This window comes from Mycobacterium paraterrae (genome assembly GCF_022430545.2).
In the GTDB taxonomy this organism is placed as follows: Bacteria; Actinomycetota; Actinomycetes; order Mycobacteriales; family Mycobacteriaceae; genus Mycobacterium; species Mycobacterium paraterrae.
Genome location: NZ_CP092488.2, coordinates 1877277 through 1990427, shown reverse-complemented (window position 1 = coordinate 1990427; position 113151 = coordinate 1877277). Strand labels below are relative to the sequence as shown.

The 113151-nt window shown below is 62.8% G+C and carries 113 protein-coding genes and 2 pseudogenes (2 of these 115 running past the window's edge); 52 read left to right on the top strand and 63 right to left on the bottom strand.

Annotated features, from left to right (window positions below; genetic code table 11):
• The 3 genes from MKK62_RS09515 to MKK62_RS09505 form a co-directional block, all read left to right on the top strand.
• Positions 1 to 775, top strand: partial view of an MBL fold metallo-hydrolase gene (locus tag MKK62_RS09515; RefSeq protein ID WP_240261310.1) — the 3' portion only. It extends 68 nt beyond the left edge of the window; the window shows 775 of its 843 coding nt (coding positions 69–843); its start codon lies off the left edge, out of view; the stop codon is at positions 773 to 775.
• A gap of 93 nt (positions 776 to 868) precedes the next feature.
• Entirely contained in the window at positions 869 to 2635 is a 1767-nt protein-coding gene (locus tag MKK62_RS09510) for an MOSC and FAD-binding oxidoreductase domain-containing protein (protein ID WP_240261311.1), read from the top strand.
• Between the two features lie 157 nt (positions 2636 to 2792).
• On the top strand, positions 2793 to 2981 hold the full coding sequence (locus MKK62_RS09505; protein WP_240261312.1) for a hypothetical protein: 189 nt from the start codon (positions 2793 to 2795) through the stop codon (positions 2979 to 2981).
• On the opposite strand, the gene MKK62_RS09500 is transcribed toward MKK62_RS09505, so the two are convergent.
• Positions 2978 to 3517 (bottom strand): TetR/AcrR family transcriptional regulator, encoded by a 540-nt coding sequence (locus MKK62_RS09500; RefSeq protein WP_240261313.1) that lies wholly within the window; start codon positions 3515 to 3517, stop codon positions 2978 to 2980. The genes MKK62_RS09505 and MKK62_RS09500 overlap by 4 nt on opposite strands.
• Before the next feature lie 338 nt (positions 3518 to 3855).
• Between MKK62_RS09500 and MKK62_RS09495 the strand changes: the two genes are divergently transcribed.
• The 4 genes from MKK62_RS09495 (at position 3856) to MKK62_RS09480 (ending at position 7588) form a co-directional block, all read left to right on the top strand.
• On the top strand, positions 3856 to 4836 hold the full coding sequence (locus MKK62_RS09495; RefSeq protein ID WP_240261314.1) for a PE-PPE domain-containing protein: 981 nt from the start codon (positions 3856 to 3858) through the stop codon (positions 4834 to 4836).
• 147 nt (positions 4837 to 4983) lie between these two features.
• On the top strand, positions 4984 to 5739 hold the full coding sequence (locus MKK62_RS09490; protein ID WP_240261315.1) for a maleylpyruvate isomerase family mycothiol-dependent enzyme: 756 nt from the start codon (positions 4984 to 4986) through the stop codon (positions 5737 to 5739).
• Between the two features lie 134 nt (positions 5740 to 5873).
• Entirely contained in the window at positions 5874 to 6242 is a 369-nt protein-coding gene (locus tag MKK62_RS09485) for a VOC family protein (protein ID WP_240261316.1), read from the top strand.
• A 299-nt stretch (positions 6243 to 6541) separates the two neighbouring features.
• On the top strand, positions 6542 to 7588 hold the full coding sequence (locus MKK62_RS09480; RefSeq protein ID WP_240261317.1) for a GGDEF domain-containing protein: 1047 nt from the start codon (positions 6542 to 6544) through the stop codon (positions 7586 to 7588).
• A gap of 177 nt (positions 7589 to 7765) precedes the next feature.
• Here the strand turns inward: MKK62_RS09480 and MKK62_RS09475 are convergent, their stop codons facing one another.
• From MKK62_RS09475 to MKK62_RS09465, 3 genes are all read right to left on the bottom strand, one after another.
• On the bottom strand, positions 7766 to 7912 hold the full coding sequence (locus tag MKK62_RS09475) for a hypothetical protein (RefSeq protein ID WP_240261318.1): 147 nt from the start codon (positions 7910 to 7912) through the stop codon (positions 7766 to 7768).
• Positions 7909 to 8592: an NHL repeat-containing protein gene (locus tag MKK62_RS09470; protein WP_260060494.1), complete on the bottom strand. Its 684-nt coding sequence runs from the start codon at positions 8590 to 8592 to the stop codon at positions 7909 to 7911. Before MKK62_RS09470 ends, MKK62_RS09475 begins: the two co-directional genes overlap by 4 nt.
• Before the next feature lie 599 nt (positions 8593 to 9191).
• On the bottom strand, positions 9192 to 9923 hold the full coding sequence (locus tag MKK62_RS09465) for a hypothetical protein (protein WP_260060477.1): 732 nt from the start codon (positions 9921 to 9923) through the stop codon (positions 9192 to 9194).
• 736 nt (positions 9924 to 10659) lie between these two features.
• Here MKK62_RS09465 and arr point away from each other — a divergent pair.
• Both arr and MKK62_RS09455 read left to right on the top strand, forming a co-directional pair.
• Complete coding sequence (gene arr / locus MKK62_RS09460; RefSeq protein WP_240264227.1) at positions 10660 to 11088, top strand: NAD(+)--rifampin ADP-ribosyltransferase; 429 nt, start codon at positions 10660 to 10662, stop codon at positions 11086 to 11088.
• Positions 11089 to 11432: 344 nt separating this feature from the next.
• Positions 11433 to 12413, top strand: coding sequence for a GGDEF domain-containing protein (locus tag MKK62_RS09455; RefSeq protein ID WP_350355759.1), 981 nt, complete (start codon positions 11433 to 11435; stop codon positions 12411 to 12413).
• 145 nt (positions 12414 to 12558) lie between these two features.
• Here MKK62_RS09455 and MKK62_RS09450 read toward each other — a convergent pair whose 3' ends face one another.
• Both MKK62_RS09450 and MKK62_RS09445 read right to left on the bottom strand, forming a co-directional pair.
• Positions 12559 to 13281 carry a PAS and ANTAR domain-containing protein gene (locus MKK62_RS09450; RefSeq protein ID WP_240261321.1) on the bottom strand — a complete coding sequence of 241 codons (723 nt, stop codon included), beginning with the start codon at positions 13279 to 13281 and terminating at the stop codon, positions 12559 to 12561.
• 80 nt (positions 13282 to 13361) lie between these two features.
• Positions 13362 to 13493: a hypothetical protein gene (locus MKK62_RS09445; RefSeq protein ID WP_240261322.1), complete on the bottom strand. Its 132-nt coding sequence runs from the start codon at positions 13491 to 13493 to the stop codon at positions 13362 to 13364.
• A gap of 175 nt (positions 13494 to 13668) precedes the next feature.
• On the opposite strand from MKK62_RS09445, the gene MKK62_RS09440 reads away from it, so the two are divergent.
• Positions 13669 to 14601 carry an alpha/beta hydrolase family protein gene (locus MKK62_RS09440; RefSeq protein WP_240261323.1) on the top strand — a complete coding sequence of 311 codons (933 nt, stop codon included), beginning with the start codon at positions 13669 to 13671 and terminating at the stop codon, positions 14599 to 14601.
• Between the two features lie 63 nt (positions 14602 to 14664).
• Here the strand turns inward: MKK62_RS09440 and MKK62_RS09435 are convergent, their stop codons facing one another.
• Together MKK62_RS09435 and MKK62_RS09430 are read right to left on the bottom strand one after the other, a co-directional pair.
• Positions 14665 to 15288 (bottom strand): TetR/AcrR family transcriptional regulator, encoded by a 624-nt coding sequence (locus tag MKK62_RS09435; protein WP_240261324.1) that lies wholly within the window; start codon positions 15286 to 15288, stop codon positions 14665 to 14667.
• A gap of 47 nt (positions 15289 to 15335) precedes the next feature.
• Positions 15336 to 16430, bottom strand: coding sequence for a glutamate--cysteine ligase (locus tag MKK62_RS09430; protein ID WP_240261325.1), 1095 nt, complete (start codon positions 16428 to 16430; stop codon positions 15336 to 15338).
• A gap of 124 nt (positions 16431 to 16554) precedes the next feature.
• Here MKK62_RS09430 and MKK62_RS09425 point away from each other — a divergent pair, with 124 nt between their 5' ends.
• The gene (locus MKK62_RS09425) at positions 16555 to 17046 is read left to right on the top strand and encodes a hypothetical protein (RefSeq protein ID WP_240261326.1); all 492 of its coding nucleotides are present in this window, start codon (positions 16555 to 16557) and stop codon (positions 17044 to 17046) included.
• 52 nt (positions 17047 to 17098) lie between these two features.
• A complete protein-coding gene (locus tag MKK62_RS26515) occupies positions 17099 to 17797 on the top strand; it encodes a helix-turn-helix domain-containing protein (protein WP_350355750.1) in 699 nt (232 codons plus the stop codon).
• Between the two features lie 109 nt (positions 17798 to 17906).
• Here MKK62_RS26515 and MKK62_RS09420 read toward each other — a convergent pair whose 3' ends face one another.
• On the bottom strand, positions 17907 to 18359 hold the full coding sequence (locus MKK62_RS09420; RefSeq protein ID WP_240261327.1) for a DUF1931 family protein: 453 nt from the start codon (positions 18357 to 18359) through the stop codon (positions 17907 to 17909).
• Positions 18360 to 18454: 95 nt separating this feature from the next.
• The gene (locus MKK62_RS09415; protein ID WP_240261328.1) at positions 18455 to 18751 is read right to left on the bottom strand and encodes a putative quinol monooxygenase; all 297 of its coding nucleotides are present in this window, start codon (positions 18749 to 18751) and stop codon (positions 18455 to 18457) included.
• A 422-nt stretch (positions 18752 to 19173) separates the two neighbouring features.
• On the opposite strand from MKK62_RS09415, the gene MKK62_RS26435 reads away from it, so the two are divergent.
• Positions 19174 to 21777 carry a helix-turn-helix transcriptional regulator gene (locus MKK62_RS26435; protein WP_286670894.1) on the top strand — a complete coding sequence of 868 codons (2604 nt, stop codon included), beginning with the start codon at positions 19174 to 19176 and terminating at the stop codon, positions 21775 to 21777.
• A gap of 3 nt (positions 21778 to 21780) precedes the next feature.
• Here MKK62_RS26435 and MKK62_RS09400 read toward each other — a convergent pair whose 3' ends face one another.
• Positions 21781 to 21960 (bottom strand): hypothetical protein, encoded by a 180-nt coding sequence (locus tag MKK62_RS09400; RefSeq protein WP_240261329.1) that lies wholly within the window; start codon positions 21958 to 21960, stop codon positions 21781 to 21783.
• 85 nt (positions 21961 to 22045) lie between these two features.
• On the opposite strand from MKK62_RS09400, the gene MKK62_RS09395 reads away from it, so the two are divergent.
• Together MKK62_RS09395 and MKK62_RS09390 are read left to right on the top strand one after the other, a co-directional pair.
• Complete coding sequence (locus MKK62_RS09395) at positions 22046 to 22183, top strand: hypothetical protein (protein ID WP_240261330.1); 138 nt, start codon at positions 22046 to 22048, stop codon at positions 22181 to 22183.
• A gap of 122 nt (positions 22184 to 22305) precedes the next feature.
• A complete protein-coding gene (locus MKK62_RS09390) occupies positions 22306 to 23115 on the top strand; it encodes an LLM class F420-dependent oxidoreductase (protein WP_240261331.1) in 810 nt (269 codons plus the stop codon).
• Between the two features lie 156 nt (positions 23116 to 23271).
• On the opposite strand, the pseudogene MKK62_RS09385 reads toward MKK62_RS09390, so the two are convergent.
• The 4 genes and pseudogenes from MKK62_RS09385 to MKK62_RS09370 form a co-directional block, all read right to left on the bottom strand.
• Positions 23272 to 23595, bottom strand: a pseudogene (locus MKK62_RS09385) (nuclear transport factor 2 family protein); the annotation flags it as partial.
• A gap of 65 nt (positions 23596 to 23660) precedes the next feature.
• Positions 23661 to 24302: a TetR/AcrR family transcriptional regulator gene (locus tag MKK62_RS09380; RefSeq protein WP_240261332.1), complete on the bottom strand. Its 642-nt coding sequence runs from the start codon at positions 24300 to 24302 to the stop codon at positions 23661 to 23663.
• 23 nt (positions 24303 to 24325) lie between these two features.
• Positions 24326 to 25297: a fumarylacetoacetate hydrolase family protein gene (locus MKK62_RS09375; RefSeq protein ID WP_240261333.1), complete on the bottom strand. Its 972-nt coding sequence runs from the start codon at positions 25295 to 25297 to the stop codon at positions 24326 to 24328.
• Positions 25298 to 25300: 3 nt separating this feature from the next.
• Positions 25301 to 25744: a hypothetical protein gene (locus MKK62_RS09370; protein WP_240261334.1), complete on the bottom strand. Its 444-nt coding sequence runs from the start codon at positions 25742 to 25744 to the stop codon at positions 25301 to 25303.
• Positions 25745 to 25815: 71 nt separating this feature from the next.
• Between MKK62_RS09370 and MKK62_RS09365 the strand changes: the two genes are divergently transcribed.
• A complete protein-coding gene (locus tag MKK62_RS09365; protein ID WP_240261335.1) occupies positions 25816 to 26805 on the top strand; it encodes an SDR family NAD(P)-dependent oxidoreductase in 990 nt (329 codons plus the stop codon).
• An 88-nt stretch (positions 26806 to 26893) separates the two neighbouring features.
• Entirely contained in the window at positions 26894 to 27871 is a 978-nt protein-coding gene (locus MKK62_RS09360; protein ID WP_240261336.1) for an SDR family oxidoreductase, read from the top strand.
• Positions 27872 to 27962: 91 nt separating this feature from the next.
• On the opposite strand, the gene MKK62_RS09355 is transcribed toward MKK62_RS09360, so the two are convergent.
• Together MKK62_RS09355 and MKK62_RS09350 are read right to left on the bottom strand one after the other, a co-directional pair.
• The gene (locus tag MKK62_RS09355; RefSeq protein ID WP_350355749.1) at positions 27963 to 28688 is read right to left on the bottom strand and encodes a TetR family transcriptional regulator; all 726 of its coding nucleotides are present in this window, start codon (positions 28686 to 28688) and stop codon (positions 27963 to 27965) included.
• A 126-nt stretch (positions 28689 to 28814) separates the two neighbouring features.
• Positions 28815 to 29987 carry an aromatic ring-hydroxylating oxygenase subunit alpha gene (locus tag MKK62_RS09350; RefSeq protein WP_240261338.1) on the bottom strand — a complete coding sequence of 391 codons (1173 nt, stop codon included), beginning with the start codon at positions 29985 to 29987 and terminating at the stop codon, positions 28815 to 28817.
• A gap of 132 nt (positions 29988 to 30119) precedes the next feature.
• Here MKK62_RS09350 and MKK62_RS09345 point away from each other — a divergent pair, with 132 nt between their 5' ends.
• Positions 30120 to 30809, top strand: a complete 690-nt coding sequence (locus MKK62_RS09345) for a TetR/AcrR family transcriptional regulator (protein ID WP_240261339.1) — start codon at positions 30120 to 30122, stop codon at positions 30807 to 30809.
• Positions 30810 to 30910: 101 nt separating this feature from the next.
• Here MKK62_RS09345 and MKK62_RS09340 read toward each other — a convergent pair whose 3' ends face one another.
• The 3 genes from MKK62_RS09340 to MKK62_RS09330 are packed head-to-tail and all read right to left on the bottom strand — an operon-like array spanning position 30911 to position 33606.
• Positions 30911 to 31690 (bottom strand): mycofactocin-coupled SDR family oxidoreductase, encoded by a 780-nt coding sequence (locus MKK62_RS09340; protein WP_240261340.1) that lies wholly within the window; start codon positions 31688 to 31690, stop codon positions 30911 to 30913.
• 35 nt (positions 31691 to 31725) lie between these two features.
• Positions 31726 to 32799, bottom strand: coding sequence for an NAD(P)H-dependent amine dehydrogenase family protein (locus MKK62_RS09335; RefSeq protein WP_240261341.1), 1074 nt, complete (start codon positions 32797 to 32799; stop codon positions 31726 to 31728).
• An 18-nt stretch (positions 32800 to 32817) separates the two neighbouring features.
• Positions 32818 to 33606, bottom strand: coding sequence for an SDR family NAD(P)-dependent oxidoreductase (locus MKK62_RS09330; protein ID WP_240261342.1), 789 nt, complete (start codon positions 33604 to 33606; stop codon positions 32818 to 32820).
• 337 nt (positions 33607 to 33943) lie between these two features.
• Between MKK62_RS09330 and MKK62_RS09325 the strand changes: the two genes are divergently transcribed.
• The 3 genes from MKK62_RS09325 to MKK62_RS09315 all read left to right on the top strand — a co-directional run bounded on the left by MKK62_RS09325 (position 33944) and on the right by MKK62_RS09315 (position 36962).
• Positions 33944 to 34675, top strand: coding sequence for a hypothetical protein (locus MKK62_RS09325; RefSeq protein ID WP_434085045.1), 732 nt, complete (start codon positions 33944 to 33946; stop codon positions 34673 to 34675).
• A 117-nt stretch (positions 34676 to 34792) separates the two neighbouring features.
• Positions 34793 to 36046: a cytochrome P450 gene (locus tag MKK62_RS09320; protein ID WP_240261343.1), complete on the top strand. Its 1254-nt coding sequence runs from the start codon at positions 34793 to 34795 to the stop codon at positions 36044 to 36046.
• 94 nt (positions 36047 to 36140) lie between these two features.
• Complete coding sequence (locus tag MKK62_RS09315) at positions 36141 to 36962, top strand: SDR family NAD(P)-dependent oxidoreductase (protein ID WP_240261344.1); 822 nt, start codon at positions 36141 to 36143, stop codon at positions 36960 to 36962.
• A 79-nt stretch (positions 36963 to 37041) separates the two neighbouring features.
• Here MKK62_RS09315 and MKK62_RS09310 read toward each other — a convergent pair whose 3' ends face one another.
• From MKK62_RS09310 to MKK62_RS09275, 8 genes are all read right to left on the bottom strand, one after another.
• Positions 37042 to 37464 (bottom strand): VOC family protein, encoded by a 423-nt coding sequence (locus MKK62_RS09310; protein ID WP_240261345.1) that lies wholly within the window; start codon positions 37462 to 37464, stop codon positions 37042 to 37044.
• A gap of 79 nt (positions 37465 to 37543) precedes the next feature.
• Positions 37544 to 38611 (bottom strand): NAD(P)H-dependent amine dehydrogenase family protein, encoded by a 1068-nt coding sequence (locus tag MKK62_RS09305; protein WP_240261346.1) that lies wholly within the window; start codon positions 38609 to 38611, stop codon positions 37544 to 37546.
• A gap of 94 nt (positions 38612 to 38705) precedes the next feature.
• Positions 38706 to 39137, bottom strand: a complete 432-nt coding sequence (locus MKK62_RS09300; RefSeq protein ID WP_240261347.1) for a hypothetical protein — start codon at positions 39135 to 39137, stop codon at positions 38706 to 38708.
• A 23-nt stretch (positions 39138 to 39160) separates the two neighbouring features.
• Complete coding sequence (locus tag MKK62_RS09295) at positions 39161 to 39901, bottom strand: hypothetical protein (protein WP_434085044.1); 741 nt, start codon at positions 39899 to 39901, stop codon at positions 39161 to 39163.
• Entirely contained in the window at positions 39898 to 40029 is a 132-nt protein-coding gene (locus tag MKK62_RS09290) for a hypothetical protein (RefSeq protein WP_260060476.1), read from the bottom strand. The genes MKK62_RS09295 and MKK62_RS09290 overlap by 4 nt, the downstream gene beginning before the upstream one ends.
• A 5-nt stretch (positions 40030 to 40034) precedes the next feature.
• Complete coding sequence (locus tag MKK62_RS09285) at positions 40035 to 40847, bottom strand: CbbQ/NirQ/NorQ/GpvN family protein (protein WP_240264230.1); 813 nt, start codon at positions 40845 to 40847, stop codon at positions 40035 to 40037.
• A gap of 19 nt (positions 40848 to 40866) precedes the next feature.
• Positions 40867 to 42399: a nitric oxide reductase activation protein NorD gene (locus tag MKK62_RS09280; protein WP_240261348.1), complete on the bottom strand. Its 1533-nt coding sequence runs from the start codon at positions 42397 to 42399 to the stop codon at positions 40867 to 40869.
• A gap of 808 nt (positions 42400 to 43207) precedes the next feature.
• Complete coding sequence (locus MKK62_RS09275; protein ID WP_240261349.1) at positions 43208 to 43837, bottom strand: TetR family transcriptional regulator; 630 nt, start codon at positions 43835 to 43837, stop codon at positions 43208 to 43210.
• Positions 43838 to 44215: 378 nt separating this feature from the next.
• Between MKK62_RS09275 and MKK62_RS09270 the strand changes: the two genes are divergently transcribed.
• Positions 44216 to 45496: a cytochrome P450 gene (locus MKK62_RS09270; RefSeq protein ID WP_240261350.1), complete on the top strand. Its 1281-nt coding sequence runs from the start codon at positions 44216 to 44218 to the stop codon at positions 45494 to 45496.
• A 102-nt stretch (positions 45497 to 45598) separates the two neighbouring features.
• On the opposite strand, the gene MKK62_RS09265 is transcribed toward MKK62_RS09270, so the two are convergent.
• A complete protein-coding gene (locus tag MKK62_RS09265) occupies positions 45599 to 46723 on the bottom strand; it encodes a spirocyclase AveC family protein (protein WP_240261351.1) in 1125 nt (374 codons plus the stop codon).
• Positions 46724 to 46979: 256 nt separating this feature from the next.
• On the opposite strand from MKK62_RS09265, the gene MKK62_RS09260 reads away from it, so the two are divergent.
• A complete protein-coding gene (locus MKK62_RS09260; RefSeq protein WP_240261352.1) occupies positions 46980 to 47642 on the top strand; it encodes a TetR/AcrR family transcriptional regulator in 663 nt (220 codons plus the stop codon).
• 50 nt (positions 47643 to 47692) lie between these two features.
• Here the strand turns inward: MKK62_RS09260 and MKK62_RS09255 are convergent, their stop codons facing one another.
• The 4 genes from MKK62_RS09255 to MKK62_RS09240 are packed head-to-tail and all read right to left on the bottom strand — an operon-like array spanning position 47693 to position 52007.
• Positions 47693 to 49492 (bottom strand): flavin-containing monooxygenase, encoded by a 1800-nt coding sequence (locus MKK62_RS09255; RefSeq protein WP_240261353.1) that lies wholly within the window; start codon positions 49490 to 49492, stop codon positions 47693 to 47695.
• 11 nt (positions 49493 to 49503) lie between these two features.
• Positions 49504 to 50517: an oxidoreductase gene (locus MKK62_RS09250; protein ID WP_240261354.1), complete on the bottom strand. Its 1014-nt coding sequence runs from the start codon at positions 50515 to 50517 to the stop codon at positions 49504 to 49506.
• Positions 50518 to 50529: 12 nt separating this feature from the next.
• Complete coding sequence (locus MKK62_RS09245) at positions 50530 to 50724, bottom strand: ferredoxin (RefSeq protein WP_240261355.1); 195 nt, start codon at positions 50722 to 50724, stop codon at positions 50530 to 50532.
• Positions 50721 to 52007, bottom strand: coding sequence for a cytochrome P450 (locus tag MKK62_RS09240; RefSeq protein ID WP_240264231.1), 1287 nt, complete (start codon positions 52005 to 52007; stop codon positions 50721 to 50723). The genes MKK62_RS09245 and MKK62_RS09240 overlap by 4 nt, the downstream gene beginning before the upstream one ends.
• Before the next feature lie 343 nt (positions 52008 to 52350).
• Here MKK62_RS09240 and MKK62_RS09235 point away from each other — a divergent pair, with 343 nt between their 5' ends.
• Complete coding sequence (locus MKK62_RS09235; RefSeq protein WP_240261356.1) at positions 52351 to 53040, top strand: TetR/AcrR family transcriptional regulator; 690 nt, start codon at positions 52351 to 52353, stop codon at positions 53038 to 53040.
• Positions 53041 to 53082: 42 nt separating this feature from the next.
• Here MKK62_RS09235 and MKK62_RS09230 read toward each other — a convergent pair whose 3' ends face one another.
• Positions 53083 to 54801: a class I adenylate-forming enzyme family protein gene (locus MKK62_RS09230; protein ID WP_240261357.1), complete on the bottom strand. Its 1719-nt coding sequence runs from the start codon at positions 54799 to 54801 to the stop codon at positions 53083 to 53085.
• 16 nt (positions 54802 to 54817) lie between these two features.
• Positions 54818 to 56026: a MaoC family dehydratase gene (locus MKK62_RS09225; protein ID WP_240261358.1), complete on the bottom strand. Its 1209-nt coding sequence runs from the start codon at positions 56024 to 56026 to the stop codon at positions 54818 to 54820.
• A gap of 265 nt (positions 56027 to 56291) precedes the next feature.
• Between MKK62_RS09225 and MKK62_RS09220 the strand changes: the two genes are divergently transcribed.
• From MKK62_RS09220 to MKK62_RS09190, 7 genes are read left to right on the top strand one after another with little or no spacing between them, the layout of a single operon-like run.
• Entirely contained in the window at positions 56292 to 57290 is a 999-nt protein-coding gene (locus MKK62_RS09220; RefSeq protein WP_240261359.1) for an acyl-CoA dehydrogenase family protein, read from the top strand.
• Positions 57274 to 58446 (top strand): acyl-CoA dehydrogenase family protein, encoded by a 1173-nt coding sequence (locus MKK62_RS09215; RefSeq protein WP_240261360.1) that lies wholly within the window; start codon positions 57274 to 57276, stop codon positions 58444 to 58446. The genes MKK62_RS09220 and MKK62_RS09215 overlap by 17 nt, the downstream gene beginning before the upstream one ends.
• 26 nt (positions 58447 to 58472) lie before the next feature.
• Positions 58473 to 59327 carry an enoyl-CoA hydratase/isomerase family protein gene (locus tag MKK62_RS09210; RefSeq protein ID WP_240261361.1) on the top strand — a complete coding sequence of 285 codons (855 nt, stop codon included), beginning with the start codon at positions 58473 to 58475 and terminating at the stop codon, positions 59325 to 59327.
• A gap of 49 nt (positions 59328 to 59376) precedes the next feature.
• The gene (locus MKK62_RS09205; protein WP_240261362.1) at positions 59377 to 59745 is read left to right on the top strand and encodes a nuclear transport factor 2 family protein; all 369 of its coding nucleotides are present in this window, start codon (positions 59377 to 59379) and stop codon (positions 59743 to 59745) included.
• Complete coding sequence (locus MKK62_RS09200) at positions 59742 to 61367, top strand: AMP-binding protein (RefSeq protein ID WP_240261363.1); 1626 nt, start codon at positions 59742 to 59744, stop codon at positions 61365 to 61367. Before MKK62_RS09205 ends, MKK62_RS09200 begins: the two co-directional genes overlap by 4 nt.
• Before the next feature lie 18 nt (positions 61368 to 61385).
• On the top strand, positions 61386 to 62720 hold the full coding sequence (locus MKK62_RS09195; RefSeq protein WP_240261364.1) for a cytochrome P450: 1335 nt from the start codon (positions 61386 to 61388) through the stop codon (positions 62718 to 62720).
• Positions 62710 to 64563 carry a flavin-containing monooxygenase gene (locus MKK62_RS09190; RefSeq protein WP_240261365.1) on the top strand — a complete coding sequence of 618 codons (1854 nt, stop codon included), beginning with the start codon at positions 62710 to 62712 and terminating at the stop codon, positions 64561 to 64563. Before MKK62_RS09195 ends, MKK62_RS09190 begins: the two co-directional genes overlap by 11 nt.
• A 106-nt stretch (positions 64564 to 64669) precedes the next feature.
• Here MKK62_RS09190 and MKK62_RS09185 read toward each other — a convergent pair whose 3' ends face one another.
• From MKK62_RS09185 to MKK62_RS09130, 12 genes and pseudogenes are all read right to left on the bottom strand, one after another.
• The gene (locus MKK62_RS09185; RefSeq protein ID WP_240261366.1) at positions 64670 to 65896 is read right to left on the bottom strand and encodes a cytochrome P450; all 1227 of its coding nucleotides are present in this window, start codon (positions 65894 to 65896) and stop codon (positions 64670 to 64672) included.
• A 168-nt stretch (positions 65897 to 66064) separates the two neighbouring features.
• Positions 66065 to 66945 (bottom strand): annotated as a pseudogene (locus MKK62_RS09180) (mycofactocin-coupled SDR family oxidoreductase).
• 202 nt (positions 66946 to 67147) lie between these two features.
• Positions 67148 to 67543, bottom strand: a complete 396-nt coding sequence (locus MKK62_RS09175) for a nitroreductase family deazaflavin-dependent oxidoreductase (protein WP_240261367.1) — start codon at positions 67541 to 67543, stop codon at positions 67148 to 67150.
• A gap of 86 nt (positions 67544 to 67629) precedes the next feature.
• Entirely contained in the window at positions 67630 to 68700 is a 1071-nt protein-coding gene (locus MKK62_RS09170; RefSeq protein WP_240261368.1) for an NAD-dependent epimerase/dehydratase family protein, read from the bottom strand.
• 12 nt (positions 68701 to 68712) lie between these two features.
• Complete coding sequence (locus MKK62_RS09165; RefSeq protein WP_240261369.1) at positions 68713 to 69978, bottom strand: cytochrome P450; 1266 nt, start codon at positions 69976 to 69978, stop codon at positions 68713 to 68715.
• A gap of 91 nt (positions 69979 to 70069) precedes the next feature.
• A complete protein-coding gene (locus tag MKK62_RS09160) occupies positions 70070 to 71284 on the bottom strand; it encodes a cytochrome P450 (protein WP_240261370.1) in 1215 nt (404 codons plus the stop codon).
• A gap of 10 nt (positions 71285 to 71294) precedes the next feature.
• Positions 71295 to 72779, bottom strand: a complete 1485-nt coding sequence (locus tag MKK62_RS09155; RefSeq protein WP_240261371.1) for an aldehyde dehydrogenase family protein — start codon at positions 72777 to 72779, stop codon at positions 71295 to 71297.
• Entirely contained in the window at positions 72772 to 73785 is a 1014-nt protein-coding gene (locus MKK62_RS09150; protein ID WP_240261372.1) for an SDR family oxidoreductase, read from the bottom strand. Before MKK62_RS09150 ends, MKK62_RS09155 begins: the two co-directional genes overlap by 8 nt.
• Positions 73778 to 74923: a spirocyclase AveC family protein gene (locus MKK62_RS09145; RefSeq protein WP_240261373.1), complete on the bottom strand. Its 1146-nt coding sequence runs from the start codon at positions 74921 to 74923 to the stop codon at positions 73778 to 73780. The genes MKK62_RS09150 and MKK62_RS09145 overlap by 8 nt, the downstream gene beginning before the upstream one ends.
• A gap of 4 nt (positions 74924 to 74927) precedes the next feature.
• Positions 74928 to 76040: an ABC transporter substrate-binding protein gene (locus MKK62_RS09140; RefSeq protein ID WP_240261374.1), complete on the bottom strand. Its 1113-nt coding sequence runs from the start codon at positions 76038 to 76040 to the stop codon at positions 74928 to 74930.
• Positions 76041 to 76099: 59 nt separating this feature from the next.
• Complete coding sequence (locus MKK62_RS09135; RefSeq protein WP_240261375.1) at positions 76100 to 76951, bottom strand: CbbQ/NirQ/NorQ/GpvN family protein; 852 nt, start codon at positions 76949 to 76951, stop codon at positions 76100 to 76102.
• 172 nt (positions 76952 to 77123) lie between these two features.
• The gene (locus MKK62_RS09130) at positions 77124 to 78755 is read right to left on the bottom strand and encodes a nitric oxide reductase activation protein NorD (protein ID WP_240264232.1); all 1632 of its coding nucleotides are present in this window, start codon (positions 78753 to 78755) and stop codon (positions 77124 to 77126) included.
• Positions 78756 to 79216: 461 nt separating this feature from the next.
• Between MKK62_RS09130 and MKK62_RS09125 the strand changes: the two genes are divergently transcribed.
• The 3 genes from MKK62_RS09125 to MKK62_RS26635 all read left to right on the top strand — a co-directional run bounded on the left by MKK62_RS09125 (position 79217) and on the right by MKK62_RS26635 (position 82462).
• Positions 79217 to 80497, top strand: a complete 1281-nt coding sequence (locus tag MKK62_RS09125; RefSeq protein ID WP_240261376.1) for an amidohydrolase family protein — start codon at positions 79217 to 79219, stop codon at positions 80495 to 80497.
• Positions 80498 to 80635: 138 nt separating this feature from the next.
• Positions 80636 to 81976, top strand: a complete 1341-nt coding sequence (locus tag MKK62_RS09120; RefSeq protein WP_434085043.1) for a TetR/AcrR family transcriptional regulator — start codon at positions 80636 to 80638, stop codon at positions 81974 to 81976.
• 129 nt (positions 81977 to 82105) lie between these two features.
• Complete coding sequence (locus tag MKK62_RS26635) at positions 82106 to 82462, top strand: DoxX-related protein (protein WP_491562397.1); 357 nt, start codon at positions 82106 to 82108, stop codon at positions 82460 to 82462.
• A gap of 154 nt (positions 82463 to 82616) precedes the next feature.
• On the opposite strand, the gene MKK62_RS09115 is transcribed toward MKK62_RS26635, so the two are convergent.
• From MKK62_RS09115 to MKK62_RS09095, 5 genes are all read right to left on the bottom strand, one after another.
• A complete protein-coding gene (locus tag MKK62_RS09115; RefSeq protein ID WP_240261378.1) occupies positions 82617 to 83798 on the bottom strand; it encodes a thiolase family protein in 1182 nt (393 codons plus the stop codon).
• Positions 83798 to 84226: a Zn-ribbon domain-containing OB-fold protein gene (locus MKK62_RS09110; protein ID WP_240261379.1), complete on the bottom strand. Its 429-nt coding sequence runs from the start codon at positions 84224 to 84226 to the stop codon at positions 83798 to 83800. The genes MKK62_RS09115 and MKK62_RS09110 overlap by 1 nt, the downstream gene beginning before the upstream one ends.
• Positions 84219 to 85625 (bottom strand): aromatic ring-hydroxylating oxygenase subunit alpha, encoded by a 1407-nt coding sequence (locus tag MKK62_RS09105; protein WP_240261380.1) that lies wholly within the window; start codon positions 85623 to 85625, stop codon positions 84219 to 84221. The genes MKK62_RS09110 and MKK62_RS09105 overlap by 8 nt, the downstream gene beginning before the upstream one ends.
• A gap of 20 nt (positions 85626 to 85645) precedes the next feature.
• On the bottom strand, positions 85646 to 86551 hold the full coding sequence (locus tag MKK62_RS09100) for an SDR family NAD(P)-dependent oxidoreductase (RefSeq protein WP_240261381.1): 906 nt from the start codon (positions 86549 to 86551) through the stop codon (positions 85646 to 85648).
• 67 nt (positions 86552 to 86618) lie between these two features.
• Positions 86619 to 87515, bottom strand: a complete 897-nt coding sequence (locus MKK62_RS09095) for an enoyl-CoA hydratase/isomerase family protein (protein ID WP_240261382.1) — start codon at positions 87513 to 87515, stop codon at positions 86619 to 86621.
• 84 nt (positions 87516 to 87599) lie between these two features.
• Here MKK62_RS09095 and MKK62_RS09090 point away from each other — a divergent pair, with 84 nt between their 5' ends.
• The 3 genes from MKK62_RS09090 to MKK62_RS09080 are packed head-to-tail and all read left to right on the top strand — an operon-like array spanning position 87600 to position 90254.
• Positions 87600 to 88031 carry an SRPBCC family protein gene (locus MKK62_RS09090; RefSeq protein WP_240261383.1) on the top strand — a complete coding sequence of 144 codons (432 nt, stop codon included), beginning with the start codon at positions 87600 to 87602 and terminating at the stop codon, positions 88029 to 88031.
• Positions 88028 to 89209 (top strand): acyl-CoA dehydrogenase family protein, encoded by a 1182-nt coding sequence (locus MKK62_RS09085; protein ID WP_240261384.1) that lies wholly within the window; start codon positions 88028 to 88030, stop codon positions 89207 to 89209. The genes MKK62_RS09090 and MKK62_RS09085 overlap by 4 nt, the downstream gene beginning before the upstream one ends.
• Positions 89199 to 90254, top strand: a complete 1056-nt coding sequence (locus tag MKK62_RS09080; RefSeq protein ID WP_240261385.1) for an acyl-CoA dehydrogenase family protein — start codon at positions 89199 to 89201, stop codon at positions 90252 to 90254. The genes MKK62_RS09085 and MKK62_RS09080 overlap by 11 nt, the downstream gene beginning before the upstream one ends.
• Before the next feature lie 13 nt (positions 90255 to 90267).
• Here the strand turns inward: MKK62_RS09080 and MKK62_RS09075 are convergent, their stop codons facing one another.
• Entirely contained in the window at positions 90268 to 91476 is a 1209-nt protein-coding gene (locus tag MKK62_RS09075; protein WP_240261386.1) for a cytochrome P450, read from the bottom strand.
• Positions 91477 to 91618: 142 nt separating this feature from the next.
• Here MKK62_RS09075 and MKK62_RS09070 point away from each other — a divergent pair, with 142 nt between their 5' ends.
• Genes MKK62_RS09070 through MKK62_RS09060 form a run of 3 tightly spaced genes read left to right on the top strand, consistent with a single transcriptional unit; the run spans position 91619 to position 95038 of the window.
• Positions 91619 to 93703: a CoA transferase gene (locus tag MKK62_RS09070; protein WP_240261387.1), complete on the top strand. Its 2085-nt coding sequence runs from the start codon at positions 91619 to 91621 to the stop codon at positions 93701 to 93703.
• Positions 93690 to 93923 carry a hypothetical protein gene (locus tag MKK62_RS09065; protein ID WP_240261388.1) on the top strand — a complete coding sequence of 78 codons (234 nt, stop codon included), beginning with the start codon at positions 93690 to 93692 and terminating at the stop codon, positions 93921 to 93923. Before MKK62_RS09070 ends, MKK62_RS09065 begins: the two co-directional genes overlap by 14 nt.
• Complete coding sequence (locus MKK62_RS09060; protein WP_240261389.1) at positions 93920 to 95038, top strand: thiolase family protein; 1119 nt, start codon at positions 93920 to 93922, stop codon at positions 95036 to 95038. Before MKK62_RS09065 ends, MKK62_RS09060 begins: the two co-directional genes overlap by 4 nt.
• Here MKK62_RS09060 and MKK62_RS09055 read toward each other — a convergent pair whose 3' ends face one another.
• Positions 95039 to 96259 carry a CaiB/BaiF CoA transferase family protein gene (locus tag MKK62_RS09055; RefSeq protein WP_240261390.1) on the bottom strand — a complete coding sequence of 407 codons (1221 nt, stop codon included), beginning with the start codon at positions 96257 to 96259 and terminating at the stop codon, positions 95039 to 95041.
• An 89-nt stretch (positions 96260 to 96348) separates the two neighbouring features.
• On the opposite strand from MKK62_RS09055, the gene MKK62_RS09050 reads away from it, so the two are divergent.
• Genes MKK62_RS09050 through MKK62_RS09040 form a run of 3 tightly spaced genes read left to right on the top strand, consistent with a single transcriptional unit; the run spans position 96349 to position 99232 of the window.
• Positions 96349 to 97572, top strand: a complete 1224-nt coding sequence (locus tag MKK62_RS09050) for a CaiB/BaiF CoA transferase family protein (protein ID WP_240261391.1) — start codon at positions 96349 to 96351, stop codon at positions 97570 to 97572.
• A complete protein-coding gene (locus MKK62_RS09045; RefSeq protein WP_240261392.1) occupies positions 97548 to 98789 on the top strand; it encodes a CoA transferase in 1242 nt (413 codons plus the stop codon). Before MKK62_RS09050 ends, MKK62_RS09045 begins: the two co-directional genes overlap by 25 nt.
• Positions 98786 to 99232, top strand: coding sequence for a VOC family protein (locus tag MKK62_RS09040; RefSeq protein ID WP_240261393.1), 447 nt, complete (start codon positions 98786 to 98788; stop codon positions 99230 to 99232). The genes MKK62_RS09045 and MKK62_RS09040 overlap by 4 nt, the downstream gene beginning before the upstream one ends.
• 8 nt (positions 99233 to 99240) lie before the next feature.
• Here MKK62_RS09040 and MKK62_RS09035 read toward each other — a convergent pair whose 3' ends face one another.
• Both MKK62_RS09035 and MKK62_RS09030 read right to left on the bottom strand, forming a co-directional pair.
• Positions 99241 to 99660 (bottom strand): DUF3237 domain-containing protein, encoded by a 420-nt coding sequence (locus MKK62_RS09035; RefSeq protein ID WP_240261394.1) that lies wholly within the window; start codon positions 99658 to 99660, stop codon positions 99241 to 99243.
• A complete protein-coding gene (locus MKK62_RS09030; RefSeq protein ID WP_240261395.1) occupies positions 99653 to 100546 on the bottom strand; it encodes a VOC family protein in 894 nt (297 codons plus the stop codon). The genes MKK62_RS09035 and MKK62_RS09030 overlap by 8 nt, the downstream gene beginning before the upstream one ends.
• Positions 100547 to 100646: 100 nt before the next feature.
• On the opposite strand from MKK62_RS09030, the gene MKK62_RS09025 reads away from it, so the two are divergent.
• The 5 genes from MKK62_RS09025 (at position 100647) to MKK62_RS09005 (ending at position 104643) form a co-directional block, all read left to right on the top strand.
• Positions 100647 to 101138: an FAS1-like dehydratase domain-containing protein gene (locus MKK62_RS09025; RefSeq protein WP_240261396.1), complete on the top strand. Its 492-nt coding sequence runs from the start codon at positions 100647 to 100649 to the stop codon at positions 101136 to 101138.
• Positions 101139 to 101159: 21 nt separating this feature from the next.
• Complete coding sequence (locus MKK62_RS09020; protein ID WP_240261397.1) at positions 101160 to 102587, top strand: NAD-dependent succinate-semialdehyde dehydrogenase; 1428 nt, start codon at positions 101160 to 101162, stop codon at positions 102585 to 102587.
• A complete protein-coding gene (locus MKK62_RS09015; RefSeq protein WP_240261398.1) occupies positions 102584 to 103033 on the top strand; it encodes a MaoC/PaaZ C-terminal domain-containing protein in 450 nt (149 codons plus the stop codon). Before MKK62_RS09020 ends, MKK62_RS09015 begins: the two co-directional genes overlap by 4 nt.
• 4 nt (positions 103034 to 103037) lie before the next feature.
• A complete protein-coding gene (locus MKK62_RS09010; RefSeq protein WP_240261399.1) occupies positions 103038 to 103355 on the top strand; it encodes an acyl-CoA synthetase in 318 nt (105 codons plus the stop codon).
• A gap of 91 nt (positions 103356 to 103446) precedes the next feature.
• Entirely contained in the window at positions 103447 to 104643 is a 1197-nt protein-coding gene (locus MKK62_RS09005; protein ID WP_240261400.1) for an amidohydrolase family protein, read from the top strand.
• On the opposite strand, the gene MKK62_RS09000 is transcribed toward MKK62_RS09005, so the two are convergent.
• Complete coding sequence (locus tag MKK62_RS09000) at positions 104644 to 105438, bottom strand: SDR family NAD(P)-dependent oxidoreductase (RefSeq protein ID WP_240261401.1); 795 nt, start codon at positions 105436 to 105438, stop codon at positions 104644 to 104646.
• A 96-nt stretch (positions 105439 to 105534) separates the two neighbouring features.
• Here MKK62_RS09000 and MKK62_RS08995 point away from each other — a divergent pair, with 96 nt between their 5' ends.
• From MKK62_RS08995 to MKK62_RS08985, 3 genes are all read left to right on the top strand, one after another.
• Positions 105535 to 105732, top strand: a complete 198-nt coding sequence (locus MKK62_RS08995) for a ferredoxin (protein ID WP_240261402.1) — start codon at positions 105535 to 105537, stop codon at positions 105730 to 105732.
• A 70-nt stretch (positions 105733 to 105802) separates the two neighbouring features.
• Positions 105803 to 106420: a TetR/AcrR family transcriptional regulator gene (locus MKK62_RS08990; RefSeq protein WP_240261403.1), complete on the top strand. Its 618-nt coding sequence runs from the start codon at positions 105803 to 105805 to the stop codon at positions 106418 to 106420.
• On the top strand, positions 106417 to 107241 hold the full coding sequence (locus MKK62_RS08985) for a hypothetical protein (protein ID WP_240261404.1): 825 nt from the start codon (positions 106417 to 106419) through the stop codon (positions 107239 to 107241). Before MKK62_RS08990 ends, MKK62_RS08985 begins: the two co-directional genes overlap by 4 nt.
• 4 nt (positions 107242 to 107245) lie before the next feature.
• On the opposite strand, the gene MKK62_RS08980 is transcribed toward MKK62_RS08985, so the two are convergent.
• Complete coding sequence (locus MKK62_RS08980) at positions 107246 to 107440, bottom strand: hypothetical protein (protein ID WP_240261405.1); 195 nt, start codon at positions 107438 to 107440, stop codon at positions 107246 to 107248.
• 104 nt (positions 107441 to 107544) lie between these two features.
• Between MKK62_RS08980 and MKK62_RS08975 the strand changes: the two genes are divergently transcribed.
• Positions 107545 to 108849, top strand: coding sequence for an amidohydrolase family protein (locus tag MKK62_RS08975; protein ID WP_240261406.1), 1305 nt, complete (start codon positions 107545 to 107547; stop codon positions 108847 to 108849).
• On the opposite strand, the gene MKK62_RS08970 is transcribed toward MKK62_RS08975, so the two are convergent.
• The 5 genes in view from MKK62_RS08970 to MKK62_RS08950 are tightly spaced (at most 51 nt apart) and all read right to left on the bottom strand, a layout consistent with a single transcriptional unit that may run on beyond the window.
• Positions 108846 to 110327 carry an adenylate/guanylate cyclase domain-containing protein gene (locus MKK62_RS08970; RefSeq protein ID WP_240261407.1) on the bottom strand — a complete coding sequence of 494 codons (1482 nt, stop codon included), beginning with the start codon at positions 110325 to 110327 and terminating at the stop codon, positions 108846 to 108848. The two genes, MKK62_RS08975 and MKK62_RS08970, sit on opposite strands and share 4 nt — an antisense overlap.
• Positions 110324 to 110878 (bottom strand): nuclear transport factor 2 family protein, encoded by a 555-nt coding sequence (locus MKK62_RS08965; RefSeq protein ID WP_240261408.1) that lies wholly within the window; start codon positions 110876 to 110878, stop codon positions 110324 to 110326. The genes MKK62_RS08970 and MKK62_RS08965 overlap by 4 nt, the downstream gene beginning before the upstream one ends.
• 2 nt (positions 110879 to 110880) lie before the next feature.
• Positions 110881 to 111660, bottom strand: a complete 780-nt coding sequence (locus MKK62_RS08960) for an SDR family NAD(P)-dependent oxidoreductase (protein ID WP_240261409.1) — start codon at positions 111658 to 111660, stop codon at positions 110881 to 110883.
• Positions 111657 to 112853 carry a cytochrome P450 gene (locus tag MKK62_RS08955; protein WP_240261410.1) on the bottom strand — a complete coding sequence of 399 codons (1197 nt, stop codon included), beginning with the start codon at positions 112851 to 112853 and terminating at the stop codon, positions 111657 to 111659. Before MKK62_RS08955 ends, MKK62_RS08960 begins: the two co-directional genes overlap by 4 nt.
• A 51-nt stretch (positions 112854 to 112904) precedes the next feature.
• Positions 112905 to 113151 carry the final stretch of an enoyl-CoA hydratase/isomerase family protein gene (locus MKK62_RS08950; protein WP_240261411.1) on the bottom strand. The gene runs 521 nt beyond the window's last position, so 247 of the gene's 768 nt are visible here — the last part of the coding sequence; the start codon falls outside the window, past its right edge; it ends in the stop codon at positions 112905 to 112907.

The window sequence follows — 113151 nt, the reverse complement described above, 5'->3', positions numbered from 1 at the left end:
CAACGCCACAACATTGATCCGCTATGGCGGTCTGACGGTGCTGACCGACCCAGCCTTCCTCCACAAAGGCGAGCATGTGCATCTAGGTCACGGCATTTGGGCACGACGCGAGGTCGAGCCGGCCTGCCAAATAGCCGATCTGCCGCCGATCGATCTCATCGTGTTATCGCACTACCACGGCGACCATTTCGACGACGTCGCCGCCCGAGAACTCGACAAGACGCTACCCATCGTCACGACCGCCGACGCGGTGGGCAAATTGAACAAGCTCGGGTTCGACCGAGGATATCCCCTCGACACCTGGGAATCCCTCAAAGTCAGCAAAGGTGACGCGGCGCTGACCATCACCGCGATGCCGGCCAAGCACGCCGCCGACGACGCCGTCGAGGAGCTGCTCATGCCGGTCAACGGTCACGTACTCGACTTCGGCCGCAATGACGAGCTGTTGTACCGGCTTTACATCACCGGGGACACGATGCTCGTCGACGCCCTCGAGGACATCCCTACCCGCTTCCCCGACATCGACCTGGGCTTAATCCACACTGGTGGCACCACCTTCCTCGTCACCGTGGTCACGATGACCGGCGAGCAGGCAGTACGCGCCGTGGAGATCACCAAACCTCACACCGCCATCCCGATTCACTACAACGATTTCTCGGTCTTCCTGTCGGGGCTCGACGACTTCAAGCGTGCGGCCGAAAGATCGTATGCGGCAACAGAATTTGTCTATCTTGCGCACGGCGAGACTTACACATTCACGCCGAATACGGGATGATCACCCGTTAGCGTTTCTGGCGAACAGCGACATATTGCGCAAGAATTCCGATGACTGCCCGAAGCGGCTCCAACCCCCGACGAGGTGTGTGACATGGCCAAGCTAGTCTCGGTGAACGTCGGTATGCCGAAAGACGTTGCGTGGCAGGGCCGTAATGTCTACACCGGGATTTGGAAGTCTCCGGTGACGGGTCCGCGCATGGTCCGCCGCCTCAACATCGACGGAGACGGCCAAGGTGATCTGGCCGGCCACGGTGGAGAAATCCGGGCGGTGCTGGTCTACCAACTCGCGTCGTATGACCACTGGGCGGCCGAACTAGGTCGGAGCGACTTAGAGCCGGGGGCATTCGGTGAAAACTTCACCGTCGACGGGCTTCCCGACGACGAGGTCTGCATCGGAGACCGCTACCGCATCGGTGAAGCGGTGCTGGAGGTCACCCAGCCGCGCGTCACTTGCTACCGAGTAGGTATCCGACTCGGCGAACCGCGTATGCCTGCGCTGTTGGTGTCACATCGGCGGCCGGGCTTCTACTGCCGCGTATTGGCCGAAGGTGAAGTCGAAGCCGGCCAGGCCATTGAGAAGATCGCTGACGGGCCGGAAAAGATCACCGTCGCCGAGATCGATGCGCTGCTCTACCTACCAGGCCATCGCCGTGACGCATTACAACGCGCCCTTGGTATCCCAGCGCTCAGCCCCGGTTGGAAGTGGTCACTGCAGAAGCTACTGGATCAGGACACCGGCACGGCGGCCGGCAACAGCGGTCTGACCGGCAGCAGCACCCCGCCACCCGCTTGGCCGGGCTTCCGACAATTGCGTGTGATCGGAATCCACGACGAAAGCCATAGCGTGCGCTCGATTTCCCTGGCCGACCCCGACAACACGGCATTGCCCAAATGGCTGCCCGGCCAGTCGATCACGGTGCGGGTGCCAGCCGGTCCTGACGGCGCGCCGCTGATCCGGAATTACTCGCTGTCCAACGACCCTGGGTCGGGCACCTACCGGATCAGCGTCAAACGGGAGCCCTCAGGCACCGTCAGTTCCTACATCCATGCCCATGTCCGGCCCGACGATGTCCTCGATGTCGCGGCCCCGCGCGGCGCGTTCTTTCTCGACGACGGCAACGAGCCGGTCATCCTGCTGTCGGCCGGGGTCGGCGCAACGCCCGTATTGTCCATGCTGCATTCGTTGGCGACGTCGGCGTCGACGCGTCCAGTCTGGTGGCTCTACGGTGCGCGCGACGGCACCGAACACCCGTTCGCCGCGGAGGCTCGCGGGTTGCTGAACACGCTGCCCCGTTGGCAGTCCGCTGTTTTCTACAGTCGGCCGGGCGGCACGGACCGCCTGGGCGAGGAGTACGACAAGCAGGGCCGGCTCTCCGTCGGTGAACTCAGCCGCCTGGGGTTGCCCACCAACGCGCAAGCTTTCATCTGCGGACCGGAATCATTTATGGACGCAATGGCTGAGGCGCTCGCCACGTGTGGCGTCGATCCTGCCAACGTGCACCTGGAGAAATTCGGCGCACGGGCAGCCCTCACCCCCGGTATTGCCGCCACCGAAGCCAAATCTCCGCATCCGCCGGAAGGTCCGACCGGCCCAGGGCCCGCAATTCAGTTCGCCCGCAGCGCAATAGCCGTCCAGTGGTCGCCCAGCTACGGCAGTCTCCTCGAATTCGCGGAGGCCTGTGACGTGCCGACCCGATGGTCATGTCGTACCGGCGTCTGTCACAACTGCGAGACGGCGCTCCTGTCCGGGCAGGTGCACTACAACCTGGAACCCCTCGAACCGCCCGCCCCAGGCAGCATCCTGCTCTGCGTGTCCACCCCGTCGCCGGCATCAGAGACCCTCGTCCTCGATCTCTGAGTGAAACACGTTCGGCTACAGGCCGACCGAGATCTTCTCGCGCTGCGAACAGGCACCGGCACCGTTAAAATCGGCACATAATCATGCGGCGCAGCCAGCAGCCGGAGTTCTTTATTTCACGTGGGACGCTGGTCCTCACATGATCCGAGGAAACATCATGAGCGACCCTCTGTTTGCCGGTTTTTCTGACGCCGGCTGGGATCAGGCACCATGGGATGTCGAACCGTCATTCTCGGCTGAGGAAATGCAGACCCTGCTCAATCCGGAGCTATCGATCGCCGAGGCCGCCGACCGCGTGGGCTGCGCCGAACACGATGTGCGACGTCTACGCCGAGCAGCCTCCTAGCCTGGGTCGTTGTCGACCCGCAAGGGGAACACCACGCGTGGCTGTGGTGGATCGTTGATGAAGGCGGGAAGAATAAAGGTCTCGATGTAATCTCTTGCGACGTCGGCGTTTTCGCTGTCGGGAACGATGCCGAGCAGCAAGCTCAGGGCAGTCGTGGTGAGAAACTGGGTGAGGTCTTGCGGACGGATGCCGCTTCGGAACCGCTCCCCGTCGTCTTGGCGGAGGATAGCTTCGATCGTCGGTTCTGCGAGCCGGCTGACTGTGGCGCTGTTAGCCAGCATCTGGGCCACCGTGCCCTCGTCGGCCGCCTCGGAGATGGTTCGAAGGAGCGGGTCGTGGGCAAGTTCAGTGGCGACGATCACCAGAATTTCCACGACGGTCTCGATGGGGTCCATGCTGTCGCGGCCCTCGAGCAGGCGCATCATGTGCCGTTGCGTCGTCCGCTGAATAAGCGCGGCGTCAAGGCTTTCACGGTTGGGGAACTGGCGGTAAAGCGCGGCCCGTGAGTAGCCGGCGTCCTGTGCGATGACTTCCATGGTGGAACGGCGGTGGCCGCGGACCGTGAACGAGCGTTCGGCAGCGTCGAGGAGGATTTCGCGCGTCTGCTCCGCGGTGTTGCCACCGCCTGGCGGGCGGCCTCGGCGCCGGGGCGACGTAGGCAATCCTGGTGTCCTGACTTCTCGCTGGGCTGCGGGTTTGCAGTTCTCTACCTGGGCTGAAGACTAGTGCTGCTGTCAGCATTTTTGGCCTACCAGCGTCCCCCGCGGCATATTCGTTCGCCAAACTCCCGGCGCGCACCGCACCGAAATGATACGTTTTGCTTACTTTGTCTATTTTTGTTGGCGTTCGGTCGAGCGGGTTTGAAGGGGTCAAGATGATTGGTCGGGTGTCGGATTGGCCGCGGTTCGGCTTACTGGCGGGCGCTGGCGGCGTGGTGATGGCGCTGACGTCCGTGCTGACGGCGGCGACCGCATTCGGCGACGCGGACGACCCGCTCTGGGGCAGCGAGACGGCGATCATCCTCGGCGGAACGGGCGAGCCCACCCCGTCGACGTCCTTTGCCCAAGCCGCCGAGAACCTGTATTTGCATCCGCTGGGTTTCGACGGTGGCGCGACCTCGTCGACGGTCTGCGATATGGTCGCCACCGACCCCTGTGCCGCACCGCTGCAGGTGTTGACCACCCCCGAACTATTCCAGCAGGGCCCCAGCAGTGTGACCGACGCCGACGACGTCGTTCTCGCCGTGCGTAACGAATTCGACGTCAACCCAGGCGCTTTCAACGCCGAGCACCCGCTCACGATCTTCGGCTACTCACAGAGCGCGACTGCGGAATCGATCGCCATGTCACAGCTCGCCCAAGACGGCATTCCCAGCGACGATCTGCACTTCGTGTTCATCGGCGACCCCTCCCTCCCGAGCGGAATCGGGCCCAACCTAGTGCCGGCCCTCGACTCGGTGTACGGCCACGGCTCGAGTCAGGAGACCGCCATCCTCAACGCGCTTGGAATGGACAGCGCCGTGGAACACCTGACGCCAAACGATCTGTATCCGACGACGATCTACACACTCGACGGCGACGGCATTGCCGACTTCCAACAAGACTTCACGGCTGGCGGCCTGATGAACGCATTGATCAACGTGTTCACCACGCACACGGCATATCTGGGCCTGACACCGACGCAAATCGCCGATGCCACCACCTCGATCGACGGTGACCTCACACAAATCGATATCTCGGACAACATCAACACCCTCGACGCACTTATCGGCGCAGTCGAGCATGGGCTCGCCAGCAGCGGAGCATTCGCGAGCCTCTTCGAGTCCCTGGAGTTGTACTTGTTCAACACGTTCTGACCGATGCGTGGGCGCACAGACGGTGCGCCAAAGTCGCCCGTACGAACCCGACAGGTCTTATCGTTACCACATAGTTTCCTTAATTTCCTTAATTTCGATGTAGGGTCGGCCCTGACCGCGGCGGTGTCGCGAGAGAGGGGAGACCCGATGGGTCTGAATTACGGCGAAGCGCCGCGACTGGTCTCGATGAACGATGCGGCCGTCGCCTACCGCCGCATCTGCGCACGGGTCGATGCGCTGGTGCGCGGTCGCGACGACATCGCCGAACTCCCAGTCCCGGCATGTCCTGGCTGGACGATCAGACAGGTTGTTGCGCATTTGGTCGGCGTCGCCCAAGACATCGTCGCGCTGAACCTGGACGAGAAAGGCACCGCGCCCTGGGCGAACGCGCAAGTCGCACGGCTAGGCGAGCACAGCATCGACGAGTTGCTCGCTCGATGGGCGCAGTCGCTTGATGCGGTGTCGACGAATCTCGCCCTCGCCTCTGATGCTGGGGTGTGCCAACTCGTCTTCGACACCTTGACGCATGAGCACGACATACGCGGGGCGTTGGGTGAACCTGGCTCTCGCACTGGCGATCTCACGTTCACGACAGCATTGAGCTTCATGACGACGACGGGTGACCAATTCATCCGGCATGCGCGGCTGCCGTCATTCCGGTTGTCCACGCCCTCGCTCGGAGCTGTCCAGATGGGCGACCCGCACACCGCGCCCGGTCAGCTTGCGCTCAGCATCTCCGACTTCGACGCCTTGCGGTCCTTTGGCGGCAGACGCAGCGTCAAGCAACTGCTCGCCCTCCCATGGGACAAAGACCCCACACTTTTGATGCCCGCCTTCACCCAGCTACTTCCCGCCTTAACCAATGGCGGCTTACGGCCACCGTCGCATGACCTCATCGAATGACAGATAACCGGTACGCGCCTGCGGCGGAGGGAGAGGCATGTGAGCGTCTTTAGGGTCGAGCAATGTGACCGCAGCACCACAGTCAGCGTGCTTTGATCACACGTATGGCGTCGAATGTGTTCGAAGCTGCGTCGATGCTGACCACGGTTGTGCGCGTTCGTAGCGTCAGCGCGGCCGTCGACTGGTATCGCGAAAAATTCGGTCTGGAGCCGATCCATGTCGGTTTCGACGGGCCGGATCAACCCATTGCCGCCTACCTGATCGCCGGCACCGTGGTGGCGCTATGGCAACTGCCTAGACGCGCCGAAAGGGCCGCGGGTGAAGACCGGACGTATGTCGTTGCGGTGATCGATACCGACGATCTCGCACCGGCTCGAAACCTATTGCTTGATCGGGGAATTGAGGTCGGTGAGCTGTGCCGAAGCGAGAACCACGAATATGTCTGGTTCTACGACCTCGACGGCAATCGCTTCGAGCTAAGCCGCCCGCTTGCTACTCAGTGACAACCGGCAACTCTCAGTGAAAGATGCTGTACGCGGCCGGGTTGAGCTGGCGTCATAGGCAATGACAGAACGTTGTTTTCCGCACTCAGCGTGCATCCTCGAGACGGTACGCAATGAGTCACGTGTGGAATAGGCCCGCTATCCTTTGAGTACTGGGCTACTGCAGCCAGGCCTCGCTTAGCACCCAATAGTCGCGGGAATTTCTGGGAGTGGCTTTGTCGGACTATTCACGGAGGCTCGAAACATTCGCCCGCCTCGTCCGCGACTGGTGGTGCGAGCCTGTTGATTACGCCGTGCAAGTGCAGTACTTCAAGCGGGCGATGTCGGGGGCAGTGCAAATTCTGATCGGCTTGGGTACGGGAATGGACGCGGTTATTTCCGCGACCATCCTGCTGCCGGCGGCAGCCACCCGCGCATCGCGGATTGCCGTAATGGCTTTCGTCGTACTACAGGCATTCTGGGCATGGGTGTGGTGTTGTCGGTCCTGGCCCTCGCGTTCGACGGCCCTCGCTTTCGTCTTTTCCGCGGACATCGCGATTGCCGCGATGGTCCTGCTCGACTCAGGGTGGGTATTGGCCGCCTTCGGGTTCAGTTTCTTCACCATGCTGTCGGTGTTCTTGGTGTTCTTCGATGGTCCGAAAATGCTTGTGGCTCACATCATCTGCATTGTCGCGACGATTGCGGGCTTCGCGGCCAAAGTCGGTTTGCAGTCGAAATTCGACATCGTCGATCTCACCGTAAAGGCGCTCCTGTCAGGGACGCTGGTCGCTGGGACACCGCTGGGTATCCAGGCCGCCATCTGGGCTCTGCGGGGCGACGCCAACGAGTCGGCCACCGACCCCCTCACCGGTCTGCTGAACCGGCGTGGCCTGCATATGCAGATCGGGGACCTAGTGCGCGAGGGGTATGTCAGCAGCGGTCAGTTGGCGGTGATGGTCGTAGACCTTGATAGTTTCAAACTCATCAACGACACGTTCGGTCATGCCGTTGGTGACGAAGTCTTGGTCCGCACCGCACGGCGGATCGAGTCCGCCGTGCGCGGTGGTGCGTTGGTAGCACGGCTCGGCGGTGAAGAATTCGTGATCGTCGATATTGCCGGCCCGGGCGACCAGGAACGCACCGCCAAGCGGGTCCTTTCGGCGGTCGCCGCCCCCGCTGATCGAGCTCCGCTCACCGCGAGTGTGGGCGGGACGAGCGTGCCGCTGGACAGGTTCGCGTCCCAGGTCGATCCGGGTCCACTCCTAGACGCCCTCATCGAGCACGCCGATCGGGCTATGTTCGACGCGAAACGCGGCGGAGGCAACTCCGCAATCCACACTCCGCCCGTCGATCTCGACCGCGGATAACGAGCATCCCGGTCCTCTGGTCAGGCGCCATGACCGCACATGGGGAAAATCCCCCAAGTTTGGGCAACAGTCAGTTCGCCCGCCGGCTCAGACACTCGCCGCGTACCACCGGCCGGGACTACTGGTGCGTGGGTTCATCGCGCCGGTTCTACGTGATAAGCCTTGCGGCGCGGGCTTTTACCCTGTCGGTATTTTGAGTACGAAACCCTGAGCGTCGTCCTTGTCCCACGGGAAGATCGAGTCCGTCGCGCGGGAGCCGACATGGTCGGTGACATAGACGTAGTCACCGCGGGGATCCACCGCCAGCCCGAGGGGGTCGATCAAGCTGAGGACCGCCCGCAGGCGACCCAGGTGTTTGTTCCCGGCGCCAACTTCATCACGGCCTTGGAACAGATCATGTAGACGGTGCCTGCGGCGTCCACCGCCACGTCCTGTTCGCCAGAGCTGAAGCTGTCGCCGGCGTGCTCGGAGATCGCGGGCAGTCCGGTCCAGCTGCTCGACCCGGCAGGCATCTTCATCAGACAGCTTTGGCGGGTGCGTCTGCGGCTGCAGCTGATGTAAATATCACCGGCGGCGTCGACTGCCACTGCACCGCTAGGTTCGACATTCCGCATTGGCGGCAGGGCGACCGCCTCGCCTGCCCCGGGTGCCAGCTTGAGGATCTTCCCATGGGAATAGTCGACGACGTAGGCGGTGCCGGCAGTATCTATCGCCACGCCTTGCGGACTCTCCATTCCGATAAAGGGGACGACGGTCTGGGTGTTCGAACCGGGCGCCAGCTTCACCACCCGGTCGTGGCAGCTGTCACTGACATAGACAGCTCCCGTGGTGTCGGTCGCCACGCTGGCGGTGGTCGCGGCGATGTCGTCGGGACACAAGTCGAGGCCGCCGAATGGCAGCACGGTTTGGGTGCTCGTTCCGGCGGCCAGTTTCAGCACCCGATTGGTATGGGTGTCGCTGACGTATACATTGCCGGAGGCGTCGACCGTCACCCCGTGGGGCATTCGCAGATCGGCGAACGGAAGCGCGAACTGCCGTAGCGAATTTGCCTTCAGCAGTTCGTCTTTCAGCTGCCTGTCGTTGGTGATGCTGCTGCCGAGCAGCGTCATTGCCGAGGCAGCGATAAGCAGTATCGGGGCCACGATGGCGGCGTAGATCCAACGCTTTCGTTTGGGCTGGGCCGGCGCCGCCTCCGTTGCGACCTCTTTGGCCCCGTCGGCCAGACGTGGGGCTAAACCAAACTTGTCTACGAGCGTCAGCCAATGTGGGTCGGAGACCACAAACGCCGGTTCCTCTTTGACAGCGACCTCGCCGACCCACGAGAACCGGTAGTGAAGCTTGGTTTTACCCGTCAGCGTATATAGCGGCGCGCCGTCCAGATTGGGGCAACCGATGGTGAACTGCCGCGTGCCGGGAACGGTGACGATCAGTACGGGGGTTGTCATCGGCCCGATGCGCGGCATCGAGCGCGTGCTTGCTGCAGCTGTCGCTTTTACGTGTCTCAAAGGGGCTGAGGTGATTCGGGCATTGGTCGCCAAGTCGATGACTGAAATCGCGTCTTCGCCGAAATCGAAGGCCCATTGGGCTTGCGACGGGTTGCTGTTCAGTCGCAGCGCCGTTGCCGTGTTCTTGAACATCCCGAAGACCGAAGACGAAATGATCTCGCCGCGTTGGGAATCAACAGGCATCGAATCAGCTGCGCAGGTAGAGGATTCCCCGTTTGTGTTCCACACCGTCTCCCGATGATCGTGAGAATTTCGTCGAACTCTGCGGCCCAGATCCAGGCGTCTACGTTGTCGACGGGCGTTGCTTCCGAAAAGATCCCCGCACCGAGGCGATGGTCTCGTCCGCCCAGAACAAACCGATGACCGTCTGTTCCCAGGTGCAACGCCGTCCCCTTGATCGATCTGCGGTCACCCTCGAGCGTCCAGTGGCCAACCCGCGCGTCACCGAACGGGAAAACCTCGTCCGGGCGCGTATTAACCGTCAGGCCTTCGCTGCCTACGCTGACGAGGACCTTCCTCCTCCGGGTGAGTCGCCGATGCAATAGCCCGTACCCCGGCATGCCCAACAGAAGTACCGCGAGAAAGATGACGGCACCGCCAACTCGTGCGACGGTCAGAGACCCGAGGAGAGCGCCGATCAGAAAGAGCGCCGTGTAGCTTGCGGTGAGCAACGCGGCCGTCACAGCGATGGCGATGCGGGTGTATCGCATCATCTGCTTGGCTGTGGGTGGCGTGGCTGTGGCGATGAAACGGCCGGTCGATGCTGCGGCCAATGTGTCAGCCGATTCCTCGTCGGCGATGCGCGGTCCGGGATCGTCCGTATTCACCATCTACCCGCTCCCACCTGCGGGATGGCTCGGATTTCGGTAACTGCATGTCCGCAAGCGGCGGCCACGCACTGGAGGCGGAGGTTATTAGCCCCGCGATGGCGCCCACGAGCACGACAGTGACACCGAGTGTTGATCACGACAATTCCTTAAGCATTCATCTGAGTCGCGGAATCCCAGTCTGCGTGGGATACCACCGCCGATCATGGGGAGAACTCCCTATCTTCGAAACTTTCTCTCCGCCCGGAATCCGTCGGCGCGCCGGCAGGCTTACTACGCCCTATGAAGGGACCGAACGGTGAGCGCATCCTCGATAGCGTTGCAGCGCAGCGTAAATGCTGCAGGTGCGCTACTGCTGACGGCACGTATGCCACACGCGGTACCGGGTGTCCCGTAATTGGGGCAACGTCATCTAAGGGCTACACCGACCTACCGGGGCCCACGCCCTTGTCCGGCTACACGGTCTGGAACAGCAACGACGCGCCCTTTACGAGTACTGGATAAAACACAATGTGCACAACCTGTGCAACAGCGCCAATAACGTTGCATCGCAGAGCTTTTGCAAACCTGCTCGGTGGTCGTGCCGTCGAGCCGAGTGAGAAGCGGACACCGCACCACACGGTCTCGCGGCGTTCGCCCACTCTCATCATATGGCGGAGAGGGGGTCTTGCGGCAAGGCCCCCGTCAGGGTGCAGAATCGCCCCGCAGCTCACTCGACGGGAGGTTGTTTATGACAGAGATGACGAACACGCCGGAACGGTTTGTGGTGCACGCGTCCGGCGCCTACTTTCACGGGACCAAGGCCGATCTGCGGGTCGGGGATTTTTTGGTGCCGGGGTACCCGTCCAATTATCGTCCAGGGCACATTGCGAACCACGTCTATATGACCAAAGTTCTCGACGGTGCGGTCCTGGCGGCCGAAATGGCTGTCGGAACCGGCCGTTGTCGCGTCTACATCGTCGAGCCCCAGGACCACGTCGAGGACGATCCGAACGTGACTGACAAGAAGTTTCCGGGCAACCCCACACACTCTTACCGCAGCCGAAATCCCGTGAAGATTGTCGGGGAGATGACCGACTGGGTGCCGCATTCTCCTGAATACCTTCGGAATTTCCGCGCCGGCCTAGAAGAACTTCGGCGTAAAGGAAACGACGTCCTATACGACTAGCACTACGGTGCCGGCTAGCCTGCGAACTGACAGTGCGTTTTCCGGCAAGCTGGGCAGCGCCAACCAATGGCCTGTTCGATCTCTTCGTCACAGCCCGCAGAAGCTCTGGGGCTGTCCACACGTGGCCGACGAGGCAGCGGAAACATCACACACGTATGCCGGCAGTGGTATTTGACGAATTCTTTCCGCGTGTCGCGGGATGCTTTAGTACCGTTCACATAATCCGCAAACGCCCACTCGGCAAAATGGCGATGTCAGAATTGGCCGAGTTTCGACACACGACCGGGAAAGTTGACCGGATGGGTCTTAGCACCCGAGGACCCCTCGGCCGTCGGGCAGGCCGGTTGCGGTTGCGCGCCGACGCGGGTAGCGGCTTTTACGGCAAGCATCAGGCTCGGCTGATGCGAATCTATTTGGGCGCCACTACGTTCCTTTACGTCTGGGGCGTGGTTTTCGGCAGCTTCATCCGAATCCATCCCGGCCTGAAGCCAGGCAACCCGGCGGGTGGCATTGCGGCGATCGTCCTCGGTGCTGCGGCGTTGGCGTGGCTGGCCGTCCGGCCTGAAAAGCCCGGACCGGCGACAGCGGCGGCGATCGTCGCCACACCCGTAGTCATGGCCTTCCACGTCGCGATCGTTGCCGAATTCGCCTGCCTGATCGCGCCGATGTTCCTGGCGATGTATCTCCGCGGTTTCTACTCGCCGCGCTTGGGCGTGGCGCTGGTTGGGGCGCTCACCAGCGCCTGTGTCATCGCGCTTGCACTGGCGCCCGTACCCAAGTTGGGCATCGACTACCTCATCTTCGTGATTGCGATCGTCGGCGCCGCCGAGTCGTTCGGCCTGATCACGCGGACTCTGGTCGCGGCCGCGTGCACCGATCCGCTGACGGGGCTACTCAACCGTGCCGGCTGGGAGATTGCCACCGCCAACCTCCTGGCGCGAGCCCGTTCGACCGGGTCCAGCGTCACCGTTGTGGCGCTGGACATCGACAATTTCAAACAGATCAATGACGCCGACGGGCATGTGGCTGGTGATCGGCACCTGATCAGTCGTGCGGACTTATGGCGGGAAGTGGCCCCCGCCAACGCCGTTCTGGCCAGGCTAGGCGGCGACGAATTCGCGGTGTGCATCGCCGACCGCGGGGGCCGCAGGCCGGCAGCGGAGCAGTTCGTGGCAGCCGCGCGACGACACACGCCAGGCACCAGCATCGGGACCGCATCGGCCCGCGCTAAGAACGCCGACATCGCCACGCTGCACGCCGCAGCGGACGCTGAGCTCTATATCGCCAAGCAGAAGCGAAACTCCGAGAGCGACATGCACCGGTGATGTGCGCACCCGCTACGACGGGCCTGGGGCTTGCGAGGCGGTCAACACCGTCTAGTTCCGCGCCAGACAATGCGATTCTCCTGCTATGCAACATCTTTCGCCACGCACCCGGTAAGGGCCTGGCTGCGGGCCCAAGTCAGGAAGGTTACTCGGGAAAGCGCAAAGTCATCAGGTAGTGGTCGACGGGTGTTGTTGTGGATGGACTGACATCGAGGATTTCTGGCAGTTCGTTGACAAGGCGCTCGGCGATGCTGAACAGTTTGACGTTGAGTTCCTGGGACCGCCACCGCAACACTCCGAAGGCGGCGTCGGCGGAGATGCGGTAGATGGCCATCAGCATGCCTTTGGCGATGTCGATGATCTCGCGGTGCGCCAACACTGTTTCCATTTCCTCGTCGACTGATTCTCGGAGGTCAGCGGCGAAGCTGTCGGTGACGTCGATGTAGAACCCACGGGTCGCCACTATTCGGTCGTTGTCGTCGGTGACGGCGTCCCCGACAACAACGACTTTCCGAGTCTCACCGCTGGTTGTGATAATTCGGTGGCGGCTGCTAAACGGTGCGGCGGTTTGAGCCAGCAGCGTCCGAACATGGGTCAGGTCGTCGGGGTGTTTATGACCAAGGACCAGATCTGTCGTCGGCGTGATCTCGCCTGGCTGGTAGCCATGAATGCGGGCCACGGTGTCTGACCACGTCCATTGGTCGGTGTCGTAGCGGTATTCGAAGCGTCCCACCCGCTGCGGCGGCCCACCGAGGATCGCCTTGTCCAGCTTGCTGATCGGCTCGCCGTCAATGCCGATGTCAGCCGCGGAGTCCTCCGCGCGGTCGACCAACCCATGCGCCTCTTGCGAGGCTGGGTCAGTTGTCATGGCGCACCATATTAGTCCGGCATACCGGCCGTGGCGTGGCAAAGCGGCTGCTGTTAGTCCGCCAGGCCCTACGGCGCCGTTCAGTTGACGCGGATCATCAGCTTGCCGAAGTGCTTGCTTTCCGCCAGTTCGTTGAATGCCGTTGCAGCATTGCCGAATTCGAAGACGTTATCGATCACCAGTCGGATTCCGGCGGCGCTGACGGCGCGCACAAGCTCCTGAGTGTCGGTTCGGTCCCCGACTGTGATCGAGCGGGTGGTCGCGCCCGCGCCTTTGAGGAGGAAGCAACTTATCGCCGCTTGCGAAGCGGAGCGCTGCTCCGCTAACCTAAAACGGAACAATGTTCCGGTAGTTGCCGGCCCTCACAATCTCCGAGAGGTTTGTCCTATGAGCCACGCTTACGCGACGGTTGACCACCGCGCTACCGGGTCGAAAGCGACCATCTCCGTGTGCCCCTTGACCTTGCCTGCACCCGGCCGAGGCGACGACCTGGAAGTCCGCATCACGGCGCCCCTGCACGGTCGCGAACTGCCGCTGATCCTTTTCTCCCACGGCATGACGCTGACGATGCGCGACTACGTTCCCCTGATCGAGTACTGGGCAGCGCAAGGGTTCGTCGTCATCCAGCCGACCCACCTCGACTCACTAGCCTTATCCCCTGACGACTCGCGCAATCCCGAGATCTGGAACATCCGAGTTCGGGACCTGACCACTATCCTCGACCAGCTCGACGAATTGGAGGCCGCGCTGCCAGTGTTGAGCGGGCGCATCGATCACCGCCGCGTGGTAGCAGCCGGGCATTCCTGGGGAGCGCAGACCGCGAGCATGCTTGCCGGCGCGCGCGTCCTCGACGCCACCGGAAAACCCGGTGGCACGATGGCAGATTCACGGGTGACAGCGGCTTTGCTTTTCTGCCTGCCCGGGACTGGCGGTGCTGATCTCACGCCCTTGGCCGCGCAGTACTTCCCCTTCATGAATCCCTACTTTGCTGACCTGACAACACCGAGCCTGGTGGTGGCAGGCAATCGCGATCAGTCACCGCTCAGCGTGCGCGGACCGGACTGGTTTGTCGACGGCTACCGACTCAGTCCCGGCGCACGTGACCTTCTCGTCCTGGCCGACGCAGAGCACGGCCTCGGCGGCATACAGGGATCCAACGACACCCGCACCACCGACGAGAGCCCTCAACGCGTCGCGCTCATCCAGCGCGCCACCACCGCATGGCTGCGCACGGTACTCGACATGGACAAGGACGCGTGGCCCGTTGAGCGACAACGGCTTGCCGTTGACGAGCACGTGGCCGACATTGAATGCAAGTAGGCGCGCTTGGTTATTCACCGCCACCGCCGACGGGTATCGCTGCTTGCCGAGTTCTGTAGCCCGTCAGCCGCGAGGTTGTTTCAAGCCCGCGATGAACAGATCGATCATGCCGTGCGCGTCGTACTCGGGATCCGCTTCCACGCCGATGCACAGGTTGCCAACGCCGTGCAGGAAATCTAGCGGCCGGATATCCTCGCACGGAAGACCGCTCGCGGCAACGCCTTTCAGCAGTCGATCGCAGACCGGTAGCAGACGGTCGAGGAATTCGGCGTGTAACGCCTCGAAGCCCGGCTGGTCTGAGCGCAACGCACGGGCCAAACCATGCTTGGTGACCAAGAATTCGGCGAACCGATGGGTCCACGTCCGCAAAGCCTCGTAGGCATCGTCCGCGGGCGACGGGACAATCGTCTCGAGCGATGACAGCGCATCGAGTTGATGCCGAAAGACCGCCACGACGAGCTGGGCGCGGGTGGGAAAGTGCCGATAGATGGTGCCCATCCCCACGCCGGCCTCGGTGGCGATCTCGCGTACGGGAGCGTCGACTCCGGCGCGAACGAAAACGGCGGCAGCGGCGTCCAACAGAGCCTGCTCGTTGCGGCGCGCGTCGGCGCGCTTGATCACGCGAGCTTGGATCGGCGTGCGTGCCAACTCAATTCCCTCGCTTCCGGTGTAAGGCAGTTCGTCCATGATGCTATCGGAGCTATGCTCCGTTTCGCTGGCTCGAGCGGTGCCGGTCAGCTCAGCGTGGCGGCTGCGGCTTCTGCGATGACATCGATCGCATTGTGGCGTTTGTGCCATGCTTCCAGCTGGCGCATGGCTCCGTTGCCGCGTGCGCTGATGCGGTGCAGTTCGTCGATGACATGGTCGTACTCGTCGAGTCTGACCAAGGCCGGGCGTACCCGCTCGATCAACTGCCCCACCCGGCGAGGTGTCGGCACCACGCCTTGACCGCCAGTCAGATCGATTGCCTGACCGGCTAATCCGTCGTGCGCGGCTTTCCAGTAGGCCGCCCGCAACGCGCCCGGCGGAAGGCCTTCAAGGTCGTCGCGGTGCACAGGCTCTCGCAGCGCTGTCATCACCGCGGCTCTGATGAGAGTGGCAAGCAGCACCGTCTCGGCGACCGTCGCAGGTACGTCGGCCACTCTCACTTCCACGGTCGGCATGCTCGCCGACGGACGTACATCCCAATAGATCATCTTGTGGTCGAGTACGACGTCGGTGTCGATCAGCATGGCGACCGCACGGTCGTAGTCGTCGATCGAGGAGAAGAACGGAGGCGGTCCGGCGGCCGGCCAACGCCGCCACAAGATGTGTCGCCAACTCGCATAGCCGGTGTCGGCATCGTGGTACAGCGCCGAATTGGCTGACAAAGCAAGCAGTGCCGGCAGCCAGGGCCGCAGCCAATTGCTGACATGAATGGCGGCAGCGCGGTCCGGGACTTGCACGTGCACATGGCATCCGCAGATGCCTTGCTCGTGGGCGATCATGCCGAATTGCGCACCGATCCGCTGATACCGCTCGGTGTCACTGACCGGGAATTCGCGCGGCGTCACCGGAGGCAGCCCCAGCGCCAGCAGCGTCACCCCCGCGGCCTGCGCCGCCTCGGCCGCAGTGTGCCGCAACCCGGCGAGTTCGTCGCCGAGTTCTGCACTGTTCGTGGCGACGCTCGAGGTGGTCTCTACCTGACATCCGCTCAATTCCAGCTGCAGTGTGACGCCGCGGCCCTCGGCCTCTTCGGCCACCGCCGCGTTGCGTGGGGCCGGCGCACCGGTGCGAGGGTCCACGAGCAGGAACTCCTCTTCGACACCAAAGGTGGGAAGTTCGCTCATTCATCCTCCCGGGCGACATCGCACGCCACCTCCATTATCGCCGTTTGCCGTCAGCCCGCCGTTTTTGTTCGTTGAGTGGACATCGATTTGTGGACCCCTCGCGACGGTCCTAGCGTCGGATTCCGTGAACCGGGATGCGATGGTGGAACTGTGGGAACGGCATACCCGCTATGAGTTTGAGTTAAAGGACGCCGATCTCGCCGTTTCGACGATGGTGCCGGAGGCACGCGTTATGCATCTACCGACGATGAGCGGGGCATCCGGGCGCGCTGCCCTGCGTGACTACTACGCCGACGTCTTTATCCCCGCTCAACCTCCGGACACTGTGCTCGACGTCATTGCACGGTCTGTCGGCGACAACGTGTTGGTTGACGAATGCATCATGCGGCTTACCCATGACCGCGTGGTGCCGCAACTTCTTCCAGACGTACCCGCGACCGGCGCGTGCCTTGAAATTGCGTTTGTCGTTGTCGTAAAGTTTCAGAAGTCTTTGATGCTCAGCGAGACTCTGTATTGGGATCAAGCGCAAGTGCTGCACCAGGCCGGTCTGGTGCCCGCGAAAGGTTTGCCGCTACCCGACATTTCTGAGGTCGCCGCATACCTGCGCAAGACATAGCGCTCTTGATGGCTCACGACAGTTTATCGGGAACGCAAAGGTAGGCTGACGAATGGCCACAAGTCAGTCGCCTAGACGGCGCGAACCTACCGGCCGAACGCGAGGCGTCGTCGAGACCGCGTTCATACTTCTTGACCTGATCGCTGATCTTCAGCCGGTGCGACTGGTGGACCTCAGCGCTGCCGCCGCGATCCCTCACCCGACCGCGCATCGGCTTCTTCGGCAGCTCGTTGAGGTGGGAGCCGTCCGGCGAGAGGGATCGCGTTACGCCTTGGGCGCGAGCGTGCTGCGTCTCGGTGCGGCAGTCACGCCGGTGGCCCGGTTACGGGTCGCCGCTCGAAGGCCGATGGCCGAATTGGCAGCAGCCACCGGGTCAGCTGTAAGCCTGTCAGCCGACTTGGGTTGCGGCCCTGTCTATCTGGAAACGTTAGACACCCGACTTCCGGTGCGGTTCATAGCCAAGCCGGGTGATGTGGTTCCGCCGGAAACCGCCCAAGGCCGAGCGCATGATTACCCCGTAACTACTGCGCCCGTCGTTGATGCGGGTCAAGTGGCCGCCGACCACAGCTGCACCGCGATGGCCATCCCCCTTGGTTCATCGGGCCTCGCTGTCGTGTCCACCATGATCCCCGCAGCCCGCCCTCCTGTCGGAATCATCGAAGCTACTCGCCGGACGGCCGATCGAATTGCGAGGTCGCTGTGTGAGGCATCGTCAAAGGAGTTCGGGTCCGACGGGACGCAATCCGCGTAAAGCGCCGGCAGTGAAATCCAAGGCTCGCTTGTCACCATCAATGAGAGCGCAACTTCCAATGCCGTTCTCGGACAAGCATCCAATGCCCAAGACAGCACGGATTCAGCGATCAGAACACCAGCCGAAATAGCGTGAACGCCCGATCCCAATGCTCAGTCGACGGGCTAGCCACCTTCGGGTCGACCACGGCGAAAGAACGAGCCAGCGCGATACTCAATCCACCGAACAACTCCGGCAGTAGCTGCTCGGTGTCCTCGGCGAACGTAACGTCGCTAGGTGGTTGTCGCACCTCCTGCCGCAGCAGCTCGCGGATTTCCTCGGCCTCCTCCAGTTTGTCGAATTCGCGCATTCGTTCTTGAACGCCCTTGGTGATCGGAAGGTCTTGCACGACAACCACATCGCGTCCGTTCCACTTGGCTGAATTTCGTCCCGCGATAGCAATGTCGTCGATCTGTTCGTCGATGAATTCCCGAAAGCGACGGACGTCGTTCTTGTCGATCTTGATGCTTGCGGCTGAACCAAAGAACCGTTCGAAAGCCGGAATACCCGAGGGATGGGTCATTGACTACCTCCGCTTCAACGCTTGGGAGCCCGGCGCTTCGCCGCCGCAACCGTCGAGACAAGAACTTTCGTGCATCGATACCGCGGCGGACGCTGTCAGAGCTTGTTGGCGATAACGTCGAGCTTGCTGATGTCGGGTGCCGAGGCGAAGAGTTCGTCGGCCTTCTCCGGGAGGGCCTTTCCGACGGGCCCGGAGAGATGCGTCCCGCGTGCCGTCTCATCCGGGAACGCGTCGATAATGCCGAACGTCGACGGGCCGAACCGAACCGCGAACCAGGGCTTCGTTCCGGGTTCCTGCTCGACGAGCGGCAGTGCCGAGAGAAGAAATTCTTCGACCGCGTCTTCTTTTCCTGCCTTGGCCTCGAGTCGGACCAGCAACGCCTTGGTAGCCATAATCGATTCCCGGTTTCATTTGTTGAGGGCCATGGGGTGCAGCGCCTCACCGCGCGGCGCCAGAGTGTTCCATCGCTTGTCGATATCCACTATGTCCGCTCGTGAGACTCACAGCCTCAGCCCAACAGTTCAAATACTTCCTCACGGAATAGGCCTCTGGGGACCAAACACCGGAGCCGCAACGCGGTGCCGCAAGGCCGAAAGGATGCGCCTGCCGCGGAACAACGAGTTTTGACCCGTGCCTAAGGACATTTGCTGATGTCTCCGTCGCCAGCGTTGGCTGCGGCTAAAATTTCAGCCGGATGAGACCCATGCGAAATTGACGTTCGCGACGAGGTGCAGCGACGCTCGCGACGAAATACTCTGTGCGGTACGGCTACGACTGCGTGGCCACTGGCGGTGAAGGCGGGAACGACAGGTTCGTGCAGGATTTGCTGGAGCGCCAAGAGGTACTGGCTGAACTGGCCTCTCTGGCCCGGCGTGCGGGTGGTGGTGCGGGCCGGGTGGTGCTGCTGCGCGGAGAGGCCGGAGTCGGCAAGACAGCGGTCATCGACCGGTTCACCGCCGGGTTGGACGGATCTTGGCGGGTGCTGCGAGGCTGGTGTGATCCTCTGGTCGCACCGCGGCCTTTGGGGCCGCTGATTGATGCGCTCCCTGGATTAGGTTCCGCCGCAGCAGGCCCTATCGACGCGCTTAATGCCGGTGACGTTTCCGCGATGTATGCCCGGCTGCTGGCAGCCTTGGATGGCGGACCACGCTGGGCGTGGGTTATCGAGGATGCGCATTGGGCCGACGGCGCCACGTTGGATCTGCTGCGATTCTTGGCCCGACGGGTGGACTCACTGCCGCTGTTGCTGCTGGTGTCTTATCGCGACGACGAACTGGGTGAGCAACACCCGCTCGCGGCCGCTTTGGGGGATGTGGCCAGCTGCGCGGGAGTGCATCGCATCAGGTTGGCACCGTTGAGTCGCGCGGCGCTGGAAGCATTGGCCGCTGGTAGCGCCGTCAATGCCGACGAGTTGTATCAATTGACTGGCGGCAACCCGTTTTTTGCCACCGAGGTCTTGGCCGGGGGCCCAGAAGCATTGGTGGGCAACGTGTTACCGCGCAGCGTGGCGGAGGCTGTATGGGGACGGCTGTCACGGTTGTCGACAGCCGGGCGAGAGACCGCGCAAGCAGTGGCGATCTGCGGGCCGCGCGCCGAGGCAGAGCTGGTGCAGCGGGTATGTCCAGCGGCTCAGACCGGGTTAACCGACTGCCTGGATGCCGGGGTGTTGATCGCCGATGGGAACGCGATCGGGTTTCGGCACGAGTTGGCCCGTCGCGCCACCCTGGATCGCCTCGATGACCACCAGCGCCGGGTGTTGCACAAGCAGGCATTGACTGTGTTGGCCGAAGGACCGGTCGATCCTAACAGGTTGGCGGCGTTGGCGTTTCATGCTGACGAAGCCGGCGACGATGATGCGGTCATTCGGTACGGACCGGCAGCCGCCGAGCGGGCCGCGGATCTGGGGGCGCATCGGCAGGCCGCCGACCTGTATGCGCTGGCGCTGCGTCACGCCGACACGACTGCCCCCGAAGGAAAGGTGCAATGGCTCGAGCAACATGCGTTCGCCGCCTTTCTGTCCGGGTTGGACGCGACAGCGTCGTGGCGGGAGGCAATAGCGCTACGCCACGCGATGGGACAACCGCTCGCCGAAAGCGCGGATCTGCGATGGCTGTCCCACTCGCTGATTGCCGTGGGTAGCCTCAACGAGGCGGTCGACGCCGGACTTGCCTCGCTGCGACTAGTGCAAGACTCCGGTGCCTCGCCGCAGCTGGCGCTGTCCCTTGTGCGTCTGGCCGAACTGGCGGTGTGGCAATTCGACCCGGCCGCAACCGATTACGCTGCCAGGGCGATCACGGTGGGAACCCAACTCGGCGACCACGCCGTCGTTCTCCGAGCACGCGGCTTCGCGGCCCTGGCTCAGGTGCTGAGCACCGACACCGGTTGGGAGGAGCTGGAAGCGACGTGGCGTGACGCGATGGCAACCGACACCCGCGGTGAACACGCCGGCGTGCTGGGGATGTGGGTCTGCTGGATCGCCACATTGCACTACCACCTCGATCGGGCCGATCGCTACATCGCAGACACACTCGCGTATTGCCGAGAGCACAACCTGTTCACATTCGAGGCATTCGTCACCGGGATCGCCGCGCTGGCCGAACTGCATCGCGGTCGATGGGCGCGCGCCACCGCATATGCCGAGAACGTGCTGACGCGTCCCGGATTGCCCGCGCTGCCCCGGATCGCGCCGCAGTTGACGCTGGCACTGATACAGGCCCGACGCACCGCGCGACCAGTCACCTCGCTGCTGGATGACATCCAGGCCGGTTTCGACTCAGACCTGCTGCTCTTCCCGGTATGGGCCGCCCGCACCGAAATCGGTTGGCTGACTTGTGATGACGACTCAGCGGGTAAGGAAGGGCAGCGCGTGCTGGCTGCCGTCAGCACCACGTGGGATCCGTGGCTGGTCGCCCAGCTGCGCCGTTGGGTGTATCTGACCGGCGCCCAACCCGCTACGCGTGTCGACGAGCTGTGTACCCCATTCCAATTGGAGATCGACGGCGACTGGCAGTCGGCGGCCCAGGAGTGGCTGCGACGCGGCTGCCCCTACGAGGCGGCCCTGGCACAACTCGGCGGCGATCTCGCGGCCGTGGAATCCGCCTTGGCCACCTTCCGCGGGCTCGGCGCCCGAGGGGCGGCAGGTCGCGCCCGGCAGCGCCTGAACGCACTACGCGGCCGCGCACCGATCGGGCGGCGGGCTGACACGCTATCCGACCCTGATCGCCTGACCCGTCGCGAACGCGAAGTACTCGCGCTGCTTGCCGACCGGCGCAGCAATGCAGAGATCGCCGCCGCGCTGTACATCAGCCCTAAAACCGTTGGCTGCCACGTAAGCTCGATTCTGGCAAAGCTGGGCGTCCATAATCGCATCCAAGCCGGCGACCATGCGCTCACCCGCCAGAGTGTGGTAAGTCCCTGACTATCAGGATAGGGAAAGATTTGTGGCCTTCTGAACCCAGTTGACCAGGAGAAGCGGTTTGAGGATCACCGCCGAAATGTTGGCTGGCGCAAGGTCGATGGCCACGCTCGCCGCGAAGGTTCCGGTCTCGGCTTCCGAACAGGTCAGCTCTTCGTGCGACGCCGCATACTGAAGGATGCCCATCGCTGCAGTATTCCGCGCCGCGCGGCATTTGATTGGTAAGGGCACCGGTCGGGTAGCCGGAACAGAGTTGACCGGAAGGAACAAGATGTCGATACCGAACGATGCTGACGAGAACATCGGCGACAACTTACAGAAAGCCGACGAAAAAGTCGGTGACAATGTCGATGCCGCAGAGGCTGACCCGACCGACGGGGGTCCCGACGAGCCCGGTCCATCCGATTAACGGCTTGGCCCCGTAGTTGGGTCACCGCCGGTCGTTTGATTATCGACGCGCTGATCCGGAATAAACGGCCCGCCTCTTGAACTTGGCTCATGGGTCGACCTTCTTCCGACTCAGGAGCATCAATGACCCGTCCTGTCCGCGTCGCCGTGCAAATCCAGCCCGGTGGCACGCCCGACTACGCCACGTGGCGCGACGCCGTTCTGGCCGCCGACGACCTCGGCGTCGACGTCATCTTCGGCTACGACCACTTCCACCGCCCGGCGATGAAGGCCATCGTCGACGGCAAGCCCGTCCTGAAAGACGAGCAGCCCGACGTTGCCAATTTCGAGGGCTGGACCGCGCTCGCGTCGTGGGGCGAGATCACCTCACACGCCGAGATCGGGCTCCTGGTCACCGGCGTCGGCTACCGCAACCCGGATCTGCTCGCCGACATGGCGCGCACCGTCGACCACATCAGTGGCGGCCGGCTCATCCTGGGCCTCGGCGCGGGATGGTACGAAAAGGACTACACCACTTACGGTTACGACTTCGGCACCTTCACCTCCCGCTTCGATCTGTTCGACGAGAACCTGATCCGTATCGAAAACCGGCTCGCAGCGCTGATCCCGCCGCCAGTGCGTAAGCTTCCGATCCTCATCGGCGGTTCGGGGCCCAAGCGCTCGCTACCCGCTGTCGCGCGCCACGCCGACATCTGGCACGCATTCCAGGACCTCGATGCGTTCCGCAGGTCCAGCGACCTCGTCGACGAACTGGCGGTAACCTTCGGCCGCAACGGCTCCGACATCGAACGCTCGACACTGTGGGAGAACGCCGGTAGCGCCGATGCTTTTCGCGACGTGGGCGTAACGCTGTTCCAGACGGAACTCACCTCCGACAACGGTTACGACCTCGCGTCGCTCAAACAAGTGGTCACCTGGCGCGACAACGGGTGACATTCTCATGACGGAAGTGAGTTTCCGCGGTGCGGTTTCGACTATCTGACCGTCAGCTATCCGCTGCCTGAAATAGCGCCGTGGCGCCGTGGCGGCGCGGCGCGCAAAGCGCCAGCGGCCATCAGGGCCGCGGCTGATCACGTCGTCGTAGTCGGCGACCATCAGCATTCGCATCGGCAGCGGCGGGACCCCGTCGGCGGCGTGCAGCGTGAGCACGCTGAGAGCGTGGACCGTGGCGTCGTCGGCCGCGGCGATGTGCAGGTTGCTGAACAGGTGCCGCGAGGTGCGCGGGCCGCTGCTGCGGCGATGGGCGTATAGCGCTTTGATCGCCACACGGCCCCGCACTGGATGCCCGAACAGGACATATTCGCCGTCGTCGTGGAAGAGCTCCTCAACGCCGTGGCCCTGCTGGTGATCGATACGCCAGGCGAAGTCCACGATCAACTCTTCGATTGCCGTCCGGGTGGCGGGTTCGATCATGGCCGTCCTCAATGTCGGAGATGGTGGGCAACGCACTCGGCGTCGGTGGGTAAGCTGCCGCGAGCTCAGATCGCGGTCACCAGGTCGGGCAAAGCGGCCAGGGCCAACTCCGCGATCGCAGTGACCAGCGAGAGCGTCTGATCGAGATCGGCGTGCTCGCTGTCGAGCTGGTAGGACACGAACACACCGTCGAGCAAGATCAACGCGATACGGCCAGCCAGCTCGGTGGCGACCACTCGCACGTCCGCCGCGAGGGAATCCAGCACGGGCGCAAGGGCATCGGCGACCACGTGGCGGGCGCGGGCCCGGATGCGTTCCACCGTTGCACGGACCCCCTCGTCGTCACCTTTTTCCAACGCCAACAGCAAAAACAGCCGCAAAAAGTCGGGATCGCCGACCAGCACCCGGGCGGTGGCCTCCAGGCGGGTACGCACCGATGCGGCGGGATCGAACACGACGCTTTCGATAGCGCCGAACGTCGCGTCGGCGACACCGTCGATGACCGCGTCGAGCAAACCCTGCTTGCTGCCGAAGGCGTGATAGATCGAGCCGGTATGCACCCCAGCGGCAGATGCGATCGCCGACATCCCGGTACCGGCGTAACCGCGGGCGCAAAACAACGTGGTGGCGGCCTGCAAGATCACCGCGCGCGACGTGGCGCCACGCGCCCGGCGGCCGTCTGCGACCGCTGACCGCCGATCAGCCATCACAATCCCTCCTCCGCCGACCGCTAGTCGTGGCGCTCAATCAGGTTGTCCAGCCTGCCAATACCGTCGACCTCGACCGAGACTCGCGTGCCGTAGCGGTTCAAATCGATGCTGCGGATAGTTGGAAATCGCTCCGGTGCCGCCGGCCGCGCCGCCGTTCCGAAATGCACGATATCGCCGGGCAGCAACGTCATCGACTCCGAAAGGTGCGCCAGCACCTCATGCACCGGAAACGTCAGGTTGGCCGTGGAGTCCTGCAACACCAGCTCGCCGTCGAGGTAGGCACGCACCCCTAACGCGTTGGGATCGCCGACGTCGTCGCGCAACGTGACCCACGGCCCGATCGGGGTGAACGTGTCGCTGCCCTTGGATCGGGCGTGATAGGTCAGATACAGCGAACGATCGTCTTCGCCGCGCCGGATACGCCAGGGCTCGTCGACGGGGACGCCTTGCGGCATCACCAGCTCGACACTGTCTTGCGATTTGATGCCCGGTGAGGTGACGTCGTTGACGATCGTGTAGCCGAACACTGCCGCCAACGCCTCCTTCGGCGAGGCCCGCCGCACCCGAGCACCGATTACGGCAGCCAGCTCGGGCTCAGGATGCACCACCCCCCAGCCGGTGCGCAGCTCGATCGCTCCGCCGTGGCCCACCATCGAGGTCGACGGCGCCAGAAAATACATTGGCGCGCTCATGGCGTGCACCGCCAGATGATTGAACACGTCGTTGTTGAGCGCCACCCCCACGATCTTGGAGGGCTGCGGGACCGGAGGCAGCCACACCACCGGCTCGCGATCAGCGACCCGGCACTGCGGCGCCGCGCCCCGCACACGGCGCGCCACATCTCCGCGCGCTGTCTGCTCTAGGCCGATCAACGTTGTCATCGTGACCGTGTCGTCGCCCAAGGCGGCCCCAACGTCGATAAATCGTTGCCCGTCATCGGCATCGGCGATGACTCGCTCGGCGCCGCTGCGCTGCACGGTGGCCAGCCTCATCGCTCATACACCTCCATTGATCACGATCAACACCACTGCCGCCGACAGCATCAGCGCTGCGCCAACGAATAAGGCGACGTTTTTGTCGATCACTTTGCGGCGACCCGCGATGCTGATCGGCAGGGGGCGGTAACCATTCGGGTCGGCGAGCTGCCCGCCGTAGGACCGCATCGTGGCCATCGCCACGAAAAACCCGGCCAGCACCGCGGCCGCGATCACGGCCGCCACGCCCACCCGAAATCCTCTCGGCCCCAACGGCGCCCACATCAGCACCAACGCCAACACGCCCACCCCGACATGGGTGGCGGCCTGCCACACCACATGAAACCGCGCATGCCCCATCCAGCGCGGATTGGTCGCATGCGTTCGGTTCAGATCAGCCGCCACCGCCACCACCGCGAACGACAGCACCGCAACGGTGACGAGCACCTGAATTGCAGCCACCATTCCGCATCACCAATCTATTTTATCGATCGTTCAACAAAATAGTTACAGATGAAGCATCCTGACGCAAGGGGGTGGTCATCGCACCGGCGATGAGCCCGGCCCAGGTTGTCGCTGTGGTCGGCACGCGGCGTACATGCGCAGATTTGCGTTGTTTGCATGTTGAATGCAATATTTTGCGAAGCCTTCGGCCAAAATGCTCGGCGGGGGTCGCTGAGTACCACATGGATGGGAGTGCGATGTCGTATCGACCGTCACGGTCTCTGGTCACCGGCGCCAGTTCGGGCATCGGGGTCGCATTCGCGCGGGAATTGGCCGCGCGCGGCTCGGATCTCGTTCTTGTCGCGCGGCGCGAGGACAGGCTTGAGCGCATTGCCCGCGAACTGATGACGGCACACGAAATTACTTGCGAGACCGTGGCATTCGATCTGTCGATGGACGGCGCAGGTGCAGCCCTGCGCAAGCAGGTGGGCGGCGAGTTCGACCTGGTCGTCAACAACGCCGGCTTTGCCACGCAAGGCCCGTTTCTGACCGGCAGCGGCGAGGAATTCGCTCGTCTGATCGCCGTCGACGTCCGAGCCGTGGTGGATGTGTGCCATGCCTTTTTGCCGGCAATGGTCGAGCGTGGACAGGGAGCCATCGTCAACGTCTCCAGCACCACCGCGTTTCAGCCGGTCCCTTCGCTTGCCGTCTACTCGGCGGCGAAGGCTTTCGTCCAGAGTTTTTCTCAGTCGCTCTGGTACGAAGCCAAACAGCATGGCGTCAAGGTTTTCGCGCTCGCCCCGGGACCCACGCGGACCGAGTTCTTCGACGTGATCGGTGAGGCCGCAACGGTGGCCGGACGGATGCAAACGGCCGAGCAAGTCGCGGCCACAGGCATGCGTGCCCTCGATCGCCGGTCGACTCCGCCCTATGTCGTTTCAGGTATTGCGAATTCGTGGACGGCGCGGTTTGCGGGACTAGTCCCTCGCAGACTCCTGATTCCACTCGTGGCCCGGATTCTTCATCCAATCGCTCCGGCACGCGCAGGCGCAATTCCCTTCATTCCCCGGGAGGACACGTGACAACTACACCGCTACGCGAGGGCGCAACCGTGCCACCGCACCGCAACCGATCGCGTCCGCGTTCGGAATCGTCGTCTGGAGGTCGTTCATGATTCTGGTCACCAGTGCCGCAGGCGGTGTCGGACGCCCGCTGGTCCGCGGCCTTCATGAACGAGGGTTGGACGTCCGCGCATTCGTCAAGAACGACGCCCAGGCCCAACTGGCGCGCAGCGACGGGGCCAGCGAGATTGTGGTGGGCGACCTGCGAAACCGCACAGATCTCGAGAAGGCGCTCAGCGGCGTGAAGCGGACGTACCACGCCGCTCCGACGCAACTCATTGATGAGGTGCCCGTTGCCCAAGCACTCATCGAGATTTGCACTGCCCAGGGTGTGGAGCACATCGCCTTCCACTCGGTAATTCATCCCGATATCGACGAGCTGGTCCATCACCATCAGAAGCTCTTGGTCGAGCGACTGTTGCACGACTCGGGCTTGCCCGTGACCATTTTGCGTCCGTCCCATTACATGCAGAACTATCTAGAGTTCTGGGAGTTCATCCGGGCGGGCCTGATGCCCTATCCAGTGTCACCGACCAGCGTGATGGGCATGGTCGACGTCGAAGATGTCGCCGAGGCGGCCGCAACCGTATTGAGCGCGCCCGACGAGCACGTTGGCAAGACCTACGATCTTTCGGCAGAGGCACTCGACCGCAACGAGATGGCAGAAATCTGGAGCCGGGTGCTAGGACACCGGGTGACCGCGCTTCGTTTGCCTCCCAACACTGTCGACAACCCACTTGTCGCCGCACCGACCATTGGAGCCGCCGTGGTCCAGTCACTGCTCAACACCAAGCTCAGTGCACTGCCCCACCTTGTTCGCGGCATTCGTGAGTCGTCAAATGCGCGGGGCATCCGAAATTGGCCCTCCGACGCGCGCAGCACCTACGTCGGGATGATGACGTATTACGACACCAATGGCCTGCCCCCCGGCAATATGGCCGACCTGCCGAAGCTGTTGGGTCGCAACCCCACAAGCTACGAACAGTTCGCCAGACGCGTCGCGCGCACGGCAGGGAGTGGCCGCTGAGGCTAGTCGCTGCGCGGTGAAGGCTTCGACGGGTTGATGTACCGGAAATCGCTGCAGCCAAGCTGAATTCGCCGTTGGCTTTGCTAACGTGCTACTCGCGCGCCACGATGAGCCAAAGCCGGTCGACCAGGCGGATCGCTTGGTCCGGGTCGACACCTTCGAACACGCTCGCATGGATTCCCCGCATAGCGGCGGTGATCGCCCCAGCGCAGGCTTCGACGTCGACATCGGCGGCGAGCGCACCACCTTCGGCGAGACAAACCAACAACTCAGCGAGGGCGCGTTCGAAGGCCTCATGCCAACGCTCCGCGAAGCTGTCCTTGCGCGGCACTCCCAGATCACGGAATAGGACGTGGGCCGCAGGCGTGGCGTAAATAGCTTCGGCAGCAACCCGAAGGAATACGCGCAACTGCTGCTCTGGCTGTGCGGGCCAGGTTTCACTGCCGTAGCGCCGCTGCATTTCCGCGATGAGTTGGGTCGCCGCATTATCGATGGCGGCGTGAAACAGATCGCGTTTGCTCGCGAAGTGATGGAACGCGGTTCGCAGCCCTACCCCTGCGGTCCGAGCCACCTCCTCTACCGTGATTTCGCCGTAGTCGCGGATACGGAGTAAATCCAGGGTTGTCTCGATGAGACGTGCGGCCGTCGTGACGGTCGGTTGTTCTTGCGGCGAAAGAGGCTGCTTGGCCCACCGATACACCGTGGCAGGATGTACACCCAGGTCACGCGCCACTTGAGCGGCGTCGCCGTTGGGCCCGAACGCACGGGCAACCGCAGCCCGGCGTTCTTCTGGACTGTGCCGATTCGCAGGAGACACCCGCCGATCGTAAAGACTGCCGGGCGGATGTTTCTGCGCTGCCTCGGATCCCAGGACAGTGCGTCGTGAGGGCCAAGACAAAGCCTCGACAGATCCGGCAGTTCGCGATTTTGCAATCGCGCGGAATCAGGCGAGAGCTACACCCAGTTCGTGGGCGAAGACGCGGATCATGTGTTGGACGCCGATCTCGTTGCGGCCGATGATCATGTGGTCGTGTTGGCCGTGACGGACACCCTCACCGCACTGGGGAAGCATCGCGAAATCCTCGTCGCGAACCGCGGCGTGAACGGCGTCGAACACCATGTCGTAGCCCGCGCGGGTCGCATCGTCGCGAGCGGGAGTGCGAGCCAGCCAGGTGTGGCGCACCGTGCACCGGGTTGGCGATCCGGCGGGCAGTATGTCGATGACCTCGACACCGACACTGCTATTGGCCAGGATGAGATTCGGATAGATCCAGTAGATGACGCCCATGTTGTCGCGCACATCCCACGACGCGCTGGGATCGGAGTCCAGGTTGGTGATCCAGTTGAAGGGAAAGCCCATGCGATGGTGCTTGCCATAGGTGTCGTGGATGGATGTATTGGACAGAGCGTTCTGCCCAATCAGGCTCTCGCCGTGGACGAATGGGAAGTGGTAGCTTTCCGCGAAGGCCTCGAGCGCGCCCTTCCAGGACACCTCGGACTCGAACTCGCGGTAGTCGTGATATCCAAACGACGGATAGTCCAGTTCAGCCAGATCGGAGCCGAGCGATCCGACGTGTGCCTCGACGTCGATGTCGGCGTCGGCGCTCAGGACCGCCCAGATGAAGCCGTAACGCTCGTCATTGGGTAACTCGACCAATCCGTAGTCGGCTTTTTCCATGCCGGTGAAGGAACCGCCGCTGGGAACGGTCAGTAACGAACCGTCGTTTCGGTACGTCCACGCGTGGTACGGGCAGGTGAATCGTGTGGCGCTGCCAGACCCGCACGCAGGCATCGCACCTCGGTGCCGGCAGTAGTTGAGAAATACGTGACTCTGGCCGTCTTTGTCCCGGGTGACCAGCAGCGAGTCGCCGAGCACCGAGCGCACCACGTAGTCGTTAGGCTTCGCGAGTTGTGCGCTCGGGATGATCGCCAACGGTGTCCGACGAAGGATCTGCGTTTCCTCGATCTCGGTAATCTTGGGATCGCGGTAGTAATGCAGAGGAACCCGCAAGACATCGTCGGCGAACTCAGTGGTCTTGTCGCGCACCACGTTTAAAGCGCGGCGAGTCAACTCGATGTCCCACACTCCCGTGCGGACGTCACCAGCGGTGGCCATTCTTCTCTCCTTCATCGGCACTCCGATGACCATACATGTAAATATGAGTGGATGGTCAAGTAGTGAGGACCCCATGCCCGGCGCGAAGGACGGTAACCTGCTCGGCATGTACGCACCCGAAGTCGCCCGCTGATGCGCACCCATGGCTGGTCGGGTCAGACTCCGGCGGACGACGACGAGGCGACGGCCCGCATCCTGGAAGCCGCCAAGCGCCGGATCGATCGACACGGCAAGGATTTCGGCATCTCCGACGTGGCCAAAGATGTCGGGGTCACCCGGCAGACGGTGTATCGCTACTTTCCCAGCACAGAGGCCCTGCTGTACGCGACCTCGGTCTCCGAAGTCGCGCCCTTCCTCGACAAGCTGGCGGCGCATGTTCACACAATTCACGATCCCGCCGAGGCGGTTGTCGAAGCGATCGCCCACACCTTGGAGCGGCTTCCCCACGAGCGCTACCTCGGCCTGCTGCTAACCCCGGGAAAGGCCAGTGCCTTCTCTTCGGGCGTCACCTCGGACACGGCGCTGTCCTTCGGGCGCGCCATCGTGGAACGGTTCGCCGTCGACTGGACGCGCGCCGGCTACGCCGACGACGCTGAACTCGACTCGCTCGTCGAGTTCATGCTTCGGGTCGTTCAGTCGCTGGTCATCGATCCGGGCCGCCCGCCGCACACCGGTGACGAATTGCGAGCCTTTTTACGACGATGGGTAGCCCCAGCGGTCTCCGCGACGGCAACGCAGGGACCTAAGCAACGCCCGAGCACGCAGACACGACCCACCAAGCACACCGCGCAGACACGCGCACGGATTCCGCAGCGCAAGTAGACATATCGGTAACCGGTCAAGCCAAACTTCGACGCATCGCCACCTTCGCTAGGCGGTTCTGCTTGCTTACGTATCGCACCGGCCGTTTGTCGACGGCGGACCTAGTTGATCGTTACGCCTGCATCGACTTTGAATTGAAGTCCGGTGACGAAGCGAGACTCATCGGAGACGAGGTAGAGCACCGCATGGCTGACATCGAGGGGATCGATGCACGGTGTGGGCATGGCGTTGATGAACAGGGGTACCAGATCGCCTCGCTCGCCACCGAGTGCGTTACCGAGAGAGACTGGGATCATTCCGGTGGGGGCGCCCGTCGGCAGTACGGTATTGACCCTAATACTCTGTGCCGCAAGCTCATTGGCCAGCGACAAGGTCAGGCCGATGACTCCATGCTTGGCGGCCGTGTAGGGCACCTGCAGCGGAAAGCCGGCGGCTGCGCCCGCCGAGCTTATGGTTACCAGGCTGCCTCCGCCCTGTTCGAGGATGTGCGGTATCGCCGCTGCGCAGGTATTCCAGGTCCCGATGAGATTGACGTCGACGACGGTGCGCCAGTGCTCGCCAGTCGTCTCGTGCCATTGCCCGCCGGTCAGAACGCCGGCATTGGCAACGGCGGCATCCAATCCGCCTAACTCCGCAACTCCGTCATCGACAGCCGATTTAAGGGCGTCCTCCTCGCGGATATCGACGACGCGGCTGACACATCGGCGACCTAGGTCGGTGACAAGCCGCACTGTTTCCGCGAGATCGTCTTCGGTGGCGAGCGGGTACTCGATTTCGGGCAGCGACCGGCACAGATCGACCACGATCAGATCGGCACCCTCCTCGGCCAGCCTTACCGCGTGACTTCGTCCGAAACCTCTTGCGGCGCCGGTGATCAGCACTCGCTTACCGGCAACCCGCCCGGCCGCAGGCGGATTCACCACATCAACCCGCGGATCAGTGCAGCAGGCGGAATATCCTCTACCGCAATAAGCCCCGCAGGGGCGCGACAGATCCAGTCGATCGCATTGACCACCCGGGCCGCTGTTGCGTAACAGCCGGCATCGGTGACGTCGAGGCCGGGGTGTGAAACGTGGGTGTTGAGTTCGACACGCGGGTCTCCGTCGATAACGACGCGGTGAACGCCGGGATGACCGTCGGGCGGAAATTCCCAATCCGGCGCCGATGCGTCTGTTAGCCGGGTGACGTGTTCCATCGTGATCACCGCGCGGCCGTCGCGAACACCTTCGACAGCGAATTTGACCGCGGCCATCTGGCCCGGTTCGATTGTCGCCATCTTGCATTCGATCCGTTCTTTGGTGTACCAGGGTTCGATTCGCTGACGAACGTCTTCGAGGTCCACGCCCAACTGATCTGCGAGGTTGCGTATCGCCCCGCCCCACATCGTGACAAGCACGCCGGGCAAGAACAACAGCGGAGTGTCGTCATCGGCACCCGCCCCGAAACCCATTTGCTTGCCGGTGAATTCAAAGTCGTCGTAATTCGCGTAATCGAAAATCTCCTGAACCAGGATCGACCGGGCGCGGGCGGTCAAGCTCAGAGCGGAGTGCACCTCGGTGTCTCCCGAGTACCCGGGGTCGATACCGTTGACGTAGAGAGAAGCATTGCCCGTCTCGCAGGCCTGTTGCAGCGGCAGGCGCAGCCAGTCGTCGGCCTGGCGGGGCGTCACCAGCCAAACCATCGACGTCGCGGCGATGTTGATTCCCGCCGACAGGAACCTCGACATCTGCTCGATTACTTCCATCGGACGTGTTTCGCCCTGCGCGGTGTAGACCACGCAGTCGGGCTTCAGCGCGATGAGCGCGTCGATATCGTCGGTTGCGACGATGCCGGTGGGCTCGCTCAATCCGCACAAGTCGGCGGCGTCGCGTCCGATCTTGCCCGGGCTGGCTGCGTGAAGGCCGACCAAATCAAGGTCGGGGCGTTCAATGAGCACCCTGAGTGCGTGTACTCCGACATTGCCGGTGGAGAATTGGACGACGCGGCGCATCGTTGTCACCGTCCTTGATCAGTAGTCGGGAATCGGCAGGGGCGAATTGTTGGAATCAATACCGCCGTCGACGTGGAAGATCGCGTTTGTGGCGTAGCAGCTAGGCGTGGACAGATATACACACAACCGCCCGAGGTCCTCTACGTCACCGAGCCGGTGCAGCGGCGTCGCCTCTTCCATCTTTTCCCGTGATCCGGGCATCAAGTCCAAACTGCCTTGCAGCCCGTCGGTCGCGAAGGATCCCAGCGCGATCGCGTTGACGCGGATCTTCGGCGCGAGTTCTTGCGCCATGGCCCGTGTCAGAGCTTCGAGTCCGCCCTTGGCAACACAGTATGCCGCCAGAGCACGGATCCCGAAACGCGCTGAGCCCGAGGAGATATTGACGATGTTGCCGTGACCGGCCTCAATCATGTGCGGTGCGACGAGCTGGCTCATGATGAACGCGGACGTCACACACCAGTCGAAGGTGTGCTTGAAGTCCTCGTCGGTGATGTCCAGAAACCGAGCGTAGGAGGAGCCGCCGACGTTGTTGATCAAGATGTCGACGCGCCCAAAGCGCTCCATCGTGGTGTCGACGACCCGCGTGCTGTCTGGGCGACTAAGGGCGTCAGCGACCACGGCGAGTCCCTTGCCGCCGGCCTCCTCGATCCCGTCGATCGTCGCCAAAATGTCGGCCTCGGTGCGCGCAGTGCCAACAACAGTCGCGCCCGCCTCCGCGAGGACTCTGGCGATGCCCTGGCCGACGCCTTTCCCGGCCCCCGTCACGATTGCCACCTGCCCGTCCAAGTTGAACTGCTCGAGCGCCATCGCAATCCTTCCCGTCAGGTAGCCCTCATCTAACGTGCATGATTGACTTAAGTCAATCGAATTGAGCGCTGCTACCGGATCTGTTGCTATGTGGGGATCTGCGAATGCCTTTGTTGGACAGCCCTGTACCAGCGCGTCAGCCGCCAGAAAGACCGATCGACCGAGTCGATATTCGGAGGTGCCGCCAGCGCGATCGGTGCGCATCCACCGTCGCGGTTGTCATTGGGAGCAGCATTTCTCTTGGAATGTTCTCGTTGCCGAATGCCTATGCCGCACGCTGGCAGCACCGAAAGATGGTCGGTTGACTACCTGACGCAATTAACTAGAGTCAGCCTGCATGAACGTACCGTCGCTAAGCCGGGACCGTCGCGCTCACGATGTGCGCCCAGCCGGGTTGTACGACAGCGGCCTTGACGAGCACATGGAACGGTCGAGAGCAGCGCAGCGCCAGGCCGACAAATGGCTCATCGCGGGCAGCATCCTCATAGGCACGGCAGCCCTGGGAATTTTCGGACTGCCCCTCTTTCTCCGTGGCGTCTGGCTGTTGCGTGATGCGCAGCGCAAAGGCCTTAGTGTTCGGCCGCTGCTGGTGACACTTCTCGGTTATCTCGTCATCATCGATGCTGCCATCAACACCGTGGGATGGGCTCTCGATCTGGTGGCCAGCCACACGCTCCTCGCGCGAATCCTATTGAACGGGTGGGGCGCAATGTTCGATGCCGGCTACTTCTGGCACTACAACGAGCTTTGGCTCGGCGGTGCGGCGGGCCCAGGAGAGAAGGCCATGGAAGTCGGGATGATCTTGACCGTCTTCAGCATGCGTATCTCAGCAGCGATCGGATTCCTACAGATGAAGCGGTGGGGACACCAGTGGATGGTGATTACCTGCTGGATGGGCGTCCTCATCTGGTGTCTTTACGTCTTCAACATGACCATGTACGCCGACGTGCGCTTTTCTGGAGTGATACTGCCGGTGGTGGGCTGGTGGCTCTACGACATCTTTTACATCACGCCATTTCTGGCGATTCCGTACCTACACACGGTAAACCGGGAGATTTTCAGCGACTGACCATGCCAGCGCGTGACTTCAGTCATTGACGTAGGTCAGTGTCTGCGTTACAAATGCAGGCGATGTCCTCACAAGTCGGGGCGAGTACGCCCGAGGTGCGTCGACCAAGGACGCCTCATGAGCGTTAGAACCGTCAAGCCCAGCGTCTTCGAGGCCAATCTGCCGACCATCGAGTACGACCTGGCAGCTACCCCCCAACTGATTTACCCACAATTCTTGGCGGCTCGCGACGTGGCCCCGATCGCGTTGGGTCCCATCGGGCCGGAGATCTTGTCCTACGAGTTGGCCCGATCAGTGTTAGGCGACCCGCGTTTCGGAATCCCGCCGGGCATCCACCTTGCTGCCCAGGGGGTGACGTCCGGAGAGCTCTGGGACCGGGTGACGCAGAGCATCCTCTGCATGGAGGGAGACCAACATCGCCGCTTGCGTGGGCTGGTCTCGCGGGCGTTCACGCCGCGCGCAACCGCGCGCATGGACGAAACGATTCACGCCGTGATGAACCAGCTTATCGACGACGTACTACCCGACGGCTCTTGCGAATTCGTCGAACAGATCGCTCGCCCCTACCCCATTCCGGTCATCTGTGCGCTACTGGGCGCCCCGAGCACAGACTGGAAGCAAATCTCCATCTGGGCCGAAGACATCTTCAAGATCGTCAGCTTCGACACCAACCTTGTCGACGAGCAACCCGCGGTGTTGAAGGCGTGGGACGAATTCGATAGCTATATCGATGACATGATCGTCGCACGCCGCGGCCAATTGACCGACGATCTGCTCTCCGAGCTCATCCGAGCCAACGATGACGGTGACAGACTCAGCACCAGCGAATTACAAATGCTGGCGTTCAGCATCCTCATCGCCGGGACCGACACAACCCGCACCCAACTCGCCGCCTCTATGCAGGTGTTGTGCGATCACCCCGACCAGCTAACGCTGCTGAAGGACCGACCCGAGTTGGCGATGAACGCCGTCGAAGAGACGATGCGGCACTCGCCTTCGATGTGCAGCACGCTGCGCAGCGTCATTGACGATGTCACTATCGGCGATTTCACTTTCCCTGCAGGGACATTCATCCTCGTCAACACCTACGCCGCAAACCGGGATCCGGCCATTTATGACGAACCGTCCAGGTTTGACATCACTCGAAGTGAACCGCCGCCGATCCTGACATTCGGAGGCGGCGCTCATTACTGCCTAGGGGCGAATCTAGCTCGACGCGAGCTCAGCGAAGCGCTCAAGATACTTGCGCGTCGGATGCCGAGTCCGCGACTGGCAGGGCCGGCGCCGTGGCGACCGCTGCTTGGGCTGAGCGGTCCCACACATGTACCCATCGAATTCGACACCTTCACGCACCAAGCCGCAGATGACTAAGTCGCGCTGTGCAACGAGCTTCCAACAATGACCAAAATTCCTGTTCGCGCCGATGCGGCGAAGCGCAGCCTTCGGAAAGGAGATTCATTCGCCCGTGCGGATCATCATCACCGGCGGCAATAGCGGCCTAGGCAAAGAGACAGCCGCAGCGCTGGCGGCCGCGGGCCACGACATCGTGATCGCCGCCCGCGACGTCGCTAAGTCTGAGCAGGTCGCCGCGGCGATCGGCGGCACCGTGCAGGTGGCGCATCTTGATCTCGCCGATCTGAGCAGCGTGCGCTCCTTCGCCGCGTCAGTGGATGCTGTCGACGTCCTGATCAACAACGCGGGGGTGCTGGGCCTGCCGTTGGATCGGACCACCGATGGCTTCGAAATGCATATGGGCATCAACTATTTGGGGCATTTCGCGTTGACGTGTCTGCTCAGCGACCGAATCACCCGCCGAGTCGTGTCGGTGACCAGCATGAGCCACGTGTGGGGCCGCCTAGACCTCGAGGACCTGAATTGGCACACACGCGCGTACTCGAAGTGGTCCGCCTACGCCCAATCCAAACTCGCAGTGATGTTGTTCACCAGCGAGCTCGCCCGACGGGGCATCGCCGCGGTCGTCGTCGACCCGGGTGGCGCCGACACCAACATCGTCCGATACGACACGGGCTTTCTCCGATGGACCTCGCATCAGCCGTGGTTGAAAGATTTCCCGCAAAGCGCCAAGGACGCCGCACGGGCCAGCATCATCGCCGCGACCACCGATCTGGAGCCGGGTACCTACCTCGCCCCTACGTTCAAGCAGTGGGGTAAACCTCGAGTCACACGGCCGCTCAAGAAAGCGCGCGATCCGATCACGGCTGCACACCTCTGGCGGCTGTCCGCCGCGCTGACGGAATGCGAATGGGCGAAACACTTCTCCGGGTGACGCACGCGGTGACTGTCAGGACATGCAGGCATTGCCGTTAACGCGAGACGGCCGCCGCTCACAAGGTGCGTTGGACCGGTCACGGTACGTTGGTAGCCAGCAGGGTCAGCGGGATGCCCAGCACACTGAGATCGATCTCGTCGAGATAGCTGCCTTCGCCGGCAAAGCCTTGCCGAAATCGTGGGATCGACCCGTAGTTATCGGTGATGGTTTCGGCTGCGGCGGCGTCGGCGACCTTCATGACGACGGTGTAGACGCCATCTCCGTGCTGGTCGAGGAATTTGTTGACCGAGCTCGCGACCGTTCCCGTTGATCCGGGGATGGGGCTCATGAGTTCGATGCCCCTCTTCCAGTCCAGCGCCACGGTGACACCGATGTCGGCGAGTTCTGCTGTCTGGAGCTCGAATCCGAGCTCGGTGAACAGGTCCATCATCACAGATTGGCGTTCGGCCGCCACCGCAAACACCACGTGATGCAGATGGGGCGGGTCCTGCTGGGTCATTGGTGCTCCGTTTCCGTGTGGCTGAATCGAGCGGAGATCAAGCGAGCGATCACTTGTCCGGAGGATGATGCTGTCGGCTCTAAACGTCCGACGGTTCTTTCAGCAACACTCCCCGAGGTTGCAGCAGCGGAAGGTCGTTGTAAGTTGCGATTCCCGGCACGGCACGAACGACGGCGGGTATCGCAGTGATCGCTGGCATCGCCGTGATCGTGAGCCCGAGCATGATGAGCTCGTCAAGCGTTTGAGCCTGGAAATCCTTTGGCGGCTCGAAGGTCAGCGTGGATGTGATGGTCGGGCGCCCTTGGACCGTAACGGTGTAGCCGAAGCTGGGAAGCTCCCATATCGGCTTCAGCGTCTGTCCCTTGGTCCAGATCCCGCGGATCTCGATGACGTCTTGTCCGTCGAGGATTCCTTTCCAGCGCACGTCGATGCCCGCGACGCATCCCGCCGCGATCGTCCAGTTGCCCGGTAGCTCGATATCGGCGGTGGTCTCGGCGTACTCGGCTTCACAGCGAATATCGTCGAGGACGACGCCGAGGGCGTCGGCGACGAGCAGTACCGCTTCCCGAAAGATCCTTGAGCCGTGCGCGGTGACCACCTGCAACTGAGGGTCGTTGATCGGATAGCCAAAGCCCATAGGCATTTCAGTTGCGGGCGAGTTGTAGATCGTGGTGTCGAAGACCTCGAGAATCGAAATTCGGTCGACTTTGTCGGATAGTCCGGCGCACACGACGGCGAGCAATTGGATGAAGCCAGGATTGATACCGCTGCCGAATATCGTTGCACCACCGTCTTCGCAGGCGTCGACGATTCGGTCGCGGTCGAGGCCGAGTTCGTCGCCGGTGATGAATTCCGACGTCGTCACGACGTTAATGCCCGCCGACAGGATGCGGACCAGCTCGTCGATGTTGGCAAACATCGGGTTGTAGACCACGCAGTCGGGTTTGAGTTTCAACAGCGCCTCGATGTCGTTAGTCGCGTGAACTCCCAACGGTTCTATCCCGCACAACGTTCCGACATCTTTACCGACTTTGTCCTTCGACCACGCATAGCAGCCGACCAGTTCGAGCTGAGGATTGCGGGTAATGGCATGGACCGACTTTGTGCCGACGTTGCCAGTCGTCCACTGCACGATGCGCAGGGTCATCGGCGCTCCTGTGGATGCGTTCACCAACCCGAAACGCGCGCCAGACAAATTCTCAGTCCGGTATACCCGCGCCCGACACTGTCGTGTTCGTCGCTCACGGCGCGGGAACACTTTGTGGGTGAGCCGCTTTGCGTGCTTCGCGTTCCTGATGGATGCGGACGAGTTCGCGGAACCCGATCCGCTTGTATTTCGGCACCGGTTGGATACCCCATACGTCTTGTGCCGTGTGCTTGGCCGCTGCCCCCTCGGGGGGCCCAAGCACCGGGTAGGGAACCTTGCATTCCAGCGTGTCGTCGGAGTAGCGGACCTTGAGCAGTTCACTGCAGATCTCGGTGAGGCTCAATGTCGGATACCCGTAGTAGACGGCCATGAACGGCAACGTGAACGCACCCTCGATGACGAGGGCGATCAGGCACACCAGTACGCCACGTTTGATCCACTTGTGCATCCGCGCGTAATACGGTGTCGTGCCGGGTGGCAGATCCTCGGTGGCCTCGCCGGACTCGGTAGACGTTGAGCTAGTCATCTGCGGTACTCCTTGAAACCTGGTTAATCCGAGAAAATTTCACGGTTGACGGTGTGCAGGTAGGGAATCGCCAGGAACGGCGTGATGTAGAAGATGTCGAATGCCCACCACCCCACCACGGGAAAGATGGTGCCGGCGTAGCGGACGTCGGCGTAGAGGGTCATGTTGAACACGTAGGTAACCCAGATGACTACGCCCATCCAGCAGGTGATGATCATCCATTGGTGGCCCCACCGTTTCATCTGCAGGAAGCCGATGGCGGCCGACACGCGCATCGCAAACACGGTCAAGATGAAGCCAAACACCATCGACTTCTCGCCCGGCCCGGCCGCACCACCCAACCACAACTCGTTGTAGTGCCAGTAATACCCGCCGTCGAAAAGGTAACCCCAGCCCGCGGTCAGCACTCGGTTGATCAGCGTGTGGTTGGCGATCCAGTCCAAACCCCAGCCCAACGTGTTAAGCATCCCGTCGATCATCACCAGATAGCCGATGAGCGTGACGATCATGGGACGCATCGTCAGTCCCTCGCGGGCTGCTTGGCGCTGCAGCCAGATGCCGCGCATGAAGATCGGGAACCCGAAGATGCCGGGCGCCCAACATCCCATGAGACCGGCCCCGATGATCATCCACTTGTCGGCGCGCCGTTGCGCTCGCCGCGATTCCTCGTCGTGCTCCTCGAGGCTATGCGATTGGCGCGTATCGGCGGAGGCTCCCGCCGGCGCTTTAGATCGCGAAAGTCGTTCGCTCAAAGGCAGATTCACAGATCCCACCACCCGCGCGCGAATGACATGTAGAGCTGGATTCCGAACATCAGGGCTAGGTAGCCATAAATGACGAGTTGGAAGACGATGAGCGCCTTTTTGCGCTGGCGTTCTCGTTGATCGACCATGGGGATCATTCCTTTCTCTGCGGGGCGGATGTCGGGTTCGTGGCACCAAGGCTGGCGATGGCAACTTCACGAAGACCTTCGGAGATCGCGCCGTCGGTGGATAGTGGTGCTAACACGCAGGCTTCAGCGGCCTCGAGTTCGCTCGCACCCGCCACGATCAGTTGTGCGGCCGTCACCAGGACCCGAGTAGAGGGTGGTTCGAAGTGAAAGGCCGAGTCGGCGGTTCTGATTGCCGTCGCGCAGTGGACGAGATGTCTGGCGCTGATTTCGCTGACGCCGGTCTCTGCGACGATGACCTCCGCTTCGCGGTCCGCCGGTAGATAGCGCATAGGCAGAGTCACGAATCGCTGGCGAAACGACGGTTTGAGCTCTTTGAGCGAGCTTCGATATGCGGGGTTGTAGGAGCACACGAGCATGAAAGTGTCAGGTGCGCAGATGCTTTCGCCGGCACGATCGAGGTAGAGGGCTCGTCGGTGATCGGTCAGTGAATGCAAGATCGCAAGCGAATCATGACGCGCCTCGACGACTTCATCGAGATAACAGATCGCGCCTTGCTTCACCGCGCGGGTCAGGGGTCCGTCAGTCCACACGACATCACCGCCGGTCACCATGAACCGGCCGACGAGGTCCGAACTGGTCAGATCGTCATGGCAGCTGATGGTGACGACCGGCAGGCCCAAAAGTGATCCCATGTGCTCGACCAGCCGGGTTTTACCGCAACCAGTCGGCCCGGTCAGCATCACCGGCAGGCGCTGGCGGTACGCCTGCTCGAAAAGCTGTACCTCATTGCCGCTAGCGAAATACGTATCTGTGCTCATCGTCATCACTGTTCCTCGGTCATGCGCATACGAGTTCGCGGTGGACATGGGCCAAAACCCGCGGCAGCTCCTCGACGCGGCGGATCCGTTGAGAACGACGGGGGCCGAACACTTCTGGCAGAGGGTCAACGCGCGTCGGGCCGACGCCGATGTAATACGTCGACACGCCCGCGTCGTTCGCCTCCTCGACCGCGTGCGCGGTGTCCGCCCAGGCGTAGCGGCCCTCATATCCCTCATCGGAGATGAGGCCGTCCCCAATGACGATCAGCAGACGCCGTTCCGAGGGTTGGGCCAGCAGGCGGCTCGTCAGATGACGCAGCGGCGCACCCAGTCTCGTGTAACCCCCGGTGGTCAGGCCCGAACGTCCCGGAGCGACGCAATGGCGATCCGTGAAATCCTTCAGACAGGTGACCTCAACCCGGTGACGGGTGTTACCGGTGAACACGAAGATGCCGTGGCGCTCATGAGCCGCGGTCATCGCGCGCGACAACGAATCCGCGCACGCTAGCTCCAGTTTGAAGATCCTGCCGCCGTGAACGCCGAGTGAGGAACTGCCGTCGAGTAGCAGCGCAGTGGTGACATCGCGGTTGTTAGGCAGCAACTCTCGGAACAACTTCGGTTCTGCTGCTTCACCGGTGACCATGTCGATGTAGTGATTCACGTACTGCTCGACATCGAGGTCCGATCCGTCTTCAAGCCGGTTTGTCATGACGCGATGTGTGTGTTGCTGAAACCATTTGCGCAGCTCGGTCGACGGGACGAGCCGTGCATCTGCCCTTGCTGAGCGTGAATGTTCGATTACGGCAACATGGTTCGGCAGGAACGCCGCGTTCCAGGCATTCCACTCTGGATAGGGGATACCTGGGCGGTGTTCTGGGGTGATGTCCAAGTCATTTTCATGCGGGCGACTCGGTGGGGGAAGATTCGGGTTACGCACTCCGCCGTCACCGCCGGCCGGCACCGTGTGGGCACCCGGTTTGCGCTTCTGGTTCGTCGTCCACGGCATTCTGCCGAGCGAACGGCGCAGCCTGTCGGCAACGTGCTGCGGTGTCGTGTGACTTCTGGGCAAGGTTCCGATGAGTGGATGGTGTTGCAGCAGTTCCCTTGTACGCGAGAGTGCTATCGCGCGTTCAAGAATTTCGTCACCGCTGAGCTCAGCGGACAACGGCAGCCACCCCACAAGGATGCGTCGCATCTCGGCCATCAGTCCCGGCCAAGTCGCGTCGACCCAGCCCAGTGCCACACGTCCCTCGATGACACTCAGGGCGGTGAGTTCGCGGGCCGACAGAGTGTCCAGCCGGTAGCCCAGCACGCGTTCTTTGGTCGGCGAACACTGCAGAGCCACACCGCAGGTTACGGTGGTTCGCGTCCAGTCACCACGGGACTGGGGGTACGGCACGTAGACGAAGTCCAGAGCGGAACTCAAGCTGAACTCACGATCGCTGCCGGTGATCAGCCGCACTCCGTCACGCCGCCGGTCACTCAGTGCAATAGCGGTCAAAGAGCAGCTGCGCTCGAATGCTAGAGCCTGCCCGTCGGTTGACTCAACCATCTGCGCCGGCTCCGACCCTCGCCGGCTGAGACCTACCGATTAGAAGGTGCCGATGTTGGCGAAGAGCCAATACCAGAACCAGATGATCAGCACGACTCCGCCCCACGCCGCGATGTAGCGACCGATTTCCCAAATCCAAGCCAGCATGCCTGATTTCCCCTTCTTGTCGATTTCGCGATAGGCGAGGACGTATGCGTCCGGCCAACACCAAGCGGCGGCGAGCTGCTCGCCGTACCGGAGTTGCCGAAAGCCCGCTCAGCCCGCTCGGCACCCTCCCGCCGCCCGGACGATCGGCGGCGGCCGTTGACGAGATGATTGAGTCGGAGCCAGGGACGAAGCTGGCGCGGCAGCTTGAATCAGTAACAGCGGGAAATTCGTCCACGCCGCCGACGGCTAGTACAGAGGACTCACTCTGCCTAGCCGTCCACCTCGAGAGCTGCCGCGGTGGCCGATGCGGGGCCAGAGTTCGCGCAGAGCCCTCATGCGGTAACAGCACCGTTTCTTTCTAATCTACATGCTGACTTTAGTCAATCACTTTGCCCCGAGACGGGGATGCGCTTGACGCAGTCTGCCCTGGCAGGACGGCACAAACGGGTGGATCTGTCGTATGGAGACGAGGCCGTCGTCGGTGCCGGTCGAGTGGGCGGGGTGCAACGCTTACTCCTGAGTTTCTGCTGGCGGTCAGCTACCTACCGCCATGCTGCTGCGAGTTTGGGAGCCGCGAAATACGTTGTACCGAAAAGCATTGAGTCCGCCCCGGCTCAGCGATGGTCAATACCGGGAAGCCCTTGACTCGGCCTCCAGATGTTTACCGCCCGCGGCCCCGGTCGCTCGACTCTGGTGTGTTCATGCTTCGTAGTGATTTCGCAACGAAATCGTCCAACAGGGCGCGACGAGTAGGCCACTCGAGTGTGGTCACAAGGAGCGCATAGAGCCCGAGAAGAAAGAAGATGGCGCTGTTCATCGGGTTGACATCGGAATCGATGTCCCCTCTGTCGCGTGCGTGGGCGACCTGATCGGCCACCAACACGATCACCGGGTGGTCGTCGCCGCCTTCGAGCGGCGGACGTGTCTGGGAAAAATGAAGCGCAAGAAAATCTTTGAACAGCAGTGCCCCAAGTCTTCGCTCAAGTCCAAGTATCAATTTGACGGCCTCGTTGAGCACCTCTTCGAGATCGTGATCGGCCTTGAGAAACGAACGGAACTGCTTCGCGATCCGTTCCTCCTCTCGGCGTTCGAGCTCCAAGAGCACATGTTCTTTGGTGGGAAAATGGAAGAAGAACGTTCCGTGGGCAACACCCGCGGCGGCCACCACCGCGCCAACGTCCGCGCCCGCCATTCCTGAACGTTTGAATTCAGCAATCGCAGCGCCAAGTAGCCGCTCCCTCGTTTGCAGCCGCTTCGTCGCGCGCGGGATAGCACCACCTGCGATGGCCATCGCCCTACCCTTCGGTCTCGACGCACAACCCGCAACGCGGGGTCGGCGGCAACTCAATCAATAGCACGACGATATCGCGAGCGCCCACCGAATGATCCCGGCATTGTTCAGCCCCGTTGCGTAGCTGCGCCGGCAGGACGAACCACACGCTTCGCGTCAAAGCGGCAGCGGTGTTAGGCCGTATATTCGTTGACATAAGTCAGCGGCTGCTCAATACTAGGCTGCTGACACGTCTGGATGAACCCGTCGCGCCACCCTGAAGCAGCCTGCCTCGCGCGGCGTTCAACTCACGAGCCAAGTGCACGAAAGCGCGAACTACGTTGCAGCGCAGCCTCGGCGCTTACCCCGCCACGTCACAGCGACTCAGAAGGAATGCCAATGACGAACTTCGACGACGTCGATTACTTCACCGACCCGGCGCTGGTCTCGGACCCACACCCCTATTTCGATCACCTCCGCAGCAAATGCCCAGTCCTGCGTGAACCCCACCACGGCGTGATCGCAGTCACTGGATGGGAAGAAGCCAACGCCGTGTACCGCGACACCGCGTCGTTTTCAGCATGCAACTCGGTCATGGGCCCGTTCACACCGCTTCCCTTCACACCCGAAGGCGATGACATCACCGCGCAGATACAGGCGCACCGCACCGAAATCCCGATGTTCGAGCACATGGTGACGATGGATCCACCGCAGCACACCGATGCGCGATCAATCCTTGGCCGCCTGCTGACACCGAAGCGGCTCAAGGAGAACGAAGACTTCATGTGGCGGCTCGCCGATCGCCACATCGACGAATTCATCGCCGACGGCAGCTGCGAGTTTCTCAGTGCCTACGCGAAACCGTTCTCGTTGCTGGTGGTCGCCGACCTGCTCGGGGTGCCAGAAGCCGATCATGAAGAGTTCCGCGAAGCCTTCGGTGCTGAACGACCCGGTTCACGTATCGGCGCCCTCGACCACGAGACCATCGTCAGCAATCCACTGGAGTGGGCCGACGAAAAATTCAGCGAATACATCGTCGACCGACGCCGCTCGCCACGCGACGATGTGCTGACCTCAATCGCGACCGCAACCTACCCAGACGGTTCGGTTCCTGAGGTTGTCGACGTAGTGCGCACCGCGACGTTCTTGTTCGCCGCCGGTCAGGAAACGACGGCGAAATTGCTGAGCGCCGCCATGCGGTTCCTCGGTGACGACCCCGACCTGCAGAGCCGTTTACGAAAGGACCGCAGCCGAATTCCCGCATTCATCGAAGAATGCCTGCGGATGGAAAGTCCCGTCAAAACCGTCTTCCGGATGGTGAGCAAGTCCACCAGTGTCGGTAGTGTCGACGCACCAGCAGGGTCGACCGTCATGCTGAGCCCCGGCGCGGTAAACCGCGATCCACGCCGATTTGACCACCCCCACGAATTCGATTTGGACCGCAAAAACGTCCGCGAACATCTTGCCTTCAGCCGCGGGGTTCATTCATGCCCAGGAGCACCCCTGGCCAGAGTCGAAGGACGAGTCTCGATCGAGCGGCTCCTTGACCGGCTTGGCGACATCAGCATTGACACCGATGTCCACGGCCCCCGCGAAGCGCGGCGATACAGCTACGAACCAACCTTCATTCTTCGAGGTCTGACGAGCTTACGGATCAACTTCCAACCCCCGGTCGGTTGACACTGTCCTCAACAACTCCCTAAAGCGCGCGTGCGCACCCATTCCTCTTCGCGCGCACAACGTGATTGAGCACGACGGTCTGCCGTATGCAGAACGCGGTGGTCATGGGTGGCCCGGGCCGCAGCGCCCCGCCGGTACGGGTCCGCTGATGGTGGGGCGACCGTCAGGTTGCCCGGACAGCCAAGTGTTCCATTTGCCGTCGAAGAACGGCCCGGGGTGTCCGGCCTTCTCATAGAAGCCTTGCGGGTCATAGACTTTCGTCTGCGGGAATGGCCAGGGGCAGGCCACCACTGTCGCCAGCTTGCCGGCCCGGATGGTCAGGAATCCGCCGCCATACACCGCGAAGTAGGACAGGCTCAGCGCTGCGAACATCACCAGGAATGTGGCCAGCGTCGGGCGGCCGGGAAGTAGCCGCAGCCGCTGGGCAAGTTTCTCGGCTTGGGTGCGCCCGGTGTCGTCGCGGTAGACCATCACGGAGGCCGCGATCATCATCGAGGTGGCCAAACCGCTTTCCCACAGCAACGGAAACTGGTTGTAGTGGCCGGTGAAAATGGATCCGAGCTCAGGCACCTGGGAGTAGGCATAGACACGCTTGCTGACGCAGAAAATTTCGACCGCCGCATCCAGGGCGAAGCCGATCACGAAAGTGATTGCGCTCAAACTGATTAACGGATGGCGCCACACGAAACTGTCGACCGGCCGACCGCTCTGCAACTTGCGCAGCAGCGGTATCGCCGCGAACGCGGGCACGATGAGCACCGACGCATAGGCGATGCAGACGAACGGTTCGATCAGCGGGGATACCGACACCCATGGCCAATCCACGGGGAAGTGCCACAAATCGGGGCTGAACACCGAATACGACACCCAGTCGGCTTGCGGGTCCAGCCACGGCAGCGCGGTCCCCGCCAGCACCAACAACAGATAGGGGTGTCGCGGGTGTTTGCGCCACCCGTAGGTGACCGCGGCGCCGCCGATAAGCATCATCACCAACGTCCACACGTTGCACATCGGTGCCCAATTCGGCAGATTCTCGACCGCGCGACGCGCCCGCTCTGAGGGCTGCGGGTTGGCGATCCGGGCCTCATCGGCACCCAATTTGGCATGCACACCGACGAACACCAGCACCCCAATGCCTGCCGCCCACCACAACAGCGAGACGACAGAGAATCGGCGGCGCGTCCGTTCACTGGTGTCCGATTCCGGTCTCGTCTGCTGGTCTGTCATGGCCCTAAGCCCCTCACGGATCGGATGACACTCACGCCACAACGCGGCGCACTATGTGTAACTGTTTCGCTGAAGCTTGTCAACGAAATGTTCCTAGGCGAAGTCGGCGATGCCGTTTATTCAGGCTACAAAACGCAGGCAGATGGCGGCTTTTGGCTACGGGTGAGCAGTAGGCCGATTGCCACGACCGTTTTGCCGCAACCTTCAATTGGGAAAAAGGCTTCAGTAAATTTGGTGATGAGACAGAATGCCTGCGATGAGGGGTGCACCAAACCAGCGCATTGCACAGCGTCAGCAGACACGGGAGCGGATACTCGACGCGGCGATCGAGGAGTTCGCTCGCGTGGGCACCGCGGCCGCTGATCTTCAGACTGTGGTCGCCGCCGCCGGGGTTGCGCGCTCGACATTCAACTTCCATTTCCCCACCCGCGAACACGTCCTGCTCGAGCTGATCCGCCGTGAGGAAACCCGCGTCGCCGACGAGCTAGCCGACTTCCTCACAAACGAGCGCGACCTACCGGCGGTCCTGGACGAAATCGTCCGCCTAGTCGTCGACCTCGAAGACCGTTGGGGGCCACTATTATTCCGCGACGTACTAGGCCTGTACTTTTCATCAGCCCGCCCCGACGACGACGAATGGACCGACCACCCGACCATCGTGCTCCTCGCAGCAGAAATTCTGCGCGCCCGCAACCGCGGTCAAACCCGCCCCGACGTGGACTCATTCCACTCGGCCGTCTTCTTCCTGCTCGGTCTCTACGCCTTACTTACGACACTGCGCGACTCAACACCCGGCCGCGACAGCCTCCTCAGGAAATACATCGTCAGCTCCCTCCACGGCATCGGGGCCATGACCACCAGCACGCCGCATAAGACACCCTTAGCCGAAATGGCGAAAAACGTTGCTAAACGACGGTGAGCTGGCCGGCACCTGTGGAACGTCTGAGTCTGACGCGCGGTCGCTGCGACTTAAGCTTCCACCGTGCGGCGCTCTGAATTTCGCCGCAGAGCGGATGGGATGAGACCGTCCAGGTCAGCCTTGATCAGGTTGGTCAAAACCTTTGAGCCGGGCCGAACTTGATTGAGACCGCCCCCGTTGAACCACAGCCCCCGCTGTGCAGTTTGTCCCCACATGTTAGCCCACTCCCCCTCGTTGTCGAGGCGAGCGATCGGCCCGATTCGGCGGGCGACGTCGATGCCGAACCAATCCTCGACCTCAGACTGCCGGTTCTGATACCCGGTCGCCAGGACCACGAGATCGGCCACCAAGACGGTTTCGTCATCTAGGCGAATCCCGCCTGGCACGAACGATACGATCCGTTCGGCTTGCATGACAGAGATCCTGCCGTCGATGATCGCCTCTGAGGCACCGGCATTCAGGTAGTAGCCACCTCCGGTGCGCAAGAAGAGATCAAGCCATCCAGCTTCCTCATACCCGTCGTGCAGACGCACGCCTGCCGCGCGGAGGCCCTCTAACAGATCGGCGTCCATCACCTTCGCTCGAGCGTGGTAATCCTTCGACGCAGCTAGGCGAATCGGCTGGATTAGTCCAACGCCGTAGTGGAGATCGACTTGATCAGCCGGCGTTCCGTCGAAGTAGCCGGCATAGGCTTGGTTCGCCGTGTCGATATTTTGAACCATGATGGGCCCGCGTTGAATCATGGTGACGTTGCAGCTATTTGAAGCGAGATCGAGTGCGATGTCGTGTCCGCTCGAACCCATGCCGACGACGATGGCTTTCTTACCGACCCACGCCGACGCGTCTGTGAAGGCGGACGAATGCATCGTTTGCCCCGTGAAAGTGGCCAGGCCAGGTAGATCTGGAATGTTCGGCTTGCCGCCGATACCGCCAGAGGCAAGAACGATGTGCTGTGGGTGCAACTCTCGGCGGTGTCCGGCGGAGGAGATGAGGGTAGCCACCCACTTTCCGGCGCCGTCGTCGTAGCCGGCTCCTGCGAACCGGGTCGAAAACCAGATGTCCAAATCGAAGTAGCTGCTATAGATTTTCAGCCAGTCTGCGACGAGGTCCCGAGAGAGGTACTGCGGGTAGTGTTCGGGATACGGCAGCAGGGGGAAGCCATTCATTTCGATCGGATTGTGGAGGGTCAGCGAACGGTAACGTTTGCGCCAGTTATCTCCGGCATCGGCGTTGGAGTCCACGATCAGATAAGACACGCCTAGCTTTTTGAGGCACGCACCCGTCATGGCCCCGGCTTGACCCGCACCCACAATGAGCACCTGCGGTTCGGCGTCTTTGAACGCCCGCTGTCGCTCGCGTGCCTCTAGCCAATTCTCGCCCGCTCTCGCTGCGACGAAGCCACGGCCGCGCGGATGCACTTCAGCGTGCGGTGTGCCCCTTACCTTTTCGAGACGCGTGTATAGCGCCCGCCCAAGGAAACCAAACCTGGACGAAGGATCGGGGACGCCGTACAGCAACCCGACCGCTTCGCCTGCCCTCACTTCGAAGGTAAAGAAGATGGTCACCACTGGCGGATCATCGCGGACGTCAGGTGAGGGCCAGTCAACTGCTAAACGCACGTTCGTCGGATGGACGGTTTCAACGGACTTGTGTAGACGGTCGATCAACGCGTCTCGTCCGTGGAATTGGCGGTAGTCGAAAGTTAACGCACCGCTGTCGCGTAGATACGACTCATCGACGAATAGTGAAGCGAGACGGGATGTATCGCAATTCTCAAGCGCCGACTCGAACTCGGCGAGCCAGCGTCCTGCTTCGGATTCGAGGTGCTCGCGACCGGAAACGCCGTTCAATGTGCCGTCGATTAGAAGCCGCCCTCGACGCGAACCACTCCGCGGCCAAGGAATTTTCCGGCGCGGACCTGGTCGAGCACCTCTGTCACATCCTTGACGGCGACGTCGTGGACGACGTCCGAAAGATGCTTCGGCTTGCTTGAACCGCCTAGCGCATCCCACAATTCGCGGCGGGCAGCGATAGGCCATTGCACGGAGTCGATGCCGAGCAGTGCCACGCCCCGCAATATGAACGGCATGACCGTCGTCTGAAGGCCGGCGCCTCCGGTCAACCCACTCGCCGCGACCGCACCACCGTAACGCACAGTGCTGAGAACGTCGGCGAGCGTAGCGCCTCCGACGCAATCGACCGCTCCAGCCCATCGCGTCTTGCCGAGCGGACGTGGCTTGGCCTCAGGATCTTCGGGCAGGCGGCCGATGACCTCGGCCGCACCCAGAGCCTTGAGGCGGCCAGCGGCCTCGGGCTTGCCGGTTGATGCCACGACGTGAAAGCCCTTCGCACTCAGCAGGTCGATGCTGACCGAGCCGACGCCGCCGGTTGCACCCGTCACCACGATCGGTCCGTCCTCGGGTGTGATTCCGTGTCGCTCGAGGGCCGCGACACTCATTGCGGCGGTGAATCCGGCGGTTCCGATCGCAGCACCCTCATGCGGAGTGAGCGATCCCAGCTTGACCACCCAATCCGCTGGAATACGAGCGTATTCCGCGTAACCACCGTGCCTGGCCGTGCCGATGTCGTAACCGTGTGCCAGTACCAACTCGCCCACAGCGAAGTCGTCGGAGTCTGACTCCACCACCTCACCGGTCAAGTCGATACCGGGCACGATCGGATAGTTGCGTACCACTCCGCCTTTCGGGGTGATCGCCAGTGCGTCTTTGTAGTTGACGCTCGAGTAGTGCACCTTGACGAGCACTTCTCCGGGCGGCAGCTCGGAGGTGTCGAGCGTTTCGACCTGCGTCTCGATACGGTCGTCGTGTTGTCGCGCGACGAGCGCCTGGAACTTGCTGCTGTGACCCGTGGACACTACGCCTCCTTCTCAGTTGTCAGTGATGACGATTGCTTGTTCGGGGCAGTTCGCCACGGCGTCGGTCGCCGTGCTCTCCAGATGTGCGGGCACTCGGGCCGACGTTGCGACGGCGTAGCCGTCGTCGGAGAGCTCGAAGAGATCGGGGCAGAGTGTCAGGCACATCCCGTGGCCGCGGCAGCGATCCTCGTCGACGGATATTTTCACGATGCCTCGCCGTTCACGTCGAATTCCAGGTGCAGCTCGACGAGTCCACGCAGGACGTAGGTCGGGATGTAGCGGTATCGGCGGTCACCGGGTGGTCCGTGGTGAGCTTCGCTGATTCGGATGTCGGTAGTGCGGTCCAGCAGCCGTTCGATACCGACGCGGGTCTCGGCACGCGCCAGTGGTGCGCCCGCACAACTGTGTATGCCGCGACCGAACGCCAGGTGCTGCCGGGCGTTCTTTCGATCCGGATCGAAGGTATCCGGGTCCTCGAACCGGCGGGGGTCGCGGTTCGCCGCAGCGTTGAGGACCATCACCGTGGTGCCGGCCCCAATTGTGTTGTCGCCGATCGAAGTCGGCCGACGCGACAACCGGAAGTCACCCTTGACTGGGCTTTCGATACGTAGGCATTCCTCGATGAAATTTGGCAACTTACTTCGGTCGTTGCGCAGGCTGCGCTGGATGTCAGGGCGCTCCGCGATTATCTGCAGCGCGCTGCTCAGGAGCCGCACCGTGGTCTCCTGACCGGCGGAGAAGACGTTGGTCGCCACCCGAACCACGTCGGCGACGTCCGGGGTGGTTCCGTCGGGGAACAGCGCCGTGGCCAAGCCGGTCAGCACGTCGCCGCGCGGCTCGTCGCGTCGGTCCTGAATGTAGGTCGCGAAAATGTCGTAAAGGTATTCCAGCGGTGTCTGGTTCAGCGTCTTGTCGGCGTTGCCGAGGGCTCCCCCGTGAGTGCCGCGGGCGAGGCGCTCAATCAATTCAGGCCGGTCTTCGTGCGGAACACCGAGGAGGTCGGCGATCACTCGCAGCGTGAATGGGCCGGCGAATCCCCCGATGAACTCGCCTTGCCCACCGACGAGGAAGCCGTCCAGGATGTCGTCGGCGAGCGCCCACATGGCGTCTTCGTTCTCTTTGAGCCGCTTGGGCGTGATCAGCCGCATCAGCAAGGCGCGATGATTGGTGTGTGTCGGTGGGTCCAACGTCGGCAGTTGGTCACTGAAAGGCAGTTCGTCGCGGTGCTTTTCGATCGTCTCAGTGACGTCGTCGCCCTCGAGCGGAACCGGAAAGCCGGGGAAAGGGCCGCTCACCGAGACGCAGGATGAGAACGTGTCGGCGTCGTTGTAGACGTCGACGGCTTCCTGCCATCCGGTCACCATCACCACGCCGTGATGCTTTTCAGGAGTCACCGGCGAGTGGCTGCGCAGCGCTTCGAAGAAGGGATACGGGTTGTCGGTGAGCCGCTTGTCTCGAAAGAAGTTGACCGCGGTGAGGTCTTCGGCCATCGGTTCCTCCATCCGGCACCTCGAAGCCGAGACCGCCTTGTCTTAACATCACGGCGTTCGCCGGCACATCGGCGTCACCGTCGGTCCCATCGCGGGGCCTTGAGGACACGCGACCGCGAACCAACCAACCTTACCATTTTGAGATAACGATCAATACCGCATAGCGCTCATGGACGATTTCTTTAAAAGAAAATAGTCATGTTCGTCAATGAGAGTATGCTTCTCGTTACCTGCCGGGCTCCGATGCGGCGGCGCGGATGCCCGTGGGCGCCTGCCGTCACCGAACTGCGAGTAGGTGCCAATAGGGTGTCACCATGAGGTTCTTCCGGGCAGGGGGGCGATCGTGAGTTCAGGCGAACCCCCCGCGGCGGCTGGCACGACAGCCGGAGAGGCCGCCAAGAGCTGGCAGGAACGCGCTATCGAGCGCCGTCTTGGGGAGGCGCGCGCCTTGGCGGTCGAACGCAGTACCCAGTTCATGGCGACTGCCCTGGAGTTGGTCCAGGAGTCGGGCCAAGCCAACTTCACATTGCAAGACCTCGCCGATCGAGCCAACCTGAGTGTCCGCACGTTCTACCAACATTTCGCCGGCAAGGACGATCTTCTGCTGGCCTTGTACGAAGACGTGACCGCGGAGTTCACCGAGGCAATACGAGTTCAGATGCAGGCCGCCGACGGTCCGATGGCGCAACTCGAGGCGTGGTGTCGCGCCGTCCTGTCGCGGCCTGGAGCGTCGCAAGAGGTCGGCGGTCGTCTGGTACTGATTTACAACCTCAGCCTGGAGTTGGAGAACCCAGAAGCCTTCGCCAAAGTGTGGGAACCTCATCGCCGGCTGCTGACCCAGATCTTGACCGAGTGTTCGCGGGAGGGCTTGATCCGCCAGGACCTCAGCGTCAAACAGTTGACGTCACTGCTGGGTTCGACGATGACGTCGCTCGGGCAGTACAACGCACTGCACGGTGGCATCCAGGAGACCGAGTTGACCGAGGACGTCGTCTGGTCGTGGTGCAAGCAGGCGGTCGCCGGCTCGGGGTGAGCACGCCGCGAACCGGCTAGGTACCTGCGGCCACACCAGAAATCACGCCTTGGCCGGCTCAGTCGCCGGTTGCGCCCACTGCAGACGATCTGCGGCGAGTTCCCTCAGATCGCCGACCCGGATCTTGTCGCTACCGGTCAGCGAGATGTCGTCATCGTGGAACAACAGCACGTGGCGCGGAACCTTGTAACTAGCCAGGCGTTCGCGAAGGAACGACCGGATTTCCTCGCCGTCAATCGTGGAATCGGCACGCGCGACAACGCAAGCCACGACGACCTCGCCCAACGTATCGTGCGGCACACCAACCGTTTTGGCCACCTTGACGGCCGGATGCCGTGCCAAGATCTCGTCGACCTCCAGCGGTGAAACGTTCGCACCGCCCGTCTTGATGATCTCGGTGAGCCGACCTGTCCAGAACAACCGTCCGTCCGCGTCGAGGTGTCCACCGTCGCCGGTGTGGAAGAACCCCTCGGCGTCGAGGGTCTCGTCCAGCGGAGTTCCGATATAGCCGAGCATGAGGGTGGGCCCCTTGACGCAGATCTCGCCGCTGCTGCCGCGCGGCACGATTTCACCGGTTAGCGGATCGACGATCTTGAGCGTTACACCCGGCAGAGCCACGCCCCGACTGTCGATGTGCTGGTCCGGCGATGAGTTGACGTCGAAAATGGTGCTGATCGTGAATGTTTCAGTGTTGCCGTAGGCATGATCCGGCAGATGCCACTCATGGGTAACCGTCGGGTGACGCGCGATCGGGGTCTTGACGTCGGCGAATCGCATGCTGCTCAGATCGACGGAGTGCCAGTTGGGCGCGGCCTCGATCTGAGCCCACTGGTGTGGCCATGCGAACGGATAGTTCACCCGCTCCGCGGCCATCAACTCCAGCGCTTCGACGGCGGCGAAAGTCGGCTGCAACACCAGACATCCGCCTGCCGCCAGCGTCGCACCCAGTGACATGACGAAGTTGCCCGACCAGAAGTATCCGTTGGCCGACCAGCAGCGAATATTGTCTTCCGGTTCGAAGCCGCAAACCCGCCGAAAACGCCACATCTGGATGGCCATGCCGCGATGCGCGTTGAGGATGCCCTTGGGCTTGCTGGTCGAACCCGACGAAAAGAACAGGGCCCCTGCATCGCTCGGCTTCGTTGCCGTAGCCGTAGCCATAACCAGTTCGCGCGGTTGCCCGGCGCCGCGAGTCAAGAACGTGGCCCAATCATCGGCACCAGGAGCCGGCCGACCCACCAGCACGAGATCGCGCAGGAACGGAAATTTGTCCGATTGCAGCGGCGCCGAGCGATTTTCAGCCAGTTCGGGCATGAGGTCAGCCAGCACCGCGAGGAAGTCCGTCTTCAACACCTGACGCTCGAAGAGCAACAGCGCAACGTTGGACGCGGTGAGCAAGTACTCGAGTTCGTCCGGCGTAGAAAAGGTGCTCAACGCTACAGCGACACCGCCGGCCATCGAGATGCCGAAGAACGCGGTCACCCACTCGGGACGGTTGGTCATCAGCAGGCCCACCCGCGTGTCTTTGCCGACACCACTTGCTCGCAAGGCGGCGGCTACCTGCACGGCCTGCTCCCACAGCTCGTCATACGTCCACCGGGTGTCCCCGTCCGCCGAGTGGAACACCAGAGCTTCACGCTCTCCGTACATGGATGTGACCTCACGCAGGAAGCCAGGCAGTGTGAGCGCGCCGAGCCCGGGCTCCTCGCTCAGCGGCGGACCTGTCGAGATCGACAGAGCTGGTGCAATGTTGGTCGTCATCGAGGGGCTGGGTCGCTCAGAACGGCAGTTCGATCTCGGCCGTGCACTTGACGAGCTCTTCATTGTTCTGGTTTTTCAAGTGCACCCTTACCTGGACGAGCGGCATACCCCACGCGGACTCTGTCTGCTTGTCGATGACCTCGCCCTCGAAGTACGTCACGTCACCTTCGAAAGCGGGGCCGCGGAAGTCGGCTTTGCTGTGCCGCACCATTCCGTTGTGGCCCGCCCAGTAGGCGAGATAGTCGGTACACCACGCGCCCATCGTCGCGCCGTAACCATAAGCGCGGGCCATCCCGACTTCGCTCGCGCGATCGGCGTCGATGTGGCCTCGTGACGGACCGAGGTAGAGGCCATCACGCTTGCGCGGATCGATGAATGCGTCTTCCTCGTCGAACGCGAAGTCTTTCCCAAAGCCCGGATCCTGATACACCCACGGGTCGTCGACGTCTTCTGGCGTGACCCAGTAGAACGAGCCCCAGGTGTTGAAGACGAACGCGCGATATTCGGTGGTGAAAGTGGCGATGCTGTGCGGCCCGATGACCCGCCGCGGCAACGTATCCCCCACCTTGACCTCGTCGAAATGTGGGGAAATGCCGGCCCGATTGGATTCCAGCCAGTCCCGGCGGATCCGGTCGACCTCCTCGAGTTCCAGCTGCGTCCAGCGTTTGATCTCGCCGAGTTGGCTTTCGAACATCCCGCGCTTGGTCGCCTCTTCGTAGAGGTAGCGAATAGCAGTGGAACGTTCGCGGGCCACCAACACCCCGTGCTGGTTCTTGTGGACGGTGTCGCCTCGCGAAAACATGGTCGGGCCAGCGAATTTCGTCTCGACCACTTTGTAGTCGTGGAAGCGACGCTCCTGGAAGAGCTGATCACCCGGGCGCACCGGGCAGCCGTAGAACCACCACTCCTCGCCACCGAAGATCAAGTGACTCTTCGGGATGTGGCCGACACAGGCAGGTGCCGCGCCGTGCCCGTAGTCGAGTGCGACCGCAATGGACTGCGGAGCGATGAGGCCGCCGAAGGCCGAGTCGCGAGCGAATCGCTCGTCCCAGTGCAAGGGGTTCGGATAGTCCATCGCCATCACCCAGCGACGGATGTCGGACGAGCTGCACGGATCCCACAGCTGTCCGCCACCGATGGGCTTCCCGACCCGATGGTCGACGTCGGACACGTCCATCTCGACGCGCGACTCTTCGTCCACTGCCGAACTCGGCTGGCTTGCCATAGTGACTCTCCTGCTCGGTGGTAGCGATGGTCGCGGTGACCAGCGGGCCTTCCGGTCGTGCACTCAGTGCTCGCACGCCGTCCTCGAGCGACCGCACAACCCGCCTGCGAGGCGATACCCGTCAGCCGAATACCGCCCATGACGAAGCCCGCTAACGATGAATGCTGCTATCCGATCACGCCGATTGTCAACCGTTGCCTACGTTGACTTTCACTTACGGAGAACACTATTCTCGCATCAGACCTTCAACGGAGACGGAGCGAGCGTGCTTCTTGAGCTCGACGAAGACCAGCGCTTTTGGCGTGACACGGTCCGGGAAGCGGTGGACAAGCAGTGTCCGCCCTCCTTGGTCCGCCAGATCGCCGAAGGACGTTCGAGCCCCGATGACCTGTGGAAGTGGTACCGCAATCAGGGTTGGACGGAGCTGGCTCACGCCGACAACATGATCGAACTGATGCTCGTCCTCGAGGAACTGGGACGCGCCTCGGATCCGACACCGTTTCTTGCTTCGCTCACCCAGTTCGCTCCCCTGGCCGGGGATCACTACGACCCGTCCCAGGCCGGCACCGCGGTGTGGGGCGGGGTCACCACCCGCAGTCAACGCGACGGCTGGGTTCTCGACGGTGTAGCCCGGTTCGTTCTCGACGGTGATCGCGCTGATCGCCTCGCAGTCACCACTGCATCGGGAGTGTTCATCGTCGACCGAAGCGCGGTGCTCGCCCGCCGCGTTACGACATTCGACCCCGTCCTCCGTGTCGCCGACCTTTGGTTCGATTCCGTCGCGGTCGGCGAGCAGGACCGCGTCACCGCCGACGGCGAACGGGCGTTGCAAATCGCGCTCACCGGCGTCGCGATCACGACTGTCGGTGCGTGCCAACGCATTCTCGATCTGACTTTGGATCACCTCAAGCAGCGTCAGCAGTTCGGGGTCGCGATCGGGTCGTTCCAGGCGCTGCAGCATAAGGCCGTGGACATGTACGTCGCGATCGAGCGCGCCCGCGCGCTGGCTTACTTCGCGGCGCTCACCATCGCCGACAACGATCCGCGCCGTCGCCTGCTGGCCCGGATGGCGAAAGCCGCTGCAGGAGAGGCCCAGTCGCAGGTCGTCCGCAGCGGAATGCAGTGTTTCGGCGCGATGGGGCTGACGTGGGAGAACGACCTGCAGTTCGCGGTCAAGCGTGCGCGGGCAGGCGAAGTGTTGCTGGGCAGCGCTGAAGAACACCGCACATTTGTCGCGAAGGAGTATGGTGCAGCTGACTTTTGACGACGACGTCGAAGCCTTCCGGGCCGAGTTCGCGGCGTTTCTCGACGAACACACGCCCTCGGAGGCCGTCACCCGGGAGCGGCCGCGTTCGGTTTCGCACATGCCGCAGTGGGCCAGGGACTGGCAGCGCCTGCTGTTCGACCAAGGGTGGCTGCTGCCTGCCCAACCACCGGAGTTCGGGGGCCGCAACGCCACGGTCCTCCAGCAGTTCGTCCATCTCGACGAACTGTGTCGCCGGAGAATCTTCCACAGCTTCAACCCGCAGGGCGTCAATATCATTGCGACGTCGTTGATCTCGTTCGGTACCGCCGAACAGAAGCAGCGGTGGGCCATACCGGTGCTACGTGGTGAGAAGACAGCCTCACTGGGCATGAGCGAGCCCAACGCCGGTTCCGACCTCGCCTCGTTGCGGACACGCGCGGTCCGCGACGGTGACGATTTCGTCGTCACCGGTCAGAAGGTGTGGACGTCGGGAGCCCACGACGCCGACTTCTTGCTCGCATTCGTGCGCACCGATCCCGATGCACCCAAGCACAAGGGCATTTCAGCGTTGGTGATCCCGACGGATAGCGAAGGCCTCGTCTGTAGGCCCTTCGGCGACATCGCCAGCGCGGACAATCTCGATTTCAACGAAGTGTTCTTCACCGACGTCCGCGTCCCAGCGGAAAATCTGGTCGGCGAGCTGAACCAGGGTTGGCGAGTGGCCAACGGTTCACTGGGCCACGAGCGGACCATGATGTGGCTGCTGTTCGCCGATCGGCTCGACAACCTGATCGCCGACTGCCGGCCACAATCGCCGGTCGCGCGAGACCGGTACGCGTCGACGATCATCGACTACCACGCCCTACGCGCACTGGGTTCAGCCGCACTTGGCCGAGCCGCGCGCGGCGAGGCGGACACCTCGGCCGTCTCGTTACTCAAACTGCTGGGTTCCGAAGCCGAGTGTCGCGCCGCTGATCTCGTGCTGTCGACGTCCGGGATCGACGGTCTGCTCCATCCCGTCACTGGTCGCTATCAGCACATGAACAACGATGAATATTTCGCTAGCGGCTTCGAGCGCTACACCCGCGGCGTGGCCGCCACGATCGCGGGCGGAACGTCGGAGATCCAGCGCAACATCATCGCTCAACACGTCCTCGGTCTTCCCCGTGGCTGATCACGTCGCAGGACAGGAGAGGCGCTGTGGCTGAGACTGATTGGCCAGGAATGGAATTCCTGGTGGTGCGTCGACTCGGCGGTATCGTCACCGTCCGCCTGAACAGGCCGGCGAAAATGAATGCCATCAACAGCGGCATGGAGAAGGAGTTCTACTCGGTCCTCGCCGACTGCAACCGCCTCGACAGCGTCAAATGCGTGGTGCTCTCCGCAGAAGGTCCCAACTTCTCGTCGGGCCATGACATTCAGCAAGTAGCGGGCGAGACCGTCGGTGGACAGGAACCCGCGACAATCGAGGACAAGTACTGGGTCCACACCGGAGACCTGTTGCCTCCGTGGCGATTCACCAAAGGTCTCGTCGTCGCGGCCAAAGGCTTCGTCGGACCCCACGCGAACACGTTCCTACTCGCCGCCGACGTGGTCATCGCAGCCGAGAACACCCGCTTCAGCTGGGAAGAGTCTCGGGTGGGCGTCGGTGCTCCCTACGGACCGTATGCACTGATGCCGTTCCACTTCCCCATCCGCGTGATGAAGCAGCTGTGGATGACAGGGGGATGGCTGGACGCGCACACCGCGCGCGACCTGTTCTACGTTAACCGCGTCGTCCCATTGGGAGAAGAAGAAGCCGTGGCGATGCGCTTCGCCGAGCAGATCGCGCGAATGGAGACCGGCGACCTGGTCGCTAACAAACGCGGTACACACCGCCTATACGAGGCGGCCGGGCTCTCGGCGATGGTCGACGTGGGCCGAGACCCTTATGTGCCCGACGCGCAAGCAGCAGTCGCCAAGGAACACCACCTGCGTCTCATCCACGAGAAGGGCGTCAAAGCTGCTGTGCAGGCGCGTGACTCGGGTTGGGACGACGAGGTCAGCAAAGTCTGAACATCGCCATGTTCTACGCCCCGCATGAATGTCGAGAGAGGTAGCACCAATGCCCGATGCCGACGCGATCGTCGCAGCAATCAACAGTCACTGTGAAACGCTGAGTAATCACGATAAAGAGGGCTGGCTGGCGTTGTGGGCCGATGACACGGTCCTGGAAGATCCGGTCGGGGTCGACACCTACACCGGGATCGAGAGCCTAAGGACCACGTTCTGGGGCATGGTGGCTGATCTGTCGCCGATGAAGTTGTGGCTCGAGCGTGACATCGTCATCTGTGGCAACGAGGCGATCGCCATCTTGCAGGGCGTCGTCACCCGCAACGGCGCCTTACAGCACGTCGGTCCGCTGATCGACCACTTCACCTTCAACGGCGACGGCAAGATCTCGATGATGCGTGCTTTCTGGAAGTACGCGTGACCTTGCCGACCCAGGAAACGTTGCCGGCCATCGTCAATCGGATGGCCGCGACGGATCCGCGTCGGCACTTCGTCCGGACCGTCGACGGCGACGCGGCAACGTGGGGTGAACTACAGCAGTCGATGACATTGTGGTCGGCGCGTTTCCTCGCGTTGGGCGTCGACCGCGGTGATGTCGTGGTCACCGTCCTTGACACGGGCGTGGATTCGGTGGCTGTGTGGCTGGGGTTGACGAGCATTGGCGCGATCGACGCGGCCACCAATCCCGAATTCCGTGGCCGTATGCTCGCCTACGCCATCAACAACTGCGCACCGACACTGCTCGTCGTCGCCGCACGCCACCTCAGCGTCGTGGACTCTGTCGCCGCTGAATTACGGACTATCACAAGAGTTCTGGTGATCGACGATGGTGGCGACCCATCCATTCCGGCAACCTCACTCCCTTTCCCGACCCGGCCTCAAGACGTCGACGTGGACGTCGCCGAGGCGAAGCGCGTGATGACCGAGCCGCAGTTTCACGACATTGCCTGTATCACCTACACGTCGGGAACCACCGGGCCCTCCAAGGCCGTGAGGTTGCCTTGGGGTCAGCTCCACTCGATCAATTCCGGAACCTTCCCACTCGAAGACCTCACGTCGGACGATGTCTTCTACTGCACGACGTCACACGCTCACTTCGGCTCCAAGTCGATCCCGTACAACGCGGCGATGATCGGTGGCCAGGTCGTCATGCGATCACGCTTCGCGTTGAGCAGCTTTTGGAGTGACATCGACGAGTTCGGCGTCACGACGGGCATGCTGGTCGGCTCAATGGCCGACGTGTTGTTGCGCGACCCAAGCAGCCCGAAGGGTGCCACGACACTGACCAACTTGTTCATGGCTCCACTCGGCACGAGTTATCGACAGTTCGGCGAAAGATTCGGTGTCCGTATCTGCACGGTGTACAACAGCACCGAGGGAGGCGTGGCGATCCGGTCGGGGTGGAACCCCGCCAACGAGCACACCGTGGGCCGGCTCCGCCAGGGCTATCCGGGCTTCGAGGTTCGGCTGGTTGACACCAACGATTACGAAGTTCCGGATGGCACCCCCGGAGAATGCGCGATCAGGGCGCGTGAGCCGTGGGTGATGAACGCCGGATATCTGAACAACGACAACGCAACCGCGTCAGCGTGGCGCAACGGCTGGTTCCACACCGGGGACGCGCTCGTCCGTAACGCCGACGGCGACTATACGTTCGTCGACCGGCTCAAAGACGTGATCCGGCGACGGGGAGAGAACATCTCGTCGTTCGAAGTCGAAGCTGACGTGCTGCAGAATCCGGAAATCGTCGAGTGTGCCGCCGTCGCGGTTCCGGCGGACTCGGTGGAGGACGAGGTTCTTCTGTTCGCGGTGCGCCGTCCGGGTTCGGCGATCACTGCGCCCGAGTTGGCAGTGGACCTCGCGAGCCGGATGACCCGTTTCATGGTGCCCCGGTACATCGAGTTCGTCGACGAGCTGCCGAAGACCCAAGCAACGCTGCGCGTGATCAAAGCCGATCTTCGGCAACGCGGAGTCGGACCGCACACCTGGGACAGCCAGAACCAGACGGCTCGCATGTCGGCGAGTGCGACTGCCAACAAGTGATCGAAAGTAGGCATACCCGTGACCACTGAACATTCCGAAGGCGTGACGAATTGCCCTGCGGGCGCCGGATATTCAGATCTCCTGGAAAAGGTGTCCTTCATCGACCCGGCCGTGCAGGAGAAGCCGTTCGACTACTATCGCGCGCTGCGTAACTGCGACCCGGTCCACTTCGAGAAGGACCTGGGAATGTATCTGGTGTCGCGTCACGAAGACCTGATGACGGTGCTTCGCGACCCGATAGTGTTTTCCCAGGAACTGGGCTACTACAAGCACATGGCGAGCGGCCACCTCGACGCAATCAAAGAAGTGCTGGAAACGGAGGGCGGCGGCTTTTTCCCTGACGTCGCCAACATCGATCCACCCAAACACACGCGGGTACGCCGGCTGTTGTCGCAAGCCTTCAGCAGGAAGCGGATGAATTCCCTTCAGCCGCAATTCGAGGATCTCGTCAGCAGCCTGATCGACGGTTTCATCGACCGTGGACGTGTCGACGGTTTGCACGATCTCGCGCTGCCGATGGCGATCGCGTTCAGCCAGCAGCAACTGCAGGTCGAAGACCTCGACAAGGCCACCATCAAGCGTTGGGGCAGTGCCTACCTTTCCCAGTTCAGTCTGCAGAACACTCGCGAAGACATGCTCGCCGCTGCGCGCGAGCTCGCCGAAATGCAGCGCTATCTCATCGATCTGGTTCGCCGGCGTGTCGAGGAACCGGAAGACGACATGCTCTCCGACATCATCACCGCACCCGGATCCGACGATGAGGAACCGCTGACCTTCGATGAGCTGGTTGCCACTGCGCGCGCACTGCTGATCAACACCCACGACTCGATGTCGACGGCCTTCACCAACATCCTCTTCCAGGTCGCGACCAACCCGGAGATCAGCGAACAGTTCTATGCTGCCGCAGATGACGACGCACGGATGAGCAAACTGATCGAGGAGGTGCTGCGGCTCGAGCCACCGGTGCGGGCTTTGTCGAGGGTCACCACCGCGCCGGTGAACCTCGGTGGCGTCGACTTACCGGAGGGCGCACATCTGCTCATTCTGTTCGCCTCGGCCAACGACGACGAATCCGTTTTTGAATGCCCGAGGCAGTTCGACACCAGCCGCATCAACCTCAGGAAGAGCATGACCTTCGGGGCAGGGACCCACTTGTGCTTGGGAATTGCGTTGGCGCGCATGCAATTACTCGTCGCAGCACGGCAGGTCGCGCTGAGGCTCTCGGACCTGCGGCTGGCGGTGCCGGTCGAGGACATCAAATATCTCCCCAACGCCGCATTGCTGGCGATGGAGAGCCTCCCACTGACGTTCACCGCACGACCGACAGAGGGGAGCCACACCCATGACGTGTGAACCGACGAACCTTCCCGACCCCGAGGATGTGGACATTCCCACCCTCCGACAGCGTTACCGCTGGGAGCGCGACCGACGGCTGCGCCCCGACGGGCAGGCACAGTACGCCGCCGCATCGCAGACCAGCGCCGCCCTCGACTACAGCGATCCTCATAAGCCGCGTGCTGCGCGCCCAGCACTGCACGACGAGATGGACGTGGCAATTCTCGGCGGTGGGTGGGCCGGGGTTCTGGCCGGCTACCACCTTCACAAGGCGGGTGTCGAGGACTGCCGAATCATCGAGCAGGCCGGTGATTTCGGTGGAGTCTGGTATTGGAACCGATACCCCGGGCTGTCCTGCGACAACGACTCCTACTGTTATCTGCCGCTGCTGGAAGAGATGGGTTTCGTTCCGTCGAAGAAGTTCGCCGACGGCCTCGAGATCAGAAACTACTGCCAGAGTGTCGCCAAGCGCTTCAATCTCTATCAGGGCGCGCTGTTTCACACCTGTGTCAACACGTTGAGTTGGGACGAGTCCATCAACCGGTGGCGCATCGGAACGGATCGGGGTGACGACCTTCGCGCCCAGTTCATCATCCTGGCGATGGGGCCGATCAACACGCCGAAGGTGCCGCGGGTGCCAGGGCTCGAAGACTTCGAGGGCGCGATGTTTCACACCGCGCGTTGGGATTACGGCTACACCGGCGGCAGTCAGGAAGAGCCGGTGCTGGACAAGCTCGCCGACAAGCGGGTGGCCATCGTCGGCACCGGCGCATCAGCGATCCAGGCGATACCGTTCCTCGGTGAGTACGCGCAACAGCTGTTCGTCTTGCAGCGCACCGCGTCGACGGTCGACGAACGTCACAATGCCCCGACTGATCCAGCCTGGATAGCCGCCTTGGAACCCGGCTGGCAGCGGGAACGCCAGATGAACTTCCACCGCGCTGCAATTGACGGCCTGGTGCCGGGTGAGGCAGACCGGATCTGCGACATCTGGACAGAGATCAACCGAAATCTGTCCGCGCAGTTCGAGCAGACCGGATGGCCGCAGACACCGGAGGAGTTCCTCGCGCTCCGTGAGGTCATGGACTACCGGGTGATGGAGCGACTGCGGGCCCGTGTCGACGAAACAGTGAAAGATCCCAAGACAGCGGCGATTCTGAAGCCGTGGTACCGGCACATGTGTAAGCGGCCGGCGTCGAGCGACGTGTACTACCCGACGTTCAATAGGCCCAACGTCACTTTGTTCGACGTGTCCCCGACGCAGGGCGTCGAACGTATCATCAAGCGCGGCTTCATCTTCGAAGGCAAGGAATACGAGATTGACTGCCTGATCTTCGCCAGCGGCTTCGAGGTGACAAGCGACCTCCAACGCAGGTGGGGCATCGACAAGATCTCCGGGCGCGGCGGCCTGTCGCTCTACGACAACTGGGCGCAAGAGTTCCGGACGCTGCACGGCGTGATGACACACGGGTTCCCGAACTCGTTCTACATGGGCTTCTTCCAGGGCGGATTCAACGCCTCGACGACGGAGACGTTCAACAACCAAGCCCGCCACATCGCCTGGATCATCGAGCAGGCAACCAAGCGCGACGCCGCGACGGTCGAGCCCACCTCGGAAGCCCAGGATGCGTACGTGGACCATGTCCGCAGTGTCGCTATCGACACAAGCGACTTCATCCGCGAATGCACCCCTGGCTATTTCAACAACGACGGTCAGGAGGTCGCCGACGGGACCGGCCAACTGCGACCACGTTCCTACACCGGTGAGCTGTACGGCCTGGGCTACTACGCGTTCGAACAACTCCTCCAGGATTGGCGCGACGCCGGCGACCTATCAGGTGTTGCCATCACGACATCGTGAATACACCGGGCGCTCATCACGGCGGCGCGCCGTAAATCGGCCGGAGCCGGTTGATTGACAGTAAGAGGACACCCAAAACGTGCTACGGGCGTTCGCCCGCCGCGCCTTACTGGTCGACGCGGGCACCCGGCGTGAAGACGACGGGCAGGGCGCGGTAACCCCGAGTGACCGAATTCCCGTGAAAATCAACCTTTGCCCCAGGCGGGATCGCGTAGTCGGGTATCCGATTCAGGGTCTGTTCGACGCCCACCCGAAACTCGAGTCGGGCCAGATTGGAGCCTAGACAACGATGAACGCCTGCTCCGAACCCCAGGTGCCGATTTGCCTGTCGATCGAGGATGCATTTGTTCGGCTCGTTGAACTCGCTCGCATCGCGGTTGGCGGCCGCGTAGTTCACCACGACCGTCTGCCCGGGACAGAATTGGTGGCCATTGAGATGAACCTCTTCTACGACAGCGCGATTCAGTCCGTGGATCGAACCGGCGAACCGGATAAATTCCTCGATAGCGGTGGACATCAGTTCGGGTTCGCCGCGTAGCCGGTCACGCTCTGAGGCGTGGGTGCCCAAGTAGAAGAATGCAAATGACATTGCACTCGACGTTGTTTCGAGTCCCGCTTGCACCAGCAGAATTACATTCGCGACTACGTCGTCGAATCTCAGCTTTTCACCGTCGATCTCGGCGTCGAGTAACACGCTGATGAGGTCGTCGCGCGACGACTCATCACGGCGCTTTTCGATCTCCCCGCGTACCCGCTGGTACAGATCGTTCATCGCCGCTTGTCGGATCTCTTCGCTCTCACCATTGATCACGATGTCCGTCGTCTCGATGTACAGCGGCACGTCTTCGACAGGCATGCCCAGTAGATGCCGAAAGAAGACGATCCCGGGCTGCCGCCAGGCGACGTTGGCGAGGTCGCCGCTGCCCGATTCGACAAAGTCGTCGATCAAGTCGTCGGTGACCGCACGCACCTGCGGCTCTAGCTGCTTCATCCGCCCCGGTGAGAAATACGGGTTGAGAATCTTGCGAAGCTGTTGCTGCCGTGGCGGATCGATGGTGATCACGATGTCGCCGAACCACATCAGCGAGCCGTCCGGAGTCACGGGCCTGCTCGAAAAGCTGCGCCAATCGCGCGCGATCTCGTAACAATCGTCGTACCCGGTAGCAACCCATGCGCCACCCGGCGTAGGACCCACGAACGGAGAATCCTGGTGACAGAATGGCGCGTTGGCGCGCATCACCTCGTAGACCTCGTAGAGGTATTCCGGGTCGTTGAAGTCTTGGTGGCGAAGATCAAGGTTTTGGGCGTGCTCCTCCGGTGACTTACTCGCCATAACCGGTCCTTTCCGCCTCGAACAGAGCTCCCGAACTGATCGCCTTATCTCGCAATTGATTTCGCATCAGCACCAGATGAGACTTGCCAATCTCGCCTCTGCGGGTGTTCACGTTCCACCGCCTGGCTGCCGCGGTGACCCGGCTAGACAGGCGTCTGGCCGGCCGGATTAGCCACCGGGTCCGTTGGGCCACTTGAGCAACGAGCCGGCGTCGACTCGGATCTGCTGTCCAGTGATGTAACGGCTCTCTTCACTGGCAAGGAAGACGCCCAGGTTCGCCATGTCGTCCGGCTCGATGTACGGAATAGGCATGGCTTGGAAGATTGTGAACAGCGGTTCGGCGTCCTCGCGACTGGCCTGTTTACCCTGCTGCGTGAGGTCAGGGCGGAACATGCTGTACATGCCGTCGTTCTGCAGAAGGTGCGTGTTGCAGTTGGTGGGATGGATCGCATTGACCCGAATCATGCGACTTGCCAAGGCCATCGACATCTGTTCGACGTACCCGATGAGGGTCCGCTTGCTCCAGCCGTAACCCCTGCCGCCGGGGCCCATAGCCGGGTTGTCGGTGGTGCCGGTGATCATGCCCGCGGTCGACCCGGTGATGATCACCGAAGCACCGTCAGTCAGATGGGGAACCGTCACCGCAACGGTGTTCATCACGCCGAGAAGATCGACATCGCTCGCGTCAACGAACGACATCGCATCGTGTGGGCGGCCCATGGCCATCGGCAGGATTCCGGCGTTGGCGACGACGATGTCGATCTTGCCGAACTCGACAAGCCCGGCTTCGACAGCTTCCCGTAGTTCGTGGCGCTCCCGTACATCACTGACCCGCGCAACGACTCGGCGGCCTACTTCTTTCACCGCCGCTCGGTTTCGGCTAAATCGTCGGGCGAGGCCAAAGGATATGGGTTCGAGGGAATGTCGCGGCAGATGTCGATGGCAATGATGTCTGCTCCCTCCCTCGCCATCGCGACCGCGTGGGCGCGCCCCTGGCCGCGAGCCGCCCCCGTGATGAAAGCGACCTTTCCTTCCAAACGACCCGCCATCCGAACCTCCTCGCGCTGACCTACATTCTGGCCAAATATTTGTTCCGAAATCGTATAACGCACGCATCCTCGAAGCAAGCGGCCGAAGACAGGTTGCGACCTCATGCCGTATCACAACGTCTTCTCCCCGGCAGCCAATCTGGTCTGTAGTCAGCCGTCAATGAGCGGGCGAGACCCCCTGTACTGGAACCGATTTCGAACGTCACGTTGTATCGGCAGGTCTCGTCAACACCAATGCTGCTTCGTTATACGGGAATAACCGGTAGAGCAGCCGTGGCGCTGGCGTAACCAGCTGTGCGGCCTCGGCCTTCGCTAGGATCTTTGGGTTGGCCAGCGTGACAGCCCTGCCCCACGTGTGAAGGGCTGTCGGCCCGCCCGCCATTACGTTCTTGAGCCAGTCCGATTCGAGCCCGTATCCGATGAGGATGGCGTAGCCGTTCTGGGTCTTGAAAACCAAGAGAGGCGTTCGATATCGCTTGCCTGACTTACGGCCAGTGTGCTCGAGAGTACCCAAGCATGGAAGCCACGGCGTGAGTGAGCGAGCCACCGGATTGGTGACACGACGATGGAAGTTCGCCACGGCGCGAGGCACTCGCATAATGTCCTCTCCTCACCACTTGCAGTTTCGTTCAATCTGCCCGCAATGACTCCAATGCGCCTGGGGGTCAAAGCGTGCCGTCGCACTCACTGTCGAAGTTGATCCCATGCTGGCTCGCCCAACTTGGCGCGGATTGCGCCCCACGGGTCGGCGTACTGACCCGGCGCGTTGCGATACGGCGAGCGGCGCGCCATGAACAGTCGCACGATCGGGGCGATGAGTCGGCCTGGATAGTGCAGCAATCGGTACTTCTCCGCCAACTCGGCCTTGAGGTCGGGCCACGAATGATTTTGAAAGCGCAACGCCTCTTGAGCGCGGGTGGTGTCCATCCAGTCGGTGACGAACCAGTCGTCGTCGCTGTTCGGATCACCGGGCCGGCCCTCGGGGATGGCGCCCGGTATGCCCAGAGCCGCCACTAGGCCCGAGGTGACTTCGGCGTAGGTCAGTTGGTGAGAGTCGTCGCCGCCTATCAACAAGATCTCGCGGGCGACGTCGGCGGTGGTTGCCGCAGCAAATGCCCATGCAACGTCGCGCACGTCAACGGTCTGGACCCGGCCGTCGCTGGGTAGTGCTGCTTGGAAATACATCGCGTCAGTGGTGACCGGCAGTGCCCCCATGTCCGGGCTGAGCACTGCTCCCAGACGCAGGACCACCCATTCGAGTGTCGATCCCCGGACAATCTCTTCGGCCTCGGACTTCTGGCCGCTGTAGACGTCGTAGGGCCGCATCGGTTCCTCCGCCCTCAGGGGAGGCGTTGTGCGGTGCGGATTCCGGGGACCCATGACGGTGATGCTCGAGGCATGGACGAATCGTGGTTGCTTCGGTAGCCCCTCAACGAGGCGAACGAGATTTGCGGTGGCGTCCACATTCACTCGGCGCGCGACTTTGGGTATCGGGTAGATCGCCGGTGCGATGATCGCCGCGAGATGGACGATTGCGTCCGGGGCAACATCGGCGAGCAGACGCTGCACTTGCGCGGATTCGGTGAGGTCGGCCCACCGGAACTGGACACCGCTGGGCATCTTGGCGGCGGCCTTCCGATTGGCTGGCGTGTCGAGATCGGTAGCCACTACGCGCTGACCGAGTTCGACCAATCTTCGGACGGTTTCGGAGCCCACCAGCCCTAACCCGCCAGTGACCAAAACAGTTTTCGACATGGGTCGCTCGATTCAGCCGATAGGGGTGAAGGTCACGTGCAGTTCGCGGAGGCCACGCAAGATGAAGGTCGGCTCATACTCGTAGTGGCGCGCACCTGCCGGGCCGTGATGTTCCTCCGAAAGTCCGATATCCGCCATGCGATCGAGGATTCGGTTCATCGAGATCCGGCCTTCCGCCCTCGCCAGCGGAGCACCCGGGCAAGAGTGGGCGCCGCGAATGAAGGCGATCTGTTCGCGTACATTCGATCGATTGACATCGAATGTGTTGGGGTCAGCGAACTTTCGATCGTCGCGGTTGCACGCGCCCGGCAGCAGCATGACCGTGGTGCCCGCGGGGACCTCCACTCCGCCCACCGTGGTGGTCTTTCGCGCCATTCTGAAATGAGCCTTGACTGGGCTTTCCATGCGCAACGTCTCTTCGAGGAACGCTGGAATTTTCGCTCGGTCCTCGCGTAGGGATGTCTGAAGTTCCGGGTCTTCGCCGATGACACGTACCGCGGCACTGACGAGTTTGGTCGTCGTCTCTGTGCCTGCAGCGAACAGGAACGTCGACAAGTTCATCACGTCCTCGATCTCGGGCGTGGACTCATCTTCGTACTTTGCCAGGGCCAACTCGGTCAGCACATCCCCGCGCGGCGAGCGCCTGCGGTCATCGATGTAGGCGTAGAACTTCTCGTTGAGCCATTGCAAGGGATTAAGCGCTGTTGTTCCCTCCCCGAGCTCACCCGCAACTTGGGTACCGAATTGCGCTTCGAACTCCTCGTGATCTTCTTGAGGGACACCTAGCAGATCAGCAATGACAAGCAAAGAGAAGGGTTTTGCGTAATCTGCGAGGAACTCACAACTCCCTCGTTCGATGAAAGTGTCCAGCTGCTGGTCCGCCAGCCGCCACATGAACTCTTCGTTCTCTTTCAAGCGCTTCGGAGTGATCAACCGATTCATCAGACCTCTGGTCCGACCGTGCAGCGGCGGGTCTTGATTCGAGATGTGCTCAGCCATCGGGGCGATGTGGCGATGCTCCTCAATCAAATCGGACACATCGTCGGCTCCGTCGGGACCGAAGGGGAATCCCGAGAATGGGCCTGCGAGCGAGTTGCACGACGAGAAGGCCGGGTCCTTATATACCGCGAGAGCTTCGTTGTAACCCGTGACCGCCATGACGTTGAATGGAGTTGCGTGCGACACAGGACATTTCGACCGTAGGAAGTCGAAGTATTGGTAAGGGTCTGACACCAGAGTTTCATCGGTGAAAAAGTCAACTGCTTCGAAGTCGGTCATGCGCTTCTTCCAATCCTTTCAAGGAATATCAGCCCGCGATCTGCCCGGGGAGAGCGACACTGGACCGCGCCGGCACGGAGCAACGGGTTCGTTAGGCCGGGTCGAACAGCACCGGCAGTGACGTCGGAGAGCGGAAGACCATGCCGCGAATGTGCGGGTCGTCACCGTCAGGATCGAGGCGGAGATTGGGTAGCCGATCCAACAACAGGTTGATGGCCGTGCGCATCTCGAGTCGGGCGAGGTGCATCCCGAGGCAGACATGGACTCCGTAGCCCCAGCTGATCGGGACCTTCGCCTGCCGGAAGATGTCGAAGTCATCGGGTTTGGTGTACCGATCTTCTTGACGGTTAGCTGCGCCGAGCATGGGCATCACCGATGACCCTTGTGGGATGGGCACGCCAGCCAACTCGGTGTCCCGCGTGGCTACGCGAGTGATGTTGAGCAGAGGCGCATCCCATCGCACACCTTCTTCGATGGCTTGCGGTATGAGGGTCCTGTCGGTGCGGATGGCGTCAAGCTGGTCGGGGTGGGTGAGTAGCGCAAAGAGCAAGCTGCCCAGGGAACGGTACGTAGTTTCCACGCCAGCCGGGAGCAGCAGCCGGATGAAGGAGTAGATGTCTTCGTCCGCAAGCTTTTCGCCGTCGATTTCGGCAGCTGCGAGGCTGCTGATCAGATCCTCGCGAGGCTCCGCCCGGCGAGCCTCCAGAATGGGAGTGAAGTACTCGACGAGGGCCTTTGACGCCGCCAGCCCTCGTTCGGGATTGATGGTGTAGCTCAACATCGACACCGACCAGCGCTGGAACTGCGGGAAGTCCTCCTCCGGGAGGCCGAGGAGTGCCGCGATGATGCGGCTCGGGTACGGGAACGTAAAGGTTTTCACCAGGTTGGTCGCACCGTCGGCGGCAAACCCGTCGATGAGTTCGTTACCGATGCGACCGACGATCTCGTCTTCCCAACGCGCCAAAGCTTTTTGAGTAAAGGCCTTGGTTACCAGCGAACGCAGCCGGCCGTGGACGGGCTCATCCATGCCCAGCATCACCCCGTGGCCCAGAACGTCGCCGAATATCTGAATCACGGCGTTCGAGGAGAAGGTGTCGTGGTCCCGCAGCATCGTCTGGATGTCCTCGTGGCGGTAGACGATGAAGACCGGCTTGCCCTCCTCACCGGGCATGGTCGACATATCGATTCGTTGAATCGGAGTGTCGTGACGCTGTTGTGCCAACTCCGGGTACGGGTCGCGTACATCGCCCGATACGACGTCGTCGAATGCCGCGAAGTCTTCGAGTTCGTCGAATAGCTCTGACATCTTGCTCCTATCAATTCGCGGGATAAGCGACGGATTTGATCTCTGTGTATTGGTGGAATCCCGCCAGTCCGTTCTGGCGTCCGACACCGCTGTGCTTGTAGCCCCCGAAGGGCATGTCGGCGCCGTATCCTGCGGTGCCGTTGAGCCCGATGAACCCCGCGCGCAGCCGGCGCGCTACCGCCAATGCCCGCTCCGTCGACCCCGACATCACCATGCCGGCCAGACCGTAAGCACTGTCGTTCGCGATACGGACCGCGTCGTCTTCGTCGTCGTAGGGAATCGCGACCAGCACCGGCCCGAAGATCTCCTCCTGGGCAATGGTCATGGCGTTGTCAACGTCGGTGAATAGGGTGGGGTTGACCCAGAACCCTTTGTCGAATGCCTTCGACGGTTCTGTACTGCCGACAAGCATCGTCGCGCCCTCGTCGACACCCTTGCGGATGTAACCCAGGATGCGTTGTTGTTGTTTAGCTGAAATGACCGGTCCGCAGATGGTGTTCGGATCCTGGGGGTCGCCGGCGTGGATGTTCTCGTAGATCCCCTGCAGGATCGCCACGCCTTCGGCGTAACGGCTGCGCGGCAGCAAGATTCGTGTGGGCGCGGCACACGCCTGGCCGGCATGCATTAGCGGACCGATGCCGATCAAGCACGCAGTAGCGAAGTCGGCATCCTCGAGCACGATGGTCGCCGACTTCCCTCCGAGTTCAAGGAACAGTCGCTTCATCGTGGCCGCACCCTTTTCCATGATGCGTTTGCCCACCGCCGTGGACCCGGTGAATGAGATCATGTCGACCTTCGGCGACAAGGTCAGCTCTTCCCCGACGAGATGATCCGATGCGGTCACCACGTTGACCACTCCGGCTGGTATGTCGGTCTTTTCGGCGATCAATCGCCCGAGCCGGGTGGCGTTGAAGGGGGTGTCGGGGGCGGGTTTGAGCACCACGGTGTTGCCTGTGGCCAGTGCCTGCCCGAGCTTGTTGATCGTCACCTCGAACGGGAAGTTCCACGGAACAATCGCGCCGACCACACCGACGGGCTCATGCCACACGCGGCGGGCAGAGTTCACGCCGGTCAACGACACCACCGCGTCGCCGAGATCAGTTTCCCAGTGGAAAGAATCGATGAACCGGGCTGGGAACTTCAACCCGTCCTCCAGCGGCGCGTCCAGCTGAGGACCATGTGTCACCGCTCTGGGTGCGCCGACTTCGAGGATGAGTTCCTCGCGTAGTTCCTCCAACTCGCTTTCGATCGCGTCGTGCAGTTGCAAAAGGCAGCGCTTCCGTAGTACTCGATTGGTCGACCAGTCGGTCTCGTCGAATGACCGCCGCGCTGCGTCGATCGCCCGATTCATATCGGCTTTGGACGCGTCCGCCACCTGACCGAGCACGTCTTCATTGGCGGGATTGATGTTGGCGAATGTGCCTGACTCGCCATCGACGAGTTCGCCGTCGATCATCATCTTCGACTCGAACGTGACCGCCGTTGCCTTAGTCATCGCTTCCACCTTCCGTTGGTGCGGGCTGTGTCCGGGAAAGTCGCGTCGCCAGCGACGCCAACCGGGTCATGACTGGTTCCGGGAGCACTTTGGCGGCAGCGACCATCCCGCGCTGCGCCGTTGTCAGCGGCCACGCCCCGTTACGCATCGAGCCGAAACGGGGAATTCCGAGAATGATTCGGGACATGTGGTGCATCCCGGAAGCAGGGAGCACCCTGTTCAAGGTCAACAAGATCGACGCATCGGGGCCGACGCCATGACGGCGGAAGGCACCGTGGTCATCCAGTGCATTCACCAATCCGTCGGTGAAACGCTCGGGAGAGCGGGCGAACTTGATCGCGTACCGGCCGCGACTGTTCATCGTCTGATGTAGACGCGCGTAGGGGCCAGTGAAGTCACGGTTGTCGGTCGTGCCTGCGTCCGTGATGATCTCAGTGTCGTAGGTGCCCGTGACCAGCACGGTCACGCCGATCCCGAAAGGGGCTAGCTCGAAGGCCAGCGATTCGGCCCACCGTTCCATCGCGCCCTTACTAGCCGAGTACGGTCCCGTGGCAGGTTGCCCTCGTACGCCCGCCGCACTGCTGACGAGCACGATGCGGCCCCGCCCTGCCGCCCGCATCGACGGCAGCAGCGCCTTTGTCAAAGCCACGGGCGCGATTACATGGGTGGTGAACATGTTCTGCCACAACGCTGTATCGGTCTCTTCGACCGTCCCGGCGGCCGATATTCCGGCGTTGTGTACGACCGCGTGTGGCGCGCCAATCCGCTCTTCGATCGTCTTGGCAGCCGCTGCGATAGAGGCCGCGTCCATCAGATCAAGCTGGACACCGACGAGTCGATCGTCCTCTTCGGCCGCGCCGGTCGCTTCGCGCAACAGCGGCATCCCTCGCTCAGGTGTCCGCATGGCGCCGACCACCTGCCATCCCTCACGGTAGAGGCGTACTGCCGAGGCGAAGCCGAGGCCGCGCGAGGCACCGGTGATGACGACACTACGACGATCAACCATGGGAAGCCTGAGTTGCGCAGCGATTGCTCTTGGAGCCCAACTGTACGTCGGGGCGGCCGTGGGGCAGGGCGTACTGCCAGGTCGACCACTTACCCACCGAGTAGGGCCCTTTTGCTCCGTTTTCTTCGTAATAGCCTTGTGGGTCAAAGACTTTGGCTTCCGGATACGGCCACGGACACGCCACTGACGTCGCGGCGCCGCTGGCCTTGATCGCCCAGAACCAGCCCCCGTAGGCGAAGTAAGAGATGTTGATGATCACGAACATCACCAGGAAGGTTCCCAGTACGGGCTTGGTCGGCAACAGCTTGGCTTTCGCAGCCAGCTTTTCTGCCACCGACTTTCCCGTGTCGTCACGGTAGACCAGAATCCCCGCCGGGATCATCACGAAAGTCACCCCGAGCGACTCCCAGATCAGTGGGAATTGGAACGGTGTTCCCGTGAAGATCGACCCGAATGGGATCACCTGCGAATAGATGTAGAGACCGGTCGCGATGGAACCAACTTCGAGGATCGCGTCGAATACGAATCCAATGACTAGTACCAGGAGGCCTAGGCTGACTAGCGGGTGCCGGCTGACGAAAGCATCGGGACTGCGGTTGGCCTGCAATTTGCGCAGCACCCACACCGCTACGAAGTACGGCCCGAAATAGAATGTCACGTAACCGAATACGATGAACGGTTCCACCGTCGGTGACATCATGATCAGAATCCAGGACTCGGGCCAGTGTAGGAGGTCCGGGTTGTACACCGCGTAGGGTGCCCAGTTCATGATGGGGTCCTGCCACACGATCAGCGTCGTCACCAAGAACATCAGCATCACCGGACTACCGGGATTGCGGCGCCACCCAACGATGAAGACGACTACGAGCGCCACGAGCATCAGCGCCGTACCGATTTCGATGTACTCCATCCAGCCGGTGACTCCGAAGAGGTACTTGACCGGGCGCGGCCTACCGACGGTGTTCGGGTTGGCCACTCGCGGATCGAGTTTCGTGCGTGAAACCGCAATGAACAACCCGACGAATGCGAGCAGGCCGATCCCGGCCAGCCATGAACCCACGCTGCCACCGCGTGACCGCCCCGGAGGGGAATGCTTCGTTGGACTGACTGAGCGTGACGTGAATTCTTCGGTGCTCATACGACTACTCCTGACCAAATCGGTCGACAAGATGCGAGTTGACGCCGTCGGCGTCCAATGTGCGGGCGACGAGGTAGCCCGCACCCATCCACGCCCGGCGGGTCCATTTGCCGAAAGAGACCCGCGTACCTGGCGCACCCGAAGCCGCAGGCATCATCTTCACTCGCTCGAGTGCCTCTTTGACTCCGCGCGGACTCAGCGGATGGGCATCGGCAAAGGCGCGCACCAGGGTCGAGGCGATGTCGTGGTTGACCACGGAAACGCAATACTCGGGGCGATTGCCGTGCTTCGCCTCGTAGCGGTCGAGGAAGTCCTGCCCAAGTTGGTTGGCTTCGTCATACTGGTCGACACCGACCCAGCCCATGAACGCCTGCCACATCACGGGATTGATCCACGCGTTCTGCCATGCGGTGGTCGAGAAGCGCGGCGGATCCCAGTCAACAGCTTCCAGTGCCGGATTGATGAAAACGATGCCGAAACCAAAACCGAAGTGGACGATAGCCTCGGCCCGGGCTTCGTACAGCGACCCGACCGCGGCATGAATGTCTTGGGCTGTCTGCGCGATCGGCGCCTCAGCAACAATCCGCAGACCCTTGCGCACGCAGGCGCGTCGAAAGTTGCCCAGGTACGTCTCGCCGATCAGGTTCTGCTCGACTAAGACACCGACGTCGGTCAACCCCCTCTTGGCGATGAGGTCAGCCAGGAAGATGGGCTCATCGGTCATCGAACCTTGAGGGAACGAAAAAGTCCACTCACCCAGCCAGTCGTCGGTCCCAGTAACGCTGATCGCCGGCACCTTGAAACGCTCCTCGATCGCCTCGCGCATCGGCACCACGTTGTCAGTGATGTTGGGGCCGAACACAACTAGGCAGCCCTCATCGACGAGTTCGGCGTAGGCGTCGATCACTGCTTTGACTGTCCCCTTGGGTAGACCCTCGACCTCCTTGTAGATCACCTGTACCGGCCGATCCAACAGCCCCTTCTCGAGGGCGTCTTCGAACACGAGGTCTAAGGACTGGACAAACGAATCCAACAGCTCCTTCGGAAAATCCGCAGCAAGCGTGAAGTCCATCAGATATCCGACTTTGATCGGATGGGCTTTGCTCTCGTAAGACAAACTCGCCTCCGCTTCAACCTAATATTTGTTCATACCTTAACGGTCCGCGTTGCGCAGCGTCAACGAATCGAGCGGGCGGACTCTCCCAGATAGATGCCAATCATCTCGTTGAGACCGCGAGAGACGATTACATCGTCAGTGAGCGGGCCCGCGATTGCTGCTTTCGCTGCATCTACGATCGACAGGCCCTCGCTGATCAATTGGCCCGCCGCGATAAGCACGCGGGTGGACGCCACCTCGCGCAGCCCACCGGTCTCCAGACGGCGGATCGCCTGACCGAAGCGGACCAGCTCAGCGGCAACCGACGGGTCAACGCCCGATTCGTGAACGACGATCTCTTCCTCGACTTCCGTTGCAGGATAACCGAAGTCGATCGCAACCATGCGCTGCCTCGTCGAGTCTTTGAGGTCCTTCAGGACGCTCTGGTAGCCGGGGTTGTATGAGACGACAAGACCGAAGCCCGGTGCCGCGTCGAGCGTGATTCCTAGCCGTTCGATCGGCAACTGGCGGCGATGATCCCCGAGTGGGTGTAGAACAACAGTGGTATCTTGGCGGGCTTCGACAACCTCGTCGAGGTAGCAGATCGCTCCCTCGCGGACCGCGTGGGTTAGCGGTCCGTCAACCCACACTGTTTCATCGCCACGAAGCAAATAGCGCCCGACCAGGTCGGCGGTCGTCAGGTCGTCGTGGCACGAGACCGTAATCAATGGCCGGCCGAGATCGTGGGCCATCGCCTCCACGAACCGAGTCTTGCCACAGCCGGTTGGACCTTTCAGGACCAGCGAAAGCCCCTGCCGGTAAGCCGCTTTGAAAACCGTCTCTTCGTTGCCCACCGACCGGTAATACGGGCGTGGTTGAGCGGTCAGGGATCCGGCGCCATTCCGCTGCGGGTGCGCGACCTCGTTGTTCATCCGACCCCTTCCGCCATCCGACTCCTGGCAGTGGTACGCCACATGCCCTCGGTCACAGTGCAGCAGCTTAGATGGAACAGATGTTTGTTTTAGCCAATCGCACGAAATTGGCAGATCTCCCGACTCGACCAGCAGTGGCGAGACGACTTGGCCCCTCCCCCGCCGGACCCCCTCAGCACGCACGTCGCTGCATTTCAGCGGACCGCACGGCGGATCTGAACAGAGGTCCGATAACATCTGGAAGTTGTTCGGGCCGGCCAACAGCGGCGTGCGCCGTACTTCCGAAGACCTTCCTCAGCGATCCGACGTCCGTCGCCGCCCCCACAGTCAGGCAGACACAACCGATTCCGCGACGCCGCGCCTCGTCGAGTGCACGGCGCGCGTCCGCCGCGCCGTAAGCAGGTTCGTATCCATGATCGTAGGCGAGCCCGTCGGACAGCACGACAAGCAATCGTCGGGGCGTTCCGCCGCGCTGATCAAGCACGGTCGAACCGTGCCTAATGGCTGCGCCGAGGCGTGAGTATGCACCAGGTTCCAGACTGTTCAAGCGCTTGAATACGGCCGCGTCGAGGTGGTCTTCGAACCGCTTGACTGGCACCAGTCTTACCGCGGCTCGGCCCTGCGAGTAATAGCCGTATAACGACACTCGATCACCGAGATCGTGCAGCGCGACAACGAGATTGGCAGCCGACGTTCGCTGCTGTTGATGCACCGTCCGCCCGAGCGTACCGGGCTCGGCGGCCGAGCCTGAGATGTCCAATAGCACCAGCACTGACAGCTCGCGGCGCCGCCGCAGGCTGTCGAGATAGACCGCATCAGACGGCACCGATCCTGCGAGTAATTCGACGCGCGTTTCGACGGCCGCGTCAATGTCGATGTCGTCGCCCTGGTACTGACGGCGTTGCCGCTGTAACCCCACACCGAGCCTTGCGAGTGGGCGCCGCACCCCGCTACTGCACTCGATGACCTCGGTCGCCGCACGCTTGATTTCCGGCTCGACCTCTCGGACCGTGCACCAATCGGGACGATATGCGCCGCGGTTCGCGTCCCATTCCGGATACTTCATCCCGTCCTGTTCGACATCCGCCTCGGCAGCCAAGGCAGTCGACGAAACCGCAAAGGCGCCCCGCTTGGCTGAATTCGTCCGGTGGGTCGGGGTATCCGCCCCCGGTGGGCCGCCCCGGTCGTTCCCCGACTTTCGGGACGAAGACAGCATCTTCTTGAGCCACTTGCCAATGAAGCCGCCACCGCCTACCGGACTGCTAAACATGTCGGGATCGTCGCTGTCGTCCACAGCATCGTCGGCGAGTTCGTGCAGCTCACCCTTCGCCCCTTTTCGGGCAACGTGACCGACTTTCTCATCCTGGACCGGGGCGCGCTTCAGAACCGCGGCGAGCTTCTTCGCGCGTATAACTCCGAAATTGAGCGGCGGCTCGACGGCTACGGTCTTGCCTGAAGCGATCGTCAGAGAGTCCGCGGCCGAGCAGCTGAGAGCGGCGAGCTCACGATCTGCTAACGCAGTCAGCCTCGCCGGCAGCAAGTCGTCGTTGGCGACTAAAGCCCGGTGCGCTTCGACGGCAAAGTAGCGGCGACAAAGCTTGGGATGCCGTATCAGTCGGTCAACGATGTCCGGCGCCAGGCTGCCTGCCGCAAGCATCGACGCATGAACGGCCACCGCCTCTAGCGTTGCACGGGGCTGCGCGGAGGGATCGACGTACACGGTCTGTCCGTCGGTCCAGGACGGCCCACCTGCAACTCCAGCGGTGACGGCGAGTGGGCGCCCCGCAAGGGCTGACGCCAACATCCCGAGCGACTGCTGGTGATGGTCGTCGACACTCACCGGGCAGCCTCCTCACCGCATTGTCGACATTGACCTAATACTTGTTTCACCGTAGAGTCCGAATGCGTTGGAGTCAATCGACCGCCATGCCAGATGAGGGCTTTCGGACAGCGGTGATTATCCGTGCACGGTGAGGCAACCAGCGCCAGGCGATCTACCGGCAGCGAACGTGGAGCGACCCACGTCGCCACCGACGGTGGAGCTGCGGCTTGTCCTACTCGCAACGAAGGCAGGAAATACGTAACCGTGATCAAAGACCTCGTTCACGACGCGTCGGCAGAGCAGGGTCGACGGGTCCCCCGCCCTGCCAACGTATTTGGCGGCAACAGCATCACGGTGGTGGCCATGCAAAGCGGCGGCCGCGAAAAGCACGTGACCGCGACGTCTTAACTGCATCCCATCGAAGCTGAAAGGAAGCACTCAGTATGAATATGAACGACATGGTTCTGGTCTCGGTGGACGACCACATGGTCGAACCGCCCAGGCTGTTCGACAATCACATCCCAGCCAAATACAAGGACGCCGTCCCCAAGCTGATTCAGCGCAAGGACGGTACCGATGCGTGGGTCTTCGAGGGTGCGGAGGCTACCAATGTGGGCCTTAACGCGGTCGCCGGACGTCCGCCGGACGAGTACGGGGCCGAACCTACGAGATTGTCCGAAATCCGCGAGGGATGCTACAACATCGACGAGCGCATCCGCGACATGAACGCAAACGGAGTGGCGGCGGCGCTGAATTTCCCCTCCTTCCCTCAGTTCTGCGGACAGTACTTCGCCCGCGCGAAGGATAAGGACCTCGGACTCGCGGTGCTGCGCGCATACAACGATTGGCATATCGACGAATGGTGCGGCGCGTATCCAGGCAGAATGATTCCTCAAGCACTGCCGCCGATTTGGGATCCGCAGCTGATGGCCCAGGAGGTGCGCCGTGTCGCGAAGAAGGGTTGTCATGCCATCTCTTTTTCGGAGAACCCGACCAAGATCGAGTACCCCTCTCTGCACGATCCGCACTGGGATCCTTTCTGGCAGGCCTGTAGTGATGAGAACACGATCGTCAATCTGCACATCGGTTCGTCTTCGAGTGTCGTGATCACGTCGATCGATGCGCCCGTGGACACCATGATCACGCTGCAGCCGATGAGCATCGTGCAAGCAGCGGCGGATCTTGTCTGGTCGCCGATGTTGCGTAAGTTCCCCGATCTGCGATTCGCCCTGTCGGAGGGCGGGATCGGTTGGGTGCCTTACTTTTTAGAACGCGTGGACCGTGTCTACAAAATGCATCGCGCATGGACCCATCAGGACTTCGGCGACAAGACACCCAGCCAAGTGTTCCTGGAGCGAGTCGCGCTGTGCTTCATCGACGACGAGTTCGGGATATCCAACCGTGACAAACTGAATATCGACATGGTGACGTGGGAGTGTGACTACCCGCACTCGGACTCCACTTGGCCGCTGGCGCCGGAAACTCTCGATATCTACCTCGACGGTCTGCCTGATGACGATATCGACAAGATCACCCACGAAAACGCCCTGCGCCTGTACAACTTCGACATGTTCAAGCACCTTCCGAAGGAGCAGCTGACCGTTGGGGCGTTGCGTGCTCAAGCTACCGATGTCGATCTTGGCTTCCGGTCGTCAGAGCGATTAAAGAAAGTCGGTACCGACACGGTGTCGGTGCTCGACTTGGCGTCGAAGCTAGCGACTTAGGGTAGGCCGCGGTGGGTATCGATGAACTGCTCAGCACCACGACCGGCCGTCGCATCGCAACATCGTCGCTGCCCGGCTTAGATAGAATCCATATCTAGGTGTGCACCCGTGCGAAGACCGGCAAAGGAGGGCTTGGCCATGGCCGACGGCGCGAAGCGAAGTTCCGTCCAGAGCCGGTCCGCGGGGAGCCATAAAAGTCGTCGCAATGGCAAGCTCGTCGCAGTGTCGGACCAGCGATCGGTTGACGCCACCCGCCGCACCGAAATCTTGAGAGCGGCAAGCGCCGTTGTCGCCGCGACGGGCTTAAGGACGTCCGTGCAACAGATCGCTGACGCCGCGGGCATTCTGGCCGGCAGTCTGTATCACCACTTCGAGTCGAAAGAGGCCATCTTCCTCGAGCTTATTCGGCGCTATCACGCTGATCTGGATCGTATCGGTGACGCGGCCCTCGCACGCGTCGACGAACCCGACCGTGGTCCAGTGTCCGATCAGATCGAAGCACTCGCGTGCGAAATCGCACGCTGCGCTGTGGAACATCGTGCCGCACTTCAGATGTCGTTCTACGAGGGCCCCAGCAATGATCCCGAGCTTGTCCAATTGGCGAAGCGTCCGCCGGCCAAGATCCAAGCCGCGATGCTGCAGGCGCTCCGCGCCGGCCGATGGAGCGGGTATATCCGAGTCGACTCCGATTTGCCCACCTTGGCCGACCGTATCTGCCAGAGCATGTTGCATGCTGGTCTCGATCCCGTCCGACACAATGCCGCCGTCGACGAAGTGGCCAAACTGAAAAGTCGGATCCTGTTAGAAGGCCTCGCGGTCAATTCACCTACTGACGCCGATCTCGACAAGTCAGAAGCATTCGCGGTGGCCGAGGAGATCATCGAGAGTTGGGTGGACACCGAAGATGCCACCGATCTCAAGGCCGCTCATTTGCGGGCGGTCGCGCGCGCCGAATTCGGTCGACGTGGATACGAAATGACGACGGTGCGCGACATCGCCGCAGCCTCGGGCTTGTGCACCGGGACGGTTTACCGTGTAGTCGGCTCCAAAGATGAGCTGCTGATGTCGATCATGCTCGAGTTCGGACGCAAGGTTGGTGGTGCTTGGACGGATATTGTCCGCTCGGATTCGACGACCATTGAGAAGCTCGATGCGCTGAGCTGGCTGAATATCAATGCGCTCGACCAATTTCCGGACGAGTTTCGAATTCAGTTGGCGTGGCTGCGTCAAACACCCCCCGATACGGCCACCCCGGCGTGGTCGTTCGCCACCCGCATTCGGCAGATGAAAGCACTTCTAGCCAAGGGTATTCGGGCAGGCGAGATAAGGACCGAGAGCGCAGCAACGGAACAATTAGCTCGCTGCATCATCGGCGAGCAGTGGATTCCAGAAAACATTCTGAGAGATATTGGCACACGAAATTCCCTTTTGCTGGCTCGAGACACCACCCTGCGGGGTATCGCTGACCGTGACAAGTGAATGAAGTTGTCTTCGCCAAAGGCATTCGCACAGGGGAGATTCGCGTCTGTAGCCCACCAGATCGACGGCAACGGATGCTTGCCACGTATCTCGAGGCTCCTAGAAACGACGGCGCTGCAAAGTTAAGGCATGGTACACGACCGCAGCCGCGACCGGCGCAAACTGTACTTCGGGATGTCCGTAATGGCTGTCGGACTCGCGCATTTCGTGCGTCCGCGAATTTTTGAGCCGATCACTAAGCTCGGCTTTCCCGAACGGCCACGAACGTTCGTCTACATTAATGGCGCGGTAGAAACGTCGATCGGCCTACTGCTCGCAGTCCCGCGATTTCGCACGGCATCAGTCATCGTGGCTCTGTGCTACGGGTTTCATTTTGGCGGCAACGTTATTCGGAGCCTTCTGCGGCGATCCTCCCACCGCACCTATGCTGCGCGAAAACTCAACAGCCCAATGAGACTCGGTGAATGCCGCTGCCGGCAACTGTAACCACCACCTGCACCATGCAAGCAGCACCAGTACTTCAATCATTGCAGCTTTCAAGGCCATGTCAGTGCCGAATGGAACAATATGTACATATAATGTCCTATTGTGTAGGGTTAGACCGCAGGCGAGCCTGACCCAAACGACACCTATGCAGTTATCAGTTCGATCGGCGTAACAGCATCATCGTTGTGCCGCTGTTGGCGCCGCCGACGCCACAGGCCGCCAGGGCGGCGTCGGGCACCTGCCGGACACCCCCGTCTCCGCGTACCTGCACACACGCTTCGTGCAAATGACCGAAGCCATGCAGACGACCACCGGAGAGCTGTCCGCCCGCGGTGTTGATGGGTAACTCGCCGCCGAGTGAAAATCGCGCCGGATCAGCTACCCACTCCCCTGACTCGCCGAACTGACAAAATCCGAAGTCCTCCAGAAAGCACAGGACGAAGACACTGAAACCGTCGTATAGAGACGCGTAGTCGACGTCGGCCGGCGTGAAATCGGTACGTTTCCAAATAGTCGACCACCGGGAGTTCAAGCGGGCGATATCCTGACCACCCTCCCAGAGAAACCTATCGTGGTGCGCACAGTCGAGCGCTTCTACGACCACGCCGGGATGATCCAGCGCAGCTGCGTGTTCCGCGCGTGACACCACGAACGCCGTCGCACCGTCGCAGGCGATGTCGCAGTCGTACATGCACAGCGGGTCCGACACCATCCTCGCCCCCAGATAGGTGTCCAGGTCGATGGGATCGGTGTATACCGCCTTCGGGTTGAGCTTGGCATGCGCGCGCTGCACGATCGCGATCTGAGCGAGTTGCTCTCTCTTGAGGCCGAAACGTTCCATACGCGAACGGATTTGCAGCGCAGCGAGGTTCGCCGCCGACACACCGTAAGGCAGCTGCCAGCCGAGTTGACCGGTCGCGCGCGAGCCTGCCGGCACCCCGTACCCACGACGGCGGCCGCTGCCCTGGGCCGTGCCCTCCCAGATGCTGCGCCAGCACAGCACGTGATTCGCCATGCCCCCCGCGACGGCGAGCATCGCATCGACCACCGCACCCAACTGCCCGGGGTACTCGACCCCACCGGCGACCCAGTTGGGCCGAATCCCGAGTGCGTCGTGCAGTTCCCGCAGTCCGGCGCCGGAAAAGCCTTTGCCGGCCATCGATGCGCCCGGATAGGTCGTCAGCCCGTCGATATCTGCGAGGGTGAGCCCGGCGTCCTCGACCGCTGCCACACATGCGTCGATCGTCAGCTCCAACGGATCGCGTCCGAGTCGGCGACCGATGTCGGATTGGCCTATGCCGCTGATGATCACGTCGTCGGTGAGCCTTCCGGCCATCACCGCTCCGGGGAGAACATGGGCAGGTAGACGTCGTCATCCTCACCGTCGGAACAGGACTCGAATGTCACGCGAACCGGCATGCCGACGTGTATCCGTTCAGGGTCGACGTCGACGAGGTTGGTCAACACCCGCGCGCGGGTGTCCTCGACCGGGTTGACGAAAGCGATGACGTACGGCGTCGGGATGCCGGGAAAAAACGGGTGGTGGTTGACCGTCCAGGATTCGACGGTGCCACGGCCCGACAGCGCCTCCCACACCGGTACGGCGTGGTCGTATTGGCAACGCAGCGTGGGCGGGTGGATAAGACGCTCACATTCCGGGCAGCGCTGTAGCCGCCATACCCCTTCGGCGCCCGACGTCCAGTACGGGCGATTGCCAGCCGTCAACGCGGGCAACGGTCGCGTGCCCGCAGAATCGTCAGCCATCGCCGTCGACACCGAAAATAAACCGGTCGGCGATCGCGTGCTCGTTACGGATCGACATCTCCTGGGCGGTATTGAGCCACAGACCTTCGAAGCCACGGGAATGCATGCCGGCGTGAATCGCGTCGATGTTCCTGAGATCCTGGGCGGGGAGTTCACCCCAGCCGTCGTGGTCCTGCCAACGTTCAACCTCGAGCCAGCTCGTCTCGGGCACCTCATCCGCGGCGAAATGCTCCAGCGAAAACATCTCGAACACACAGCGATTCGGGTCTTCGGCGTCGGGAAGCATGCGGTAGCCCAGCAAGCACGACTTCTCCACCAGGATCACCAGTGAGGGAAAGACATGCCAGTCGCCGTTGCCGGCGAAGTACTGCTCCATCGTCATCTTCGGAAAATCGACGCCCTCGGCCAGCGCCAACTCCTCGCACATCTGGTGGTACAGCACGAATGGCGGGATCTCACCGGGCTCCATGGTGGCCAGCTGTTGTGCCGCCCGGTAATCCCGCTCGGTGACCAGTGAACCTATCTCGAGGTAGTTGTACTGCATGGAGTTGGCGAACACCTCTGGTCGCGCCGCCTGTTCCTTGCGCGCACTGTCGCGGTCACCGGTGTCGGGCCGGGCTGTGTAGATGAAACGCGAATGATTGCGATAGGGGATTGTCGGCGTGTACGGCGCGTAGACGAACTCTTGGGGCGGCGCGGGTTCGGCGGACGGTCGCGGACCCTGGACGGCCCGCAATGTCTGCGGATGCGTGCCCGGGGTGTGATAGCCCTCGATGAACGCGTCGATGACCGTCTTGTAATTGGCGGCCAACCTGGTGCGCTTGCGCCAGCGGAATCGCATGTCCTGCAAACGAAATGGCTCCAACGCGGTGGGGAGCGGGTCCAACCATTCGAGTAGCTCCGGCGGGTCGTCGGCCATGCTGATGAAAACCCATCCGCCCCACGCGCCCACGGCGACCTGCCGCAGCGACCACTGCTCCCTCGGACGGTTCAGGAATTCGTCACGGGACGGCACGAATGATGAGCGCCCGTCGAGCGCGTATCGCCAACCGTGAAATTCGCAGCGCAGGTCGCCGGCGGTGGCGCAGCCGGTCCCCCGCACGACTTTCATGCCGCGGTGGGTGCAGGCGTTGTAGAACGCCTTGATCGCTCCATCCTTTTGCCGTACCACCATGATCGATTGCCGGCCGATGGTGTACTCGTAAAAGCTTCCGGGGTCAGGGATCTCTTCCTCCCGGCACGCCGGCTGCCAGACCTTGGTGAAGAGCCGGTCGAGTTCGAGCTGCAGGAACTCGGCATCGATGTAGCGGCTCTTCGGGACGAACGTCTCCCCGCACGCGTAGCGGGGGGGCACCTTGCCGGTCGCCTCCGATTCGGTCCCAACGTCGATGGCGGTCATCGCGTACCCCTTCCGGTGCCTTAGCCGGCGGGCGGCTTGTCGAAGATGTTGGGGTAGAGCACCGCTTCTTTGAACGAGGTCTCGATCTCGGTGAACGCGCTGGCGATGTCCCAGGTGCCGGATGCGGACACGATCTCGCGTTCAACGACAGGATTCGACATCAGACTGATCCGGCCGTTGCCCGCGAAGATCACGCGACGGTTGAGCCATTCCGATTGCTCGCTGGCCAGGTACACGACTGGCGGGACGACATTCTCTGGCGCCAGCCGCTTGTTCTCTGGCGAATAGTCCATGCTGCCACCGCCTTTGATGCCCTGGGTCATTCGGGTGCCTGCGATAGGGGCGATCGCATTGGAACGCACACCGTAGCCCTTGAGTGCGTTCGCACAGGAAAAAGTCAACCCGACGATGCCCATCTTCGCGGCGGCGTAGTTGGGTTGGCTCGGCGCGCCCTGGAGGCCCGACATCGATGTGAAATTGATCAGGCGATACTGGCCGCCGCGGTTCTCCCGCCACCACGCCGCCGCATGCCGGGTCAGGTTGAATGTGCCCTTGAGGTGTACGGCAACGACAGAGTCGAAATCCTGCTCGCTCATCTTGAAGACCATGCCGTCGCGCAGGATGCCCGCTGCGTTCACCATGATGTCGAATCCGCCGAGGGTGGCGGCAGCCCGGGTGATCAACTCTTCGCAGGCGGCGAAATCGGTGATGTCGGTGCTGTCGGAGAACGCCTTGCCGCCGCGCTCGTTGATCGCCGCGGCGACGGTTTCGGCGGGACCCGCGTCGTGACCGCTGCCGTCCACGGCCACCCCGGCGTCGGAAACCAGGACGGTAGCCCCTTCAGCCGCCAGACCTTCTGCGACCGCGGCACCGATCCCACGACCGGCGCCAGTCACCAGCGCCTTTCGCCCGTCAAGAACACCCATCATCGCTCCCTTAGCTGCAGACTCCGACTCAGCATACAGAACACATGGACAGAATCTGTATAGCTGATTATTCGAAGCCCCATTCGGCGTAGCGCCGCTCAAGCTCGGCCATCGCCTCACGACCGCCGCGAGTCGTGCGCTCCTTCATGAAGTTGAACTCGTCGTCCCGCCACGACAGATTGCTGAACACGCTGTGTCCCATTGGAACCCAGTCACGGAATTGCGCCATGCCCACGGCATTCCAGAAGGTGATGAGCGCGTGTTTGCCGATCATCAGGCCGTCGGCGGAGTGATGCGCGATGGCCCGCGCGTACCGCAGTGCCTCATCTCGCAGGTCGTCGACCGGCACGACCGACGCGGCCACGCCCCAGTCTTTGAGTTCCGCGGCGTGCACCTTGCGGCCCGTGATCATTGCTTCGTAGCCCCGGTTAGGCCCGAGCTTGAGCAGTGCCAGTGGCATTGCGGTGGAGAAGCCGGCGAAGCCGATACGCGCCTGCGGTCGGGCCAGGTACATGTCGTCGGCAACGACCAGGATGTCGGCCGCTAACGCCAAGTTCATCCCGGCTCCGAGTGTTGCGCCCTGGCATGCTGCGATCACTGTCTTCGGAAACTCGAGCCAGTTGGTGAGATGCCGATGCAGCCGACGGGCATTGGCCAGTCGTGCCGTCTGCGGCAGTCGTTTTCCCTTGCTCAGGCCCGCTTTCTCGATGGGGAGCCTGCGCACGTCGTCGCCGCTGGAGAAGTCCTTGCCTGCCGCGGTGAGCACGACCACCTTGACGTCATCGTCGGCTTCAGCCTTGTCCAGCCTGTCCTTGAAGAGGTCGTGCATGTCCGGCGAGAGGATGGCGTTGCGCCGGTCCGGCCGGTTGATCGTTATCTGGGCGATGTGTGGCTCGACCACCTCGTATCGAACCCAGTCCTCGTCGACCTCGAGACCGTCGGCACCCTGCGCCGTCTCACCCATGCTGCTCGCCTCTCGTCGCGAATGCACCGCTGCACATCGGAACACTATCCGATTATTTGTTCAGTAAACTGCTAATGTTCGCCCATGCCCCGAATCGCAATCGCAAAACGGGTTGATGCGCCCGCTTCGAGGGTGTGGGCGCTGCTGGCCGATTTCGCGGACGTCAGTTGGATCCCGGTAACCGGTCGAGTGGACGTCACCGGCGACGGCATCGGCATGAGCCGGTCCATCTATGGACCCAGCGGTAACCCCGTCGTCGAGACGCTGACCCACCTGGACCACGATCGGATGGAGCTGGGTTACTCGATCGCCGACAATCCGCTTCCGGTGTCGCGATTCGAAGCCCTCGTCACAGTCCACCCAGCCGAGGAGGGCGCCGACATCACGTGGGATGTCGACTACGACCCGGTCGGCTCCGCCGAGGCTGACGCGGACGCCGCCAAAGACGCGATCGAAGCCGTCTACGGAATGATGGCGGGTTGGCTGGCCGACGGCACTGCCACTCAGGGCCGATGACCGACCGTGACTACGGGGTTCCGCTGTCCGCGCCGGACCGTGCGTACCGGGACGAGGTACAAGCCTTTCTCGCATCAGCGCTCACGACGGAGATAACGTCCGAGGCGGATCGCCTGGATCGAATGCGGCTGTGGCAGAGGCGGCTTCACGAGGCCGGATTAGCAGCCATCTCGTGGCCCGCGGAATTCGGCGGGCGTGCCGCCACACCGGTCCAGCAGTTGATCTTCAACGCGGAGATGGCGGCCGCTCGTGCGCCTGAGCCGATCAACCGCAGCGCCATCAACCAGCTCGGCCCGACCATCATCCAGTGGGGCACCGAGGAGCAGCGCAGCTACTTTCTACCGCGAATCCTCGCGGCTGAGGACGTCTGGTGCCAGGGTTTCAGCGAACCCAACGCCGGCAGCGACCTGGCCTCCCTCGCCACACGCGCCGTCGTCGAGGGCGACGAGCTGGTGATCACCGGCCAGAAGGTGTGGACCTCCAAGGCGCACTACGCGAACCGCATCTACCTCCTTGCTCGCACCGATCCAAACGCCGAGCCGCGCAAGGGAATCAGCTACATTCTCGCCGATCTCGCGACGCCGGGTATCGACGTCAGGCCGATCCGACAGATCTCTGGACAAGCCGAGTTCAGCGAGGTGTTCTTCGACGCCGCTCGGGTGCCGCTGTCCCGCGTACTCGGCCCGCTGCACGACGGCTGGCGGGTGGCGAAGTCGACGCTGGGCTACGAGCGGGTCGGCCAAAGCCGGACCCACCGCATCGAGCGCCGGCTGGATATTCTGGTCGGTCTCGCGAAGCAGCCGAACGCGCTGAGCGACAAGGGCTTAGATGACGAGTACGTCGCCGATCAGCTGGTCGGCTTCACCGCCCGGGTCGAGGCGCTGCGCCAGATTGCTTCGCAGGCGACCGCCGCGGGTGTCCGTGGGGTCAGTCCGGGACCAGAGGCGTCCATGGCGAAACTATTGACCTCCGAAGTCGACCAGGCGATGGCGAACTTCGGGCTTGACCTGGCCGGCCCGCTTGGCACTCTGGAACACGGTTCACCGTCGGCCACCAAGAACGGCAACGTAGCAAAGAGCTACCTGCTGATGAGGGCCGCGACATTCGGCGCCGGCACATCGGAAATTCAGCGCAACGTCATCGCCGAGAGATTGTTGGGATTGCCCCGTGACCCCTGACCGCGAGCCGTCGCTCGACGAGATCGCCGACGCTGCGGCAGAACTCGCAGAACTGCGCAGCACCGCGGACCACATTCTCAACCAGGCGTGGACCGTCGACCGTGCCCGCGCGCTGCTAGACGGGCCTCCCCCAGCCTTTGACGAGCAACTGTGGAAGACCGTGCTCGCCTTGGGGTGGCCGGATGTTCTGGTCGCCGAAGCGTACGGCGGTGGTGGTGGTTCGCTTCGCGAGCTGTGCGTGCTCGCCGAGGCCGCGGGTGCGGCCGCGCTTCCGGTTCCCCTCGCCTCGGCAGCCGCCGCGGCTTGGTGTGAACAGCGCCGCGCCGCCGGACTCACCCTGATTCTGGAAGACGTCGGCGCCACTTCCAGCGAGAAGGAGATCAACGGCACCTGGCCGCTAGTCCACTACGGAGACGCGGCCGACCAGCTCTTGGTTCTCGGATGGCGAGACGGCCAACCCGTGCTGGGCGCTGTCGACACCACAGCTTCTGGAGTCGGGCGACAACCCGAGCAACCACTCGACCGCAATCCCGCTGCGAGCATCACCCTCACGGACGTGCCGCTGCGGGTGCTGGCGTCAGGTGCCCCGGCGGTCGAGAAGCACCGTGACGCGCTACGGCGCAGCCGGCTCGCCACGGTCGCCGAATTGATCGGGATCGCGGCGGCCGCCAACGACGCAGCCGTGGAGTACGCCAAAGTACGGGTGACGTTCGGCCGACCGATCGGAGCCCGGCAGGCGATCAAACATCGCCTGGTGGACCAGCGTTCGGTGATCGAGATCGCGCGCGCTCTGGTGAATCGCGCGGCCGATGCGGTCGAGCTCCAGCATCCCGATGCGGCAGCCCTGGTTTCACTGGCGTGCTTCTGGGCTATCGACTCGTTGCGTCAGGTGCCTGAGGGAGCCATGCAGGTCTTCGGGGGTATCGCCTACACCTGGGAGCACCAGGCGCACGTTCACCTGCGCCGCGCCGCATCCCGGGTAGCGGCACTGGGATCGCGGGCAGAGCACCGCGCCGTCGTGACGCAGTGGCTGCGGACTAGATGACGGCGGACGCGAGTCAGCGGTATTCCAGCGTCACAGGAAGTCGATCGTAGGTGTGCACAAGTGCCGACGGCCGCAACACGCCGTCTCCAGTCACGCGTAATCCCTTGGCCCGCTTGATTACTTCGTCCAGCACGACGCGTGCTTCGCGCCGGGCCAACGCCGCGCCCATGCAGAAGTGCTCCCCGACTCCGAACCCGAGGTGACCTGACGCGTCGGGACGGTGAACGTCGAACTGCTCTGCGGTGGGTCCCCAATGGTCGGCATCGCGGTTGGCTGAGGCATAGGCCAGCAGAAGTCCATCGCCTGCTCGGATCGTCGCCCCGCGGATCTCGGTATCATGGGCCGCTTGCCGCGCCATGCTCATCACGGGCGTCCACCAGCGCATGACTTCCTCGACGGCGTTGTTGCCGACCTCGGGATCGGCGAACGCCTGCTCGGCCTGATCGGGGTGCATGTCGAAACATGCTGCAATTCCGGCAATCAGGCTCTGAGTGGTCTCACTGCCCGCGGCGAGAAGCGTGAGCGCGTACGTCATCACCTGGATCTCGTTGAAGGGCTCACCGTCGATGCGTACCTGGGACAGCATCGACAGCAGGTCATCGGTGGGGTTGCCGGCGCGCTCCGCCACGAGCCCCATGAGATACGGCGCAACCTCACCGAAAATTGTCTCCATGTCACCGTCGTCGGCCACCCCGCTGCCGACTTTGGCGATCGTGGTGGCCCAGCCGGCCACCTTCGGCCAGTCGGCTTCCGGCACGCCGAGGAGGTGAGCAAAAACGTACACCGGAAACGGCTCGGCCACATGCTCGATCCAATCGAACTCGCCGTCGGGGAGACCGTCGAAAATCGAAGCGATCACCTCGCGCACCCGAGCCTCGATCTTTGCGACCGCGGCCGGGGTGAAACGCACTCCGAGCGCCTTGCGGTGGGCACGATGCTCCGGCGGGTCCATGAAAAGAATGCCGCGGCCACCGTACCCCTGCGGGTCGCGCCCCTCGCGGTGGGCGATCAGGTCCATCATGATCGCGATGCGTTCGGACTTGAACTTCTCGGGTCGCGCGGAGATGGTCTTGATGTCGTCGTACTTTGTGATCACCCAGAATTTGCCCTGCTCGTACCAATGGACCGGGTCAGTCTCGCGCAGCTCACGAAACGTCGCGTTGGGGTCCCCGAGGTAAAACGACGCGTCGTCGAAACGGGACTCGGACAGAGCTGTGGTCATCGACATATCCTGAACAATAGAACACCGTATGTGAATGTGTGAAGCCATCGGCATGCCGACGGGTTGGACAACAACAGAACGAATACTGTTCAATTGTCATGCTGTCTCACGTGAATACATGATGCGCAGGATCTGACGAAGGGTGACCGACGCCGTGCCGTCTTCGGGGTTTTTGTCGGGAACTCGCGTGCTGCACAGCGGCACGGGTATACCCGGCTCCGCGGCAGCGGCGCTTCTCGCCTCCCTCGGGGCGTCCGTAGACCGGATATCGGGTAATCCCGTCCACCGCGCGGGCCCGGTGATCGACACACCCGAGGGGACGGTCGCCGCCGTCGATCTGGTGCTCAACCGAGAGGCGGCCGAACTGCCCGCTGGCATCGCGCCGAACTTTCAGGCCTACGACATCGTCTTCGCTGACGACGCGGACGACGTACCGGACCCACAGCGCGGGGTCGTGATCGTCATCGTGTCCGCGTTCGGTGTGGATGGCCCGCGTAGCCATCGGCCGGGCGGCGAGATCACCGCACAGGCCAGCGGCGGACTCCTCGCCACCATCGAAGACGCCGATGGAGTCCCGGTGCCGGCCCCTGGCTACGTCGCATCGAAAGCGGTTGGGGCAGTGGCGGCGCTGGCCGCGCTGCACGGACTGGATCGCCGCAACCGCGAGGGCGGGGCGGTGGTCATCGACGTCTCCGCTCAGGAGGCGGTCATCTTCACCGCCGCACTGCCTGAATGCGCACACATCCTCTACCGCTGTCCCGGTCGGGCCGGCAGCGGCCGTTATCTGGCGCCATCCGGAGTGTTCGCCTGTCGTGACGGACTGGTCCGGATCACCGCTGTCGAGAACCATCAGTGGAGAGGTTTGCGCGCCGCACTCGAGGAACCCGCATGGGCCACGGGACTTGATGAGCGACAGGCGCGCATCGAACACGCCGACCTCATCAACGCACGAGTCACCGAGTGGACCGCCAGCCGGCTCAAAGCAGACTGCGCTGCTCTTCTGCAGGCCAACGGCGTGCCCTCCACACCGGTCAACCACCCGGCCGAGCTCCTCGACTCGCCGCAACTGGTTCATCGCGGGTCGCTCCAACACGCCCAACTGGCCGACCAAACGGTCGCCGTGCTGGGTCCACCGTGGTCGATCAGCGCCTCCGGCGCGAGCAGGCAGTCCGCGCACGGTCTGGCAGCGCTCAGGATCGCCGAACTCACCCACGTCCTTGCGGGCCCTATCGTAGGGTCGCTCCTCGGCGCGATGGGTGCCCGGGTCGTGCGGCTCGAAGACCCAGACCGGCTCGACATCTACCGGCGCAGTGGACCTTTCGCGGACGGCATCGCCGGCCCGGAGCGGGGCGCCTACTTCGCGATCGCGAACCACTCCAAGCACAGCGTCCTGCTCGATCCCGCACGCGCCGTCGACGACGTCGTCGCAATCCTCGATCAGTGCGACGTGCTGATCGAAAATGTCGGATCGAGCCGCCTCAGCCGTTTCGGAGTCGACCCCGCCGAACTCGCCGACTCCGGTCGGCTCACGCTGCGGGTGTCGGGTTTCGGTTCCGACGGCCCTCTGGCCGGCTACCGCGTGTACGCCAACAACGTTCAGGCCTACGGGGGTCTAGCCAAACTCACCACATGCGACGACGGAACTCCGGCGCGCCTGGGTACGGTTCTGGCGGACCCGTTGTCCTCCGTGGTCGGCGCGGTGGTGATCGCCGCCTGGGCCCTCGGACCGAGCCGGTCCAGCGGCGCCGTCGTGGACCTGTCGATGGCCGAGGTGGTTGCGTCGACGGTGTCGGAGTACCTCACCGCGGCGTCCACCGACTCCCTTCCCGGCAACGCCGACGTCCGGCGTGCCGTCCATCGAGCAACTGACGGGCGCTGGGTTGCCGTCGAGCTGTGCGGCGAGCAGTGCGCCGCCGAAACAGCCGAATTCGTGGCGACCCTCGTCGCGATCAATCGGTCCGAAGACGCCGTGTTCAAGCTGCAGGGAGCGGGAGTCGAGGCCGCGGTCGTGTCCCGCGCCGACCAGCTGATCACCGACGCTCACCTAACCGAACGCGGATTCTTTCCCGAAATCGCCCACCCTGACCCGGATCTCGGCACAGCTCGACTCGTCGGGCTGCCGTGGCGCTTCCGGGGCGAAGGGCCTGTGACACTGTCGCCCCCACCTGCGCTCGGGAGTGGAAATGCCGACTACGAGAGGACGGCCCGTGCCGATGTCATCACCTGACCGTGCCGCGACAGTTTGGTCGTCGACCTTCATCCCGTCCAAGTCGCCGTTCGCGGATTTCGGCACCGAGGGATACAGCGTGGCGTGGGTCGATACGCCGAAGGGTCGAATCCAGGTTCTCGTCGACGGCGCCCGGCCCGCCCCCGGTACCGTCGGATCACTGGTGACGCGCACGTTCGACGATCTACAGATCGACGTCTTCTGCGCAGGTGCCCAGTGACGGTCGCCTATCTGACCGGTGTCGGCGTCACAGAATTCGGCAGACACGGCGAGGCGCCTTTGGCCGATCTGGGAATCAATGCGGCGCGAAAAGCTCTGGCGGACGCGAACATCGACTATGGCGATGTCGGCGAGGTGTTCACGGCGTCTGCCCTCGCGCCGCCGCAGACAGGGATGAAGGTCGCGCTCGGGCTGGGTCGAACGGGCATTCCCGTCACCGCCACCGAGAGCGCGTCGGCGGGTGGTTTGGTCGCGCTTCGGCACGCCGTGTGGGCGGTGGCATCAGGGCGGTGCCGAACCGCGCTCGCAATCGGATACGAGAAGACGACGACGTTGGAACCCGGCGGCGTCGTGCCTGCCGCGGTCGGGTTCTGGGACCAATTCCCTCCCCAGACGCATTATGCGATCGAGGCGGCGCGGTGGTTGCACGACGCAGGTTGCGGACCGGACGTCATCGCGGCGGTCGCGGCCAAATCGCATAACCAGGCCCGGTTGAACCCGTTGGCGGCCAGGCGGAGTGATGAACCAGTGACCGTCGACGCCGTCTTGAACGCGCGCATGGTCGCGGACCCACTGACCAAGATGATGTGCCACGCATCGGTGGACGGAGGCGCGGCGGTGGTCGTCACCGCGCAACCGCAAACCCGCTCGGTCTCGGTGCTGGCGATCGAGCAGACCAGTTGGCCCGACGATCCGGAGTGGCCGATCATCGGACCGGTGGTCGGGCCGCCCTCGCAGTTGACGCTCACCGCCCAGCGCGCCTACACGGCCGCCCGCGTCGATCCGTCGGACGTGAACGTGGTGTCCTTACACGATATGTGCGCCAGCGAGGAGATCACCGCTCTGATCGCGATGGGACTGGCGAACTCAGCCGACGTCGTAAAGCTCGCGGAGTCTGGCGGACTGGCCAGCGACGGCAGGCTGCCCACCAACACCGACGGGGGGTGCATCGCGCGTGGCCACCCGATCGGCGCCACGGGGCTGGCCCAGGCGGCGGAGATCGTCAGTCAACTTCGAGGCGAAGCGGACGGCCGGCAGGTACGCGACGCGCGTATCGGATTGGTGCAGGCGGTCGGCGGGGGCGGATCTTGCGCCGCGGCAATACTCAGCGCCTGATCACGCTATCGCGCCGCTTTCCTTGAGGGCCAGGATACGCTCCCAGTCACCCCCGAGTTCGAGGATGAGTTCCTCTGTGTGAGCGGCGAATTCGGGCATTGGGGCCAGCGTCAGGGGCGTCTGGTCGTAGAGCACCGGGCTGGCTACCAGGTCGAACGTCTGGCCGTCGTGCTCGACGGCGACGATGTTTCCGTTCGCGCGGACCTGCGGATCGGCGGCCACCTCGGCGGTCGTCTGCACGGGTGCCCACTGGCCGTCGAAACCGTCGAGCACCCTGCGCCAGTGCTCCAACGGCTGAGCGCCGATCGTCGCCCGCAGCACCTCGATGGCGGCGGGCGCATTCTCCGCGAGTGCCGTGTGACTGGCGAACCGTTCATCGACGGCCAAGTCGGCGGCGCCCACTCGCCGGCAGAACTCACCGAAGTAGCGGTACGCCTGAAGCATCGACAGTCCCAGGAAGCGGCCGTCGCTGGTCCGGTAGAACCCGGTCAGCGGGTTGTTCGGTGCGACGTTCGCCCCTGCCGGATTGGTCTGCCACGGCTCACCGCTGACGAGCGCGGCATTGACCGCGACACCGGAGGCCCAGACGCCGACTCCCAACAGCGAGATATCAACGACCCGAGCATGTCCCGTGCGCTCGCGCTCGAACAGTGCGGCGGCGATCCCACCGGCTATCGTCATCCCCCCGATCGAATCGCCGTACGCCGGGCCGGGTTGCGGGACGACGCCGTCCAGGTCGCACGGTGTGGCGCCCATCGCGCCGCCGGCGCGACTCCAGAAGCCCGTCATGTCGTAGCCTCCGGTGCCGGCGTCGGGGCCAAGCGGGCCGTAGGCACTGCCCCGGGCGTAGACGATATCCGGGTTCACGGCGCGCAGGTCGTCCACGTCGATGCGTAGCTTGGCTCGAGCGTCCGGCAGGAAGTTCGTCAGGAACACGTCGCTGGTGCGCGCAATCTCCATCAGCAGCTCATGCCCGTCCGGTGCCGACATATCCAGTGCCACTGAGCGTTTGCCACGGTTGGCGTGTTCCATGACCGGGTTTCGATCGCCCTCCACCTTGACGTGGCCGAGTTGCCGCAGGCCTCGTTGCGAGTCACCCGTCTGCGGGTGCTCGATCTTGATGACGTCCGCACCCCAGTCCGCCAGCACCGCACCCGCCGCCGGCACGAACGTCCACTGGGCGACCTCGAGCACACGTACCCCGGACATCGGTCCGCTCATCGACACGCTTCTCCGTTCCCTGTGTCCGTGACCGTGGTCATAGATGAACAATAGAACACCATCTGTCTATTTGCGATATGGTGTCGGGCGTGGCAGGCGCGCTTTCACATCTTCGGGTGTGCGATCTGAGTGGGCAGTTGGCAGGCGCCGGCGCGACGAAGATCCTGGCCGCGTTCGGCGCTCACGTCATCCGCGTGGAGGATCCGGCCACCAACGGCTTGTGGGACGCGCTGCGCGGCGTTGGCCCTTACGTCGATGACCGGCGTGGTGTGAACCTCGGCGCCGGCTTCAACAATCACAACGTGGGCAAGTACGGCGTGACGATCAATCTTCGCACCGAAGAGGGCAAGCAGCTGCTAAGCGAACTCGTCGCGGTCAGCGATGTCGTCTGCGAGAACTTCGCGGCAGGGGTCATGGAACATCGTGGATTCGGCTACGAGGACCTCAAACGCATCAAGTCAGACATCGTTTACGTCTCCAACTGCGGGTTCGGACACACCGGGCCCTACCGAGAGTTCAAAACCTGGGGACCGATCGTGCAGGCGATGAGCGGACTGACATACACCTCGGGCCTGCCGGACACCGAACCGGCCGGTTGGGGATTCTCTTACATGGACCACGGCTCTGCCTTCTACATGACCGTGGCGATCATGGCGGCCGTTCACCATCGCGACCGCACGGGCGAGGGACAGCACGTCGACTTGGCCACGGTGCCCGCCGGGATGGCGATGCTTTCGACCGAACTCCTCGACTGGACCGTCAACGGCCGGACCGTTCAACCCTCAGGCAACCGCGCCGACTTCGACGAATACGCGCCACACGGCATCTACCCGTGCCAGGGCGAGGATAGGTGGATCGCGATCGCGTGCCGAGACGAGCGTGAGCTGGCCCTGTTGGCCAAAGTCCTCGACGAGCCCGCGCTGATTGCGGACAGATTCGCCACCCTGGCCCAACGGATCGCGGCTGCCGACGAACTCGACGGCGTCGTGGGTGCCGCCACCGCGACGCGCGACGCCGTCAGCCTGGCCGAGGATCTCGTCGGCGCGGGGGTTCCCGCCAGCGTCGTCAAGAGTCCGCAGGAGCGGATCGACGGCGATCCCGACCTGGCGCGCATGGGGTTGTTTCCGACCGTGACACATCCGGACATCGGAAAGGTTCGAGTGGAGGGTGTTCCGATGACGTTCTCCGCCACGCCGTGGAGCATCGACTCCGGCGGTCCCCGACTCGGCCAGCACAACCGCGAGATACTCGGCGAGCTGTTGGGTCACGACGACGAGACACTCGACGAGTGGGCTCAGCGAGGTGTGATCTGAGCGCGCTGGCCGACGTGCGCGTCGTCGAGATCACCGATCAGTACACGCCCGTCGCCGGCCGGACACTCGCTGAACTCGGCGCAGACGTCGTCGTGGTCGAGCCTGTCGAAGGCTCACCGCACCGGCATCGCCCTCCCTTCGTCGATGACGAGCACCATGTGAATCGGAGCCTGCGCTGGTGGGCGGGCAACGTCGGAAAGCGCAGCGTGACAGTCGATCTCAATACCGACGCCGGGGTCCACCAACTGCGTCGACTAGTTTCTACTGCGGACATGGTGCTGGCCGGTAGCGACCGCGTGGCGGGCGGAGCATTGAGTTACCGCGAAATCGCCTCGGCGCAGCCCACTTTGATCTGGGTGTCGGTCTCGCCCTTCGGCGTTGGCAGCGCCCGCGCTGACGACCCGGCTACCGATCTCACTGTGCTGGCCGGCGGCGGGCCGGTATGGAACTGCGGTTACGACGACCATTCGATCCCCCCGATGCGCGGTTCGGGCGACCAGTCCGCGAACATCGGCGGCATGTACGGGGCGATCGGCGCGCTAATCGCACTGTCGCACCGCGACCACTCCGGTGTGGGCCAGTTCGTCGACGTCAATGTGACCGCTGCGTGCAACGTGACATGCGAACAGGCGACCTACCACTGGCTGGTCAATCAGGCCGTCTGCGTCAGGCAGACCGGACGGCATGCCTTCCCGACACCGAGCTCACCGGTCCAAGTTCGTTGCGCTGATGGACATTACGCGACGACGGGGGTGCTGCCACGTAGGCCCGAGGAGTTCAGGCGGCTGGTCGACTGGCTCACCGACCTCGACCTCGTCGAGGAGCTACCCGAGACGTACTTCCTGGAATTGGCCGCCGCCCGCACGCAGCCGGTGGATCTGGCCTCGATCGGCGAGGACGATGAGACCACCGCGATACTCAGCGCGGCCCGAGACGCGGTCACCCTCATCGCGTCGCGTCTACCCGCCAAGGAGTTCTTCATTGCCAGTCAGCGCCGCGGGTTCGCGGCGGGCGCGATACTGCCGCCGCACGAGGCTTTCGACGACGAGCACACGATCGCGCGCGGCATGCACAGGCAGGTGGAGCATCCCGAATTGGGCCGCACCGTGACATACCCCGGGACGCCGTATCTGTTCAGCGCCAGCCCTACGGCCGCACCCACGCGAGCTCCGTTGCTCGGCGAACACAACGCAATTCTGAACGACATCACACGATGAGCTCTGGGCACCGCGTCACTCACATCGGCCTGTGCGTGCGCGATGTCGCGGTAGCAACGGAGTTCTACTGTGAGGCGCTTGGTTTCGAGAAGGTCGGCGAGATGCGCGTCGACGACCAGGCCTCAGCGCAGCTGCTCGACGTCGAAGGTCTGGTGCTCGACCTCGTGTATCTGCAGCGGGACGGCTTTCGGCTGGAGTTGCTCGGATACGCCGAGCCTGGCACGACCGGGGTAGCCGAGCCCCGCCCGATGAACTCGCTCGGCTTCACCCATATATCCCTTCGAGTGGACGACGTGGACGCACTGGTCGATGAAGTGGTCGAGCGCGGGGGTCGCCTGCTGGCGGACCGCACCGTGAAGTTCGGCGGCGGGAACCGCGGTCTGATGCTGACAGACCCCGACGGCAACCTTCTCGAGCTCATCGAGCGCGCATCCCGCGACTGACGTGGCCCCTAGACGACCTCGAAGACGTCGTAGGTCAGGCTGCGACCGGTGAAACTTCCCTTCGCAACGCCGAGGATCCGCGTCAGCCACTCGTACCTGTCGTCTCCGGTCTCGAAGTACATCGACGAGTACACGATTCCCGTGCGCGCGTTCATTCTGCCGAGGTACGTCACGAGAATCACCGCACCGTCGTCGGTTTCGATCGTCAGCCGAGCGTCCACCCGGACTCTCCCGCCCGGCTCGACGCTCGCCCAGTCCGCTGCGGCCCGCCCCTTCAGCGAGGCTCGCAGCCGATCACCGTCGAAGCGTGCCGCGGTGATCTCGCCGACTGTCACGGCGCCCGCGGGGCCGGCGGACACGGCGATGGGCTCGGCGAGCTCATAGCCGACCCGGCACAGCGGACGGAGCCGTGCCGCGCTGTCAGCCACGGCCCACGAATTCAATGGCGACACCATGGCATGTCGTCGGGTCGGCAACGAGGCGTTGGCCGGCCCGGTCGGCGATCTCGACGCCGTGGTCGACGAGGTGCGATTCCGCCGCCGCAAGGTCGGCCGTCTCGAAGATGCAGGAGTGCATGATTTCACCGTTGGCCGCGAGATCGCGTGCGGCGACGGTGTCTTGGGACAACGGCGTGATGAGTTCCACCGTGGTGTTGGCTCCGACCTTGAGCACTCGCCGGTGGGAACCGGCCGAATGCTCCTCGCCCCACACCGTGGCCCCGAGCGCCGTATAGACGGCTGTCGCCCGGTCAAGCTCGCGGACGACGACACCGATCCGCCAGCCCTCGATAGCAAGCGGATGCGCGCGCCACGGCTGATTCGACCAGCCCGCAACGAATCTCGGATCCTCCCACTTGCCCGGCACACCCAGCGGTCCCGGCTTCGATTCGATGAACGGCATGAATTCGAGCTGTCCGGCAGTGTCCTTGGGATGGGTGAAGACCGGGCTCATGGGTGAAGCCACCACGGCCTCGCGCCCCGAGCCCCCGAGACCGAAACAACGGACGCCCGCGCCGTTCAACGCGTCGTACACGTCGGCGGGCGAACTGTTGACGAAATAGGCGACCGCGTGCAGGTGGGGCCCGAATCGCTTCAGGAATTTACCGAGCGGCAGATCTGTCCCCTCGGCGGTCGGCTCCATCACGTCGACGGCGAGGTCCGCGATGGTGAGCATGGACGCCCATCGCTTCTCGACGTCCAGCCATTCGTCAGTGAAGATGTCGACCGCGCCGAAGACGGTGCGGTACCACTTGGCGACCGTGCGGTAATCGTCGACGACATGATTGACGTGCCATTGCCGGCCGATGTCGATCACGAGTCTCCCGTCCCTACTATCCTCGAAACACTATGACAGATACTGTCCTGTTGTCGGGATCGGCCTCGGGTTGCCGCAGGCAGAGGGAACGGGGTGGCGGGTGACCGGAAGTTTGCTCACTACGCGGCTCACCGACGTGCTTGGCACGTGGCACGACCAGGGCGCGCCCTCGTTTCCGATTGAGCGTTCCGACATTCGGAGGTGGGTGATCGCCACCTACTGGCCCGAGTCGCCCCCTCGGCTCTATTGGGATGAGGAATACGCCCGCACGACGAAGTGGGGCGGCATCATCGCCCCCGACGATTTCAACCCCTTTGCATGGCCGATCGAGAAGCTGGACGCCGGCCCCGCTCGCTACGCCTTACCGCAACCCGGGGAGCCGGCGCAGCACGTGCTCAACGGCGGTGTCGAGTTCACCTTCGGCCAGCCGATGAGGCCCGGGGACGTGATCAGCGGTCGGTGGCGCATCAAGGATGCGACAGAACGTGACGGCAAGCTGGGCCGGATGCTGTATCTGCGGTTGGAACGCGAACTCGGCAATCAGCACGGCCAGGTTGTCCGGACCCGCGTCGACACCCTGATCCGCTACTGAAAGCCGACGAGGAGAACGAGCATGTACATCGCAGGTGAATGGCGATCAGCGTTGTCGGGCAGAACGTTTGAGAGCACCAGCCCCGCATCCGGCTCCGTGCTGGGCACCGTCCCAGACGGTGATCGCGCCGATGCCAGGGCAGCGATCGACGCCGCGGCCGCCGCACTGCCGGCCTGGCGGGCGAAGACCGCCTACGAGCGCGCAGAGGTCCTGATCGCGGCACATCGGATCATGCTCGAACGGCAAGACGACCTGGCACAATTGATGACCAGAGAGCAAGGTAAGCCGCTGCGGATGGCGCGCACCGAGGTGGGTTACGCCGCAGATTTCCTGCTCTGGTTCGCCGAAGAGGCGAAACGCGTTTACGGAGAGGTGGTTCCGTCTGCCCGCGCCGACCAACGCTTCCTCGTACTCCAGCAGCCGGTCGGCGTCTGTGCAGCGATCACGCCTTGGAATTACCCCATTTCGATGATCACCCGCAAGGTCGCGCCCGCACTCGCCGCCGGTTGCACGTCGGTGCTCAAACCCGCCGAACAGACGCCGCTGTGCGCGATCGAGACGTTCCGCGTCTTCGCCGACGCCGGCGCACCTCCCGGGGTGGTCAACCTCGTCACGTGTTCGGACCCCGAGCCGGTTGCCGACGAGATCCTCGCCGACCCCGAGGTACGCAAAATCAGTTTCACCGGGTCCACGGAGATCGGCAAGATGATCGCATCGCGGGCGGGAGCCACGATGAAACGGGTGTCGATGGAACTGGGCGGCCACGCACCGTTCCTCGTTTTCGCCGATGCGGATCCCGAGCACGCTGCCAAGGGGGCGGCGCTGGTCAAGTTCCTCAACACCGGTCAGGCGTGCATCTGTCCCAACCGCTTCCTCGTGCACCGCTCGATCGCCGAACCGTTCCTTGCGACCCTGCGCGCACGCGTCGAGAATCTCGTCCCCGGCGACGGGTTGGAGAAGAGCACAACGGTGGGCCCGTTGATCGATGATGTCGCCGTCAAGAAGATGGAACGTCAGGTAAAGGACGCCGTCGACAAGGGCGCGACGGTAGTTACCGGCGGATCACGCCTGACCGGAACCCGTTTCGACGAGGGCTACTTCTTCGCTCCGACGATCCTGTCCGGGGTCACACCGGAGATGCTCATCTGTTCGGAAGAGACATTCGGTCCGATCGCCCCGGTGATGGTGTTCGACGACGAGAGCGAGGCGGTTGAGCTGGCGAACTCGACACGGTACGGGCTGGCCGCCTACCTCTATACCCGTGACATCACTCGCGCTATCCGGGTCGCCGAAGCTCTCGATTTCGGGATGATCGGCATCAACGACATCAACCCGACCTCGGCGGCCGTGCCGTTCGGTGGCATCAAGGAGAGCGGGTTGGGCCGCGAGGGCGCCCGAGCGGGCATCGCCGAGTATCTCGACACCAAGGTTCTCGGAGTTGCGTTGTGACGCTCGACTACAACGCGATCGCCGTCGGTGACCGGATACCGGAGTTCGTCCGGACCACTGGCTTCGAAGAGTGGAACCGCTACGCGGCGGTGAACGACGAATTCATTCCGATCCACATGGACGACGCTGCCGGTCGAGCGGCGGGCAACGAGGCCGGTGCGTTCGGCATGGGCAACTTGCGACTCGCCTACTTAGCGAACATGTTACGGAAATGGATCGGCGACGACGGCGAAATCCGTTCCCTGACAGCCAAGTACAGAAGCATGAACCAGAAAGGCGACGAGCTGCACGCCGTCGGAGAGGTGGTCGGCAAAGAGATCGTCGACGGTGTCGGACTCGTGCATCTGACGATCGACGTAGTCGATCAACACGGCACGAGTACGACACCGGGCACTGCCACAGTCGCGGTAGGTCCGCCTGCGTCCAATGGAAGCCGCGGGGAGTGACGCGATGCCCGAGCCGATTGACCAGCCGGACACTGAGCGGGAGAAGCGCGACGAGGCCGACCACGATCTGTTGACGTTCGGGGAAGTCGGCGAACGACTGCGCCTGGAGATCGCTGCGGCAGCACGGGACGTGCGGAGTGCCGCGGAATCTGGCACTCCCGAGGAGCTCGATCGGGCCGAGAGTCGCCTCCGCGACTTGCGTGCCGCAGCCAAACGCAACACGGTCAGCCCCATCAACGACGCCAACTTCGAAAAATTCTTCGGATATCCCGGAACGCCGCGCCGAAACCTCTCCGGACCCGCCCCAGACGATGTCGTATGACAATTAGTCACTTATTGTTTAGTTGTACTACGATCGACGTGGGTAGCCCAGTCGCGGCCCACAACCGTGCAGATCACAGCTGAGGACCACCATGCCGCTACAGGACCATCATCAGATCGTCTCCGTGGATGACCACCTCGTCGAACATCCGCGGGTCTGGCAGGACCGGTTACCGGCCAAGTACCGCGAGGCCGGTCCGCGAATCGTCGAGCGCGACGGCAAGCACCTCTGGAGCTATGACGACGTCATCTACCCCACCATCGGATTGAACGCGGTCGCCGGCAGACCGATGCAGGAGTGGGGCCTGGATCCTGTCCGTTACGAGGACATGATTCCCGGCTGCTACGATCCAGCCGCCCGTGTTGCGGACATGGATCTCGACGGCACTCAGGCGGCGTTGTGCTTTCCCTCGTTTCCCGGTTTCGCCGGCGGCACCTTCCTACGCGCGCAAGACAAGAAACTGGCGCTGCTGTGCGTGAAGGCCTGGAACGACTTCTACATCGAAGAATGGTGCTCAACCGCACCCGACCGCTATATACCGCTGGCGCTACTGCCGTTATGGGATATCGATGCCTGCGTCGCAGAGGCCCAACGAACGGCTGCGATGGGCGCCCGGACGGTGTCATTCCCCGACAGTCCCGTTCCGCTCGGGCTGCCATCGTTCCACTCCGACCACTGGGATCCCTTGTGGCAGGTCTGCTCCGAGGCGCAGATGCCGGTGTCGATGCACTTCGGCTCGGGGGGCTACGTGCCCGGTTTCTCGTTCAGCTCGATGGAAAAGTACTCGACTCTCGATACCGTCAACGGTGTCCGTCCGATGCCGGACTCGCCCTACGCCGTCGCCATCACTTTGTTCGCGACGAACCTGATGTGGTCGACCGTCGATCTGCTGCTGTCCGGGAAACTTCAAAGGTTCCCTGAGTTGCAGTTCTCCCTTGCCGAAGGCGGTATCGGCTGGCTGCCGTACATCCTGGAACGCACGGACTACGTGTGGGAGCGCCACCGGTACTACCAGCCGATCGACTTCGATACCAGACCGTCGGAACTGTTCCGGAAACACTTCTACGGCTGCTTCATCGACGACGAGCACGGCCTGGCGAATCGTCACGCGATAGGAATCGACCGCATCACCCTGGAGACCGACTTTCCGCACTCGGACTCGAGTTGGCCCAACTCACGTAAGCGCGCGGCCGAAGTATTGGCCAACGTGCCCGACGACGAGTGCGCCTTGATCGTCGAGGAGAACGCCCGCAGGATGCTGCGCTTCCCGAGAACGTCCGCGGCGTAGCTACTTGAATACGCCGGGTGAGCTGGAGTAGTCGACGGTGGACAACTCCGTCATTCCGCCATCGATGTGCAGCACGGTGCCGGTGACGAACGCCGCATCGTCGCTGGCCAAAAATGCCACCGCTGGGGCGATTTCGGTGTCGGGATCGGCGCCGCGCTTCATCGGCGACGCGTTGGCGGTTCGGGTGTAGTTGTCCCATTCGGTGCCGATCATGTCGCGCTGCACGTCGGTCAGCGCGAATGGACACACGGCGTTGACGCGGATCCCGTGCGCGGCCCACTCGTTGGCCGCCACCTTGGTCAGCGCGCCGATCGCACCCTTGGCCGCCGAATACGGCCCGGTATAAGCGATTCCGCCGATCGCCGAGCCAGACACGAAGTTGACCACCGAGGCCTTGCCGGCAGCTTTGAGGAACGGGTGCGCGATCTGCATGAACCGGAACGTCGCCTTCGGACCGGTCGCCTCGGACAACTCCCAGTCCTTGTCCGAAACCAGTTCCAACGCCTTCGGCATCGCGAAATACTGTGCGGCGTTGACCAGCACGTGCAGTTCACCGCCGACCGCCGCGACATCGACGGCGGCGGCAATGTCGTCGCGCTTGGCGACGTTCGCCTTGACGAACTTTGCGACACCGCCGTCCTGCTCGATGAGCTCGACGCACTCGGCGGCTTTGTCTTCGTTCAGGTCGACGATCGTGACCCTGGCGCCCTCTGCGGAGAGGCGACGGCAGATTGCCCTGCCGAGCCCCTGCGCGCCACCGGTGACCAGTGCGTTCCGCTCGTCGAGGCGGCCCATGATGTTCTCCCTTGCGTGAGACAATTGAACATCTTCCGTTCTATCATCCAGCATCATCGCAGACCGTCGAAATTCGACGCAGGAGAGGGGTATCGGATGCGGGCAGAGGTGGATCGCGATCTGTGCGAGTCGAACGCCGTCTGTGTGGGAATCGCCTCGGACATCTTCGAACTCGACGACGAAGACCTCGTGGTGGTCACCGTCGACGAGATACCGGAAGACCGCGAAGACGACGTCCGCTCGGCGGTCCAACTGTGCCCGAAGATCGCGTTGACGTTGCGCGAAGACCACTAACCACTCGGCGACGCGCGACAGGTTGACGGTCGTCATTGACGGCCGTCAACGATGCCGCTACCGTGACTGCATGACATCGAGCCCCGCTCTCCCAGCCGCGGGCGGGCAGACGATGAGTGTCCGCGAGATCAGGCGGTTGGAAACCCGGGCACGCCTTTTCGACGCGGCCGTCGAAGAGATCAGCGCGCGAGGCCTGGCCCGTGCGGACGTCACCGCGATTGCGAAAGCCGTCGGCGTCGTGCGCGGCACCTTCTACTTCCACTTCCCTACCAAGGAACATGTGCTCGCGGAACTGCAGCACAGGGAGGAAGCCGCCGTTGTCGACGCGCTGCGACGGGCACGTGGCGCAACCGACGATCTCGAATCGGTCCTGACGCTGCTGGTGCGTCACGTCTTGGACGCTGAGCGCCGCATGGGCGGCGTCGTGTTTCAAGACATGCTCGGCATGCAGTTCTCGTCCTCACGACCGGGCGACATCGAGTTCGCCGAACACCCGGTGATGCAGTTCATCATCGAAGCGATCAGCAATGCCCAACGGGCCAAAAACGTTTCGAGCGGCGCCGACCCCAGCGAACTCGCGCTGTTCTTCGGCACCGGGCTGTACGCCCTGCTGGCCGCCGGTGTCCACGACTTCCGCGCGCTGAGCCGTTATGTGACAACGATTGTCAACGGGATGGAGAACAGATGACCCACAACACCATTGAGGGCTACCGCGACTTCCTGGTTCGTCGTGACGGCGACGCCGACCTTTTGAATCGATGGCTGAAACTTCGCGAGCAGTTCTTCGACGACCTCGTCGCTAACCCCGTGGCGTCCCGCCACCCCGCCGACCGCGAGACGTTCCTGCGTAATTTGCGCAGGCGGCGTCCAGAACCGGGGTTGGACCGCAAGATGCTGTTCCTGCTGGCCACCGCGAAGATGAACCAAGCCGAGCGGTTCGGGGTCGGCCTCGGCGAGACCTACGGGCGAAACAGCGACGGAGACCTACCGCTCGAGCGGGTGTACATCGAACTCGAGGAGCACTACCACACCCGCCTGCTCGCCTACACGCTTGACATGTTCGATCTGACATTCCAGGTCATGCCGCCGCCGTTCGTGATGCGGCAGTTCGTCAAGCTGAATGTGTTTGTGCCTGAACGACTTCGCGTCGCTTTCGTCGGGGCCGGTGAGATGGCCGGCTGCGTCATGTTCGACGAACTTCGACGTCTGGGAGTGGAGCTGTTCGCCGACGAGCCGGACGTCGCCGAACGCATCGACCTGTTGTACACCGAGATCCTCACTGACGAGGTAGGGCACGTCGGGTACTGCGCCTCGCGTTGCACGAGTGCAGAGCGTGCGGCGATGCGCCGGTTGTTTCCGATAGTCGGGAAGATGATCGCCAAGCAGACCAGCGAAATCATCGAACTGGTCGACCGCGACCGGCTTTTCGCCCGCCTAGAACGACCGTTCGATATCGGCGAACTCACCGACGGGCTGCGCAACGAGACCTACCTGATCACGCAGCCGTGAAAGCTCATTGACGACGGTAGTGCTCCAGCGCTTCCCGCATGCCGGCAAGTCGCCGCTCGGTGAATTCGTCACCTTCGCCGGCTTCGATCTTTGCCGTCGCCTCGGCGATCTCAGCGACGAGGCGACTGGCCGCCTCATCACGGGTCAGAAGGTCTTGATCCACCCAGTCGTCGTGCGGAATCCGATCGTTGGCGTCCATACTCGCCCTTCCCTCGCGGCCCAAGCTATAGTCAAATAAGCACAATCTGTTTAATTGTTCTGCACGAGCGCCAGCCTAACAGCGAAGATCGAGAGGTATCAGCGATGCCGCTGCAACCGTCCATGAAGCTCCTTTCCGTCGACGATCACCTCATCGAGCCGCCACACGTGTGGAGGGATCGGCTGCCGAAGAAATACCTCGAAGACGGTCCCCGCATCGTCGAATTCCCCCGCGAGGGTAAGCCGCCTATGCACCAATGGGTGTACGAGGGCCGCAGCTACCCCAACATCGGGCTGAACGCCGTCGCGGGTAAGTCGCCGGAGGAGTTCGGCGTCGACCCTGTGCGATACGACGACATGATTCCTGGTTGCTACGACCCCAAGGCGAGACTGGCCGACATGGACATCGACGGGGTGCACGCGATGCTGTGCTTCCCCTCGTTTCCGCGATTCTGCGGAACGGTATTTCTCGAGGGAAACGACAAGGATCTCGCGCTGCTCAGCGTGCAGGCCTGGAACGACTTCTCGCTCGACGAGTGGTGCTCCGCGGACCCGGCCCGGTTCATCCCGATGATGATCAGCCCGCTCTGGGATGTACAGCTGATGGTCGCCGAGATCGAGCGTAACGCCGCGAAAGGGTGCCGCGCGGTAGGGCTTCCGGACAATCCGATGAACCTCGGACTGCCGAGTTTCCACACTCCGCACTGGGATCCAGTCTGGTCCGCCCTCGAACAAACCAACATGACCGCCGTCATGCACTTCGGCTCCGGCGGCATGCCGCCCTCGACGGCACCCGAAGCGCCGTTTGCCGTCATGGTCACGCTGATGGGTACGACCTCGATGGCGGCGGCGATCGAGTTGGTGTTCTCACCGGTGTTCCACAAGCACCCGAACCTGAAGGTCGCGTTCTCCGAGGGCGGCATCGGGTGGATGCCCTACCTGATCGAGCGCGCGGATTATGTCTGGCGCAAGCACAAGTACTACCAGAACATTCATCCCACGATCGCGCCGTCGGAGTTGTTCCGGCGCAACATCACCGGTTGTTTCATCGAGGATGAAGTCGGCGTGGCGATGCGCCACCAGATCGGGATCGACAACATCACCTGGGAGTGCGACTACCCACACTCGGACTCCTTCTGGCCCATGAGCCGGGCCCGCGCCGAGGAGATGCTCGCGGGCGTGCCGGACGAGGACGCCGCCAAGATCGTCGAACTCAACACGCGCCGTTGGTACGCCTTCCCGGAGGAGGGTTTCAAGGCCTCCAACGCCGACTCCGGCTGGCGGCCGAATAACGGCGAGCCGCCCGAGTACGACTACGACGCGGTGATGTCAGATCACGGCGGTGTCGGATACGGGGCCTTCATCGAGAACCTCGCCAAGCAGATGGCTAACAAAGAGCAGAAGAACTAGGACGCTGGCACCGCGATGTCGGTCGGGGCATCGCGGCCACGCAGGACACGCGACGAGACCAACCGCCATCGATCGGCTTCCCCGGCCGCGGCGCGGCGCAGCGCGGATCCCGAGGCCGCGACTCCCCCGTGGGTTTTCGCATACTCGGCCAGTCGCGCGGCCTCGTTTACCGGATCACCGATGACGGTGTACTCGTAGCGGCGCGGATCGCCCACATTGCCGGCCACCACAGCCCCGGCGGACACCCCGATGCCGGCCGCCAAGCCCGGCTCAGCCGACCCCAGCGCCACCGACAACTCACGCGCCGAGGCCAATGCAGCTCCGGAGTGGTCCGAAATGGGCTCGGGCGCACCGAAGATCGCCAGGGCAGCGTCTCCTTCGAACTTGTTCACCCACCCGTGATGGTGTTCGACGCATTCGACGACAGCGGCAAAGAACTCATTGAGTCGGGCCACGAGCCGATCTGGCCCGAGCTCCAACGCCATCCGCGTCGAGCCGACCAGGTCCACAAACACCACCGCGACCTCACAATTGGTTCCGCCAAGCTGTGCTGACGCGGACGCCTCCGCCAGTCGCGCGACCTGCCGACCGACATGCCTGCCAAAGAGATCACGCAGGCGCTCACGTTCACGAAGGCCCCCAGCCATCGTGTTGAAGCCAGCCTGCAGCAACCCGAGTTCGGAGGCATCGAACACCGGCACTGTGACGTCATACTCGCCGTCGGCGATCCGAGTCATCCCGTCACGCAGTTCGTCGATGGGATCGGCCATGATGGCACCCGTGAATATGGTGACCGTCAGACCGCTCGCGACGGCTGCCCCGCCCAGGCTCAGCACGACGATCGCGAGCCGGTTGCCGGGGTACTTGATGACGAGCGCGCTGGCGCACACCAGCAGGATCATCAACAACGGAACACCGGTGCCTACGACCCACGCGGACACGGCCCGTAACCTCAGGCCCGGAGGTCGGCGGCGCTCCGGTGGATGCTCAGTGAGCATCGGCGCGACATGGGGTCGCAGGACGCGCGTGCTCCACCAGTAGGTCAGTGTGGCGGTCGTCGTCGCTGCCAGCAACGTCGAGATGCCCAGGGTCGTGGCCAGCCACGGTCGTACAGCATTGACGCAGATGAGCAGGAGGGCCCCGCTGGTCCACACGACGGCGCTGATGGTCGTCAGCCGACCAGGGGTCGACATGAGGACGCGGTGGCGGGCGGCTGACGATGCACCCATGGGCACCGTCGTCCACCACAAGCCCCAAACGGCCGCTGCTGGAATCGATATCGCCGCGAAGATGATTGCGGCGCTGACGTTGACATGCAGCACCGAGGGATCGGCCAGAGCGGCCCCGGTGGGTAACGCGCGCGAAGCCATGACACCGATTACCGATGCTCCCACCATGCTGGGGATCAGCGAACCGGTCAACAACGCGGCTCGCACGGCAGGCTCGACGGTGAAGTCACGGCCAGGCCAGAATCTCACAACGACGACACCCCGTCGTCTGTATTCAGAGTTCGCCACCATTCGGCGAAATCGGGGTCTGACAAAGGAATGTCACCCACCCCCACTTGCCTACGCGGCCACTCGGCGGCACGCTGCGCCAATGGTGATTTGGTGTGCGCGGCGCCGTACCAGAGCCGGTGCCGACGATGCGCGAAAAGCCATTCCCCGTCGACACTTTCGTAGCGATCGTCGTACCTGATGAGCTGTTCGACAAAGCCCTCGGTGCGGGTCTGGGCATAGCAATGCGCCCACACCTGGCCGCTCGCGTGCATCTCGTCATGCATCTCGATGAGGTGGTTGGCCACCAGGATGACTGCGAACAGGCTGTCCTTGAGACTGTCGAGCATCAATCTGCGCAGCGCATCGCGGCCCTGTCCATACGCACCGAAACGTGCTGTGGGTGAGAATAACTGGACCATCGCATCGACGTCGCGCGCCTCGATTGCGGCAGCGTAGCGGATCGGTAGCGCGCGGATGCGGTCGCGAGCAAGAAGTGCTGTGACCTCGGAGTCGTCTACTGGCGGAGACACCGTCAGCCTCCGGTCACATTGACGTCCTGGCCCGTGATCGCCGACGCAGCATCAGAGGCCAACCACATCGAGACCTCGGCGACTTCGTCCGGCTGCACCAGCCGACCCAGCTTGTTCTGTGATGCAACCCGCTGCCGCAACACGCCGGCATCCAGGCCCTCCTCTTGCGCGCGGCGCGCGACGTAGCGGTCGAGCAGTTCGCCTGCCACGCTTCCGACCACAATCGTGTTCACCCGAATTCCGAAGCCACCCACCTCGAGAGCGAGCGTCTCAGCGAGCGCAGTCAGGCCCAGCTTGGCCGAAGCGTAGTGAGCCTTGCGGGGCTGGACGCTGCGGGCCGCGGCTGACGAGACGAACTGGATGTTGCCACGCTGTGCGGGAATCATGGCTGCCCGCAGCGCTTCTCGTGCCAACACCATCGGCGCCACCAGGTTGGTGGCGAGCACGTCCTGCCAGTTCTCGACGGTGGCCTCGGAGACGGACTGGTCGACGCCCGGCACGGCCGCATTGTTGACGAGGATGTCAAGTCGCTCCCACCGGGCCAGCACGGCGGCGACGACGTCACCACATTGCGCCTCGTCCCGGATGTCGGCGACATGGACGGAGGCGACGCCGCCCTCCGCGGCGACAAGATCAGCCGTCCGCTCGAGTTCGTCCGGTCGCCGTGCAATGAGGGCCACCGTCGCGCCGCGTTGGGCGTAACGCCGCGCCAGGATTCGCCCGATGCCGCCGCTCGCGCCGGTGATGACAGCGACCTGGTCGGCAAACGCGGCGGTCGTCACAATGTGATGGGGACGCTGGCCGGGCCTCTGACCGAGTTGGTGTGGACGTATTCGACGGCGGCCTCGTCGACGGTCCACGTTGGAAATCGCTTGAGTGTCTCTTCGATAGCCACCCTGGCCTCCAGCCTGGCCAGAGCGGCACCCAGGCAAAAATGCGACCCGTGGCCGAAACTGATGTGCCGGATGCCCGTTCGGGTCACGTCGAAGGTTTCGGGGTTCTCGTACTGACGTTCGTCACGACCCGCTGACCCTGTGAGCAACGCCACCTTCGATCCGGCGGGTATCACCGTGTCGTGATACGTGGTGTCGCGCAACGTGAATCGTCCCTGTATGGGTGACGGTGCGTCGTAGCGGAGTAGTTCTTCCACCGCACCGCCGATCAGGCCGGGATCCGCGACGAGCTTGGCGCGCTGGTCAGCGTTGCGCGCCAGCGTCAAGGCCGCCCAGCCGAGGAGTCGCGCGACGGTCTCGTTGCCTGCGACGTTGACCATCGCGATGAAGACGAGCAGTTCGCCGTCGTCGAGGCGGCGTGGATCGACGTCAGGCATGACGAGATCGGAATCCATCAGGTCGCTGACGATGTCGGCCGTACGATGCTGCCGTCGTAGCTCGATCTGCTGGCGGTAGTAGTCGAACAGGTTCGCCGAAGCCTGATCGCCCTCGGCGCTGCGCTCGGGGTTGCCCTCGTCGCGGTGGACCTGGGCATCGGACCACTCGCGTAGGTTGTCGTGGTCTCCCTCGGGAAAGCCGAGCAGTGAGCTGATCACCATCACGGGGAGCTTGGCGGAGAAATCGCGCACGTAGTCAAATCCCGCGGTGCCGACGTGCCGGTCCAGGTAGCCCCGGCACAGCTCTCGGATGTGATCCTCGAGCTTGGCGATCCGGCTGCGAAAGAACGTGCGGTTGACCATCTTCCGCATGTACGTGTGGTCGGGCGGATCCATCATGATCATCGCCTTGGGGGATCCCCAGGGATCTTCGGTGATCATGTCGAGGGTGATGCCGTGTTCGGACGAGAAGCAATCGGTGTCCAGAGATGCCGCCATCACGTCGTCGAACCTGCTCAGAGCGTAGAAGTCGTACTCGGAGTTGTAGTACACCGGCGCTTCGTCGCGCATGCGCTTCCACACTGAATACGGTTCGGCGTGCAAGGTGCGGTCGAAAGGATCCCAGCGCAGGTCCGTCGCGGTCATCGACACCGTCCTTTCTTCACGGAACAGTATTACAGATGTTGTTTAGTTGCACTATGGCTGAGCGCTGCCGAACTGCGCCCTGCCTGCGGCGGCGGACGAGCGGTGCTGCGCGACCGTAGCGACCGCCAGTTCCAACGGGTGGAATGACGCCAATTGGGCCGCTTCCACAGACGCGATGAGCCGCTTGGTCAGTTCGACCGCGCCCGAGTCTGCCTCCGCGAGTTCGCAAGCGGTGGTGACGGCGTCGTCGATCGCGGCACCGGGTTCGGCGAGTTCTGTAACCAGGCCCATCCGATGG

What these genes read in the sequence shown, in the direction of transcription:
- arr (WP_240264227.1), top strand. Translation starts at nt 10,660, where the DNA reads ATGACGAACACGCCGGAACGGTTTGTGGTGCACGCGTCCGGCGCCTAC.
- MKK62_RS09000 (WP_240261401.1), bottom strand. Translation starts at nt 105,438, where the DNA reads ATGGGCCGCCTCGACGAGCGGAACGCACTGGTCACCGGTGGCGCGCAG.
- MKK62_RS09100 (WP_240261381.1), bottom strand. Translation starts at nt 86,551, where the DNA reads ATGGGTGTTCTTGACGGGCGAAAGGCGCTGGTGACTGGCGCCGGTCGT.
- MKK62_RS09335 (WP_240261341.1), bottom strand. Translation starts at nt 32,799, where the DNA reads ATGCGCCGCGTCGTCCAATTCTCCACCGGCAATGTCGGAGTACACGCA.
- MKK62_RS09395 (WP_240261330.1), top strand. Translation starts at nt 22,046, where the DNA reads ATGTCGATACCGAACGATGCTGACGAGAACATCGGCGACAACTTACAG.
- MKK62_RS09095 (WP_240261382.1), bottom strand. Translation starts at nt 87,515, where the DNA reads ATGGGTGAGACGGCGCAGGGTGCCGACGGTCTCGAGGTCGACGAGGAC.
- MKK62_RS09415 (WP_240261328.1), bottom strand. Translation starts at nt 18,751, where the DNA reads ATGGCTACCAAGGCGTTGCTGGTCCGACTCGAGGCCAAGGCAGGAAAA.
- MKK62_RS09040 (WP_240261393.1), top strand. Translation starts at nt 98,786, where the DNA reads ATGAGCTCTGGGCACCGCGTCACTCACATCGGCCTGTGCGTGCGCGAT.
- MKK62_RS09135 (WP_240261375.1), bottom strand. Translation starts at nt 76,951, where the DNA reads ATGAACAACGAGGTCGCGCACCCGCAGCGGAATGGCGCCGGATCCCTG.
- MKK62_RS09430 (WP_240261325.1), bottom strand. Translation starts at nt 16,430, where the DNA reads ATGAGCGAACTTCCCACCTTTGGTGTCGAAGAGGAGTTCCTGCTCGTG.
- MKK62_RS09470 (WP_260060494.1), bottom strand. Translation starts at nt 8,592, where the DNA reads ATGCCCCACGGGGTGACGGTCGACGCCTCCGGCAATGTATACGTCAGC.
- MKK62_RS09345 (WP_240261339.1), top strand. Translation starts at nt 30,120, where the DNA reads ATGCGCACCCATGGCTGGTCGGGTCAGACTCCGGCGGACGACGACGAG.
- MKK62_RS09400 (WP_240261329.1), bottom strand. Translation starts at nt 21,960, where the DNA reads ATGGGCATCCTTCAGTATGCGGCGTCGCACGAAGAGCTGACCTGTTCG.
- MKK62_RS09360 (WP_240261336.1), top strand. Translation starts at nt 26,894, where the DNA reads ATGATTCTGGTCACCAGTGCCGCAGGCGGTGTCGGACGCCCGCTGGTC.
- MKK62_RS08985 (WP_240261404.1), top strand. Translation starts at nt 106,417, where the DNA reads ATGACCCACAACACCATTGAGGGCTACCGCGACTTCCTGGTTCGTCGT.
- MKK62_RS09205 (WP_240261362.1), top strand. Translation starts at nt 59,377, where the DNA reads ATGCCCGATGCCGACGCGATCGTCGCAGCAATCAACAGTCACTGTGAA.
- MKK62_RS09505 (WP_240261312.1), top strand. Translation starts at nt 2,793, where the DNA reads ATGAGCGACCCTCTGTTTGCCGGTTTTTCTGACGCCGGCTGGGATCAG.
- MKK62_RS09440 (WP_240261323.1), top strand. Translation starts at nt 13,669, where the DNA reads ATGAGCCACGCTTACGCGACGGTTGACCACCGCGCTACCGGGTCGAAA.
- MKK62_RS09165 (WP_240261369.1), bottom strand. Translation starts at nt 69,978, where the DNA reads ATGACCGACTTCGAAGCAGTTGACTTTTTCACCGATGAAACTCTGGTG.
- MKK62_RS09325 (WP_434085045.1), top strand. Translation starts at nt 33,944, where the DNA reads ATGAACGTACCGTCGCTAAGCCGGGACCGTCGCGCTCACGATGTGCGC.
- MKK62_RS09305 (WP_240261346.1), bottom strand. Translation starts at nt 38,611, where the DNA reads ATGACCCTGCGCATCGTGCAGTGGACGACTGGCAACGTCGGCACAAAG.
- MKK62_RS09130 (WP_240264232.1), bottom strand. Translation starts at nt 78,755, where the DNA reads ATGTTGGCGTCAGCCCTTGCGGGGCGCCCACTCGCCGTCACCGCTGGA.
- MKK62_RS09435 (WP_240261324.1), bottom strand. Translation starts at nt 15,288, where the DNA reads ATGGACGAACTGCCTTACACCGGAAGCGAGGGAATTGAGTTGGCACGC.
- MKK62_RS26515 (WP_350355750.1), top strand. Translation starts at nt 17,099, where the DNA reads ATGGCCACAAGTCAGTCGCCTAGACGGCGCGAACCTACCGGCCGAACG.
- MKK62_RS09510 (WP_240261311.1), top strand. Translation starts at nt 869, where the DNA reads ATGGCCAAGCTAGTCTCGGTGAACGTCGGTATGCCGAAAGACGTTGCG.
- MKK62_RS09065 (WP_240261388.1), top strand. Translation starts at nt 93,690, where the DNA reads ATGTCATCACCTGACCGTGCCGCGACAGTTTGGTCGTCGACCTTCATC.
- MKK62_RS09010 (WP_240261399.1), top strand. Translation starts at nt 103,038, where the DNA reads ATGCCCGAGCCGATTGACCAGCCGGACACTGAGCGGGAGAAGCGCGAC.
- MKK62_RS08955 (WP_240261410.1), bottom strand. Translation starts at nt 112,853, where the DNA reads ATGACCGCGACGGACCTGCGCTGGGATCCTTTCGACCGCACCTTGCAC.
- MKK62_RS09485 (WP_240261316.1), top strand. Translation starts at nt 5,874, where the DNA reads ATGCTGACCACGGTTGTGCGCGTTCGTAGCGTCAGCGCGGCCGTCGAC.
- MKK62_RS09120 (WP_434085043.1), top strand. Translation starts at nt 80,636, where the DNA reads ATGGCCGACGGCGCGAAGCGAAGTTCCGTCCAGAGCCGGTCCGCGGGG.
- MKK62_RS09265 (WP_240261351.1), bottom strand. Translation starts at nt 46,723, where the DNA reads ATGACAGACCAGCAGACGAGACCGGAATCGGACACCAGTGAACGGACG.
- MKK62_RS09230 (WP_240261357.1), bottom strand. Translation starts at nt 54,801, where the DNA reads ATGACGACCAACATTGCACCAGCTCTGTCGATCTCGACAGGTCCGCCG.
- MKK62_RS09145 (WP_240261373.1), bottom strand. Translation starts at nt 74,923, where the DNA reads ATGAGCACCGAAGAATTCACGTCACGCTCAGTCAGTCCAACGAAGCAT.
- MKK62_RS09115 (WP_240261378.1), bottom strand. Translation starts at nt 83,798, where the DNA reads ATGGCCGGAAGGCTCACCGACGACGTGATCATCAGCGGCATAGGCCAA.
- MKK62_RS26635 (WP_491562397.1), top strand. Translation starts at nt 82,106, where the DNA reads ATGGTACACGACCGCAGCCGCGACCGGCGCAAACTGTACTTCGGGATG.
- MKK62_RS09375 (WP_240261333.1), bottom strand. Translation starts at nt 25,297, where the DNA reads ATGAGGCTGGCCACCGTGCAGCGCAGCGGCGCCGAGCGAGTCATCGCC.
- MKK62_RS09190 (WP_240261365.1), top strand. Translation starts at nt 62,710, where the DNA reads ATGACGTGTGAACCGACGAACCTTCCCGACCCCGAGGATGTGGACATT.
- MKK62_RS09125 (WP_240261376.1), top strand. Translation starts at nt 79,217, where the DNA reads ATGAATATGAACGACATGGTTCTGGTCTCGGTGGACGACCACATGGTC.
- MKK62_RS09055 (WP_240261390.1), bottom strand. Translation starts at nt 96,259, where the DNA reads ATGAGCGGACCGATGTCCGGGGTACGTGTGCTCGAGGTCGCCCAGTGG.
- MKK62_RS09420 (WP_240261327.1), bottom strand. Translation starts at nt 18,359, where the DNA reads ATGACCCATCCCTCGGGTATTCCGGCTTTCGAACGGTTCTTTGGTTCA.
- MKK62_RS08995 (WP_240261402.1), top strand. Translation starts at nt 105,535, where the DNA reads ATGCGGGCAGAGGTGGATCGCGATCTGTGCGAGTCGAACGCCGTCTGT.
- MKK62_RS09465 (WP_260060477.1), bottom strand. Translation starts at nt 9,923, where the DNA reads ATGGTGAATACGGACGATCCCGGACCGCGCATCGCCGACGAGGAATCG.
- MKK62_RS09075 (WP_240261386.1), bottom strand. Translation starts at nt 91,476, where the DNA reads ATGACCACAGCTCTGTCCGAGTCCCGTTTCGACGACGCGTCGTTTTAC.
- MKK62_RS09225 (WP_240261358.1), bottom strand. Translation starts at nt 56,026, where the DNA reads ATGGCAAGCCAGCCGAGTTCGGCAGTGGACGAAGAGTCGCGCGTCGAG.
- MKK62_RS08980 (WP_240261405.1), bottom strand. Translation starts at nt 107,440, where the DNA reads ATGGACGCCAACGATCGGATTCCGCACGACGACTGGGTGGATCAAGAC.
- MKK62_RS09155 (WP_240261371.1), bottom strand. Translation starts at nt 72,779, where the DNA reads ATGACTAAGGCAACGGCGGTCACGTTCGAGTCGAAGATGATGATCGAC.
- MKK62_RS09495 (WP_240261314.1), top strand. Translation starts at nt 3,856, where the DNA reads ATGATTGGTCGGGTGTCGGATTGGCCGCGGTTCGGCTTACTGGCGGGC.
- MKK62_RS09090 (WP_240261383.1), top strand. Translation starts at nt 87,600, where the DNA reads ATGCCCCGAATCGCAATCGCAAAACGGGTTGATGCGCCCGCTTCGAGG.
- MKK62_RS09275 (WP_240261349.1), bottom strand. Translation starts at nt 43,837, where the DNA reads ATGGCCATCGCAGGTGGTGCTATCCCGCGCGCGACGAAGCGGCTGCAA.
- MKK62_RS09005 (WP_240261400.1), top strand. Translation starts at nt 103,447, where the DNA reads ATGCCGCTACAGGACCATCATCAGATCGTCTCCGTGGATGACCACCTC.
- MKK62_RS09500 (WP_240261313.1), bottom strand. Translation starts at nt 3,517, where the DNA reads ATGGAAGTCATCGCACAGGACGCCGGCTACTCACGGGCCGCGCTTTAC.
- MKK62_RS09020 (WP_240261397.1), top strand. Translation starts at nt 101,160, where the DNA reads ATGTACATCGCAGGTGAATGGCGATCAGCGTTGTCGGGCAGAACGTTT.
- MKK62_RS09330 (WP_240261342.1), bottom strand. Translation starts at nt 33,606, where the DNA reads ATGGCGCTCGAGCAGTTCAACTTGGACGGGCAGGTGGCAATCGTGACG.
- MKK62_RS09300 (WP_240261347.1), bottom strand. Translation starts at nt 39,137, where the DNA reads ATGACTAGCTCAACGTCTACCGAGTCCGGCGAGGCCACCGAGGATCTG.
- MKK62_RS09285 (WP_240264230.1), bottom strand. Translation starts at nt 40,847, where the DNA reads ATGAGCACAGATACGTATTTCGCTAGCGGCAATGAGGTACAGCTTTTC.
- MKK62_RS09490 (WP_240261315.1), top strand. Translation starts at nt 4,984, where the DNA reads ATGGGTCTGAATTACGGCGAAGCGCCGCGACTGGTCTCGATGAACGAT.
- MKK62_RS09380 (WP_240261332.1), bottom strand. Translation starts at nt 24,302, where the DNA reads ATGGCTGATCGGCGGTCAGCGGTCGCAGACGGCCGCCGGGCGCGTGGC.
- MKK62_RS09270 (WP_240261350.1), top strand. Translation starts at nt 44,216, where the DNA reads ATGACGAACTTCGACGACGTCGATTACTTCACCGACCCGGCGCTGGTC.
- MKK62_RS09085 (WP_240261384.1), top strand. Translation starts at nt 88,028, where the DNA reads ATGACCGACCGTGACTACGGGGTTCCGCTGTCCGCGCCGGACCGTGCG.
- MKK62_RS08975 (WP_240261406.1), top strand. Translation starts at nt 107,545, where the DNA reads ATGCCGCTGCAACCGTCCATGAAGCTCCTTTCCGTCGACGATCACCTC.
- MKK62_RS09450 (WP_240261321.1), bottom strand. Translation starts at nt 13,281, where the DNA reads ATGACAACTGACCCAGCCTCGCAAGAGGCGCATGGGTTGGTCGACCGC.
- MKK62_RS09280 (WP_240261348.1), bottom strand. Translation starts at nt 42,399, where the DNA reads ATGGTTGAGTCAACCGACGGGCAGGCTCTAGCATTCGAGCGCAGCTGC.
- MKK62_RS09185 (WP_240261366.1), bottom strand. Translation starts at nt 65,896, where the DNA reads ATGGCGAGTAAGTCACCGGAGGAGCACGCCCAAAACCTTGATCTTCGC.
- MKK62_RS09150 (WP_240261372.1), bottom strand. Translation starts at nt 73,785, where the DNA reads ATGGTTGATCGTCGTAGTGTCGTCATCACCGGTGCCTCGCGCGGCCTC.
- MKK62_RS09290 (WP_260060476.1), bottom strand. Translation starts at nt 40,029, where the DNA reads ATGGTCGATCAACGAGAACGCCAGCGCAAAAAGGCGCTCATCGTCTTC.
- MKK62_RS09110 (WP_240261379.1), bottom strand. Translation starts at nt 84,226, where the DNA reads ATGGCTGACGATTCTGCGGGCACGCGACCGTTGCCCGCGTTGACGGCT.
- MKK62_RS09170 (WP_240261368.1), bottom strand. Translation starts at nt 68,700, where the DNA reads ATGTCGAAAACTGTTTTGGTCACTGGCGGGTTAGGGCTGGTGGGCTCC.
- MKK62_RS08990 (WP_240261403.1), top strand. Translation starts at nt 105,803, where the DNA reads ATGACATCGAGCCCCGCTCTCCCAGCCGCGGGCGGGCAGACGATGAGT.
- MKK62_RS09320 (WP_240261343.1), top strand. Translation starts at nt 34,793, where the DNA reads ATGAGCGTTAGAACCGTCAAGCCCAGCGTCTTCGAGGCCAATCTGCCG.
- MKK62_RS09160 (WP_240261370.1), bottom strand. Translation starts at nt 71,284, where the DNA reads ATGTCAGAGCTATTCGACGAACTCGAAGACTTCGCGGCATTCGACGAC.
- MKK62_RS09390 (WP_240261331.1), top strand. Translation starts at nt 22,306, where the DNA reads ATGACCCGTCCTGTCCGCGTCGCCGTGCAAATCCAGCCCGGTGGCACG.
- MKK62_RS09350 (WP_240261338.1), bottom strand. Translation starts at nt 29,987, where the DNA reads ATGGCCACCGCTGGTGACGTCCGCACGGGAGTGTGGGACATCGAGTTG.
- MKK62_RS09175 (WP_240261367.1), bottom strand. Translation starts at nt 67,543, where the DNA reads ATGCGAGTGCCTCGCGCCGTGGCGAACTTCCATCGTCGTGTCACCAAT.
- MKK62_RS09370 (WP_240261334.1), bottom strand. Translation starts at nt 25,744, where the DNA reads ATGGTGGCTGCAATTCAGGTGCTCGTCACCGTTGCGGTGCTGTCGTTC.
- MKK62_RS09240 (WP_240264231.1), bottom strand. Translation starts at nt 52,007, where the DNA reads ATGGCCGAAGACCTCACCGCGGTCAACTTCTTTCGAGACAAGCGGCTC.
- MKK62_RS09260 (WP_240261352.1), top strand. Translation starts at nt 46,980, where the DNA reads ATGAGGGGTGCACCAAACCAGCGCATTGCACAGCGTCAGCAGACACGG.
- MKK62_RS09310 (WP_240261345.1), bottom strand. Translation starts at nt 37,464, where the DNA reads ATGACCCAGCAGGACCCGCCCCATCTGCATCACGTGGTGTTTGCGGTG.
- MKK62_RS09105 (WP_240261380.1), bottom strand. Translation starts at nt 85,625, where the DNA reads ATGACCGCCATCGACGTTGGGACCGAATCGGAGGCGACCGGCAAGGTG.